Genomic DNA, 115,343 nt, shown 5'->3' on the forward strand with positions numbered 1-115,343 from the left:
TACAGCAAAGGCCAAAGTATTTTAGAGGGAGATCCCGCCCTACTCTATGGAATTACAGATTCTATGTCGCTCTTAGTCACCTTACCTTATGCATTCAGCTATAATAATGGCGATACAACTCAGTCTGGGATAGGTGATCTTGCTATTGATTTAGAATACGCTTTTTATAATTTCGAAAACTCAAAATATTCCGATCAAGCAACTATTATATTCTCCCCTACGTTCCCTATCAGTAACTTAGATGCAATTTCTAAAAAAACCAATCCTAGCCAACGAGTATCAGGATTTTCAAGAAAAAATGTGCCCTCTAATTTCAATGCGATTAGTTATTTTATTGGCGGCACCTATTCTCGGATGCTCATTGACTGGTATGGTTTTTTGGCTCCCGGAGTATTACTTATCGAAAAACAAAATGCAATTCAGCAAGGAACCCAATATTATTATAATTTGGGTATAGGACACACCATCAAAAGTATAGAAAGAAAATACATATGTTCCGGATTACTCGAATTAAACGGCCAATACAGTGGCAAAACTATATTTGCATCAAATACCGTTCCTAACACAGGAGGAAATATTATTTACATCACTCCATCACTTTGGTTTTCTACGCCCAAAATAATTGTCCAGGTTGGTATTTCTTTACCTATCACACAGTATTGGTACGGTACTCAAAGCAAGATTTCTTATTATACAGGCAGCATTATCACTTGGACTATTCATTAGTGAATTAAAGGATACATTGATGCACTCTCTTTAGTCTCTCAAAGAATTATGTCTAACATTGTGCGTTGAGCTTTTTGGTTTTAGAATTATTTGTTGTTTTGAAATGGATTTCTAACTTTAAAAGGAATAAACAATGAAAATACCTTCTTATGTCTTATTACTAACAAGCCTATTATGTAACTCACTATATGCTTCAACAGAGATAGTTGTTCCCAAGTTAGCTACGCCTGATCATACAATCATCAAAAGGTATTCTAACACAGCAGATAGCGACTCTGGATTACCAAAAGCGCAAAGAACCTTAGATTACCCAACACATGTAGTACGTATGGAAGAAGTACAACTGCAAGACACTTCGCTAAATTGCGAACAAGTACACCAAAAAATTAATGAATTTTTTGTCAAGAAGCTACCCGTTGCCATGACTTATTATAACATAATCGCATATTGCAGTTATGATGGAGAAAACCCTAACATTGCTAAGAATTATACCATTAATGCCTATTTTGATCCTTTAACCGATCAAGCAATCGAATACTTAAAAAATTATATTCATGAATACAATGGACAAGATTTAATGGGAACCCCTTTCAATATAGAGGAAGCAAAAAAAGTAATCGTTTCATTAAATTTTGATGCTGGTATTCGAAAAGATGAGTACGGTCAAATTATTTTGCGTTATTATCATGAAAATCAAACCCATAGTTTTCAAAATTTCTTTGATGTCCGTAAAGAATTAATTACTGACATTCATCATCGTCTTCATTCCAATGAAAGTGCCACGATTATTCCTTTATTTACCAAATGGTTTTCTCCAGGTGGTGAGCTACTCTATACTCATATCTTAAGAAAATCGGATTATCTATTATTACAACCTGAATTAATTTTCCTTTTAGAGCAGGAACCAAATACATTTACATCTAAGTTGCGCATGTATTACGCGCACTACTGTGCAAATAATCCCAATAAGAAATGCTTATAAAACACACATCAACGTGCAGATACTTCTACTCATCACCCTCTGCAAAACAGAGGGTTAGGATTCCGTAATGACAAACAATCCGATGTAACTCAGAAAAAATAGAGTTCATTGAATCTATAAACTCTATATACGATTTTTATAACTGTATGCCCTACTATTTGCGACTAGGGCATTAGCACCTGTAAGATTAACTAAAGTTTATACGTTTACAGCCCTGAACTGACATATCTTCCTCAATCTCCAACCTCTGGGGGGGCAGATTCGTTTGCCAAAAAAGAACACTATTGCCTATAGGATCAAAATTATTATGAATGAAAAAGTGCTGATTTTCAGGAGATTCTTCCCAAGTTAAATAACAGGGATCTTTAGGCTGATAATCAGCTAAATAGGTATCAGGAAGCCATTTCTTTTTAAAATGATCTCCGTATAAAAAACATTGATATACAGAAATAAACTTTTGATACTCATTAAAAGACAGACGCTTATAGCGTTCATCTCGGTACTCGTAAAGAGCCAAAAACAGCTCATTGACTGTCGCTGTTGGTTCAAGATTTAAGGTTATTGAATCCACGCTGTTTTTTTTATTAAGGATAAATTTCATTTTTAACCATTGAATAAATGGGACCATAGTTAATTAATATATTTTAAACAGCGAGAAATCAATACATAACCTATAAATAATCAACGAACTACAAAGATACCAATACCTACATTTAACCTAGAAAAAGCAGTTGGCTCCTACTGTGCGAGCTACCGACCCAACTGCTTTTTCTAGGTTAAATCACGAGAAAATATAAACGTATTTATAAACAATGAGTTAATAGAGACTACGCATTTTTTGAAATTGTCTACTATAGTAAATTTAATAATAAATATAAATTTAGGGGATATCATGGTACTGCGATGGACAGGTGTAACTCTTTTGTTGTCTCTACTTAGTGTTCCATGTTTTGCTGAAGACAAAGAAATTGCAATTACAATTGATGATTTACCCTTTGTGGGCTCTGGATCCAGCACCCCAGCAAGCCTGAAAAGAACTGAAAATCGCTTCATGGCTATAGTCAAAGCACTTGTTGATAATCAAGTTCCTGCTACAGGATTTGTTATTGGTGAAGCTGTAGCAAAAAACGAATGGTATTTGTTAGAGACTTTCCGTAATCAAGGCTTCTCTTTAGGCAATCATACTTATACACATAAAAGTCTCGATAACATGAGCGCTACTAAATACATTGCAGATATAGATCGAGCTGATTCTGTTTTAGCACCTGTCATGACTGAGCCTAAATATTTCCGCTATCCTTATCTTGCTGAAGGCAAAGGTCAAAAAAAACAAAAAGTTTATAACTATTTGGCCGAGCATCAATACACAATAGCCCCGGTGACCATTGACAGTAAAGATTATGAGTTTAATGCTCGATTCTATAAAATACCTTATAGAAAAAGAGCACAAAATCTTCCAGAATTTAAAAAACGTTATTTGGCTTACATTTGGAAACAAACTCTTCTAGCAGAGCGCAGGGCCAAAAAAGTGGATGGACAGCCTGTAAAACAAATCTTATTGATTCACGCAAACCTTCTGAATAGTTTCTGCTTAGAAGACATTATAGAAATGTACCGAAAAAATGGATATAAATTCATCAGCCTCGCTGATGCTTTAGCGCAACCATTAAGTAACAGTGTAGAACCACCCGATAGCACCACACCTAAATCATTCAGCCACAATAACTGATGATGGTTCACTCTATTGATACTAAGGCATGAATATATGATGATTAAGCGAAGAGAAGCTCTTGACATGTCGAACTCACTGCAAACAATTCGTTTTATAATTTAGCTGATTTTTCAGAAATCAGCTTATTTTTTTCCAATCTCGAGATTGCTTGCTTGGGCAGAAGGATCCAGTAATGTCCTTCATTTTTCATATGGCCGGCAATTAAAGTTGCTTTATCACCTCCGCCCCAAAAAACATCACCTCGAACTTTGCCACGAATTGCTCCACCGGTATCTTGGGCAATCATTAAACGTTGCATGGGCCTACTCATATCAGGTTTTGTACTATCAGGTCGCGTCGTATTTAACCAAAGCGGAGCTCCCATGGGGATCCATTGTTTGTCAATGGCGAGAGAATATCCAGGTGTTAATGCCACACCTTGTGAACCAAGAGCAACGCCATCAGCCATTTTACTAAAAAATACAAATGATTTATTTTGATTAATCACCTTGTCCATTTGTTTTGGATGAGCTTCTAAGTAACGCTTAATTGCTTGCATCGATGCATTATGTTTTGTCATAACCCCTTGTTTGATCAACACTCCTGCAATTGCAGTATAAGGTGCTCCATTTTGAGCATCATAACCAATATAAATATCGTTACCTTCTTCAAGTTCAATAAGACCTGAACCTTGAATTTCTAAAAATAAGCGATCTATAGGGCTGTTAATCCAAACAAGAACTTTTGCCTTTTCTTCGATAGCTCCATTATTAATTTGTTCCCGTGTATAATAAGGAACAAATTTTTTATTCTCTATTCGACCTACAATACGACGATTTTTTAAGTCATTAAAAAATAACCCTAAATCGACTGTCACTAAATCATTAGGTGTTTCATAAATAGGAACCTGGAATTCCTTAGACTTAGTATAACTGCCTTTAATAGCAGGCACATAATAGCCGGTGAAAAGGCCTGGTTTTCCATTGTTATCGGTAAACTCTACAGGAGTAAACCATTCTTCAAAAAATTGTTTGGCTTGTTTCTCTGCAACAGGAGTAATTTTTAAAGCTGCCTCACATGCAGGCTGCCAATCTTTTACTTGCAGGTCAATATGCTCGGTACCAACAACTTGCTCTGGATTCTGCCGAATGAACGCACGGCAAGATACCTGAAAAGTCTGCAAAGATTTTTTTAAATCCGCGGAACTCCAGCCGGGTAATCGTTCAAAATCAGCCTCCTTAAACATAATCTCAGGCTGCTTTAGTGGCTGCTGTTTGATGAACCAAAAGAACCTGACCAAAATGCTAAAGGTGATTAAAGTTAGAAAAAGTAGTGTATAAAGTATTTTCGTTTTCATAAGCAGGATAATTTTTACACGTTATGGAATATATTGCAACAAAAATGAGTCGTTTTCACATTTAAGTCCATTTGTCTCATCAGATGAAGAAAAAAATTGGATTAATAGTCTTTTGATTTTAAACGCTTTTTAAAAATTGTAAATAAACCATAGACATGTTGAAGTTTATTGGTCACCTCGCTGAATTAACTTAAGGATAAGTAGCTCCAACTGCTTATCCCTATAGGAGCAATATGTTCTTTAACAAAACAATTTGCCAATTTACCAACAGCAATCGATCTAACTTGTAAAAATGATAAAGGCTCACCTTTATCGAGTTGAACAATAGATAATCGCTGATGATGTGTTGCATACTTCCGATTCTTACTCCAAGCAACAAGGCAAGAAAACTCACCTAAATCCTCAATAAGATACTCATACTGTAAGCCCTCATGAGACAAAGAACAACCTTGGTGATGAAGCAATTTATGGAGTACTTGGTTTTGTGACTCCTCTTTAATAACACAGTTGAGAGTAGACGATGTCACGTATTTTTTGGATAATTGCCTGGCTACATTTTCCAAATTATAAAAGTTCTTATGTGACTCTTCTTGTCTGTTAATGACCTTGTGGTACAACAAAATATGTTGCATAGAAGCCAATAAAAGCAAGCTAATCACCATAATCATCAACAAGGTTACCGTAAAAATGAATCCCTTTTCCTTTTTCATGATCCACGTACTGCAATCATAAGTTTATACGTCTTATCCTCTTCTAAGCCTAAAGTTACTTCAAGAAACTGCTTGTTTTGAATATATTGTTTTTTAATAGATAACGAATGAACTAAAGGCGTCACCTCTTCAGTTTGTACCCATTGATAATAAAGAGCGTTTTGTCTTTTAGCATTTTTCTTAATAAACCAACGCTCTTCTAAAAACTCGCCAACGTAAGTAGCTGTCTCATAGACATGCATCAAGGGTTTACTTAAAATAATCCTCGTTTCGTTAATGTGCTGATTAATGGCTAAGAGTTCATGTATTTCTGCATAATTACAATCAGCAATTAATAAAGGTCGTTTTTCATTTAGTGAACCCAGATGTTGCACTAACAGAGTGGTTGGACTTTCTATTTTAATTAGTTTTGCAAAATTCACGTTCATCCGATTCACCTGAATAAATTGAGAGGGTTGATTTTCAATGTTCAATGCACGAATAGAATTATGATAATTCCTGTGATCAATCACCTTTAATTGATCAAGACCTAAACAAGGGGTAAAACCTGCACGCCTAATACTGTCACTTAATAAATCATCTACCCATTGCACATCAAAGCCAGCCTCTAGAATTTTTTCTATTTCCATGTATTGACGCTTACTGACTAAATAAAACTGAATTAACGGGGTCATAATCACACTGGCTAGAAAAAGACTGATTAATACTTCTGAAAGACTCAGACCTGCTTGTTTTTTCATTTACATTAGCTTAATAGAACTGTGTTTCCGAGTTATAGAGTCTAAATGCTCATGCCAGGAAAGTTTTACTAATATGTCTTGTTCTTTATGCTGTATCACTAAATGGAAAAAAGTAGGCCTTGGTGGAGTTTTTTTAATTTGGGTCGTTAATGTTTCTTCAATTTGATTCAGATAATGAGTCGCTTGTGTCCGTATCACTAACTGATTTAACATGTATTTGCTCTGTTCTTGTTGCTGAAGCAGTGTAAGGACCAATGTTGTTACTAACAATAAAGACACTAATACTTCGACAAGGGAAAATCCCTTTTGCTGATTCATAGTCCATTTCCTTTGGTTGGATTGCCCTTCAAGGGTAATGTCATAGAATAAAAAATTCAAGAAGGACATCGCTTATTTTTTTATTAATCATTAAAATAAAATCAAAAATTTATCATTCTGATTTTCTAGGATAATGAACGATACCAATACATCGGTCACAAAAGTGCTTGAATGAGCTTGCTAAAGCAGTGTAAAGTTTGTTTTGAAAAAATGCATGCAAGAGAATACTTAGTTGGATAATATTAAATTATAAAAGGCAAGGAACGAGTTATGGCAGTTAATTTTCAACAATTACCTCATCCAGGAATACGCGCTTTAGTCCCTTATAGACCAGGAAAATCGATAGAGGAATTAGCACGTGAAAAAGGAATCAACGACATTATTAAATTGGCGAGCAACGAAAATCCTTTAGGATGTAGCCCATTAGCCTTAGCTGCATTGCAAGAAATGTCCACCCATGTACTTGCTACTTATCCTTCGCCAATCAATCATCCTTTAATGATCAAACTGGCAAAAAAACTTAAAATTAACCCCGACCAGATTTTTTTAAGCAATGGATCAGACTATATCTTCAATATGTTGCTGACTTGTTTCGGTTTACATAATGAAAAGCATATACTAACCCATGATTTCGCATTCAGCACTTATGCCATTCAAGCACACTCACTCAATATCCCGGTTCGTTCGGCAGCAATTCATCCAAATTGGCAAGTCAATGTAGACAACTTAATTCATGCCTGTACTCCAAAAACCAGTATCATCTTTCTAGCAAATCCCAATAATCCTACAGGAGTGCTCATTGATCAAAAAGAAATAAAACGTCTCTTGGATCATATACCCGAAAGTACTTTATTAGTGCTTGATGAAGCTTATTTTGAATTTGCAGAATCGCAACTGCGTTACAATAGCATTGAGTGGATAGCCCAATACCCTAACCTAATAGTGACGCGAACTTTTTCTAAAATCTATGGATTAGCTGGAGTGCGTCTTGGTTATGCCATCGCACACCCTTCTATTATTGAAATTTTACTACGGGTGCAATTACCTTTTACCGTTAATCAGGTAGCACTCACTACAGCTTATGCAGCCTTAGATGATGAAGATTTTTTACGATTAAGCTTACAGACTAATGCAGATGGAATGAAGCAAATACGCCAAGGATTAGATCAATTTGATATTGATTATTTACCTTCAGCATGTAATTTTCTTACCTTCAACTGTAAAGAAGATGGAATGGCACTCTATAACTATCTATTAGATAAAGGTATCATTGTTCGTCCTTTACATCCCTATAAAATGAACAGTTACATTAGGGTCACCATAGGAACCCAGGAGCAAAATTCTCGCTTTCTTGAGGCATTAAATAATTATTATAAGTAAGGAAATGAAAATGACTAGTGACTTAAGCAGCAAACATTGTGAATCATGCGAAGGCATAGGATCTGCGTTAAATGCAGAGCAAGTAAAAAACTTATTACCTCAATTAGATAAGAATTGGACAGTCAGTGCGGATAACCGCAGCATCAAACGCAGTTTGTCCTTTAAAAATTTTTATGAAACCATGGCTTTTGTCAACGCTCTTGCCTGGATAGCCAATATTGAAAATCACCACCCTGATTTAGAAGTTGGCTATAACTATTGTCATGTTCATTTCATGACCCATGCACTAGATGGTTTGAGCCATAACGATTTCATTTGCGCCGCGAAAATGGATAAATTATTAGCTGATTAGAATAAGACTTTGTAAGCGCCGCGATGTGATCAAGAGGCAAAGCTGCGCTTGGGGATGCTGTGGTAAGTGCTCATACAAGTAATAAAATAATTAAAATCAGGAGAATTACACCTACTCCACCACTTGGATAATACCCCCATGCTCTACTATAAGGCCATCTAGGAAGTAATCCTATTAAAAGTAAAATTAGTATAACAAGTAAAATTAAGTCCATCATTAAATTCCTTTTTAAGAAGACTCTAATCTAATTATAACCATTGAATAGCAAAAATGCTGCTCAGATTCCTTCTTTATTGGAATGAGTGATCAATTTTAGGCCTATAAAGTACTTTGAGATTAATATCTTATGATGACTTTATCCTCACCTAAAAGATTCGCTAAAAGCCCAAGCAATTCATCACTAGGTAAAATCTGCCATTGTGGTGCCAAACTCAATTGTGCTTTTGCATATTCGTTAGAATAAGAAAATTGAACGGCACAACGTCCAATATGTGCTTTTAATAAAGCTTGAAGGGAGGGTAAAATGCCTTGATTTCCAGCATGCAACCGCAACTCCAAACACCGAGCAAATTTTGTACGCGCAGCGGGTATATCATAAAGAGAGCTAGCAGTCATTTTTACTCCCCCATTATAATCATCATGCGCTACTTCACCTTCAACAACAAGCATATCGCCAATTGCTAAAGTAGAAGCAAATGATTCGAAAAGCTCATCAAAAATAACAATATCTATTCGTGCTGTAGAATCCTCCATGCCTAGAATCACGAGTTTCTTACCTCGTTTCGTTATAATCTTACGAATTCCTACTACTTGAGCACATAAAATTGCTTTTTTATGCATTGATGGATTTAATTGACTTATTGGTACAATAAAATCACTAAATTCACGTCGATACTGATCTGCGGGATGGCCCGTCAAATAAAAACCCAATACTTCCCGTTCACCTTCTAAACGTTGTGCTTCAGACCAAGATTTGCATAAAACATATTCTTGTTCCGTAGCACCATCATCTAATAATGAAAATAAATCAAATTGACCACTGGATTGATTCTGATGTTCTTTCTCTGCTACTTTTAACGCTTTTTCTAAAGAAGCAGTCAATACCGCCCTTTCTACCTTCCAATCATCAAAGGCACCACTTTTGATCAATGCCTCCAATACGCGTCGATTCACTTTACGTAAATCCAACCGTTGACAAAAGCTAAATAAATCGAGATAGCTTCCTTCTGAACCACGTGCTTCGATAATACAATCGATTGCGGATTCCCCTACCCCTTTTATAGCACCAAGACCATAAATAATGGTAGCATCGTCAATAACGGTAAAGTGATACATTGAGTGATTGATGGAGGGAGGCAAAATTTTTAACTTCATATGCGAACATTCATCAATAAACGTGACTACTTTATCGGTGTTATCCATATCCGATGACATTACCGCCGCCATAAATGCTGCGGGATAATGGGCTTTAAGCCAAGCAGTTTGATAGGCTACCAAAGCATATGCTGCTGAGTGAGATTTATTAAATCCATAGCCGGCAAATTTTTCCATTAAATCAAAAATATGAGTTGCTACTTTTTCATCAACACCTCTTGCCGTTGCTCCCTCAGTAAAAATTTCCCGCTGTTTCGCCATTTCTTCAGGTTTTTTCTTTCCCATAGCGCGACGCAACAGATCGGCAGCGCCTAAGGTATAATTTGCTAAGACTTGGGCGATTTGCATGACCTGTTCTTGATATAAGATCACACCATAAGTGGGCTTTAAAATAGGCTCCAAATCAGGATGAGGATAATCAACCGCTGCTCGTCCATGCTTACGATCAATAAAATCATCCACCATTCCTGACTGTAAAGGACCTGGTCTAAATAAAGCAACTAAAGCGATGATATCTTCAAAACAATCGGGTTGTAAGCGATTAATGAGCTCCTTCATTCCGCGTGATTCCAGCTGAAATACTGCTGTAGTTTTACACGCTTTTAACAAATCAAAAGAGGCCGGATCATCCGTTGGAATTTGGCTAATATCAATTGGAGACAGTCCTTCGCATTCGCGTTGCTTGTTTACCGTAGTTAAAGCCCAATCGATAATGGTTAAAGTTCGTAAACCCAAAAAATCAAACTTAACTAAGCCTGCTGCTTCTACATCATCTTTGTCAAATTGACTTACAATTTGTGTAGAGCCCTCTTCACAATAAATGGCTGTAAAATCAGTCAACTGAGAAGGAGCAATTACTACGCCCCCCGCATGTTTCCCTGCATTACGCGTGATGCCTTCGAGTTTTAATGCCAGATCGATAAGTTCTTTGACTTCTTCCTCTTCAGTATAGCGTCGCTTAAGTTCTTCTTCTTGTTCTAATGCTTTGCTTAAAGTAATGCCTAACTCAAAAGGGATTAATTTGGCTAACTTATCAACAAATCCATAAGGATGGCCTAATACACGTCCCACATCGCGAACTACAGCTTTTGCAGCCATAGTACCAAAAGTAATAATTTGTGATACGCTTTGTCTGCCGTATTTCTCGGCTACATACTCAATGACTCGATCACGTCCCTCCATGCAAAAATCAATATCAAAATCAGGCATGGATACTCGTTCTGGGTTTAAAAATCGCTCAAACAGCAATTCGTATTCCAAAGGATCTAAATCTGTAATTTTTAAAGCATATGCAACCAATGAACCTGCTCCAGAACCACGTCCTGGCCCGACAGGTACTCCATTTTTCTTTGCCCATTGAATAAAATCCGCAACAATCAGGAAATAACCAGCAAAACCCATGTTATTGATCACATCTAATTCAACTTGCAGTCGTTTGTCATACTCTTGTCTCGAGATCAGCAATTCTTCTGGTGATGCATTTTTAAACAGTTGCTGAAGACGTTCTTCCAAACCGATTTCTGATAAATGAGACAAATAATTCTCAACAGTAGAATCATTAGGAATAGGAAAATTAGGTAAATAATTATTCCCTAGGTCCAATTTCACCGTGCATCGTTTGCTGATTTCTACAGTATTAGTAAGTGCAGAAGGCAAATCAGCAAATAAAGCGACCATTTCATCAGCTGAACGTAAATACTGCTGGGCACTGTATTTCTGCTCTCTTCTGGGATCGGCTAAAGTATAACCTTCATGAATACAAACACGTGCTTCATGTGCATCAAAATCCTCTTTATCCAAAAAACGTACATCATTTGTTGCAACTAATGGCAACTTCAATTCATTGGCCAAAGCAATTAGCTTTTCATTGTAACGCGCCTCATCAGGTCTGCCAGTTCGTTGGATTTCTAAATAAAAACGATTGGAGAAAAGTTCCTGCCAATATAACGCTCGACTTTTAGCCAACTCTGCATCATCTGCTAATAAAGCCTGTCCAATATCGCCAAACTTTCCTCCTGATAATGCAATAAGTCCGGCTGAATATTCTGCTATCCACTGATGTTGTACCCTTGGTTGACCTTGATGCTGCCCTTCTTGATAAGCTTTTGAAATAAGACATGTTAAATTTTTATATCCCTCTGAGTTGAGGCATAAAAGAATCAAAGAAAAAACACGACCAGGATGTTCAGAATTATGCCAGGGCAAGTCACTACCAATAATAGGTTTTATTCCAGCTTCGACGGCACATTTATAATGCTTCACAGCAGCAAATAAATTACAATGATCAGTCAATGCAACAGCGCACATTCCTCGTGAAGGAAGAGCCTTCATCAAAGGTTTTACCCGCACCAAACCATCAACTAAAGAAAACTCTGTGTGAACACGTAAATGAACAAACTGATGCCGCATAAGGAAAATAATCTCATTTAGATTAATTGAAGAACTTTAACCTAAATCACTAATTTTGCATATGGTATTACGCATAAATCATCGTTCGACTTACGATTCAGCCTAGCATTATAAACGAAACCTGGACTAGTAATTAACGTCAGTTCGATAATTTCTTAGCTGTTTCTGTAGCTTCCATACTCAGTTTTCCCACGTTGAGTTTATCAAGCAGTAGGTTATTAGAGAACAGAACTTTTTGTAACTTTTCACATAAAGGAGAATCATTTTTAAGAATATCATCACGCTCAAGCAAAGGAATTTGACTCATCGCTTCTTTAATTGCATTCGCTTTATTCTGACTGATCCGAGAACCAAAAAAACCTGTAGCATTGTACTCAAGAACTGTAATCTCGTGTCTAATAGCTTGCATTTCCGGTGAAGTTACTACTTTATTTACTTCTGTCAGATCATGGAATAACGACAATAGAAAAATATAGTCATTTTGATTACCATGAACTAATTGTCTCATCGTTTGACAATAATCTTCTATCTGACTGTCCATTGGGCCCATACCATTTGCTTCAATCTGTTGAATTAACTTCTCAATTTTAGAAAGTATTGCTTGGTTTCTTGGTTGATTGGATAAAGCATCTACATCTTTTAAATAAAGAGTTGCTATTTCTTTCCTCTTAAACTCTATAAGTAACAAATAATTAATTGCGTCATCCCAACCACGTTGTTCAACAAGCAACAAGGCATTACTCAAATGTTTCCGACATTCTTCAAGCGATTTTACATTTCTTTGTCTATCAAGCATACATTGATAAGCATCTATCAGCTGATCTAATTTAGATTCACTATCTGATTTCTTAGCAATAAGAGCCATTACTTTTGCAGTATGAGTCGTTCCAAAAAGTTCATGAGCTTTTAGTAAACTACTTAATTTCACTGCTTTATCAGAAGCCTCCATAATACGCGCATAACTTACTATGTATTTTGGATGCTTATCGAATAGCTTTATCAATTGATCCAACTCTTTTATGTTTGATTCTGTATTTGACGAAGTATTTAATAATAGATCTGATGTTGTTTTTTGAAGCAATTGTAAATCACTCAACTTTAATGAACTTAGATTTCGTTGGTTTATTTTTACTATTGCGGAGATACGTTGTTTACGGATTTCTATGTTCATTGAATCAAAAGGTTTTGTGAGATCCGCAAGTTCTGATTTCAAATTAGATGTTACAACAGTCTTATTCTTTGCTGTAACAGATTCCTTACCAACAGCTAGATCCACTTCCCCAAGTGATGGATTTGAAGGAATGAGAAAATCTTTTACAGCCAAATGATTATTTTTTTCAGCAACCTCGATCGCCTTTTTTAGTAAACTTGGAGAGATGTTAAATGCTCTGTAATGACTCATTTCCTGGATTAAAGGAAGATTACCTAAAGCTACTTGTCGTATAAAAAACTCTTCTTTCTTTGCTGTATTAGCCTGTGAAAAAATCTTTTTCATCCTTGTACTTTCACGAGCCACTCCACCAACAACATCCATTTTCTCAATAATAGAGTCAACCGCTTTATCAATTTTTGCTCCATCCAGTTTTTCAACACCAATTTGTCCTTTCTCAAGTTGCTCAATGTTCGTTAACGGCAAAGCTAATTTAAAAAAATTAACTAACAACTCTTTTTGATATACTTGATTTTTTTCCTGATAAACATCGCCACCTGAATCTTTCTTTCGTATCCGTTTTCCATTGCTGTCAAGAACAGCATTTCCTTTAGAGTCAAGTTCATAGGCAATATTTTTAGTTTTATCATAAGGAAACGCTCCTTTTCGCAAGAGGGCATACGCATTCTTAAGATCTTCCTTAATCATTGCCTCAGTATAATGATAGGGTTGCTTATCTTGACTTAAGATTAAAAGAGGCACATCGTATTGGTATTTCTTTTTAATTTCAAATGCATGAAATGCAAGATTAAGACGATCAATGAGTTGGTCACGAGTTGCATAAAAAGCCTGCGTAGCAGCTTTAGTGTTTCCGGCTAAAATTTCATTATGCCCTCCTGCCTCCGTGCTCTTTTTCTGCAACTCAATCAACCTCTTGAGATTAATTGAATACTTAGTACTTTTTCTTGCTGCTTCAAGGTTAATTCGTTCCTCTATCGCCGAATAGAGCTCCTTTATTTCCTTTTGTACTTTTTTATTGCTTTTAAAACGAGCAAGATATACGCTACGCTCTTGTCGGATCAACATTTTAAAATCCTGCAATACCTCATCACTCGGTCGATAACCTTTGGTATTAAGCACCTCAAAAATCTTTTCCTTCCGGCTTTGTAAATGGTGTATCAACTCGGTTGAGGTAGTACTTTCTTTAAGAAGCTTACTCTTATCCAAAACAGCAACATCAGTTTTAGCATAACGCTTTGGCTCTCCAGATTTTTCCAGCTGCGCATTCAAAAAATCATAAAATTTTTTGTGAATCAATGAAGGATCTTTTATCCAGAATTTGGTAACAGTATCCATGTTCTCAGACCAAATATAGCGCTCACCTTTCAAATCAACCTGACGCACATCAGAAAGAACACCTATAGGAAAATAATTCCACTTTTTTTCAGGATAGCCCGAAAAGGGAATAATCTTTCCATGTGAAGGCAATAGAGTATGAGCCAGTTTTTTAGTATAAATAGTATTTTGAGGAGCCCCTGATTTTCCTACAACCCATCCATCTGCTATCTTATCCTCAAACTTAATTGGTTCAGTTATAGGCTCCTGGAAGCGAACTTCAGTGGGTGCTGTAGTCACTACTTTCCGCTCATAAATTATATTTGTTCTTGGATCGGTGTATTTGGTACGGATTACTGGAAAATGTATGTTCTCTTTAATAGGAGGAGTATAACGCTCATGTACTGGGTCCTCAAAAGCCCTTAAAAGATAATCATAATCAGGAAAAGTCTCACCACTTAAGGCTGTTGTAGAAACAAGACGCACTAAAGCCTGGCTATTTTTTATCAAATTTAAAGCAGTGATATTACCTTCAGAATCAACTAATGATTCTTCTCTATGAATCACCTTAGGAACAGTAACTTGCTTAAATTCAACTAACTTACCATCAAGCAATTTCTTATAATATTCTCTATTCACTTCAATAGAAAATTCTTGGGATGAAAGTGAGATACTACTCGGCTTAGCCCCAAAAAGCGTTGTATAAGTTTCTTTAAAAAGTTCAGCTTGTTTCTGATTTTCAAAAAAAACAGTAACTTTATTTTGCAATCTATCATGTGTTACAGCAGAAATCACAGGTAACTCAACCTTAGATACCCCTTTAACTGGAGTAATTGATTGTAATCCATGAATCAATTTGATCGCATTTTTGTAATGATCAATTTTATGAGGATTACCTTCTTGCGTATTTTGAAAATCAAACATTCGTTTATCAGTATGCAATTTAGAAGCAGCTGTTACATGTTTTACGATTTCCTGAAGAATTAAATACTTACGATAAGCTTCAAGTGTCGGATTACTTTTTTCGTCAAGTGTCACATCCCCTTCTAAATTATCGTCGTAATTATCTTCTGCACGAATTTTCTTAATTTCCTCAACCAGTTTCCGACGTCTCTTTGGGCTCATAGGAAACTCGAATCGTTTGTTAATATCCTGAATGCCTGCCAAAATATTATTTTTTTGACTGTCAAAAGTTTCTTGAGAAATCAATCCAAACGTTGACTTCTGACCAGTTAATTGGAGGGTATCAAAACTACATCGTAAGATTTTAAAAACTGATTCTAATTTTTCTATACTTACAGAATTTAATGACTCAGAAATACCTGATAAGTTGACATAGTCCTCTATGACACCAATCGCGCTCGATCCTCCTTTTTTTGAAGGATAAAGAGAATAGCAACGTGTTAAATCAATCCCATGAGCATCATTCATCATTCTTAATTGTGCATCAGCACGCGTGCGAACCTCTCCTTCAGGAAAAAAAGTACTCAGAGTGTATTTAGGTGATTTATTCCAAAAAGATTGTGGCTTAGTGATCAAATTTAGTGCTTCTTCGCGAGAAATATCGTTTCCTAATTGCTTTTCTTTTTCAATAATATAATCAATAAAGAGTTGGGGTGGGCCATCTTCTCTTCTATCTATTCGATCTTGAATATCAGAATAACCCATGAGTTCTACAATAATGGCATCTCGATACATAGCCTCCAGATTATTTTTATAAAGATCATTTAAATGACTGCGGCAGTATTTAAGAAAGTCTCTTCCTGAGGTTGTTCTAAAATTTTCATAAGTTTCACATCCCTTAACATTATCACCTGTATCATGAAAGCCCGTTTCATCACGACGACCAACAACACTAAACAGCATCATCATCTGCAATTTTTCAAGTTCTAAGTCTTCGTCAAGCTCACTTGAATGTTTATTAAACTCTTTTTTAAAAGCATGAATCCCAGTCACCAAATAAGAAACTCTAACTGAATGAGTTAAACCATGATTTGGACGGTGAACAATATGAGTTATTTTTGAACCAAATTTTTTTTCTAACCGCTCTTCATTTAAAGAGGATATACCCCGTTCAACAATCTTCTCATAGAGTGCTTTTGCTTTTAATTTATTTGCATCAAAATCTTCTAATTTTTTTTCTTCTGCTTCTAATTTCTCGGAAACTAATTCACTCTTTTTTTGTAGCGCTTTAATTTTTTCTACTAGAACAGCTCGTTCTTTTTCATGTTCTGATCGTTGAGAATAGAATTGAAACACGATGGCCAAATCTTTTTTATCAACAACTTTTCCATCCAATATAATGTCAACATAGTCAATCGCTTCTTTACCCGTGATATGTATTATATCCCCATTGGCCAGATGAACCATTGACAATTGATTGAACCATCTATCAACCATAGGCGATATTGAATAAGGCTTCGAAAAATGATGTTCACTAGCATACTCTATTGCCTTAAGAAAACGATTTTGATTGATTAGGGCCTTCATTTACATACTCACCTATTAATTATTTATATATCCAATATATGCTTCTATAATATTCTTATTGAGTATTTTATAGTCATATATTAACATGGTCTAGTGTATTTTTTCTTTTTTTGTCTTTTAATACATCACATCAAGGTATTTGGATTATTTTTCGCAATTTTATGAGTGATTTTTTGACAAAAAAAAGGTTCAAGCCTATGATTCGAGTCAAAGTGTACTAAAACCAGGAGAAAGTAATGCCTAAACTAGAGAGAAATAAAAGAATTGATAAATTTATTAAGACTTCTTTTCAGCCTATTCGCAACGCCATGAAAACATTATTAAGTAAAAAAGAAGATGGGACCGACCAAGAAAGAAACTCCATATCTCTTGAATACAATGCTCTTTTTGCCTATGAAGAGAAAGTTGTTTCTGAATTTAGAACACTTCAAATTGAAAGTGCTCCATCACCCACCTCAGTGCAACGTATTTACGAATCAGCTACCGAAGCAACTAAGGAAGCAATTACAAAATTAAAAGAACATACCACAAGCAGTGAACTTATATTAAATAATTTAGAAGCGGTAACTAATTTTTGCACCACTGTACTTACTCAGGATAATGGAATTAAGTTCTTTGATGTGAAAGGATTGGATATTGAATCAGTCAAACAAGTAAACAGTGAAATACAAGAATCATGGGAGTATTTTACAAAAAGCAATAGCAGTGGTTTAATTTGATCATAATGATTTTGAAGAGGTTTCTATGAGCACTATTTTCTAGTGCGTGCTAAATCTGAATAATTACCGCCAATGTTGGTATGTTAAGGTATGGATTCATAGGAGATGTATATGTCCAAATCTGCTATTGAAATGGCAAAAGAGCTTTCATTTTTTAGAGATGCAAAACAACTTCAAGACTTTACTGAAAAATGTTTAGCAAATCCTAGTTTAACTGCAAAACAAAAAATCCAACTTATCCATTTAAATCAAAATAATCGTTTAAATATCATTGCTCAAGTACAACAGCATACCTTTGAACATCTTTTTAAAAAAAAGCCAAATGAATTTTTCACGAATAAATACCACTATGATTGGTGGATGTTTCCCATGTATGTTCCAAAGGAATGGGGATGGGAGCAAAGAAACTATGACTCCTCTATCAATTTATTAGAAGCACAAAGCTTACTTCGTAACAAACCATTCATTGATACCTACATTGATTCAGTTGCTCTATATCTCACAGCACTTAAAGAACATGGATGGAATAATTATCCCGTACGTTATGCAAGAATGCTGCATTCATTGTCTCTTTTTCTTCGAGCAGCTCAAAAAGAAGGAAATCAATCCGAAGTATATGAACGTCTTTATGAACAAACTAAAAATGCTGTTGCTTATGCAAAGCACTATGTTCTACCAAGCAATAACGATTATGAGTTATTACACATAGGATATAAGGCTACTGTACAGCACATAAAAAAATATGAAGAAGAATCGCTTAACGATGTAAAAAAATGTAACTACCTATGACTTCGTAAGTACCCCTGTCTCTTGATTAAGCGTTCACCCCTCCTTAATGGATATATCAAAAATGTTGAAGATGGCTTTTTTACAACTTCAATTCCAATAATGTAATTAATCCAGACCAATTTTCAGTCCACTCAAAATTGTAAGGATCATGCCCATCTTTCCTCTTTAATAAGATGCCATGGTCTACTTTAAATAAAGGTGAAGTCTGGTTTAGTTGCTCAACTTCTTCGTATAGCGGTATTAGCTTTAATTCACTAAAATGTTCAGGAAAATTACCTGATTCAAAAGCAGCATAAATACTATCTGCAGAATGCTGCATGGCTTGCAACAGAATAATACGCTGTACTTCTGCTTCTTCTTTAAAAAGATAGTTATCACCATAAGCCGTCCAAAAAGTCCCCTCCTGATTGACTACATTTACCCCTAGTCGATTATCTTCATCATGCATTAGATTAGCGAGCAATAAATTCAGAATAGAAGGTAAGAAGACTTGTTTTTCTATTTCACGTCGAGGTGTTCGTATATGACCCGAAGCAAAAGAATCACTCAAAAAGTGATTTGCAAAAGCATTTTGAGCATAAGCCAACTCCAGTAATTGCTCCGCCTTTATAACATTACCTTTAATCTTTTGTTGATAGCCAAGGATCGCTGTATCAAGAGCTACTTGATGGCCAATTTCATAAGCAATTAATGAATCAGGTTGATAATGATCAAAGTTAACCTCCGAAAGTTTGAGGTAATTACCAAAGGGAATATAATCACTAATAAAACTACCACCACAAGTCAAACGATTTAGTTTCTTATTAATTGTTGAACCATATTCCTTATAAAACTCTGAGTCCGACTTCCCTTGTGATCGCCAATCCATTAAAAGTTGTACAATCTGTTCATGATGTTTAATAAGGTTTTCCGCTTGTATGCGAGGTTTTTGACAATTGCTGTTGTCTTTGTCTCCAGCCAAAGCATAAAACTGAAGATTAAAACATTCTTTGCGTTTGCTCACGGTACACGTTGAGATTGGATGCTGCGGATCGCCAAACAGATCTCCTGCTAACATTACTATTTGACCATAAGTGAGCATTAATCCATTGGGTAAATGCAACAACTTATCTGGATTACTATCATAAAAGCGAAGATTAATCTGATCCCCAAAGTACTGGTGCTCAAATCCTGAAAAATTTTTCATGTTTCGTTCCAGAAGTTGAGTTATTAATTCTTGCGTAAAATCAGATGAATTAGCATAAGAACTCTGAGCTAGAGTTAATAAAATTAGTAAAGCGGTAATAATCTTCTTCATTCAGTTATTCTCTATAAGGTTTAGCAGCAGTCACAAGCCCTAAATTTGGAATTATTCATTAAAAATAATGAGGTTTTCTAAATACAGATAATTTTATTCTGATTAAGCAATTGAAGGTTCAGAAAAGCATTGTAAGTATATAATATCAATGAAAAATTAGTCGATGCAAGTCTCCTCTTTGTTAAAAATATACTCCTATAAATAAAAAAATTAAAGAATATTATGATAAAATTCCCACAAAATCGTCACAACCATTGAATTGGTATCAATAATCATTAACATCCGTGTTATAATTGCCAATGAAATAGGCACACTGAGCAATTATATCAAGTCATTTTCTTCTTTCACAAATCGATCAATAAAGGAAACAGCATGAGTTTTAAGTCATTAGGTTTAATCGAACCATTACTTCAATCCATTGACGAATTAGGTTACAAAGAACCTTCTTCCATTCAAACTCAAGCCATTCCAAAAGTATTATCAGGTAAAGACATACTTGCTTCAGCCCAAACCGGAACAGGAAAAACTGCGAGTTTCGTGTTGCCTATTTTGCAAAAGCTCAGTGCAAAACCTCCAGCTAAAGGTAATAGAATACGAGCACTGATTCTAACTCCAACACGTGAACTAGCCAGTCAAGTACATGAAAATATCCTCCAATATGGACGTTATCTATCACTTCGTTCAGCAGTGGTCTTTGGTGGCGTAAAAATTAATCCTCAAATGATGAAACTACGCTCTGGAGTGGAGATATTAGTGGCTACACCGGGACGTTTATTAGATTTACATCAACAACGTGCCATACAATTTGATCAAATTGATACTCTGGTACTGGATGAAGCCGATAGAATGTTAGATATGGGCTTCATTCATGACATGAAACGAATTATTAATTACCTACCAAAAAATCGACAAAATCTTATGTTCTCAGCCACTTTTACTGATCAAGTTCGTAGTTTTGTAAAAACCATTCTTAAACAACCAGTAGAAATTGATGTTTCACCTCGAAATACAACTGCAGTTAAAATAAAACAAACGGTACACCCTGTGGATAAAAACCAAAAAGCGGCGTTACTTAGCCATCTAATTCATAGAAATAAATGGAACCAAGCTTTAGTATTTTTGAAGACGAAACATGGTGCCAATAAATTGGTGAAGCAATTAGCGGAAGCACAAATTCATGCTGCGGCAATCCATGGCAATAAATCTCAACCTCAACGTACTAAGACTTTAAAGGATTTTAAATCTGGGGAGTTACATATTTTAGTGGCTACAGACATTGCTGCTCGAGGAATTGACATTGATCAATTACCTTGTGTCGTTAATTTTGATTTACCCCAAATTGCTGAAGATTACGTACATCGCATTGGTCGAACCGGCCGTGCTGGCGCAATGGGATTAGCGATTTCACTAGTAAGTGCGGATGAGGTAAACCAATTGCAGGCTATAGAAAAATTGATTCAGCACAAATTAAATCGTGTCGAAATTGAAGATTTTGAACCCAAACACAATGTGCCTCAAACCAATGTTTCCTCTACCTCTAAAAAACATTTTCCACAAAAGAAAAAAACAACTTCCATCAATACTAAGTTTAAATAGCGTGAGTTCGACATAAAAGGCATAGGAAATGTCTTTTATGTCGCTAAACGAACGTTGCTTCGTAAGAAGAGTTAGGTCCTCATTTTACATATGCTTACGTTGTGCAGGATGAGATTCTTTAAGCAAGAAAGCAGCAATAAGCAAACTGGCTAAAAAGCATATGGGCATAATCATCAGAGAAACTTGGTAGCTTGCAACACTGTACACATGTACTCCATTAACCAACCGCCAAGAATGAGTATGTTGCAATATATAACCAACCAAGGGTTGAAATATTGCTCCACCAATCAATACAGAAAGATTATTAAACCCTGAAGCAGTACCAACAAGCTCTGGAGGATTATTTTCTTTAACTACCGCAAAGCTCACTGTTTGTCCTCCTGCCCCTAGACCAAGCACAAACAAAATAAATGGAGTCCATCCATAAGATAATCCCGGAACATACAATAAGACTAATGTTGCCAATAAACCTAAAGCAGCGCTAAGAATCAATGCGATTCGACGACTTTCAATTCGATCACTTAGCCAGCCTAGTAGAGGACTTCCTATTCCTATGCCAATCCAAATCAAACTGCATAACCCTGAGGCGGCAACAACACTAATTTGAAATTTTTCTTGTAAATAAGGGACACCCCAGAGTGCAGCAAAGACAGCAATTGGAGTCCAAATCGCAAAAGCATATCCTCCGACTATCCAGGTATAACTATGTTTGCACACTGAAACAAGTCGTTTCCATTCTTCACGAAGATAGTGTTCGGGGATAGTTTGATTTTGCTGATGAGGATAATCACGAATATAAAACCAAAAAAATAGTGCTAATACAAAACCAATCACAGATAAAATAAAACTTGCATTACGCCAGCCTACTCCTTCAATCAAATAGGCTAATGGCATTTCCCCAAATATAGCCCCTACTGAGCTCATAAGCTGAGCAACCCCTGCCAAAATGGCAAAATAATAAGGAGGAAACCAACGAGATAAAAGAACTAAAACGCCTATGAAAGAAAAAGCAGAACCAATTCCAATAAGAAATCTACCAATACACGCAGTAAATATACTGTCTGTTGATGCAAAGAAAGCGGAACCTAAAGCACATAGAATAATTGCAAAAGTCATCAATTTGCGGGGACCATATCGATCATACAATACCCCTGCTGGCAATTGAGTTGGAGCGTACGCATAAAAGTAAAAAGCAGAAATAAAACCAAATCCCTGACCTGTAACACCAAAAGTCTTCATCATCGACTCAGCCATAACACTTGGTGCTACTTGTAGAATAAATTCGTATAAATAAAATGAGGCTGCCAGAAAAAAAATAAAATATGCTGTTCCAAGTCGAGCATTCGCTCCGTGAGGTGTATTATCAATATTATATGAGCTCAATTTAAGGTCACTCCGTTTGAAATTCCACATTTAAGCTTATACATATTTACTTTGTCAATATGGTTTTAGTATATAAACCTAGAAAAGACAATTATCGGTTAATAGATATTAGAATAATACTGTAATGTTTTGACTAAAGTAAAACGCCTCATCGAAACAGTTTGCTCAGGCTTATTTTGCCACAGGATAAATTGCACCTAATAGAGTGGGATGAGCTGAACCTGTTATCGTTGTTAAGTCCACAGGAATATGATTTATCGTTTGCGCAGCAAACCAGGCAAACATCATTGCTTCTAAATGATCAGGACTTATTCCTACTTCTGCAATACTCTTTACTACCGTTTCAGGCAATAACTGGCTAAGCATGTCTAATAAAGCCAGATTATGAGTACCGCCTCCACATAAGTACAATTTTTTTACGTAGCTCCTTTCGTTTAAGAGACTATGAGCAATCGTTTTTGCAGTAAATACCAACAGCGTTTTCTGTACATCTACAGGCCTATAATCATTCTTTAAATGACCTTCCAGCCACACTAAAGAAAAGTACTCTTTACCAATACTTTTTGGCGTTGGGAGATGAATAAACGGATCTGCCATTAAGGTTGTAAGCAGAGGCTTAATAAGTTCACCCTGTTGCGCCCAATTACCATGAACATCATAAGCTTTTCCTTGATGTTTCATAATCCATGCATCCATTAAACAATTTCCAGGCCCAACGTCCCATCCTTTGATGGGTTCATTAGGATGAATCAATGTAATGTTAGCAATACCACCTACATTAGCTACGGCTATATGATTCTTTTCATGTTTAAATAGTTCTTGGTGATAAATGGGTGCAAAAGGAGCGCCCTGCCCTCCAAGAACTATATCTCGAGTTCTAAAATCTGCCACCACAGTGATACCGGTTAACGTAGAAATAGTGTGAGCACACCCTAATTGTAATGTATATGGAATCGCGCAATTGGTATTGTGACAAACTGTTTGGCCGTGACTTCCTATAGCACAAATATCACTGGAAGATAATTTGGCTTCTTGTAATAGTTCATTGACTGCTCGAGCAAATTCTTTTCCAATTAAAGTATTTAGCTGACAAATAGATGCGAGACTTAAATTTGAACCATTCAGCAATGCATGGATACGATTTTTAACCTCATCACTATATCTTAGGGTATTGCCCAAAAGTAGCTGATTTTTAGAGATATCGACAAGTGCTGCATCAATACCATCCATACTTGTTCCAGACATTAAGCCTATATATAAACTCATTAACTGTTCCTCAGGTTGAAACAATTATAAAAATTTTCTGTTGTTATTGCAGCAATTTCTTCAAATTTCATGCCACGAAGCTCTGCTAGAGCTTCTGCTACATATTTCACCAAAGCGGGATGATTTTGTTTGCCACGATAAGGCACTGGTGCTAGATAAGGTGAGTCTGTTTCTATTAATATTCTATTTAATGGAATTTGTCGAGCAACTTCTTGCAGAGCAGTTGCATTTTTAAAAGTAATAATACCTGAAAATGAAATATAAAAATTCAGATCCATGGCTTTACGCGCTATATCTAAACTTTCTGCAAAACAATGCATTACCCCGCCAATTTGATCTGCATTTTCTTCCCTCATCAGTACTATTGTATCTTCTGCTGCTTCACGAGTATGAATAATCAATGGCTTCGACGTTTTTAATGCAGCTTTTATATGCTCTCTGAATCGATTACGTTGCACTTCCCGTGCTTCCTCAGTATGGGTTCGATAATAATCCAAGCCTGTTTCGCCAATCGCAATGCATGCAGGATTCACAGCTAATTCACACAACATTTGAGACGTAATAGGAAACTCCATTTCACTATTTGGATGAACACCAACAGAAATACTGATATTAGAGTGCTCCATGGCCAGTTTCTCTAATTGTGAATAATCAGCCAGCTCTACACAAACGCATAAAAAATGCCCCACATCATTGGTTTTTGCTTGTGATAAAACATTTGTAATATCATGATTAAAATCAGTTAAATCAAGAAAATTCAAATGACAATGCGAATCAACTAACATGGGATGACCTCATTAAATAGAATAAAATGGCTTAGAATAACCAAGCTTCTTCTTTAAGAAGCTCTTTTAACCCAGAAAAAGCGATTAGGTTCAAAACCAAATTAAATTGTATCTGTTAATTGAGATGATTTTAACATGCCTGCTAAATAGGTCTCTATTTTATTACACAAATTACGGCTATCTTCTCTCAAGAATTGTACCCCTATTCCGGGAACCTTATTGCCTTGAGCTCCTTGAGGCGTAATCCATACTACTTTTCCATCAACCTCATAAGACTCATCTTCATCCATTAATTTTATTGATAAGCTGACTATTGCGCCAAACTCTATCTTGTGATTCGTGCGAATAAATAATCCACCATTTTTTACAAAAGGCATATATGCTGCGTAAAGAGCCGATTCATTAGGAAATATACAGTTAATTTGTTGTTTATCCATACTTGATTTCCTTATTCACCGTGAACAGCCAACAATAAATCCTCTAATGCTAAAGTTTGATTCACATGAATATTATGGCTCAATTTTCGCTGCAATGCATTTATTCTATCGATTTGAGCAAAAATCATAATTGGACTTAATAAAGTGGCTAAGCGTTGCAATTGATGAAGTGCAGGTCCAATATCTAAAGTTCCATTAATTTGTATTACTTGTATTTGTGAATAAGTCAAATACAAAAACCACAATAAAGTATTAAGCTCAAATTGGCTCCACTGACTGGCTACCATACACGGATACACTTCTTCTTTAATCACAGAAATCAAACCATCTAAGATAAATTCTGCTTGTTTAACAATCATTGCTTGTTCCGAGTCTCGCGGGTAATATTCCCCCAATCGCAGCAGATTTGTGGTGAATAGATCAACACATGATGCAAAATGCAGTATCTGACAACGACTTAAAACGGTAGGTAATACAGTACTCAATTGTTGAGCCACCAACAAAAACAGGGTATGTTGGGGAGGCTCTTCCAAAATTTTTAATAATGAATTTGCTGCTGAGATATTCATTCGTTCAGCGGATTCAATAACAATCAACCGATGGCTTGATCGCTGCGGCGCCAAATAAAAATAATCGTGTAACTCTCTTATTGGATCAAGCTTGATTGGCCCACCTTTTTTTTCGGGTTTAATCCACTGCAGATCAGGGTGCTCAGAACTAATAATCAGTTGGCAATCAATGCATTCACCACAAGGTTTCGTTTCTTTTTTTTTACAAAAAACGAATTGAGAAAATTTTTGAATAAAATCAATAAGAGCAGAATCTAATGAACCAACAAATAACATTCCTTGAGGCATACGTTCATTTTGCCATGCTAATTGAATTTGCTTCCACTGCGACAGATATTTTTCTTCATATAAAGAGGTTTTGGAGCTATGAGTATTATCGATCATAGCTGATGCTCTATAAACTCATTTATTACATTTTGAATTGCCAATTGTACATCCTGTAAGGGAAGTCTTGCATTAATACTCACGATATTAGCGTTCATGCGGATATGGCGAAGATAACTTTCATGCACTCGATGAAAAAATTCGATTGATTGTTGCTCAATTCTATCAAGAGAACCCCTCGATTTAACGCGCTGCATTCCTTCCTCAGGGCTGATATCTAAATATAAAGTCAAATCAGGTTTTAGTCCTTGTAATGAAAAAGAAGACAGATGCTTAATCATCTCTTGATCCAATCCACGACCACCACCCTGATAAGCCATAGTGGATAATTCAAATCGATCAGCAATAACCCAAATACCTCTTTGCAATGCAGGTTCAATAACTTGTTTCAGTAATTGGATTCTTGCTGTATAAAGGAGTAATAATTCACTACGATCATCTAAAACATCACGATAATCAGGATTTTTTATGAGATTACGTAAAATCTCACCAATAGCAGTACCTCCAGGCTCACGTGTAGTGATTGTTTTAATCCGTCTATTGGCTAATAGGTCGATCAATGTATTTACTGCTGTGGATTTTCCAGCACCTTCTAATCCTTCAATAACAATTAACTTCCCATTTGAAGATGGCATTAGGAGTCCTTTCGTTTGTATTGGTTAATTGCTTGTTTTTGTTGCTGATAAGTTTCTGAAAACTGATGTGTTCCATCGCCTTTAGCAACAAAATATAAATAATTAGATAGTTGAGGATGAGCTGCTGCATCCAAAGATTCTTTATCTACCATAGCAATAGGAGTTGGAGGTAAGCCTCTATAACGATATGAGTTATATGGTGAATCAATTTGCATATCATCATGGGACAGTTTCCCAGTGTATGCCGTGCCTAAACCATAAATGACGGTGGGATCCATCTGTAATGGCATGTTTTTATTTAAACGATTAATCATTACCCCTGCAATGAGCTTTCGCTCTTGTGGAATAGCAGTTTCCTTTTCGATAATCGAAGCTGCTGTGAGTAATTCATAAGGGTTTTTATAAGGCAAGTGAGGCGCTCTGTTAGCCCAGCACTTATTCAAATAGATAATTAAATTACGATTTGCCTGTTCTAATAAGCTCTTACTACTACTTCCACCTTGGTATTGATAAGTATCTGCAAGCAATAATCCTTCAGCATTAGAATAATTACCTTGGATATCATTCCAATCACCCGGTTGATAATTTAGATAAGCTGCTTTCGCCAAGTCTTGAGTTACTTTTTGTTGGGTAGTTCCTGCAATAATTGTAAAATTTTGTGTTAAAACATCCCCATCTACAACTCGATGAAGCAATTGTAGCGCCGTTTCACCAGGTTTTATTTGGTATATTCCAGCTTTAAGTTTTGAAGAGAGGCCTGTGAATCGAATCACCATGAGCAGAGGAGATCTTGATGGAATTAAATTTTTTTCTTTTAAAGTGTGTACAAATTGTGAAGCCGTAGCAGTACGATCAAGAGTGATAACCACCGGAACCCCTTGAATAGGAATGAGCGGTTTTGCTATCTGAATATAGATATTCACAAGAAAAAACATGCCCGACATAAAAAACAGCATTGCAATAGAGAATAACCACTTTTTATGTCTTAAAAATACCATTTAGATCCGTTTAAATATGAGACTGCCATTAGTTCCGCCAAAACCTAATGAATTGCTAAGAACATAATTGATCTCTCGTTTTTGGGGAGTATGAGGCACATAGTTCAAATCGCATTCTTCATCTGGATTATCCAAATTAATGGTCGGTGGAATAATTTGATCCCTTATTGCCAAAATGCTAAATATCGCTTCTACCGATCCAGCAGCACCGAGCAAATGCCCAGTCATTGATTTTGTAGAGCTCACAGCTAACTCATAAGCATGTTGCTTGAAGACACGCTTAATGGCTTTCGTTTCATTTAAATCGTTGAGATAGGTCGATGTACCGTGTGCATTAATATAATCAATTTGCTCTACATCTATATGCGCATCATGTATAGCCGCCTCCATTGCACGAGCCGCGCCATCGGCATCTTCATCAGGCGCAGTGATATGGTAAGCATCTCCAGACATACCAAAACCAACAAGCTCTCCATATATTTTTGCACCACGAGCTTTTGCATGTTCATATTCTTCTAATACTAGAATACCAGCTCCTTCTCCCATGACGAAACCATCTCTATCTTTATCGAAAGGTCGCGATGCTTTCTCAGGTTCATCATTGCGTTTGGATAAAGAGCGTACTGCAGAGAATCCAGCTAAACACAGTGGAGTTAAAGTCATTTCAGCTCCGCCGCATACCATAACATCAGCATCGCCATAAGCAATCATTCGTCCAGCAAGACCAATGTTATGCGTTCCTGTAGTACACGCAGTAACTACAGAAATATTAGGGCCTTTAAGCTGATGTCTAATTGAAATCTGTCCGGCAACCATATTGATAATACCCGCCGGAATAAAAAATGGAGAAACTTTTCGAGCTCCACCTGCCATAAGTTTATCTTGGTTATTCGTGATGGTTTGAATACCGCCAATACCTGCACCCACTGCGACACCAATACGCCTTGATAAATCAGCATCAATTTTTAAACCCGAATCAAGTATTGCTTCGTCAGCAGCAGCAAGACCATATTGGGTAAACACATCCATTTTACGAGCATCTTTAAGCGGAACATAGTTTTCAATGTTAAAATTCTTAACCTTAGCCCATATTCGTGTGCTGTATTCATTTGGATCAAATTCTTCTGCTAAAACTACACCACTCACACCGGCTAATATATTCTGCCAAGTTTCTTTTACATTAAGTCCAACAGGAGTAATCATACCCATGCCAGTAACTACTACACGCCGCTTATTCAATGAATGCTCCTTAAAACAAACTCTACCTCTTACACAACGGCAAGAGAAGAGATAAAAGCAATTATGCTTCTTCTTTATTTAAATTAGATTCAATATAATCAATCGCTTCTTGAATTGTGGTAATTTTCTCAGCTTTTTCATCAGGAATTTCTGTTTCAAATTCTTCTTCAAGAGCCATAACCAATTCCACAGTATCTAAAGAATCAGCACCTAAGTCATCAACAAATGATGCATCATTTCTTAATTCCTCTTCTTTAACACCCAACTGTTCAACAACAATTTTGCGAACACGCTCTTCAACTGTACTCATAACTTGATTTTCCTCTTTCGGTTGATAGAAATATTAAAAACTATAGGTATTTTACCATACTACTTCCACTTAATTTTAACTGCTTGACAAGAGCGTCAATAAATTACATTGAATTTGTAAGTATTAACACATTAAATCACTAAACTAATGTCAGTTCATTTAGCGATGTAAAAGGCACAGAAACACCTTTTATGTCGAACTCACGTTAATTATTTAAATTTAGCATCTATTCCCACAAAAAACAGTCAAAGTTAAATGGAAGTGGTATAGTTTATTCATTTATACAGATAACGCAAGTGCATTAACTCATATACATGCCACCATTGACATGAATTGTTTCACCTGTGATATATTTAGCACTTTCCGATGCAAGAAAAGCAACCGCTTCAGCGATATCAGATGGTTCGCCAAGCTTTCGCATGGGGATTCTTTTTAGCATTTCTTCTTTTACCATATCCGGTAATGAAGCAGTCATATCGGTATCAATAAAACCAGGTGCAACAACATTAACAGTAATCCCTCTGCTTCCTACTTCCTGTGCTAAAGATTTACTGAAACCAATAATACCTGCTTTAGCAGCAGTATAATTGACTTGGCCTGAATTGCCACTTGAACCAACAACTGAGCCAATGGAAATAATTCGTCCCCATCGTGCTCGAAACATCGATTTTATGCAAATTTTAGTCATCTTATATATGGAATTCAAATTGGTTTCAATGACCTTATACCATTCATCATCATCCATACGTAACAATAAGTTATCTGAGGTGACTCCAGCATTATTCACTAATATTGAAGGAGATTGATGTTCATGATTCAATTGCCCTATCACCTCTTCTATTTGCTCTGAACTAGTTACATCAAGCACTAGACCTTTTCCAGATAATTTTTCTTTCTCAAAACATGCATTGATTGATTGAGCACCTTGTTCTGTAGTTGCCGTACCGAAAACAAAAGCTCCTTGTTGTGCTAATTTCAAAGCAATTGCTTGACCTATTCCTCGGCTTGCCCCCGTAACTAAGGCAATTTTCCCCTCTAAATTGATCATTTAATTTCCTCTAATAGAAAATGTTCATCTTACACCCGTCCCGCCTATGTTCATGCTTGTCTGAGAAACATAGTTTGTTGAGCACTCTGTTACTTGGCAAAACTTGATTATTTTTAAGAATTTTCGCCGATTATGCAAATTGCTCCTCAACTTGTTCAAGGCTGATAGTATCGTAAACACTAATAGTATTTAAGCTTCTATCTATTCGTTTAATTAAACCACTAAGCACTTTTCCTGGCCCGCACTCAAGAACAAGCGCTACATCCTTCTGTTTAAAAAATTGTATCGTCTCTACCCATCGCACAGGACTATATAATTGCTCTTGCAGTTTTTTACGTATATGTTCTGCTGAATGATAAATACTTATATCAACATTACTAACAACATCAATTTTTGGCTTTTTAAATTCTACTTTAGCTAAGTATTCACCAAAAAGCGTCGCTGCTTCAGACAATAAAGGACAGTGACATGGGACACTTACAGGAATTATTTTAGCTAGTCGAGCCCCAGCTTCTTCAGCTAATCCCAAAATTCGTGTTACTGCTGGAGTATGACCGGCAACAACAACTTGTCCAATTGCATTATAGTTTGCCGGAGTAACTACTTCATTGGTTCGACTTGCTTGGTCACATAAGTTTTTTACTTGTTCATCGGTTAAACCGACAAGAGCCGCCATGGCTCCTAAACCTAAAGGCACTGCATTTTGCATTACTTGTCCTCTACGGCTGACCAAGCAAGCAGCATCAAACAATGATACAGCATCGGCACAAACTAACGCAGCATACTCACCTAAGCTATGACCAGCTATAATGCATGGTTGAGTAATATTTTGTTGCATCAATAACCTATAGACAGCGACATCTGCTGTAAGCATTGCAACCTGAGTATGCTCTGTTTGATTGAGCTTTTCTTCAGGTCCATGTTGTATAAGCTTCCATAAGTCATAGCCTACAGCCTCTGATGCTTCAGCAAAAGTCTTAACAATAATAGAATATTGCAGCTCAAAATCAGCCAACATCCCTATTGATTGTGATCCTTGCCCAGGAAATACAAATGCCGTTTTTACCATATTAAAAATAGCTCCGAACTAGATTTTAAATTTATAATTAATTAATAGCGAATAATCATAGCTCCCCAAGTCATTCCACCACCAAACGACTCAATCAATAATAACTCATCTCGCTTTATTTGGTTGGTCTTAATAGAATGATCTAGAGCCAAAGGAATGGAAGCAGCTGAGGTATTACCTTGACTGCCTATTGTAACAATTACTCGAGACATAGGTAGGTCTAGCTTCTTAGCTATAGCTTGAATAATGCGCATATTTGCTTGATGAGGAATTAACCATTGAATATCGGATTTTGTCAATTGACTAACCTCTAAAACCTCATCAACAACATCGCCCATATATTTGACCGCAATTTTAAAAACCTCATTACCACGCATACTTATCATGGCACGTTGACTATCAAATGTAGCATTACTCAAGTTTAATAATTTTTCAGCATCGTAAGATGCATGTAATACGCTTCCTACAATGCCTTGTCGATCACTTGCACTTAAAACTACAGCTCCGGCACCATCACCGAAAAGAACACAAGTTCCTCGGTCAGTCCAATCCACTGCCCGAGACATGCTTTCACTACCAATGACGAGAATATGTTTTGCTACACCAGTCATAATGTATTGTTTAGCAATATCCATAACATACACAAAACCACTACATGCAGCACCGACATCAAACGCAGGTATGGGCTTTTTAATTTTTAAAGCATGTTGCACGTAGCATGCTACCCCAGGAAAAAAATGATCTGGAGTACAGGTGGCAACCACTATTAAATCAATTTCATTAGCATCTAAACCTGATGCATTCAAGGCTTGCTCAGCAGCTTGAGCTGCCATATATGATGTAGTTTCATAAGGTTGTGCAATGCTACGACTGCTTATACCTGTTCGGGTAACAATCCATTCATCAGTGGTATCTAACATTGATTCCAATTCAAGATTGGTAAGTTGTTTCTCGGGAATATAACTTCCAGTGCCACTAATTACAGCATTTTTCATAACAGCAACCCTTGATTTATAAAATCATTTATTTGAGCACGCACTAAATCAATCACATTATTTTTTACTTCAAGAACTGCTTGCTCTATCGCATGTTGAAACCCGAGTTCATTCGCACCACCATGACTTTTAACGACTATGCCATTTAAACCGAGCATACTCGCTCCATTATAGCTGGAAGGATCAAATCGTCTTTTAAGATGCCTTAATGCCGGACGTGCAATTAAAGCTGAAAGTTTGGTATACCAGTTTTTATTAAATGATTCCATAAGTAAACTTACAAAAAGCTTTGCAAGCCCTTCACTGGCCTTCAAAGCAACATTACCTACAAATCCATCACAAACTACTAAGTCTACGTCCCCGGTATAAAAATGATCTCCTTCCACATAGCCCACATAATTCATTACTGAACACTCAGCAAGCATATGTGCAGTACGCTTGACTTGATCATTTCCTTTCATTTCCTCCACGCCAATATTGAGTAAAGCGATTTTAGGTTTAGGCTTATTAGCAACTGCTTGTACCAATGCAGATCCCATAACTGCAAACTGAAACAAATGTTCCGCACATGAGTCAACATTAGCACCTAGGTCAATGACCCAAGTTCTACCCGTTTTCGTTGGCAATTCAGAAACAATCGCAGGCCTATCAATACCGGGAAGTGTCTTAAGGACAAACCGTGCTGTAGCCATTAAGGCACCTGTATTTCCAGCACTAACACAGGCTTGCGCCATGCCTTCTTTAACTAAGTTAATTGCCACGCGCATGGAAGAATCTTTTTTATTACGCAAGGCATGAGAAGGCAATTCGTCCATAGCGACTACTTCTGATGCATGAACTATGGAAAATTGATCTGAGGATGATACACCATATTTTTTAAAAAAAGAGTGCACCTTGTCGTGAACCCCAACAAGTACTAGCTTCAATTCAGGATTATTTTTTGCCGCGCGAACACAGGCAGGAACCACTACACTTAACCCATGATCCCCACCCATCGCATCAATTGCAATGGTAATATTTTTCAAGAAAATTACTCTTGTTCGTATACGGTATCAGTATCAATAATCTTTTTACCACGATAGTAACCATCTGGTGTCATGTGATGACGAAGATGTGTTTCACCAGTAGTTGCATCAACAGAAAGTGTGGGCTTAGTCAAGGCATCATGTGAACGACGCATATCACGACGTGAGCGTGATTTTTTATTTTGCTGTACAGCCATTGTATTACTCCTAAACAATTTGCATTCATAAAGCGTGAATATTAGTGTTAATTCGATAAAATTTCAATAAAATTCACTTTCTTCCCATCAAAATTTGATTTATTTCACTGCTGCAATCACTCATTTCCGCATGAAATTGTGGTGCATAAAGATGTAATTCATCAATAAGTATGTCTTCTAGACTTACTTGTAAATTAGCAGAAACAATACACTCATAATATTCCAGTATTTGCTCTGCGCGCTCATCATTACGACATACAGCAACCACTGTCTTATTATCATATGGAAAATTAAATTCGTCTAGACAGCGCTGACATTGAAGAGGTAATTTACCTGTAACATGAAGATAAATGAGGTAAAAATCCTCCTTGGCTTCAACCCAATAAGTCACATCTAAAGAGCATGGAGCAGTTATAAAATTAGGCAAGCGTTCACTGAGCATTATTGTCCTATTTTGCGAACCGTGTTTGACCATTTCTTGTAAGTGAAGCATTATTATCATATCCTAGAATGTTATATTTTTTGCTTTAACAATGGAAAAGCAGTTAAACTCTACTGTAACCCTAGAAAAAGTTTAAGTCTGGTAAAATTAAATTTTTTCACTTTTTAAGTTTAATATTAAGCGGTATCTCAATTTTATGAAAGCTAAAGTTATTATTGGAATGTCTGGAGGAGTTGATTCCTCAGTTGCAGCATGGTTATTACAAGAAGCAGGCTATCAAGTCGAAGGCTTGTTTATGAAAAACTGGGAACAAGATGACAAAAATGAATTTTGTCCGGCAGCACAAGATTTAGCCGATGCTCAAGCAGTATGTAATCAACTGAGAATTCCTCTACATACCGTTAATTTTTCTAAAGAATATTGGCAAAATGTATTTACTTATTTTTTAAGTGAATATGAAAAAGGAAGAACTCCAAATCCTGACGTACTCTGTAATAGAGAAATAAAATTTAAAGCTTTTTTAGATCATGCATTAACCCTCGGTGCAGATTATATAGCAACAGGACATTATGCCAAAAATGTAATAGACGGAGATATTGGCTATCTATACAAAGCAAAAGATAGAGATAAAGATCAAACCTATTTTCTTCATGCCGTAGATCCCAAGGCTTTAGCAAAAACCTTATTTCCCATTGGGGATTACACAAAGCCTGAAATTAGAGAATTTGCTCAAAAGTTAGGTTTAGTAACTCAAGCTAAAAAAGACTCGACCGGGATTTGTTTTATTGGTGAAAAACGATTTAAATCCTTCCTACAAGAATTCATCTTAGCTCGACCAGGAGAAATCAAAAGCACCGAAGGAAAAGTATTGGGAAAACATGATGGCTTAATGTTTTATACCTTAGGACAACGACAAGGATTAGGTATCGGTGGACTACAAAACGCAACGGATGACCCTTGGTATGTCGTTGATAAGGATATAACGAGTAATACTTTATATATTGCTCAAGGAAATCAACATCCGATGCTTTATGCACACGGTCTCGTATGTGGTCCCATTCATTGGTTAGCCGATTGTAAGGACCAATTACCTCTTACCTGTTATGCAAAAACAAGATACAGACAAGCAGAGCAAGGATGTATGATCTCTCCAGAGGATGTAAATCAGCATTATGTGATGTTCTCAAATCCACAACGAGCGGTTACCCCAGGGCAATATGTCGTTTTTTATGATAAAAACCAATGCTTGGGGGGTGCTATTATTGAACGCATTATTAGATAATATTCAATTCGACAATTGAATTTACGTTATAATTAACGTGAGTTCGACCTAAAAGGCTTTTTCTATGCCTTTTAGGTCGCTAAACGAACGTTATCCCGTAAAATGCGCCGCATTTATACGGGATCCAGATCTAAATAAAAACAGTTCGATATAAAAAATTACTTTATTTTTTATATCGAACTGACGTTATAATTATATGATACAACGGGAGTTAAAATGGCTGCTATAGATATATCCCCTACTACCAGTGATATCCGCTTTTCTGTTAATGCCGCAGATAAAGTAGCTGAGTTGATTAAAGAAGAAAATAATTTTAACTTGAATCTTCGTATTTCTATTACGGGTGGAGGTTGCTCTGGATTTCAATATGGATTTAGTTTCGATGAAGAAATCAATGAAGATGATACAGTCATTGTGCAACAATGCTCAGATGGAACATCTTCTGTAAAACTTCTCATTGATTCAATGAGCTATCAATATTTGCATGACGCAGAAATTGATTATACTCAAGGCATACAAGGCGAACAATTTATTATCCGCAATCCGAATGCAAAAACCACTTGTGGATGTGGCTCGTCATTTAGCATTGACAATGATGAAGAATAAAAAAGACCATCATCTAAGTACGATGAAAAATTAAGTTTAGTTTTGCTAAATTCAATAAGGACGCACAATTACTTTAGTTCCTATTTCAATGAAATGATAACGTAGCCACTTAGCATCGCTAGGAGTCACACGTATACATCCATGACTGGCATTATAATTAGGTACGTCATACGAACCATGTATTGCATAATATTTTGAAAAAAACATGCAATATGGCATAGGTGAGCCGCCTTTACCTACGGGATACCGGCTTGAAACACACCCGGGACCACCTTTACTCCAAACTGTGAAAACGCCAGATGGGGTCTTACAACTGCGATGTATGTCTGGGCAATATCGTTTACCTCCCGAAGCTCTTCCTGTACGAACCACTTTACCTTGTGAATTAATAGCTTTCCATGAATGAGTATTTGGATTAAAAATAAAAGTATTTGCAACTGCGGGAGAAGAACAAAACAAATACACTAGTGGAATAAGTAAAATGAACGTTAGTGATGATAAAACAGGAGTTTGCTTTTCCATAATAATTCCTACGTATTATTCCTCTTTACTCTTTATTTTAGATTAATTTTTGATCAAAACAAAATATTTTTGAGCAACAGTGTAATAATTGTTCTACTATATTAGTTGAGCACTATTAAAAGGATTAATCATGCGTAGACTTATACCTGCAGTAACCTCTATTTTTATTAGCTGCACTATAATACCGTACACGGCACAAGCGGATAGCCCTAGCACCGCTAGTACTACAAGCACTGACACTACAAGCACGAGTACATCTAGCACTTCTCCAAGTCTTTCAAAAGATGAATGGTTTAAATCGATTACTCCTTTACTACCAGAGCTTATTTGTAAAGGATTCGAGAATGATGCTCAGTTGAAAAAACGACTTGATGATATCAAAATGACTCATGAGCAATGTCTGGCTGCAATTCCTGAAAGTGTCAGTAAATGTCAACAACAAATTTATGCAAACGTACCCGATAAACTCACTGATGAAAGCGCAGCCACTTGGGGAAAAAATCTAGGGGAATGTATAGGCAAAGACTTTGCAATTAAATATTTAATTCCAAAAAGTTAACCAGATAATGCACAAAAAATTGAATAAGCTGAGATAAAGGCTAGAAAATTTATTTTTAGCGTAGCTCGACATAAAAGGATCAGATGCCTTTTATGTCGGTTCTATTAGTTGTCTTCCCAATAATTAATCCCTGTTTTTTTGTGCAAAAACGCAACAAATGCTTGATGTGATTCAAGCTCTTCAGTGCTGGCTGCTAAGACTACTGAATGTTCTAAACTAAGCGCAGCAATTTCTTGATTCTTTGCTTTCACACGGACAGAGGTCTCTTCAGCTTCTGCAAATAAGCTGGTTTGACCACCAGTCATTGCCAAATAAACAAATGCCAAAATTTCAGCATCGAGTAAAGCTCCATGCAACTCACGATTAAAGTGATCAATTCCGTATCGCTTACATAGAGCATCTAAACTATTACGTTGGCCTGGGTATTTCTCTCTTGCTAAAACTAAGGTATCAATAATCTTGCAATAAACGTCAAGCCTCTTATTCCAGTTAATAAGCTGTAATTCTGAATTTAAAAAACCGATATCAAAAGGTGCATTGTGGATAATTAATTCTGCACCACTAATAAACTGCCAAAACTCTTCAGCAACCTCTTCAAATATAGGTTTGTCTTGTAAAAATTCGTTACTTATTCCATGAACACGAAACGCGCCCTCATCAACAAGACGTTGTGGATTAAGATAAACATGAAAATGATTTTTGGTTAATTTTCTATCAATCAATTCCACGCAACCAATTTCTATAACACGATGTCCTTGCTCATGTCCGATACCTGTAGTTTCTGTATCTAAAACAACTTGTCGCATGCTTTACTCTCTTAACTCTTCAATAGCTTGATTAGCCAAAGCGTCAACAAGCTCATTTTCCAAATGGCCTGAATGACCTTTAACCCAATGCCAATTTATTTGATGACGAGAAGCTAATTCATCAAGTAACATCCAAAGATCAGCGTTCTTTACCGGTTCTTTTTTGGAGTTTCGCCATCCCTTCATTTTCCAATTAGGCAGCCAGTCCATCATTCCTTGCCTTAAATATTGAGAGTCAGTATATAGGTCTACAGTACAAGAACGCTTTAGAGCCTCCAAGCCTTTAATCGCCGCCATAAGTTCCATACGATTATTTGTAGTATGTACCTCTCCGCCGTGTAAGGTTTTTTCCTGCCCCTTATAGCGGAGTAATACTCCCCAGCCTCCAGGCCCTGGATTTCCTTTACATGCTCCATCGGTATAGATTTCAACAATCACTTTGGATCCTCAATATCCCACAAGTGAAAAAAAGGAGTTGCAAACTCTCTGGCTAAAATTTTCTTTTTAATGAGATCAATATCAGGTGCAAAAAAGCGATCACTGTCATAGGGTTCTACATAAGTTCGTAGGCGCTGATACGCTTCTTCCAATAATCGAGATGATTGTAACGGCTTATGAAATTCTATTCCCTGACTTGCTGCCAATAATTCAATTGCCAAAATGGTTGCGGTATTATCATTCATATTGTGTAATCTTCGTGCAGCGCTTGTGGCCATGGAAACATGATCTTCTTGATTAGCTGAAGTAGGTAAACTATCTACTGAATGCGGATGAGCGAGTGCCTTGTTTTCACTCGCACATGCAGCAGCAGTCACATGGGCAATCATAAAACCTGAATTTAAGCCACTTTCTTTAATTAAAAAAGCCGGTAACCCACTAAAGTTTTTATCAATAAGTAATGCAATACGACGTTCCGCATTAGAGCCAATTTCAGCTATAGCTAATGCAAGATTATCGGCTGCCATAGCAACGATTTCGCCATGAAAATTACCCCCTGAAATAATCTGCCCTTGCTCACTAAAAACAAGAGGATTATCAGAAACAGCATTCACCTCAACTTGTAACGTCTCCTTCACAAATTGAATTTGATGGAGTATCGCGCCCATAATTTGTGGTTGGCATCGTAACGAGTAGGGATCTTGTACACGGGCACAATCAAGATGTGACTCTCTGATCTGACTTCCTGCTAATAATTCTCTATAACATGCAGCCACACTTCTCTGCGCATCATGTCCACGAACCTTTTGAATTCGATCATCAAAAGGCACATCACTGCCATTGGCAGCATCAACGGTTAATGCACCTGCTATCAGTGCTGTTTCAAACAGATTTTCCGTAGCAAACAAAGCAGTTATAGCAATTGCAGTTGAAACTTGTAATCCATTTAGAAGAGCCAACCCCTCTTTAGCTTCTAATTCAATTGGTTTTAGACCCGCAATTTTTAATCCTTCTACCGCACTTATTTTTTTCCCTTGATAACGTACTTCTCCTACACCCAATAAAGGTAACGACATATGGGCTAAAGGAGCTAAATCACCTGAAGCACCAACAGAACCTTTAGATGGAATACAAGGGTAAATCTTATGATTGTATAAAGAAATTAAAGTTTCAATCAGTTCCAACCGCACTCCAGAATAACCTTGTGCTAAATTATTTATTTTTAGTAATAATATTAAAGCTACAATTTCATCGGAAAGTAATTCACCTGTACCACAAGCATGGGAAAGAACAATATTTTTTTGTAATTGCTTTAAATTTTCTGAAGAGATGGTTTGATTGGCTAAAGATCCAAACCCAGTGTTAATGCCATACACCGTCTTTTTATCAAGAATTACTTTTTTGACAGTTTGATGGGATGCGTGAATCTGCGCAAATACATTTTCAGCTAAAGTGCACTTCATTTGCTGATTTAAAACTTGCTTAATTGACTGTAAAGTCAACGTTCCAGGTTGAAGAATAAAATGTTCAGACATTCAATTAACTCCTTGCTATTTCAAGAACATATCGCTTGGATGCAACGAAACGAACCCAGAAAATTCGTGCTCTATAAAACCTGGACCCCACCTCGCTTTACCCTGAATCTTCTACTCTAAATCTCCATAGGCAGCCAGAGCGAATTTTCTTTAGCGCATTTTTTTGCACTATCGTATCCTGCATCTGCATGCCGCATTACCCCAGTAGCTGGGTCATTATGCAAAACTCGTGCTAATCGCAGTGCAGCTTTTTCTGTTCCATCAGCAACAATAACAACTCCTGCATGTTGTGAAAAACCCATCCCTACTCCCCCACCATGGTGAATGCTAACCCATGTTGCACCACTGGCACAATTGAGTAGCGCATTGAGTAAGGGCCAATCAGAAACCGCATCGCTGCCATCCATCATTCCTTCTGTTTCACGATTAGGGCTTGCTACAGAGCCTGAGTCTAAATGATCACGACCGATCACAATCGGTGCTTTAACTTCACCGTTTCGAACCATCCAATTAAACGCTAGTGCTAAGCGTGCTCGGTCTTTTAAGCCAACCCAACAAATTCGGGCTGGTAACCCTTGAAAAGAAATTTTCTTTTTCGCCATATCTAACCAATGATGCAGATGGTGATTGTCTGGAAGCAGTTTTTTTACCATTTCATCAGTAGCATAAATATCCTCTGGGTCTCCTGATAAAGCCACCCATCTAAAAGGCCCAATTCCTTCACAGAATAGTGGGCGAATGTACGCTGGAACAAAGCCTTCAAATGCAAAAGCGTTTTTTTCTCCTGCCTCAAAAGCCATTTGCCGTATGTTATTTCCATAATCGAAAACAGGGATGCCCTTTTTTTGGAATTGCAGCATTGCATGAACTTGGAGTGCCATCGATTTCTTAGCCGCGGCCACAACGTCTTCAGGAGCAGTTTTCCGCAACTTAGCGGCATGTTCTAAAGTCCAGCCAGCTGGAAGATAACCGTTTAATGGATCATGAGCACTGGTTTGGTCTGTAACTAAAGCTGGAGAAGCCCCTCGCTCTACCAACTTCGGAAAAATTTCTGCCGCATTCCCTAAAATAGCAACAGATAAAGGAGTTTTTTTCTGACAAGATTCGTTTATCCAATTTAAAGCTTCATCTAAATCTGTGGTATAGCGATCTAAGTATTTAGTTTTAAGACGCTTTTCAATTCTTGCTAAATCGCATTCAACAGCCAAAACACTCGCTCCTGCCATTGTCCCAGCTAAGGTTTGTGCGCCCCCCATCCCTCCTAGACCGCCTGTTAAAATCCAACGGCCTTCTAAACTGCCTCCATAATGCTTACGAGCCGCAGCAACAAAAGTTTCATATGTTCCTTGCACAATACCTTGAGATCCAATGTAAATCCAACTACCCGCAGTCATCTGCCCATACATCATCAGACCTTTTTTATCTAATTCATTAAAATGGTTCCAATTAGCCCAATGAGGAACTAAATTAGAATTAGCAATGAGAACCCGAGGAGCATCTTCATGAGTAGTAAACACCCCCACTGGTTTTCCTGATTGAATTAATAATGTTTGTTCTTCATTTAAGACCTTAAGAACCTCAACAATTTTGTCAAAACAATCCCAATTACGTGCCGCTTTCCCCAATCCTCCATAAACAACTAAAGAATCAGGATCCTCTGCTACTTCGGGATCAAGATTATTGCAAAGCATTCGTAGCGCAGCTTCTGTAAGCCAACTTTTAGCTTGTTTTTCAGTGCCTCGATTAGCTTTAATTATCCGATTTTTAGTGTTCGCATTCATACAGAATCCTCCCTTATAGAGAATCAAAATAGAAGCATGATACACTAGAGAAATTTAAGAGCATAGACATCAATGTAAGTTATAAAATAATAAATTTATTTTGCAAGCATGGAATCCAATCTCTTATTATCTTATTTACAATGTGTGACTTATAAAAACACTTTGTATAAAAATATAAAAAATGATATCTTATATAAATTAACGAATTCAAAGTGTATCTATTAAAGTGCAAAACGAGAAACATCCAAAATCACTCCGTATCTTTTTCGCAACTGAAATGTGGGAACGTTATGGCTTTTATGTAGTTCAATCCCTTCTAGCACTTTATTTGGCATTGTATTTCAAATGGCCGGATAAACAGGTTTATGCTCTGGTTGGCTCATTTACCGCTTTAACCTATCTTTCTCCAGTAGTTGGTGGTTGGATAGCTGATAAGTTAATTGGCCAAAAAAGAGCTGTCTTATTGGGCGCTGTGGTTTTATTTGTGAGTTATTGTCTCTTATCATTAGTAGATAATCCCACAGTGCTTACTGCAGCACTTGCTGCTATTGCCGTAGGAACTGGTTTGTTAAAACCAAATATTTCATCCCTTTTAGGTAATGAATATCTTACCGGATGTCCTCGCCGTGAAAGTGGCTTTACCATCTTTTACATGGGAATAACAACCGGTATTATTTTAGGTACTACTTTACCAAGTATTTTACATGACCATTTTGGCTGGGTTGCTTCTTTTACCAGTGCAGCAATTGGAATGATCATCGCTTTTATTGTCTTTTTATATGGAATCCGAAAATATAACATACAGGACTACAATCCTTTTGTTTTTCAATATAAAAAAATCATAGCAGCAATTGCTCTAATGATATTTCTTTGGTCTTTGTCATTTTATATTTTAAATTCTCCCAAATTAGCTAATCTTATGTTTGGACTGGTTGTCTTATTTTCTGCTGGTTATATTCTATATTCAGTGAGCAAAGAAAACGCTAATCAATCGCGACAGACATTGGTTATTGGTTTATTATGTATCATTTCAGTGGTATTTTGGGCTTTTTATTTTCAAATGTTTATGTCACTGACTTTGTTTATTTCACGAGTTGTTGAGCCCAAATTTTGCGGCATTGCATTTCCTCCTCCTTATTATGTTACTATCCAAAGCATAGGCATGCTCGTTATTGGTTTCATTCTGTCGCGGAAGAATCTTAAACTTAATTTAATTGAACGCGGACTCAACATTGGAAAGAAATTTTTGCTGGCAATATTTATTACTACTCTAGCCTATGCAGTAATCGCTTTGGTCAGTAACTTTACCGATAAGAGCACCTTACTCTCGCCGCTTTTAATTATTCCCGCTTATTTAATGTTTTCATTAGCCGAGCTCTTATTATCCCCAGTAGGATTATCTGCAATCACACTTTTAGCTGATAAAAATAAAGTCAGCACCATGATGGGCATCTTTTTTGTTTCCTTGGGAATTGGAGGATTCTTATCGGGCAAGCTCGCTGCATTAACCGCAATTCCTCCTGGCGAAACGAACATTGCTGTATTAAAAACACTTTACGCTGCTGCATTTGCGCAACAATTAGGTATCCTTTTTCTTGCCGCCTTGTGTTGTCTGGTTTTATTTGCGGTTATTAAATTTTTATTAACCCATGTCCGTTTAACTGAATAAATCAGATTAAGTATTTCTAATACTAGAGTTTCTTCTTATAACTCTTTTTATATAGAAGAAATACTGTTATCATTCACCGCTTTTTTATAAATAACTACCTAAGATATGTCAGAACAAAATCCCATGTTAGACAAATTATTGCAATTGCTTGATGACAACCAAGCAATTGAAGTTAAAGTTATCGATGTCCGCAAACAAACAACGATTACTGACTATATGATTATTGCTTCAGGACGTTCATCACGTCATGTCAAGGCAATCTCACAAAAAATAATGGAAGAAATGAAATCCTCAGGAATTCCAGCGATGCATTGTACTGGCTTGGAGACAGGAGATTGGGTGCTAATTGACTTTAGTGACATTATTGTTCATGTGATGCAACCTGAATACAGACAATACTACAATCTTGAAGGTCTTTGGGAAGAACATCCTTAACAAACACTATGCTAAAAGTTACTATCATCACTTTAGGCAATAAAATGCCTGCTTGGGTAGTTCAAGGTTCCCAAGAATTTGCGAAACGACTTCATGAAGGGATGCAACTAAAAATCATCGAAATTCCTTTAATTCGTCGCAGTAAGTCTTCTGATTTAACCCGAATATTAGAAAAAGAATCAGCATTGATTCAAGAATCATTACCGCATAATGCACGAATTATTGCTTTAGAAATCGAGGGAAAATCATTCGGCAGTGAAGAATTAGCAATTAAAATTTCTCAATTACAACATACAGAGAGTCATCTCTGCTTTTTGATAGGTGGGCCGGAAGGACTTTCACAAGAAACTCTAAGACGATGTGATGAACGATGGTCCTTATCAAAACTTACCCTTCCCCACCCCTTAGTACGAATTATTTTATTAGAAGCATTATATAGAGCCTGGTCTATTATTCATAATCATCCTTATCATAAGTAACGTGAGTTCGACATAAAAGCATAGAGATGGCTTTTATAAGGCTAAGCAAGTAAATCTGTAGTAAACCACTCCATTTTAAGTTACCATGCGATTTTTTGTGTCCAACTTAACTGACTGTAAGTCATGAGTCGAAATCAATCATTTAAAAATTATCGAATCGAATCTCAGCATCAACTGTTCCGAATTAACTTGCTGGTCGCTTTTCTTATTATTTTATCTTTAATCCTGATTTTAAGGCTCGCTTTTTTACAAATTTCTGAATTCAAAAAATACCAAACTCTTTCACTGAAAAATCAAATGAGTATCATTCCAATTGCGCCACCAAGAGGGGTTATTCTTGATAGAAATGGCGTATTGCTTGCAGAAAATATACCCGTATATGTTTTGGAAATTATTCCTGAGCATTTAAAGAATATGGAACGTACATTAGCTGAATTGCAGAAACTAATTCCTTCGATTACTGAAGACGATATTGAAAATTTCAAGCGAATTCGAAAACAAAATCGTTCCTTTGTCCCTATACCCATTAAATTAAAATTAACTCAGGAAGAAGTCGCTCTTTTTGCCATTAATCAATACCATTTTCCAGGGGTAAGCATTAAAGCTCGTCTCATGCGTCACTACCCTTTAGGCGAAATAACGGCGCATGTTCTTGGCTATGTAGGTAGAATCAATATTCAAGAATTAAAAACAGTAGATCCAACTAATTACCGTGCTACAAACTTTATTGGCAAAGCTGGGATTGAAAAATACTACGAGGATATCCTCCACGGCAAAGTAGGCTATCAGATGGTAGAAACGGATGTTAGTGGCCGTACGCTTAGAACAATTAATAAAATTAATCCACATTCAGGAGCAAAACTCTATTTAAGCCTTGATATAAGACTGCAACAAGCAGCTTATGAGGCCTTAAAAGAGAAACGTGGAGCAGTCGTAGCAATGAACACTAAAAATGGTGAAGTTCTAGCTATGGTAAGCTCCCCTAGTTTTGACCCCAATATTTTTGTGGGTGGAGTCAGTTCAAAGGAATACAAAAAACTGTCTAATACCTTACAAAGACCATTATTTAACCGTGCCGTTCGCGGCGTATATCCTCCAGCATCAACAATTAAACCGTTTGTCGGTTTAGCAGGCTTGGAGAAAGGATTTATAACTACAGCGACAACAATTTATGATCCTGGTAAATATAAACTACCTAACTCCAGCCATATCTATAGAGACTGGAAAAAAACGGGTCATGGAATGATCAACTTTAAAAGAGCAATTACGGTTTCTTGTGATACTTACTTTTATCAACTAGGCAATAAAATGGGTATTTCCAATATTGAAGACATGCTGGTCAAATTTGGCCTAGGCCATTTAAGCCAAATTGATCTCCATGAAGAAGCTTCTGGTATCGTTCCCAGCATACGCTGGAAAAAACAAACTAAAGGCGTCCCCTGGTATCCAGGTGATACATTAATTACCTCAATAGGACAAGGATTTATGTTAGCTACACCATTACAAATGGCTAATGCAACAGCGTCTTTAAGTCAACATGGTCGTCGATTCAGGCCTCATTTATTAACAAAAACTGTAAATAGTGACAGTGGTGAAGTAAAACGATACAAACCTGTAGAAGAGTACCCTATTTATCTCAAAGATGAAGCAAACTGGGATATAGTTGCAGATGCAATGCATCATGTTTTAATCAGTAATGAAGGGACAGGTTATCGCTTTGGCCGCAATCCACCCTATCCTGTTGCAGGAAAAACAGGAACAGCCCAAGTCTTTAGTGGTAGACAGTATGAAAAGACCAAATATGAAGATATCCCTGAAGCATTACGGGACAATTCACTGTTTATTGCTTTTACTCCTGTTGAAAAACCAGAAATTGCAATCGCTGTGGTGGTAGAAAATGATGTTGCAGCCTCAATAGTTGCTCGCAAAGTACTTGATGCTTATTATAAACTTTATCCGATGAAAAATACCAATGAACAGACTCAATAGTAAACCCGTTTATCGTTTTACTGCGAAATCATTACATCTGGACTTTCCTTTATTAGGCTTATTGCTTGTCCTGATCAGTTTTGGTCTTTTGATTTTGTACAGTGCATCTAATGCGAATACAGGAATGATCTTACGACAATCGATGAGACTTATTTTTGCATCACTCATTATGATTGTACTTGGTTTTATCCCCCCACATAAATATAAAATATGGACGCCATGGATATATAGTGTAGGGTTAACTTTATTGATTGCAGTGATGCTCATGGGTAAAATCGGTAAAGGAGCTCAACGTTGGCTCGAATTAGGTTTATTCCGTTTTCAACCGTCTGAAATCATGAAATTAGCAGTGCCCATGATGGCTGCTTGGTACTTTGACCGTCAAGCTCGTCCCAGTAGTTTGAAAGCAATTGCAGTTGCAAGCCTCATTATCTGTGTTCCAGCATTATTGATTGCCAAACAACCTGATTTAGGTACTGCAATTATGGTTTCGGCTGCGGGATTATGTGTTGTATTTTTAGCAGGAATTCGCTTTAAAGTAATTCTCTTACTCATGCTTTTGGTAGGCTCGTCCATCCCTGTCATATGGCATGTTATGCATGATTATCAAAAACAAAGAGTATATACATTGCTTGATCCGGAACAAGATCCACTGGGTGCAGGATATCATATTATTCAATCAAAAATTGCTATAGGTTCGGGTGGGCTTGCTGGAAAAGGTTGGTTAGAAGGAAGTCAATCTCACCTTAATTTTTTACCGGAACATGCCACTGATTTTATTTTTGCTGTGAGTAGCGAAGAATTTGGCTTTGCAGGGGGATTCGCTATTATTGCTCTTATTGCCATGATTGCCCTACGTAGCCTTCACATTGCATCTAATGCCCAAACTACATTTACTCGCTTATTAGCAGCGAGTCTTGCTATGTCTTTCTTCATGTCCGGTTTTGTTAATATTGGTATGGTCATGGGAATTATTCCTGTTGTTGGCATTCCATTGCCGTTGGTGAGTTATGGAGGAACAGCAATGGTTACCTTTTTAGCCAGCTTTGGTATCTTGATGTCTATTAGCTCACATAAGATTTTATTTAATAGTTGGAATTAAATAAAAACAGTTCGATATAAAAAATTACTTTATTTTTTCTGGCGAACTCGTATTAAAGTAATTCCCCTATTAATGCAAAGCTTTTTCGATGGATCTTACTTGGTCCAAGTCGCTTTAACGCTTCTCGATGAGCAACTGTCGGATATCCTTTGTGTCCTGTAAAACCATAGCCCGGGTAAATTGCATCAAGCGCTTCCATTTCCGCATCACGATACACTTTAGCGAGAATAGAAGCAGCGCTAATTTCAGGAATTAAATCATCACCTTTCACGATTGCCTTACACGGAATATTTAGCTTAGGAATATGTATACCATCCACTAATACCTGATCGGGTTTAATGGGTAAGGCCTCTACTGCTCGTTGCATTGCCAATAAAGTTGCATGATGAATATTAAGCGCATCAATTTCATCGACTTCCGCCCGACCATAAGCATAGGCAATAGCTTGTTCTTTAATAAGCAATGATAATAATTCTCGTCTTTTTGCGCTTAATTTTTTGGAGTCCGCAAGCCCTTCTATAGGATCTTTTAAAATAACTGCAGCCGTTACAACTGCCCCAGCCAAAGGTCCCCGTCCTACTTCATCTACACCAGCTATAAGCATTATATTATCCATGATTCTTTTTATTAAAGGCTAATAATATCCTTTTAAAATTGATTTATCACCAAAGAAATGCGATCATGCGCACAAATAATTAACAGATAAACAGAATGAGTAAAATTCGTTGCGCAGTAATTGGTGTCGGTTATTTAGGTAGGTTTCACGCACAAAAATATCAACTCCTTTCTAATGCAGAATTAGTTGCCGTTTGCGACCTAAATCCAAAAATATTAGAATCAGTATCGGATGAATTACAAGTTCCTGGTTATACCAATTATCATGATTTATTTGACAAAGTTGATGCAGTAAGTATTGCTGCAACAACGAACAAGCATTATGAAATTGCAAAATCCTTTTTAGAACGAGGAATCCATACTTTAATAGAAAAACCAGTCACTGAAACAATAACGCAAGCAGCAGAATTAATACAACTTGCAAAAAAACACCAGGTTAAATTGCAAGTTGGACATTTAGAGCGTTTTAATTCAGCTCGATTAGCTTTAGATAAGTATTTAGATAATCCCTTGTTTATAGACTCACAACGTTTAGCTCCATATAATCCACGCGGAGCTGATGTTAATGTCATACTTGATGTCATGATTCATGATATTGATTTAATTCAACATATGGTTAAAAGCCCTATTATTTCCATTTCCGCTCAAGGAGCTCCAGTACTTACAAACGCAATCGATATTGCGAATGCGCGCATTACTTTTGCCAACCATTGTGTCGCCAATCTAACAGCAAGCCGTATTAGTTTTAAAACCGAACGCACGACACGAATTTTTCAACAAGATACTTATCTTTCAATAGACTATCAAAATAAAAAATTTGCGGTTTTTAAAAAAGGTACTGGTGAATTATTCCCTGGAATTCCTGATATCACTCATGAGCAAAAGGAATTCGCCAAAGGAGATGCTTTATTTGAAGAAATAAAAGCGTTTATAAAATGTATTGAAGAAGACAGCATCCCTCTAGTTACTGGCGAAGATGGTCTGCATGCGCTTGAAACCGCAGAAACAATTACTTCGCTTATTCATGCTAACTTGATAGAACGCCATGCAAGAATCTAAACGAATTGTCATTATTGCTGGTGAAGAATCAGGTGATATTCATGCCTCAGTTTTAATTCGACAATTAAAAGCTGCCTATCCCAATGTAGCGATTAGTGGCATAGGTGGTAAACATATGCAAGAAGCAGGAGCTGAATTAATTTCTGATTTAGCACGCTTTGGGGTAACAGGTCTTACAGCGGTCATTCGTCACCTTAAAGTAATTCGTCAAGCATTTCTTGCAATAAAGAAACATTTGAATCAACAAAAACCGGATCTTCTCATTCTGGTTGATTATCCAGGATTTAATTTAAGATTAGCGAAATATGCAAAGTTAAAACTAGGCATTAAGATTCTTTACTACATAAGCCCTCAAATTTGGGCATGGAAAGCCAAACGCATTCATCTTATAAAGCAATGTATTGACCAAATGGCAGTTATTTTGCCGTTTGAAAAACCCCTATATGAAAAAGCTCAGGTTCCCGTAAATTTTGTGGGTCATCCTTTAGTAGAAAAAATATCTTCTGCTGTCAACAATACTCAAATACAGCGTAAAGCACTGAAGCTTCCTTCAGACAGTCAGATTATAGCTCTTCTTCCTGGAAGTCGTACTAATGAAATTGAGCATCATATGCCAATCTTGCGCGATACGGCACTACTGCTTCAAGAACGCTACCCTAACTTATGTTTTGTCATTCCTATTGCAAACACAATTAATCCGGAAAAAATTAAACATTATTTTTCCAATACTCACTTATCTATACGATTTGTAGAAGGACAAGCACTAAATTGTATGGCTGCAGCAGATTTCGTTATTGTTTCTTCAGGCACCGCTTCTCTTGAATGTGCCTTGTTAGAAAAACCGATGTGTATTATTTATAGATCATCTTTACTCAATTATGTTTTAGCAATGAAGTTTATTAAAGTAAAATTTTTGGGCTTGTGCAATCTTTTAGCAAATAGAATGATTGTCCCTGAATTTTTACAATATGATTGCAATGCCCATGAGTTAACCCGCTATATTGATCGCTTTTATAATGATCCTGAACAACCCCAAAAAATGCTCACTCAATTAACTAAGGTGAAGCAATCGTTGTCTTCAGAAAAATCTGATCGCACATTGTTTGATCTTGTGGTGAATGAATTGTACAAAAAAAATGCATAGTTTTATCTTAAAAATATAGAATATCAATTATCCTTCATGTACAATTAATTTTGCTTTCATTGTGAATGCAAGCAATTGGAATGTATGATTTAATTTTTAATAAGGAAGTTAAGATGACTGTCATTGAAACACCTGAAACAACCCAAAGTATCATTAAACAAGATCAAGGTCTACAAGATCTGGTCTATAATTTAGTCTCCCGTTTTCTTGCTGAAAATAAAAATAAAAACATTGATGATCTATACGACATGATATTATCTGAGGTTGAACCTCCATTGTTGCAAGCAGTAATGGAAAAACGACGTGGCAATCAACTACAAGCTGCTAAAATGCTTGGCATTAGTCGCGGCACAATCAGAAAGAAACTCCAAAGATATTTTGGAACAAAATATTTTCGTTTAACCGATGAATAGTTTTAATTTGGAATGATTTCCGATTAGAATAAAAAGGCTCGAGGAATCGAGCCTTTTTTTTACAGTATGTTTTAAGGATTTATTTGATGAAAAAATTTATGTATCTAGCACCCATGATTGGTCTACTTGTAACTTCTTGTGTCACAGATAAACCTGATGTTATCGCTGATGATGCAGGTCAATTACATTACACAACACCCTATCAAGATGATACACGAGGCCAAAAAGACTTCCCTGCGACATGGAATGTAAAGGGTAAAAAACTTTTTGTTTTTGATCCAAATGTTGATGCATGGGCAGCCTATGATGCTCAAGGTAATCGAGTGATGACAGGCAGTGCCTCAGGAGGAAGGGATCGTTGCCCAGATTCTAATGAATCGTGTCGAACTGTAGTTGGAACTTTCGCTGTATTTAATAAAAAAGGGGCTGATTGCAAATCAAATGAATATCCTCTTGCACGGGATGGTCATGTAGCCGGTGGTGCCAAAATGCCTTATTGCATGCATTTTCACGATGGCTACGCAATTCATGCAGCTTATGAAGTTCCCAAATACAATACCAGCCATGGCTGTATTCGAGTTCTCCCAGGTGCCGCAAAATGGCTCAATGAGAACTTTATTGATGTAGGAACAACTGTATTAGTTCTTCCTTATGCCTAATGCTTTCTTATTAATAATCCTGAAAAAAGAATCAGATCTTTTTCAGGATCTTTTTTAAGTATAACAGTTGACTCTTTAATATCCTTCGATAAAATGTACAAAAAATTTTCATGGAGGGATTCAGTTATGTCATTATCAACTCTAAATATAGGTACTTTACTGGAGCAAGTAACAGATAAATACCTTAGTCGATCAGATTATGCTGCTCTACGCAGCTCCTGCATTCTCCTATCGCCGGTATCTGATGTAACAACTGAAGTTCAAAAAGAACTTCACCGCCTCCTCGAAATAGAGAAACAAACTACCGCCGCTCAACTCACATTAGAGGCTTGTGAAAAACAAATTCAACAAGATTTACAAGAAAAAGAACAAGACTATCAAGAAAATCAAAAAGATTTAGAATTAATCTCTCGATTGGAAAATGAATTAATTTCGGTTCAAAGACAAAAGCGATTGATTGATATCGAACTTAATGAGCTTGAAGTAAATATGTTACGTCATGAGTCACTCATTATGGAGATTTCGCGACAAATTGTATTAGCATCTCATCCAGAGTCAACGCAACACACACATACGCATCCAGAACCAACGCAACACACACATACGCATCCAGAACCAACGCAACACACACATACACATCCAGAACCAACGCAACACACACATACACATCCAGAACCAACACAACACACGCATACGCATCCAGAACCAACACAACATACACATTCCCATCCGAGCACAACAGATCAACTACCGAAAATACCACAGATTCAACCCGATACAGAACATCATCATGACCATGAAAGGGAATCATTAGAGCTTCGGAAACGCACTTTTTCTCAAGAACTTAACCAAATAAAAGAAACCTTAAAAAGCAAACAGATATTGAGTCAAAAACAACAAAGTCGCATAGAAGAAATAACAAACAGGTTAAATATAGAGTTGCCTGAAAAACAAAAACAACGAAACGATCGAGCAAATGCTCGTGCACTACGAGCCCAAGCTCGTTTATATGATAAGACTCCTGAAAAGGAATTGTCCTCAACAAATTATCGTTCATTACAAAAATCTATTGCTGATGCACAGGAAAAGCTACAAAAAATGCAACATCAATTAATGCAAAAAGCAACAGAAATGAGCTATCAAACATTCTTAACTCGACTTGGATATTGTTTACAATCACTAAACTTAAGTTATCAAGAAAAAGAAGCATTAAAGCGAATCGTCAGTAACATGGAAGATTATCTTTTAACTCAAGCGGAAAAGCAAAAGCAAATTTCGATACGTCATTCAGCTTATCTTGAAAAGGAAACACTCGTACACGATATTCATCAAAAAGAAAACAGGGTAGCTCAATTAAAAAAAACGAATCCCCAGCTCCATGCTCAAAATCAAGCTCTTGAAGAAGAAAATCAACAATTAGCACATACCATAAAAGAACGAAGCACATATAGAGATTATCTGCTAAAAATTGGGTTATTTGGCCTTCTGGGGTCAGGAATTTCCATTGCCGGAGGGTTTTTAGGTATGTATATGATGCCTATTGCTCTAATCTCCATATGTTTTGCGCCAGCAGCAGTAATAAGTTTTATTACTGTAGGCTTCTTCATAGCTACTTTGGCATATACACTTAAAAACAATAGTGATACCAATCAACAGGAACGTAACAAAACAACGATTCAGCAAAATAGAACAGCCATTTCGAAACAATCTGGAGAAATTATTTCCCTCGAACAAGAAATACTCCCTTCAATAAAAGAGAAACTCAGCGAAGTAGAAAAGAGTCTTAGTTTACTTGATAAGAAAATTAAGAAGTTACAACATCAAGCAGAGTCGTTGCATCATCAAGCACAACAAGTCATGGTCACACATGCAATTAATAAACCGTTCTTTAGCAGTGAAACAGAAACTCGAGCAACAATTAATTCAACAGCCATACAATTGGAAGAAGTTCAAAGAAACACACGTTCGTGCTAACAGCATGAGTTATATAATAGCCTAGCTTGGATAAAACACAGCAGAACCCCAGGAAATTCCCAGGGTTCGCTATGCTTCATTCAGACCATAATTAAACAGCAGATGATGCCAATAACCTATTGACTCTACTTACAAAATCCGCAGGATTATCTAATTGACCACCCTCAGCTAAAACGGCTTGTTCAAATAACATGGTTACCCATAACTCAAATTGATTGTCATCTTGAATATCATGCAGACGTTTGATTAATACATGCTCGGGGTTGATCTCAAATACAGGTTTAGTCATTGGAACTTGTTGGCCAGCGGCTTGTAAAATACGTTGCATTTCCAAACCCATATCTTGTTCATCAGCAACAATACATGCTGGAGAATCAGTTAAGCGATTGGTTACTACAACATCTTTAACTTTGTTCTCTAAAATTTTCTTAATATGATTGAGTATCGGTTCCAGAGTTTTTTCTTGTTCTTTAATTTGTTCTTTAGACTCATCATCTAAATCGACTTTTCCTTTGGATATGGACTGCAGTTTCTTACCCGCATATTCACTCAAATACCCCACTAACCACTCATCAACTTTGTCACTTAATAATAATACTTCAATTCCTTTCTTCTTAAAGATTTCTAAATGTGGACTATTTTTAGCCGCATTATAGCTGGATGCAGTAATATAGTAGATTTTATCCTGCCCTTCTTTCATACGACTTATGTAATCATCCAGTGTTGCTTCTTGTTTCTCTGATTCAGTAGCTGTAGTAGCAAATCGCAATAATTTAGCAATTGCTTCCTTATTAGCAAAATCTTCTATTGGACCTTCTTTTAATACTAAACCAAACTCATTCCAAAACTTTTGATAAGTTTCTTTATCTTGAGTGCTCATTTTTTCAAGCATGGATAATACCCGTTTTGTACATGCAGAACGGATGCTTTCTACCTGTTTGTTATCTTGTAAAATCTCCCGTGATATATTCAATGGCAAATCACTTGCATCAACAATACCTTTTACAAATCGTAAATAACGTGGTAAAAATTGAGTCGCATCATCCATAATAAATACGCGTTTTACATAGAGTTTCAATCCATGTTTCGTTTCCTGCTGCCATAAATCAAAAGGAGCATGAGAAGGAATATAAAGCAAGGAAATATAATCATGCTTTCCTTCAACATGATTATGCGACCATGTAAGCGGATCCTGATAGTCATGAGAAATGTGCTTATAAAGCAATTTATAATCTTCATCGGTGATATCTGATTTTTGCATCGTCCATAAAGCAGTTGCTTTATTTACTGTTTCATATTCAACGGACTCTTTCTCCTCAGTTGATGCTTTTTTCATCACTATAGGCCAACAAATATGATCGGAATATTTGCTGATGATACTGCGTAGACGCCAACTACTTAAAAACTCATCGTTATCTTCTTTAATGTGAAGGATAACCTCCGTACCACGAGAAGTTTTTTTCTCATAGTCAATAGTAAACTCCCCTTCTCCATTCGACTCCCACACAATACCTTCTTCAGGTTTCAAACCGGCGCGGCGACTTTTCACTGTGACTTTATCAGCAACAATAAAAGCAGAATAAAAACCCACACCAAATTGACCAATTAACTGAGAGTCTTTCGCACTTTCACCTGTTAAATGACTCATAAATTCTTTAGTACCTGATTTAGCAATCGTACCTAAATTTTCAACAGCCTCATCCCAACTTAAACCAATCCCATTATCACTGATGGTAATAGTTTTTAATTTTTCATTAAAATCAATACTGATTTTCAAATCTGAATCATTTTCATAAAGTGCACTATTAGATAAAGCCAAAAATCTTAATTTATCTAAAGCATCCGATGCGTTAGAAATTAACTCACGCAAGAATATTTCCTTATTGCTATAAAGGGAATGCACTACTAAATGCAACATTTGTTTTACTTCAGTTTGAAAGCCCATCGTTTGTTGCTTGCTTGACATTTTAATCTGGTCTCCTGTTTATGCATTGTCTAATGATTTAAGTGATATAGGGATCAGTTAACAAATTTCAAGGGAGACATGAAGAAAAATTAGAAAATCGACACTCTTGGGAGAGTCAATAAATACCTGAACATATAAGATGAACTCATCTATAACTTGGGCGTGATGATTCATCAACGCCTAAAAGTAATTGATTATTTCGCAGTACAGCATGGTATTAAGAAAACAAACGCAACTAAGTTATTGAGTTTTAGTCTGATATCAGTGGTGTATAATCAAATGCTGGCATACTCAAAGTTCCTCCAGAATGAATAATTAAAACATTACCTTTTAATTGCTCCGTTTGGATACGTTTTCTCGATTCATAAAATAATTTAGCAGCATAAATAGGATCAGCTAAAATCCCCTCCTCTCTTGCTAAACGGCACACTTCATTTTTAATCGTTCGATTCACCGAACCGAAAGATTTGGCAGTAGTTGGATAAAAACAGGAAAAATTATTAGGAATTAATCCAATCCATTGATTTAATTTGCTGTGAAATAGTGCTTCATCATCAGCCAATAAAAGTACATGAATTTGAGCTTGATGGCTTAATTCGGCTAACCTCTTAACAAGAGCTGCAGCAGAAAAACCCGTTCCGGCATCAATAAAAATATGTTGAAATGGTACTTCTAAGGTATGTTCATTTAAAATAATATCTTCAGCTAAAGTTGAAGCTCCCTTCAGTGCCTCAGGAACACTAGCTCCTTCACATAATACAAAACCCGACTGATTGAGTGTATTAAGATAATTATTGGCAAGTTCATTTACCTGTGGCCAATCTTCACGATCAATCCAGATAATTTCTTGCTCCTCGAGAAATAGACGGCTTAATTTATAATTTCCTTGCAACTCTACTTTCCAAGGTCGAAGCAAAAAAACGGTTACTTTAAATTGAAACTCTCTAGCTAATTGTAAAACAGCAAGTAAATTATTAGATTGAGGTCCAGCAATAATAATAAGATGACGTATTTTCTGATCCATCAAAAAAGGCAAAAGACTAGCATATTTACGTAATTTCGAACCGCTAATCCCACAACCTAATTCATCATCTCTTTTGACATAACAAACTGTCCCCTCTTCAGGAAAATGATTTAAACGATGTACTCTGCTGGATAAATTCCACATCAAGATCACCCAGGCTCCGATAATTTACGCTGGAGAACTTCTGACAAAATCAAGATGTTGTTTCGAAGAAGTTGATTCATGAAACTTATAGCCTAGATCGTCAAATTCCTTAAGAGATGACACATCATCAATTTGATTTTGCATGAGAAATCGTGCCATGGCGCCACGAGCTTTTTTAGCATGAATACCAATCATTTTTAACTGCTCATTCTTTTTTTCATAAAAATTAATCGTAATAATTGGATAATTTAATTTTTTTTCATCAACTGCGTTAAAATATTCAACAGAAGCAAGATTAATTAACATCGGATTTTTCTGAGCTGCTAATTGTTCGTTCAGTGCCTGAGTTACCGTATGTTGCCAAAAAGCATATAAGTTTTTACCGGCAGGATTTTCTAAACGAACCCCCATTTCGAGTCTATACGGTTGAATTGCATCTAGAGGCTTCAATAATCCATAAAGTCCAGACAAAATTCTTAAATGATCTTGGGAATAATGCACTGATTTTTGGTCCCAACTTTTTGCTTGCAAACCTTGATAGACATCTCCTTGGAATAAAAATAATGCAGGATATGAATGAAATGACGCTTTATCATCCATACGAAATGCTTGATAGCGATGATAATTTAATTCAGCAAGATCTTTGGATAAACCCATAAGCGCTGCAATTTCATCTACAGTTTTTGTTTGCATTAACGTTACAAGAATGTTCGTTTTGTCCAAAAATATCGGCTTAGATGTGTCAGCTCCATACGGTTTAGAAATTTCTAATAGTTTTTTAGCTGGCGATAATAAAATAAGCATCAATCATTCCCATTTATTCTTTAATGCGGTTTGGTACCCGGGACCATACCCACTCGTGGTCTGAAAACATAAATTGTTACTGGATCAGTGCTATCAATTATATTTCCTTCTTCATCTAGGATTTGGACTGCTAAAGTATGTGATCCTCGATTCATACCATTTATTTCAAATATAAGATTTTTTTGTGGCTCTCCAAGAGCAGCATTATCATAAAGCAATTGTGCTTTATCTCCTGGAAAAAGATCAGGCTCTGTGAGTACTGTTACTGTCACAAAACCCTGATTATTACGAATCGTTGCTCCGCTTACAGGTTTGACAATTTCAATCTTGTCATAAGAATGTTTTAATTTTACAGGATTATCATCCTGTAATTCCCCCTGTTCTGTAGATATTTGAGATGTTGCGGCAGGTGGTGATGAAGAACTTTGTTCCTCAGGAAGAGTAATGACTTCAGCCCCTTTATGAGGCGTATCACTAAAATGCACTCCCCCCTGACTGTCTACCCATTTATAAATTTGTGCATATGATAAGCAAATAACCATCATCAATGATAGGAAGACAACAATTTTATTCATCACCATGATTCCTAGAGACTGTAATATAACTCAAACTCATAAGGATGAGTCATGCTTCTAATTGTACTTGTTTCTTCTTCCTTCATGTGAATGTAGTTCATAATGAAGTCCTTAGTAAACACATCACCTTCTAACAAGAAATCATGATCCATTTTCAGATGCTCCATGGATTGATCTAAAGAAGCACATACAGTAGGTATATCAACAAGCTCTTCTGGTGGTAAATCATAAAGATCTTTATCCATTGCCTGTCCTGGATGAATTTTCTTTTGAATACCATCTAATCCAGCCATCATCATTGCAGAAAATGCAAGATAAGGATTTGCCATAGGATCAGGAAACCGTACTTCAATCCGACGTGCTTTAGGGTTATTGACATGAGGAATACGAATAGCCGCTGATCGATTTCTTGCTGAATAAGCCAAAAGAACTGGGGCTTCAAAACCGGGAACCAGTCGCTTATAACTATTCGTTGCTGGGTTAGTAAATGCATTTAATGCACGAGCATGTTTTATAATGCCGCCAATGTAGTAAAGTGCAATTTCTGAAAGCCCTGCATATTGGTCTCCAGAAAATAAATTAACTCCATTTTTGGATAATGATTGATGACAATGCATTCCATTTCCATTGTCACCTACCAAAGGCTTAGGCATAAAAGTAGCTGTTTTACCGTAATTATGTGCTACATTATGAACTACATACTTTAAAATTTGTAATTCATCTGCTTTTTGGGTTAATTTATTAAAACGAGTTGCAATTTCACACTGATTTGCAGTAGCCACTTCATGATGATGTGCTTCGACGGTCATTCCTAATGATTCTAAAGTTAAACACATTGCTGAACGTATGTCATGAGAAGAGTCTACTGGAGGCACTGGGAAATAACCGCCTTTTATTGCGGGTCGATGACCAATATTTCCACCTTCCAATTCTTTTCCGGAGTACCATTGAGCTTCTTCTGAATCGATTTTATAAAAAGCACCACCAATACTTGTTTCCCATTGTACGCTATCAAAAATAAAAAACTCAGGCTCAGGACCAAAAAAAGCAGTATCTGCTATTCCAGTAGATTGTAAATAAGCCTCAGCACGCAAAGCGAGTGATCTAGGACAACGTTCATACCCCATCATTGTTTTAGGATCAACAACGTTACAACGAATAAATAGGGTATTGTCTTGAAAAAAAGGATCCAACTTCATTGTATTTAAATCAGGTAGTAACGCTAAATCTGATTGGTGAATTTTTTGCCATCCTTTAAAAGAAGATCCGTCAATCATTTTTCCATTTTCAACAAAATCATTATCCACAGCTGAAATTGGAATGGTAATATGTTGTTCTTTCCCTCTTATGTCAGTAAATCGTAAGTCAATTAATTTCGCCTCATGCTCTTTAATTGCCTCAAGTATAATATTTTTGCTCATTATAGGTCTCCAGGATAATCTGGTTGTATAGTGTACCTTAAGTGACTTCTTAAACCCAATAGATTAAACTCTATGTTTTTATCAAAACCCTAAAAAAGTATGGGCGCGTATCAATACCAGGCACTACAAAAAAATGGCAACACGACTAAAGGAGTGCTCGAAGCTGACTCTGAACGTCATGCGCGCCAACTTTTACGCGATCGAGGACTTATCCCCACACAAATTCGTGTTTTAACACAGCAACGCTCGGGAAATCATGCCAAGAGCAAAGTTTCCGCGGCAGATCTCGCCTTATTCACTCGTCAGCTAGCTACATTACTTGCTGCTGGGATCCCTGTAGAAGAATCATTACGAGGTGTCAGCGAACAAACAGAAAAAGATAAAGTTAGAGAATTAATTATTGGAGTGCGGTCAAAAGTACTTGAAGGTTATGGATTAGCACAAGCAATGGCTCAATATCCCTATGCATTTCCCGAATTATATCGTGCAACAGTAGGTTCGGGGGAACAAACTGGGCGCTTGGATGTCGTTTTAGAAAAATTGGCAGATTACACGGAAAATCAGCAGCAAACAAAACAAAAAGTTCAGCAAGCGTTGATCTATCCAATCATCATGATTATCGTATCAATTGGAATTATTTCCTTTTTATTAAGTTTCGTAGTCCCCAAAATCATCGAAGTATTCACAAGTAGCGGACAAACACTACCTGAAATGACGGTGCTCTTAATCAGTTTGAGCCATTTCATTAAAAATTACGGTCTTTATACCTTACTTGGACTTCTTCTTCTATTGATTGCATTTAAGAAAAGCTTAGCTCATATTAAAATTAAAACCTTCTGGCATCGCCTATTACTTAGGCTTCCTATAGTGTCTTATTTGGTAAAAACAATTAATGTTTCACGCTACATTCATACTTTTGGTATACTTTTCGCTGCCGGCGTAAACGTTCTTGAAACCATGCGTGTTGCAGCAAGTTTAGTGACTAATGTGCTCATGCGCCAATCATTTGATACTGCTGCAATAAAAGTCAGAGAAGGATGCGGTATCAATGAAGCTCTAAAGGAAACAGGCTATATCAGTCCTATGGCTATCCATTTAATTGCCAGCGGCGAAAAAAGCGGCCAGTTAGCAAACATGATGGAGCGTGCCGCCCTTCATCTGGATAATGAAGTAAAACGTTTAATCGATACCTCACTCACGCTATTAGAACCTATGGTTATTCTGTTGATGGGCGCAATTGTTTTATTTATTGTTTTAGCTACTTTGCTGCCTATTTTCTCAATGGAGCAATTAATTACTTAAGATTAAATAATGCTAATACCCCAGCAAATAAATCCCTAAATGAGATATAATATGGATTTCCTGAAATTTGCTTTATAGTAGATAACTCTAGCACCCAGGTATATTTAAACGGAGTAAAGATGAATAGACAAAAAGGCTTCTCATTAATTGAAATTATGGTTGTAGTCGTTATATTAGGTATTCTTGCCTCTATAGTAGTTCCTAAAATTATGGGTCGTCCTGACGAAGCCCGAAAAGTCAAAGCAAAACAAGATGTACTTGCTATCCAAAATGCTCTTGACTTATATAAACTTGATAATGGTACTTATCCAACTACCGATCAAGGTCTATTAGCACTTGTTGAAAAACCTTCTTCCAACCCAATACCCAACAATTGGAAACAATATTTAAAATCATTACCTACTGATCCTTGGGGCAGAGATTACCTCTATTTAAATCCTGGACAGCATGGTGATGTGGATGTATTTACCTACGGTGCGGAAGGACAACCTGGAGGTACAGGAATTAATGCCGAGATCGGTAATTGGGATGAGAAAAAATAATCGAGGCTTTACTCTAATTGAAATTTTAATTGTTCTAGTGATTATAGGCATAACCTTTGGTTTTGCCTTAATTAGCTTTGGTGATTTTGGAGAAAGTCGGCGTATTCTCTTTGCCGCTGAGCAACTACTAAATACACTTCGTTTAGCACAACAGCAAGCTATTTTAGAGACTAGTACATTAGGCCTACGTATTAATAATGATAGCTACCAAATTCTTCAACTCCAGAACAATTCACAATGGAAACCCATTTCGAATAAAGGAGTATATAAAATAACCTATTTTCCCGAAAATACACATATTACACTAAAAACTCACCATCGTACTCCAGCAGGAATGCCCTCTATCATTCTTACCTCATCGGGAGATATGACTCCATTTACTTTGCATTTTGGGAGTGATAATGAGCACAATGTTGCTTTAATTGTAGGTAAATCGAATGGGAGTTTAAAATTTAATGTGGTTCATAGTAAATGATAAAGCATGATAAAAAAGCCGGGTTTACCCTAATCGAAGTATTATTAGCCCTTTCTATTATTGCAATTGCACTAACAGCTTTACTCAAGGCAATCTCACAAAATGTAGAAACAGCGCGACGTATCAAAGAAAAAACAGTAAGTCATTGGATTGCCATGCAAGGAGTTGCCATGATTCAACTCAACTTACTGCAGGTGAATCAAAGTCAAGAAACGACTCAAGATACAACGATGCTCAATGAACATTGGTACTGGCGCGCAAAAATCAGTTCAACATCACAAAAAAATATTCAAAAAATAATTATTTCAGTCAGCACTGAAAAGGCTGGTCCTTTTAGAGAAGAACTACAAGCATTCAGGTACGTATCATGAAAAAGTGCTTAAAGAAGCAAAAAGAATTTAAGGGATTTACTCTAATTGAAATTTTAATTGCCCTGGCAGTATTTGCTATTCTCGCCACAATCACTACATCCGTTTTATATAATGCATTTACAACACGATCTCGTGTTAATGCACAAAGTAATCGTTTAAATGAACTGCAACTTGCAATAAGTCTGATTCAGCAAGATACGAGTCAAATCGTAGAACGCGCTATAAGAGGTAATGAAATGCGGCTATTTTCGGCTTTTATAGGACAGACAAATTATCTAGAATTCACTCGTGATGGAGTAGTAAATCCAGGTAGCATTGAGAAACGAAGCACACTCAAACGAGTAGCTTATGTCTGTCAAGAAGGAACTTTAATTCGTAGATCCTGGAATACACTTGATACCCTAAATCGAAATGAGTATCAAGATAAGCTTTTGTTGTCTCAGCTTACTGATTGTCATTTTGGTTACTTAAATCAAAACTTGCAAATACTCACTGAATGGAGAGAACAAGCAATAACCTTAAATCAACATAAAGAGCCATTTCCCAAAGCCATACAAGTGAACCTGACTTTGCGCGATTTAGGCGAAATTAATTTATTATTTACACTACCTGGGGCGCTTTATGCCCCAAGTTAGAAAAGTTAAAGTACCATTTGGAAAAAGATCTACCGCAGCGTTTCGTAAGAGGCTAAATACCGGTAGCGCCCTTCTTACTGCTCTTTTTATCATGACTTTAGTTGCCATTGTTGCTACGGCAATGAGTACTAAAATCCAATTAGATATTTACCGTACAAAACTTATACTCACTCATGATAAGCTTTATCTTGCTGCCCAAGCAGAGACATTTTGGGCAATGGGAGAATTAAGTAACCCAAAAAATAAGTTCATCAAAGCGAATGCTCAAGGTGTAGTACGTCAGTATCCTATAAATAGGGAAAATATTGATAAAACGGTTGGATTAAGCGGTGCACTTTATGATTTACAGGCTCGATATAATCTCAATAATTTGACAAATAGAAAAGCAATGATGGGATTTGTTAATCTGATTAGCGCCACCATGCCGCAAATTACGGAAGCAGAAAAAACCCAATTAACTCTTGCAGTCAGTGATTGGATCACATCCTATGATCTGGCGCGAGGCAAAGATAATTACTTATCTTATTACACAAGTCAAAAACCACCTTATTATCCAAGCCATCAACTCATGAGTAGTCCATCCGAATTACGATTGGTTAAAGAGGTAAGCGCACCTCTTTATTTAGCGTTAGAGCCATTCATCAGTGCATTACCTGAGTCCACGCCAATTAATATCAATACAGCTCCCAAACAAGTGCTTAAATCACTGAGCAACAACATCAATAATGCCCAACTTAGCGAACTACTTAAGGAAAGAAAAGAAAAGGGGATCACCGACTTAAAAAAAATTGCTGAATTACTCAAAAAACTTGATATCGCTAATGAACAGATCACACTGGAAAGTAGTTATTTTCTCAATGTAGCTTCTGTCACCAGCGATAATATTAACTTAACAGTGTACACTTTGTTTAAAAGAAATCGAGATAAAAAGGGGAAAATCACAGTCACAGTACTCAGAGAAAGCTTGAATATTTTCTAGTTTTGAGACTCTTGGCTCATATTCTGCGATATTTCTTTAATCAGCTCTTCAGCTGCTTTAAGATCATCTGCAGATAATTTTTTTTGGAGCATATTTAGCTCTTTTTTTGCTTCTTGATTTTTATTTTCTGATGCAATTTTAAATAAAGCATAAGCTTTAATCCAATCCTTTTCGACACCTAATCCAGCAAGATACATATAGCCTAACTTAGCTTGCCCTATTGTGTTTCCTTGTGCAGCAGCTTTGGTAAACCAATAGAAGGCTTGCCCATAATCCTTATCAATCCCTATTCCTGTAAGAAGTAATTGACCTATTTCAACTTGAGCTTCAGATTGTCCATTCTGAGCAGCAGCGTTATACCAATAAGCTGCTTTTTGTGGATCAGCTTCAACTCCATAACCTTTAAGATAGTAATAAGCCAAATAAGTTTGTGCTTTAGGATGACCTTGATTTGCTGCTTGTGAAAACCAATAAAAGGCAGCTTTATCATCGATAACAACACCGGGTTGCTGTCCGGTATATAATAGCCCTAAACTGTATTCTGCTCTCGCATCACCTTGCTCCGCCGCTTTTTGATACCAATATAAGGCCTTGTTCACATCTTTTGTTGTTCCCTCTCCCATAATATAATCATAAGCGAGATTCACTTGCGCTTTACTGTACCCTTGCTTTGCTGATTTTTCGAACCAATCAAATGCCATTTTTTTATTGGCTGTGACACCATCTCCGGTATTATACATCAAAGCGATATTCCTTTGCGCAATAGGATTACCTTGTTTTGCCGACTTCATATACCATTTAAACGCTTCAGAGAAATTTTGTTTTACTCCATCACCCAGATCATACATGAAACCTAGGCTTAATTGGGCTAAAGCATAATTTTTCTCTGCAGACTTTTGATACCATTTGAGTGCTTCTGTGGGATTTTTTGATACACCTTGTCCATATTGGAACATGCGTCCCAACAAATACATCGCTTCAATATTTCCATCTCTTGCTGCTTGCATCAAGTAAGGATAGGCAGTAGTGTAATCTCCATTTTCAAATGCTGAAAAACCAATGATCTCTCCATCAGCAAAAGCAGTATTGACAACCAGCAATGCCGCTAAAATCAAGCTACGCACATGCCGTCTCCAATTGAATCCTCTTATCTAAAGCGTAGGATATAGAATGAACAAAGCAAGTAATTACCTCTATTTAACGTGAGTTCGACATAAAAGGCATTTCTATGCCTTTTATGTTGCTAAACGAAGAACTATCTCTGCTCAGAGTATGTTGACCCTTATTTTTAAATTACCCTATTATTTTCCTGCCACCATCATTTTTTCAATGAGTACAGAACCACATCGGGTAGCAATATTAGGATTAATATCACTTCCCACCGCAAGAATCGCTTTAAATATATCTTTTAAATTTCCTGCAATGGTCACTTCATCAACTGGATACTGAATCATGCCATTTTCTACCCAATAACCACTAGCTCCTCGTGAATAATCTCCTGTAACTCCATTTACCCCCTGTCCCATCAGGGCGGTGACTAATAACCCCTTATCCATTGTTTTTAATAAAGCAGCAAGATCACCTGCTGTTGGATCAATTGTTAGATTATGCACTCCATCGCTATTTGCCGTCGTATTTAACCCAAGTTTACGCGCAGAATAACTTCCTAATACGTATTGCAGCACCTGTCCTTTTTCTACTATAAGATTAGGACGAGTTGGCACACCCTCACCATCAAATGGCGAACTCCCTAAAGCGCCTAACAAATGAGGTTGTTCATAAATACGAATAAACTCAGGAAACACTTGTTGTCCTATTGAATCCAGTAAAAATGTATTTTTTCTATAAAGATTCGAACCACTAATTGCATTAATAAAACTTGAAAATAAGCTACTAGAAATTCGTGATGAAAAAATAACAGGAGTTGTTTGTGTCGCAATTTGTTTTGCTCCTAAACGACTAACAGCTCGTTCGACTGCATTTTTCGCAACTAAATGACTATCTACTAAATCCCTTGCATTACGAACGATTGTATAATCATACTCGCGTTGCATTTCCTCACCTTCTTTAGCAATTAAAGAACAGCTTAAACTATGGCGTGTACTATGAGTGAATCCACTACCTCCCTGTGTATTTGCAAATCCATTATGGGATTCATATGTAGATACATTAACTCCATCTGAATTTGTAATTCGTTTATCCAGTGACAAGGCATAACTTTCACATTTTAAAGCCAAATCAATTGCTTGCTGAGGATTTATGTCCCAGGGATGAAATAAATCCAGATCAGGGTGATTGGTTGTCATTAATTCCTTATCTGCTAACCCAAAACAAGGATCTTCAGCGCTCACTCTCGCTATCTCACAAGCTGCTTTAACCATTGCCTCCAATGCGGCAGGTGTAGTATCCGTACTACTTGCACCACCTTTTCGTTTACCAATATAAACAGTCAAACCAATTCCTTTATCTTCACTAAAAGCAACGGTTTCAACCTCTCTCATACGTACATCAACTGAAAAGCCTTTGTCATTATTCACAGCAACCATAGCGTCTGTTGCGCCCTCTTTTTTGGCCAGTTCGAGTACCTCAGTCATTAAACGAGTTAAATCTGTAGTTGACTTATGTACTTCACTATTGTTATGTTGCGTTCTAATTTGCATAAAAGATTCCGTGGTGTTGAATGATGTACATAAGGATACAATAACATGTCTTCGCAAACCAATGTTTATCATGCAAACAAATTACATTTGTTCTTTTTATTATTTTTTATAGCTATTTTTTTAGCTCCATTTCAATCATATGCTGAAGGAAATTGGCAAAAATTAAGTCCAGGTATTGAGTATCAAGATCTAGCTGGTGGGATACTCGCTCCATGGTCGCATGTCTATGTTTTTCGTGTTGACCTCAATAAAAACAAGTTAGGCTTAGTCAATGCAAAAAATTTAGCATTAAAAAACGCGTCTGTGAACCAATTTGCAGTGTATAGCAAAGCACTTGTAAGCCTTAACGGTGGTTTTTTTGACCATGAATTTAACTCTCTTGGACTAAGGATCACTAATAAAAAATTAAAAAATCCTCTAAAACGAATCAGTTGGTGGGGAATTTTTTTTATAAAAAACAACAAGGCGCATATTTCCAGTCTTCGCCACTTTCAATATGATAGTGATATTGATTTTGCCATTCAAAGTGGTCCTCGATTATTGATTAACCGGAAAATTCCATCACTAAAACCCGGAATCGCGGAGCGTTCTGCTTTGGGAATCACTGCAGACGGTAAAGTTATCCTTTTAGTCACGACCAATGCTGCAATGACTACCAATAAACTTGCTCATTTGCTTCGCTCACCACCTTTATCTTGCATTGATGCCCTTAACTTAGACGGAGGAAGTTCAAGCCAATTGTATGCTCATATAGGTTCTTTCTTACTAAATGTTCATGGGTTTTCTAATATCAGTGATGCAATTATCGTAAAAAAAATAGGTTTTTAATTGAGAACGAATTATTCTAAAAATAATCACACGTTATCCACAAAATATTCCCACTTTATTCTCTTGACAAAAACACACTACCGCTCAAAAAACACATTATATTGTTGCAACAAATAAAAAAACCCACAACATATTGATTTCTTTTGTTGCTATAATTTAATATATTCATCTAGGAAATTAATAATAAAAACCCAGCGGAGGAAAAATGTCTGCAACTATTGATCCGGTAAACGATGTACCGCAAATCAGTCAATTGGAATTGACCGCTAACGCCCCCGGTTTATTAAAAACCATTAAGCGCAATGGTAAGGTAGTAAATTACGACGATACAAAAATCAAAATAGCAATTACTAAAGCCTTTATTGCTGACGAGGGCGGCACAGCGTCTACATCGGATCGCATCCATCAGCAAATTGAAGAACTTACCCACCAAATCACCCAAGTATTCAAACGCCGTTTACCCAGTGGTGGTGCAGTTCATATAGAAGACATTCAAGATCAAGTCGAGTTAGCGTTAATGCGTAGTGGCCATTATAAAGTTGCCAGAGCCTATGTGTTATACCGCGAAGAACATCGTAAAGCGCGCGAAAATGAATTAAAAAAACAAGCGAGCGACAATAAACTTCTGTTAATTACTATGCCTGATGGAGAATTAAAGCCATTAGATACAGAGCGTATGAATACGATTGTTCATGAGGCGTGCCGTAATTTAGAACATGTTGATGCAGAACCAGTTATTAAAGATGCGTTGCGTAATCTGTATAATGAAGCAAAATTTGCAGACGTGCATAAAGCATTAATTATGGCGGCACGTACTTTGGTTGAAAAAGAGCCTAATTATACTTATGTCAGTGCACGCTTGTTATTAGACAACTTGCGATTAGAAGCATTACATAAATTAAATATTCAAGCAGACGCAACCTTTGATGAAATGAGTCAACTCTACCCTACTTACTTTAAAATCTATGTTGCTCATGGCATCAAACAAGGAATGCTTGATGAAAAAATGGCTGATTTTGATTTAGAAAAATTGGGTAATGCGCTATTACCTGAACGTGACATGAAATTTACCTACCTAAGCTTACAGACTCTATACGACCGTTATTTTATTCATGACCAAGGAATACGCTACGAACTACCCCAAGCTTTCTTCATGCGCGTTGCGATGGGTCTGGCAATACGTGAGAACGATAAAAATGAAAAAGCGATTGAATTTTATCAATTGCTGTCTTCTTTTGATTACATGTCATCCACACCAACCTTATTTAATTCGGGGACAATGAGACCACAGTTATCCAGCTGCTATTTAACTACAGTCCCTGATCATTTAGATGGTATTTACAGCGCCATCAAAGATAATGCATTACTTTCTAAATATGCGGGAGGTTTAGGCAATGACTGGACGCCTGTACGCGCAATGGGTTCACACATCAAAGGAACCAATGGAAAATCACAAGGAGTGGTTCCTTTTCTAAATGTTGCTGATGCAACAGCAGTCGCCGTAAACCAAGGAGGAAAGCGTAAAGGTGCGGTTTGTGCTTATTTGGAATGTTGGCATAAAGATGTAGAAGAGTTTCTAGAATTAAGAAAAAATACCGGGGATGATCGACGTCGTACTCATGATATGAACACCGCATTATGGATACCTGATTTATTTATGATGCGTGTACGTGAAGATGCTGATTGGACTTTATTTTCTCCTGATGAAGTTCCCGAGTTACATGATCAATACGGTAAAACCTTTGAAAGGTTATATGGTGAATACGAAGAAAAAGCACGCAAAGGGCTGATGAAAAATGTAAAAGTTGTGTCTGCAGTCAAACTGTGGCGTAAAATGTTATCGATGCTTTTTGAAACTGGCCATCCATGGATGACATTTAAAGATCCTTGCAACTTGCGCTCACCACAACAACATGTTGGCGTAGTTCACAGCTCTAACTTATGTACTGAAATTACTCTTAATACTTCGGAAGAAGAAATTGCTGTATGTAATTTGGGCAGTATTAATCTTCCTGCACACATCAAAAATGGCAAACTTGATGTTGAAAAATTAAAACAAACCATTAAAACCGCTGTACGGATGTTAGATAACGTGATTGATATTAACTATTATTCTGTACCTCAAGCACGTAACTCTAACTTAAAACATAGACCTGTCGGACTTGGTTTAATGGGCTTCCAAGATGCCTTGTATGAATTAAAAATTGATTATGCTTCCCAAGAAGCAATCGAATTTGCAGACTCATCTATGGAATTAATTAGTTATTACGCTATCGAAGCTTCCTGTGATTTAGCAAAAGAAAGAGGCAGCTACTCCAGTTACGAAGGTTCCTTATGGAGTAAAGGCATATTACCAATTGATTCGATCAATCTGTTACAACAAGCACGCAACAAATACTTAGAACAAGATCGTTCACAACGCTTAGATTGGGAAAGCTTACGCGTTAAAGTTCGCACTCAAGGAATGCGTAATTCAAACGTGATGGCTATTGCGCCAACAGCAACTATCTCTAATATTTGCGGTGTAGCACAATCCATTGAACCTACCTATCAAAACTTATATGTAAAATCCAATTTATCAGGCGAGTTCACTGTAATCAATCCCTACCTTGTTGCTGATTTAAAAGCTCTGGATCTTTGGGATGAAGTCATGGTTAATGACTTGAAATATTTTAATGGCAGCGTCCAACCAATCAGCCGTATTCCTGCTGATTTGAAAAAACGCTATGCGACTTCCTTTGAAATTGACCCAATTTGGTTAGTGGATGCTGCTTCTCGTCGTCAAAAATGGATCGATCAAGCCCAATCGCTCAATATCTATATGGCGCAACCTTCTGGTAAAAAATTGGATCAACTCTACATGCATGCGTGGATACGTGGATTAAAAACGACTTATTACTTACGTAGCATGGGTGCATCTAATGCTGAGAAATCCACAGTCACTGATAGTGCACTCAATGCAGTTAAAATAATGACTGAAGCGCCAAAAGCATGCTCTATACTCGATCCAGACTGTGAAGCATGCCAATAATTAGGGAGAACTTAAATGTCAGAAAACATCACACAACAACAAGACATCATTCTTACAGGTGCTACAGGCTATGAGTCTCTTGAAATGGGGGCTGCGCGCATTCATGTTGATGATAAACGTATTATCAATTGTCGCGCCGATTTAAATCAACTTGTGCCCTTCAAATATAAATGGGCTTGGGATAAATATTTAACCGCTTGCGCCAATCACTGGATGCCCAATGAAATCAGTATGAGTGCTGATGTAGCACTCTGGAAAGATCCTAATGGTCTTACAGAAGCGGAACGTTTAATTATCAAACGCAACTTAGGCTTTTTCTCAACAGCCGACTCTTTAGTTGCCAATAATCTGGTTCTGGCTGTTTATAGACATATAACCAATCCAGAATGCAGACAATATCTCTTGCGACAAGCCTTTGAAGAAGCTTTGCATACCCATGCGTATCAATATGTTATTGAAAGTTTGGGACTTGATGAAGCAGAAGTCTTCAATATGTATCGAGAAATCCCTTCAGTAGCCACTAAAGCCGCTTGGGCATTACCCTATACCCAAAGTTTAGCTGATGAAACATTCCATACGGGCACCTTAGAAAATGATCAACGTTTATTACGTGACTTAATTGCCTTCTATGTAGTATTTGAAGGAATCTTTTTCTATGTTGGTTTTACACAAATTCTTTCTATGGGTCGTAGAAATAAAATGGTCGGAACCTCAGAACAATTCCAATACATTTTGCGCGATGAATCCATGCATATGAATTTTGGTATTGATGTAATTAATCAAATTAAGATTGAAAATCCGCATTTATGGACCCCTGAATTTAAAGAAGAAATAACACAGCTCATTCGCCAAGGAGTAGATTTGGAATATCAATATGCCAAAGACACCATGCCACAGGGAATCTTGGGAATGAATGCAGAAATGTTTGAAGAGTACTTACACTTCATTGCAAATCGACGCCTCACCCAAATTGGCTTAGCGGAACAATATCCAGGTGCCGTAAATCCATTCCCTTGGATGAGTGAAATGATGGATTTGAAAAAAGAGAAAAATTTCTTTGAAACTCGTGTGATTGAATATCAAGCTGGTGGTACTTTAAGCTGGGAAGATGAATAAAAATTAAAGTGAGCCAATGCCCGCCCAGTTCGGGCATTGGTTTGTACATGCTCTACAATCGTTAAAAATTACAACAATAACCCCATAACTTAACCACATCACAAATATTTTTTTTACTATCAAAGAGTGGCATAATACACCTCCACAGTTTTTGCAAAACCATCTGATGGTTTTGAATTTCGTTTTTGTAATAAAACATAAAACTGTCAAATCCAAATAAACTAAATAAAACAGGATGTTTCATATGAAAAAATTTTTTTGTTCCATTGGCTTAAGTTTTTGTCTTGTATCCAGTGTATTCGCAAGTGATAACGCGCTTGATCTTTTAAATTCAGAAATTACAAATATTCTAGCGCCACTTCAAAATCAAGACACTGTTGCAAGACTCAAATTTGACACAGTAGAACTCAATAGCGAACGTGCCGAAAAAATCGCCTTAAATGGGCTGTATAAAAAATTCGGCTCAAAAAACAGTTTCGAAGTAAAGGTGGACAATCTAAGCTATGACTATGGCGATGGCAAATCTCCAACCACTGTTTTTAAAGGGTCCCTTGGACTTGATTTCACAAAGTTTTTACCACGTGAAGAAAGTAACGAAATGATTCCTAGTGCGATTGAATATTTGCAAGAAACTATAAGAGAGTACACTGAAGAATATGGCGATGCCATTTTTATCAAAGGAGTGCTCACTTCAACAACCAAAGATATGGATGGCAATTATACAGGGTTAACTGCATTGCTTTCAGCAAAAATTGATCTCAATAAACTCCCTGAAGATCTTTCACGTACTGAAGTTATGGCTACAGATGCTTTTATCTCAATCACGTTGAATCTTAAAACTGGGTTTTCTATAGATGGCTTCGTGGTAAGCAATCCAGAATATTCAGGATTTCAAGAAGACGAATTAGGATTAAAAGAAGTCCTAGAACATTTCCTCGCTCGTGATAAAGAAACACGAGATCTCATTGAAGGAACTTTCATGTTTTTAGACTATGTAGCTTCTGATATCGTTGAAATAGACAACTCATCATTCTGGAAACTCATTCCGAAAAAATACTCCTTAAAACTCAAATAAAAAATTGTCATTTATTATTTTGAATTGATATTCCACAGTAGAAATTAAAAATAATTTATGTGAATATCATTTTTAGGGATCGTCACCCTCCGCTTCGCGGAGGGTTGATCTATCAAGGTAAGCAACCAAGTATAGTACCACCCACTAGGTTTTAGACAAGGCGCAAGTGAACGAGGTGAAGGAGTTTACATAAAGTAAATGACTGAAGCCGAGTGAGTTTGCAACGCAGTATAAAACTTAGTAGGTGGCGCTATAGTTCAAGGAGTAACTAATGACAAAACACCATAAGAAACAGGAAGACAATACCAATTACAGTTTTTTACTCAAATGCATGGCTGCACTCACAGCGGCTGCTGTAATCACTGCAGGGGTAATTGCAGCAGTAAGCCTCAAATCCGCCGCAGCAACCACTACCGCGATAGCGGCTAAAATGACGTTAGCATCCGCTTTTATTTTTACACCAATAATTCCAATTGCACTGGTTCTAATTGGCCTTGTTTGTGTATTACCCTTTTTATTTGGGCGCAATAACAGTACTTATATACCGAATCGCGTCGTTACAACTGGTTATAATAATTTTGGTTTTTATTCCACACCCAGTTATTCTACTGCGTCAGTTTATACAGATTCTCACTATCATGATCATGGTACAGGAACTGTTTATACCACCAGCAGCCATGTCCATGGACACGATAACCCTACGCATGGCCACGATACTCATGTCCATGGACATGATAGCCATACACATGGGCATACCACTGGTGTACACATGCACGGTCACCGTTAAAATGCCCGCTCTTCTCCCTCGAGGGGAAGAGATTTAAAAATAATTGAACAATACTTCCTCAAAAGAAGCTCTAATCACATATAAAGTTAATTTAATAACCAAATAGTGCTATATTTAATCATAGAATCACTGATTAACGTCGGCTCAATATACAAAATAAAATAATTTTTTATATCGAGCTTTTTTAGAGCGTTATCCCATACAGGCATTTTGCTCAGTATGCCTGTATGGGATAACGCCCATTTAGCGACGTAAAAAATCATTTCCATGCTTTCTACGTCGAACTCACGTTAGTTAAAGATACTAATCATCCATTATGAAATACGCACGCAGGGAGGATGCAAATGAAAAACATATTCCTTATCATAGTACAATTAGCAATAGCTATAGCTGCTTTTGCTGATACCACTATAATCACAGAAACCAAGACCTGGAAAAGCGTTCCTATTACAGTTAACCCACAAGCACATACTTATATAACAGTTGAAGGTCCCATACCACAAGGTGAATATTATTATACATATCCGGGATATCGATGCGTAAAAGAAAAAGTAGCTGTTGTAGGTGGCAATGTAATTATATATCATTCAGGAGTACCTGGTGGAAATGATATCTATTGCTATCCCGAATAATAAGTCATACGTTAACGGCACTAAGTTAAGCGTTTTGAGTAAACTCTTCACCTATCGACGTCCCGAGGCTTGTCTGCGGGATCCATAAATCTGTTAGAATTAGATCCTTGGATCCTGTGGACAAGCCACGGGAAGTAGGCATGAGGTCTTAACTGAGTGCCATTAGAGCGTACATCCGTATGTGAGCTTCCGAAGTTTTATTTTCGTGCAAGATGCGCCAAATACAGCTTTACGGTGCATGGAAACTTACGATAATAGTTGTACTCACTTAAAGGAAGAATATGTTAACAGGGGCATTTATTTTTTTTGTTATCACTATTATCATGGCTTTTTATTTATACATTGGAACTAACCCCACGTTACTTCTTATTGCAAAAATCTTTTTTTATTTTTCGTTAGCTGCTTTTTTGATTTTATTAATTACTCATTTCTTAAACTCAGCCCCGCCTGCTCCTGAAGAAAATAAAAATCTTCCTATATAATGATTTCTTAGAACTGAGATTAAACAGGATTCTCACTGTCAATAAATAAATGCTCAAGCTCAAATTGAGATGCCAGATAATTACCTAAAGTCTGGATCCCATATCGCTCTGTTGCGTGATGTCCGCAAGAATAATAATGGATGCCTAATTCTTTTGCTTGATAATAAGTTCGCTCCGAAATTTCTCCACTAAGATAAGCATCTACACCCAGTTGATAGGCATCTTCTATAAAATCCTGAGCGCCTCCACTACACCAAGCAATATGTGTGATCGGTTTATCACTACCTACAATAAGTAAAGGAGTCCGTTGTAACTTTTTTGCGAGAAACTCTAAAAATGCTGTATGACTCATTGTTTGAGATAACTTACCTGACCAAAGCAAATTATCAGTGCTGCCTGCTCGGTGCATATGAATCATATCTGCATCAAGCAGTTTAGCTAAACAAGCATTATTTCCAAGCTCAGGATGACAATCCAACGGCAAATGATATGCAAACAGATTCATGTCATTGCTTAAAAGTTTGTTAATACGCTGTCGCTTCATTCCGGTGATCGTCGGCGCCTCACCACGCCAAAAATATCCATGATGAACTAAAAGCGCATCTGCTCCCCACGAGATTGCTTGTGAAATAGCATCATCAGAAGCAGTCACTGCAGTGCAAATTCGCTTAATCTGTAGTGCACCATCAACCTGTATCCCGTTAGGTGCATAATCACTGTAACGTTCACAACTCAATAATTGATGCAGGTATAATGAGAGTTCGTCTCTAGTAATCACCGGTCAGAGACTCGCTTGATATCAGCACCCAATAAAGATAATTTTTCTTCTATGCGCTCATAACCTCTGTCTACATGATAAATACGCTCAACTGAAGTCTCACCTTCAGCAACTAAACCCGCTAAAATCAAACTGGCTGAAGCACGTAGGTCCGTTGCCATTACAGGTGCACCAGTTAATTTTTCAACACCATTAATTATTGCAGTATTACCATTTAGTTGAATCTGGGCTCCCATACGCTGCAACTCTTGCACATGCATAAAACGATTTTCAAATATAGTCTCAACTATAGTCGAAGCTCCGTCCGCTATTGAGTTCATTGCCATGAATTGAGCTTGCATGTCTGTGGCAAAAGCTGGGTATGGAGCTGTGGAAATATTCACCGCTTGAGGACGTTGATTATTCATATTAAGACTTACCCAATCCTCACCAATTGTTAATTCCGCACCTGCTTCTTCAAATTTGCACAGTTGCGATAATAAAGTATCGGGACGTACTCGCTTGACGGTAACATGTCCTCGAGTCAAGGCTCCGGCTGCCAGATAAGTTCCAGCTTCAATTCTATCCGGCATTACCGAATAAACTCCACCTGAAAGATCTGAAACACCTTCAATCTCAATGATTGAGGTTCCAGCACCTGAAATTTTAGCGCCCATTTGAGTTAAAAAATGCGCCAAATCCACTACTTCAGGTTCACGCGCAGCATTTTTAATAATTGTAGTTCCTTCGGCAAGTGTTGCGGCCATTAAAATATTTTCGGTACCTGTAACTGTAACCGTATCAAACATGATGCGTTTGCCTTGCAAACGACCACGTCTACATTGTGCATTTATATATCCATTTTTAACGGTGATATCAGCCCCCATAGATTTTAATGCTTTTAAATGCAGATCAACAGGCCGTGTTCCAATAGCACAACCTCCGGGTAAAGATACATCTGCTTTACCAAAGCGCGCTAACAAAGGCCCCAACACTAAAATTGAAGCACGCATTGTTTTAACTAAATCATAAGGAGCAACAAATTCATTTACTTGGCTAGCATCAACTTGGACATTCATTTTTTCATCAACAATTAAATGAGCACCTAATTGACCTAATAATTCCATCATCGTTGTAATGTCTTTAAGATGGGGAACATTTGAAATCGTTACATGATCTCTTGCTAGTAAACTCGCTGCCATTATTGGCAAAGCTGCATTTTTCGCTCCAGAAATAACCACTTCACCATGTAATGCTTTACCGCCATTAATTAATAATTTATCCATGTTGCTTCCCCCATTCTTCTTTTGTCCACGTCTTCATGTTAATTGCATGAAGCCTACCAGTGGTAATCAATTCTTTCAGTTGCGCATAGACCCACTGTTGTCTGGCTACTTTGGGTTTATTTAAAAAGATATCACTTACTACGGTTATCTGATATTGATAACCATCCCCCTCCACCTTCACGTAAAAAACATCTTCTATAGCTTTAAATTTCTGTTCGATTTCTTCGTTACTCAACATTAAAATTAGCTCACAAATTGAAATAAATACAAATCGTTAGGTTTCTAAAATACTCTTCACACCACAAAATTCTGCCAAAGATCGTGTTTCAGCAGGCATTCCAATAACTTCAAAAGCTTTTTGATTCTTTTTGCATAGTCTCCTGGCTTCAATCAACAATGCTAAACCTGCACTATCGCAATGTCTTACGTTACTTAAATCAAGAGTAAATAGATCACTTTTATCTTCCATGAAAGCGTGACAAAGCTTTGCACGTACTTCTACTACTGACTTAAATGTCAGATCTACTTCAGGTTTAAAATAAACTTTATTCACAATTATGAAGCCCTTTTAAGCTGTTTCTTTTGCATCAGTTTAATCACATCATCAATACTGGAATTTTGTAAGGCTTGGGCAAATTGTGATCTGAAACTTTGCAGTAAACTCACACCTTCAACACTAATGTCATATATTTTCCACTGACCATTTTTAGCAACAAGACTATAAGACAAAGGAATATTTTGACCTTCTGTACGAACTATAATACTGTTAACTCGTATAAATCTGGAGTTTAAAGAACCTCTTAAAGGTAAGAACTGTACACTCTCGTCGGCATATTGTGCTAAAGGGCTGGAGTAAGTACGAATCACAAGACGTGTAAATGCTTTGGAAAATTGTTCTTTTTGTAAACTTGTTGCTTTATTCCACGCTTGTCTTCCTAAAACAGAACGAGACATTCCAGCTACATCTACAATAGGCAGTAAGTGTGTTTCCACTGCTTGGTAGATAATGTTAGGGTTGCTTTTCAAGCTGGTCTTATTTTCCTTAAGGGTCGCAATAATATTATTTGCAGTCTCCTCCAACATAGGAATAGGAGAGTTTTGTGCAGCACTCATTACTGGAGATACAATTACACCGATAGCTAATAAGATTGTTTTTATTATTCTCATGTCTGTAACCTTTTTATTTTTTAATGTTAAACAGTAATTGACCAATTAAATTTTCTAGGATGATTGCTTCTTGAGTTTTACCGATCACGTCCCCATTTTGCAAAAAAGGATGATCGTGACTGTCTTCGTCTTCGAAACCAGGGACAATACTAATGTAATTTGAACCAAGCAATCCCTCAGTCAAAATTCGTGCTGAGGTATCTTCATAAGGAATTTTTTTATCGCTTCTCAAACGCATCGTTACTTTTGCATTAAGCTCTCCTGGCTGCAATTCAATATGAGTCACTTCGCCAATTTTAACTCCAGCCACTGTTACTGGCGCCCGAACCTTTAAGCCACCAATATCAGTAAAATCTGCGGTCACTTGATAATGGTCCTGAGACATAAAATTAGAGAAATTACTCACTTTCATGGTCATGACTAATAAGGCCAACACACCAAGCAACATAAATAGGCCAACACTAAAATCTACGTAACGTTGCTTATTCATTTACCAATCTCCAATCATCATTGCTGTCAACAAAAAATCAAGCCCTAATACTGCAAGCGAAGAATAAACCACTGTTTTAGTCGTCGCCTGGCTGATACCTTCTGCAGTAGGCATACATTCAAAACCCTGGAATACTGATATCCAGGTTACAACAAAAGCAAAAACTAAGCTTTTAATAATACCACTGAGTACATCAATCCGAAAATCAACAGCCGCCTGCATGTTAGACCAAAAACTTCCTGCATCCACACCTAACCAATGTACTCCGATAAAATATCCGCCAAAGATTGCAACAGCAGAAAAAATTAATGCTAAAAGAGGTAACGCAATAAAACCTGCTAAAAATCGAGGATAAATAACCCTACCTAAAGGATCAACACCCATCATATCCATACTAGATAACTGTTCCGTTGCTTTCATTAAACCAATTTCAGCAGTCAAAGCGGAACCAGCACGGCCAGCAAATAACAAAGCACTGATTACTGGACCAAGTTCTCTTGAAATACTTAAGGCTAATAATTGACCTAACTGGCTTGAAGCACCAAATTTTTGCAACGTATTATAACCTTGTAAACCAACAACCATACCAATGAATAAAGCAGAAACAACAATAATCAAGCAGGATAATACACCCACAAAATAAATTTGATAACGTACTAAAGGCCATAACCTTGAAACGTCAGGCTTCCTAAATAGCATAAAAAATAAAAATAACCCGGAACTACCTAAGTCTTGTAAGATTCGTAAACCGCGATTACCTATACGCGTAATGAATTCAAACATCTAAGAGCTCCTCTGTATAGGGTCTGGCAGGATAATGAAAACGTACTACTCCGTCTGCCTCGCCATGCATAAACTGCTTCACCTGAGGTTCGGTGGATTGTATTAACTCCTGTGGGGTTCCTTCTCCTATAATTTTTCCACCTGAAATAAGGTACATATAATCAGCAATTGAACATGTTTCTTCTACATCATGAGAAACAATAATCGTTGTTGTATGCAATAAATCATTTAACCGTTTAATGAGACGAACCAAAACTCCTAATGAAATAGGATCTTGTCCAGTGAAAGGTTCATCGTACATCATCAGTTCTGGATCCAAAGCAATTGTACGTGCTAAAGCAACTCGTCTTGCCATCCCACCCGACAACTGAGCGGGCATCAAATCAGCAGCGCCCCGCAAACCAACAGCCTCAAGTTTCATTAATACAATGTTACGCAACATTGATCCATGTAATTGTGTATGCTCCCTTAAAGGAAAAGCGACGTTTTCAAATACTGAGAGATGAGTAAACAAAGCAGAACTTTGAAAAAGTAAGCCCATATCACGTCTTGCTTCATATAAAGCTTTACGAGGTAATTGGTGCATATTTTGCCCATTTACATAAATAGCACCACTATCAGGCTTTAGCTGTGCACCAATGAGCTGCAATAAAGTCGTCTTTCCAGAACCACTTGGTCCCATAATGGCAGTAATATTGCCTCGTTTAACCTCCATATTAATACCATCAAATATGCGGCGACGATCACGAGTAAATATTAAATTCTTTATTTCAACCCAATTTTCAGGCATGCTCTCTTTATCCCGATTTAGCCAAAAGTAGAAGTATATACTGGATCACAAAAAAAAATGAGTTATTTAATTCTATTTATTCAAATGTTTTTTTGTTAGAATCAAAATTAAACAAAAAAACAAAAAATAAGCTTATGAATTTTTGTAATCTAGGACTTGCTGTCATTGAGACCGAAGCACAAGCCGTATTTGAATTAACCCAGAGAATTGATAGTCGATTTGAAAAAGCCTGTGAGTTACTACTTGCCTGTAAAGGACGAATAGTTGTAACTGGCATGGGAAAATCGGGCCATATCGCCAATAAAATTGCCGCTACTTTATCAAGTACAGGCAGCCCCTCATTTTTTATGCATCCAGGTGAAGCAAGCCATGGTGATCTGGGCATGATTACTCGGCAAGACACAGTGATCGCAATATCCCACTCTGGCAATACTGTTGAATTGGTAACCTTACTCCCTTTATTAAAGCGATTAGAAATTCCACTCATCAGCTTAACCGGTAATTCTGAATCTGCTTTAGCGAAAGCATCCAATGTGAATTTAGACGTCAGTATCAAACAAGAAGCATGCCCACTTGGTCTAGCACCCACAACCAGTACTACAGTTGCATTAGTGATGGGAGATGCACTAGCAATTGCACTTCTGCAAGCCCGAGGGTTCAGTGAGGAGGATTTCGCTTTATCTCATCCTGGAGGCTCCTTGGGTAAGCGACTTTTGTTGCGTATTGACGCTCTCTGTCACCAAGGAGACCAGTTACCGCTCGTTCATGAAAATGCGACCGTTAGTGAGGCACTTATTGAAGTAACCGATAAAAAACTAGGTATGACTTGTGTTATCGATAACAAAGGATATCTTACTGGCATCTATACCGATGGAGACATTAGGCGAACTTTAACTCGTCAATATGACATTAATACTACTCCAATTAAAGAGGTAATGACCCCTAGTGCCCGTACTATTTATAAAGGAATGCTTGCTGCTGAAGCCTTAGCTATGATGCAAAAATACAGTATAACCTCACTCATTGTAATTGATGAAGAAAAAAGGCCGACTGCCGTACTTCATCTTCATGATTTGTTAAAGGCTGGTGTTTTTTAATGATTAAATTAATAGAACAAGCAAAAAACATTAAATGCCTCATCTGTGATTTAGATGGGGTGCTCACCGATGGCTTTTTATATATAGATACTCACTTTAATGAACTGAAAACATTTCATATCCACGACGGTGTCGGTTTAAAATTACTGATGGCAATAGGTATTGAAGTTGCTGTTATTACCGGCTCTTGTAATCCATTAGTTGACCATCGAATGCAACAATTAGGTATTCTTCATTATTACAAAGATCAACTAGATAAAAAAGAGGCTTACAACCAACTAAAAAAAACATTAAATCTAAAAGATGAACAATTCGCTTACATAGGTGACGATATTCCAGATATACCTATTATGCAACAAGTTGGCCTTAGTGTCGCTGTTGCTGATGCAACACACTTAGTTAAAGAAATTGCCATGTGGCAAACAACTTTACCGGGCGGTCGTGGGGCTGTACGTGAATTATGCGATCTCATTCTCAATGCACAGAACAAAATGGATTTAGCTATAACAGGTTATTTAAAACAATGAACGCAGTCAAACAATTCATGTGGCTTTTTTTTACATTAATTCTTCTCGCTTGTTCCGGGTGGTATTACAGCCATTCAACAACAATCATTCGCCTTGATCACGAAACTTTAGCAAATTCAGTAGATACTATAATTTCTCACGTAACCGTACGCCAGTTTGATCAAAAAGGTACTTTAGCGAATCTATTAACCTCACCACTCATGCAACATATTCAAAAGGATAATGTTTATTTATTTGAAAATCCTCATATTATTGTAAGTCAAGACGAACAATCGCCTTGGGATATTCGCTCAACAAAAGGCCGTTCATTTGAAGGAGGGAAACAAGTTACGTTTATGGGTAATGTAATTGTACATCAGAACAAGGGAGCTAAATCCCAAGAAAGCACCTTAAAAACAGAAGAAGTCACCTACTTTCCAAAAGAAAAAAAAGCAATTTCTAACGTTTTAGTGACCTATGAACAATCAGGTAACATCATTCAATCTACTGGAATGAATGCTTATTTAGATGAAAAACGAGTAGAATTACTTCATCGAGCCCGAGGAAGTTATGTTCCAGCACATGGCTAATTACAGCTTGTCAGACCACTTTAAGTTGTGGTTGAGTCTATGGTTTCTTTTGACATTTGCGTGTGCTTCATATGCATTGTCTGAAGATAAAGAAAAAGTAATGCATGTAATGGCAGACTCAGCAGATTTGAGCCAACAGCAACATAAGGGTGTTTATACTGGCAATGTTGAGTTGATACAAGGGACAACAAACTTACGCGCAACTAAAGCAATTACCTTAGGTAACGAAAAAAATCAGCTTGTTGTAGCCATAGCCAGCGGAGCTCCAGGACAACAAGCACATTACTGGACAACAACAGATCCTAAAAAACCGCCCCTTCATGCCTATGCGGATACTATTCGTTATTATCCACTACGGCATTTAATTGAATTAATAGGGAATGCTCACGTCGAGCAAGGAAATAACTCATTTTCTGCAGCGAAAATAAGCTATGATACTGAAAAACAACATGTTTTATCTCAGGGCAATGGGAGTAAACGAATAATGATTATTTATCATCCAGAAAAGAACCCATCATGAGCATTCTAGAAGCACGAAACCTCAAAAAATCGTTTAAATCGCGAACGGTTGTCGATGGTATTAGCATTCACATAAAAAAAGGAGAATGTGTAGGTTTGCTAGGACCTAATGGTGCTGGAAAAACAACTTGTTTTTATATGATAGTAGGACTACAAGCCTGCGATGAGGGGCAAATTTTCTTGTCTGAAAGAGACATTACATCAAGCGCCATGCATCAACGAGCTCGCTTAGGAATCAGCTATCTCCCTCAAGAGGCTTCTGTATTCCGCAAACTGACTGTTGCAGAAAATATTATGGCTATACTGGAATTAAGATCTGATTTAAGTGAACAAGCTCGAGAAGAAAAGCTCGATCTGTTACTTCAAGAATTTCATATTTCCCATCTAGACAAAAGTCTAGGCATGGCCTTATCTGGAGGCGAGAGACGGCGAGTCGAAATTGCTAGAGCTTTAGCCATAGAGCCTTCTTTTATTCTACTCGATGAACCTTTTGCTGGAGTTGATCCCATTTCGGTCATTGATATTAAAAAAATTATTCAACATTTATGTAATAAAGGCATTGGAGTTCTAATCACAGATCATAATGTAAGAGAAACATTAGATATTTGTGAGCGAGCTTATATTGTCAGCCAAGGAAAAATATTGTGTGAAGGAACACCAGATATTATACTGACTAACCAACAAGTAAGAGCTGTTTATTTGGGTGAAGACTTTACCTTATAAGGGTGTAGCCCCAAGAGAAGGAGAGCTCGGAGAAAATATAATGCTACTGCTTTAAACTACGATTATTCATTCATATTTTAATTTAACATGCTACTCATCATCGATAACTACGACTCATTTACTTACAATCTAGTACAATATTTTCAATGTCTAGACCAGGAAGTAACTGTTTTCACTCATGATCAAATTAGTTTGACTCAAATAAAGACACTTAATCCTACCTACTTGGTGATTTCCCCTGGCCCCAAAGCGCCCAAGGACGCCGGCATTTCTATGGAGGTAATTCATTCTTTTTATCAAGATATTCCTATATTAGGGATTTGTCTGGGACATCAATGTATGGCCCAAGTTTTTGGGGGTAAAATCATATCTGCCCCGGAAATAATGCATGGAAAAACATCGACTATTACCCATAATCAGCAAGGAATATTTAAAAATATACCCAATCCATTCAAAGCAACCCGTTACCATTCCTTAGCGGTTGATAAAGACAGTCTTCCTGATTGTTTCTCAGTTGATGCATGGACAGATAATACCATTATGGCAATTTCACATCGCCAATACCCTATTTTTGGTCTACAATTCCACCCAGAAGCAATATTAAGCCAGCATGGGCTAAAATTATTAGAAAATTTTTTAAAGTATGAAACCTAATCTTCTCTTTGAACACCTGATTGCGAAAAAGAATTTAACCGCCACGCAAGTGCGTGGTGTCCTACATGCTTGCATGTCTGGCCAATATAGTGACGTGCAAATTGCTACCTTTTTAGCACTAATGCGCATGAAAGGTGAAACCACCGAGGAGCTAATCGCCGCCGCAGAGGTCATGCAGCAATTCGCTCGTACTATAGATTTAGGAACAAACTTAATTGACATAGTAGGTACTGGTGGGGACGGAAAAAATACCTTTAATGTTTCTACCACCTGTAGTTTTGTAGTGGCAAGTGCAGGATTTCCTGTTGCAAAACATGGTAATCGCTCCATCTCCAGTCGTAGTGGTAGTGCTGATTTATTAGAGAAAGCAGGCTTTATATTAAATCTCACCGATGAACAAATGCGAATCTGTATGAAACAATGTGGTTTAACTTTTTTATTTGCTCCACATTATCATCCAGCGATGCAACATGCTCGAACAGCTCGCCAACAACTAGGAATTAGAACCTTATTTAACTTACTTGGCCCATTAATTAATCCTGCCCATGTAAAAAAACAAGTTGTTGGGGTATTTTCAGCAACGTGGCAACAACCTTTAGCTTCAGTTCTTGCTCATTTAGGAAGCGAAAGAGCGTTAGTAATCAGTTCACAGGATGGTATGGATGAAATCAGTATTGTAGCCCCTACGAATGTCGTTGAATATCGAGAAGGTAGATATGAACATTGGATTATTAATCCTAAAGATTATGGCATCAAACATCACTCTTTAGATGAAATTATTGTGAACTCACCCAGTCAAAGTTTAGACTACATTCATGCGGTACTTTCCGGAAAATCAGGGGCAGCACGAGATATAGTGCTGTTAAATTCTGCAGCTGCCATCTATTGTGCTGGCAATGAATTATCTTTTGAACAAGCATTGGAACAAGCTAAAATCGCCATAGACAGTGGTAAAGCCAATCAATGCTTTACCAAACTTCGCCAATTAACTCAAACCCTAAACAAAGAATCAAATCATGAATAGTATACTGCAGCGTATTGCTCAACAAAAACTAGAAGAAATTAGTTTGGCTAAGCTAGAAAAGCCTTTAGAGGTACTAAAACAACAACCAATCATGGAACGAAGAGACTTTCTTACTGCCCTACAAGCTAAAGAAACACCAGCCATTATTGCAGAAATTAAACGAGCATCTCCAAGCAAAGGCATAATTCGAGAGAACTTTAATGCAGCAGAAATTGCAGCAATATATGACCAACATGGTGCACGCTGTCTGTCTGTACTTACTGATATTGAATTTTTTCAAGGTCATCCCGATTATATAGTCCAAGCAAAAACACATTGTAAATTACCGGTATTGCGCAAAGATTTTATTATTGATACCTATCAAATTTATGAAAGTTTGGCTTTAGGTGCTGATTGTATTTTACTTATTGTTGCGTTACTTGATGACGTTCAGTTAGTTGAGTTTTGCCAATTGGCTCAAGAGCTTGGCATGGCTGTTCTTGTAGAAAGTCATAATCAAGAAGAACTCGAGCGTGCTTTGCGTTTGCCTACCCCATTAATAGGAATCAATAACCGCAGTCTTCATACATTTAATACAAATATTCAATTGAGTATTGATTTAAAACCCTATATACCCAATGACAGAATCACCATTACTGAAAGTGGGATTAACACTCATACAGACATCCGTTTGATGCAATCTCATGGAATAAATGCTTTTCTTGTTGGAGAAAGCTTAATGAGGGCTAAAGATATAGGTAACGCCTTGGACCAACTGATAAATGGAATCTAATGACTATAATGAAGGCAAAGTATTTTGCATTTGCACAATTACCTTGCCAATAGGGTGTGAGCGATACAATTACTATTCTAAATTGGGTTCTGTGGGTTGTACTGGCTCAGGCTCAGGCAGTCCAGGCTCATCTGGCTCATAAGGCTCTGGATTTTCTGGATACTCATCCGGCACAGTAGGATACTCATCAGGTTCTGGTATTTCGTCGCCGTTTTTCAAAATAGATCCTTTATTTTGTTACGAATATAGAAAATTATAGCAAAGGAAATAAAATGAAAGTAGCTGTAATCACTGGGGCTGCAAGTGGAATTGGATTAGCATTAACCCAAGTCCATTTACAACGAGATAGCTTTGTAGTTATGGTGGATAAAGATAGTGTGACGCTTAAAAATGAAGCCACACGATTATTGGCGTTATTTCCAGGAAAAGTCTTGGAAATTTCCTGTGATGTAACGAAGCCTAACCAAGTAACGCAGCTGGCTCAACAAGTTCAGAACCAATTGGGACGTATCGATTGGATTTATAATAATGCAGGTATTATAGGCCAATTAGGTCCAATTTGGGATTTATGTCCTGAACACGTTCAAAAAGTCATGGACGTTAATTTACATGGAATGATTTATATAATTCAAGCATTTATTCCCTTCTTATTTCAACAAACGTTTTATTCGCATATCATCAATATAGCCAGCTTATATGCACTTTGTACTGGTTCGCAGACAGCCTCTTATTCCATGTCCAAACACGCCGTTTTAGCTTTATCTGAATCGCTATATTTTGATTTAGATCGTATGAAGAAACCGGTAAATATCTCCGTAGTTTTTCCTTCATTTACTGATACAGCGCTTTTATCTCATAATGAGGATACCTCTTCGCAATTCCAAGAAATCTTAAAATCACTTTTATCTCATTCACGTCCCGCCCTTGATATTGCTGAGTATATAATACGTGAAGTAGAACAAAAAAAATTCTATATTTTTCCAGATCCAGAAGTTAAAGGATATTGTGAGGACCGCACTAAGGCGATGATATTTGAGGAAAATCCTCACGTTACTAACATTGAAAAATTAATGAGCACACTTATTAAACGGCAATCTAAAAACCCATCATAAAATTTAAATTATCCATTTACGTCAATAAAAATAAAATCGTAGGTTGGGAATGAATGATTGGATGTTCAACCAGAGCTGAACGTCCACCAGGTAGGTACATTTCATCCTCATATCCAGTAAATGTTGTTCCATTATTTGATGCTTCTTCTCCATGCTCATTGAAATCGCCTTGCAAATAATCATCCTATATTAAGTACATACGCGTTTTTTATATAAGAGTCCCTCACTGTAATCCCCTGAAATTTCCAGGCAAATTTTTATTTATTTCTAATCTTCTCTTAATTGCCGCTTTTCTGTGGGAAGAAAATCATTTAACTCCTCATAAAAACACAACTGTATAGTGATCATGCTATGCTTAAATGAGTTACTTTTCTTAATTTATGGCAAATTAAGGTAAAAAAGACAGGAAAAATCACAAATATAAGGAGATTACTTTGAATTTCTCACTAGAAAGCCCAGCATTTAAGCACAATGCTTTGATTCCTTTGGAATATACTTGTGAGGGGGATAACCACCCACCACCCCTTATTTGGCACAATCCACCTCCGCATACACAATCGTTCGTTTTGATTATGGATGACCCTGATGCACCAATGGGGGTCTGGGTTCACTGGGTTTTATTGAATTTGCCAGCTGATTACAGGCAACTTAGAACAGGAGCGACGCTACCTGCTTCAGTAATCACTGGTAAAAACAGCTGGGGGAAATCAAGTTATGGTGGTCCCTGTCCACCATCTGGCACGCACCGATATTTTTTTAAGCTCTACGCGCTTGATACGCTGCTTTCGTTGGATAAAACAGCGACGAAACAGATAGTAGAAAAAGCGATGCAACAGCATATTCTTGAGCACTGTGAACTGATTGGCAAATATACTAAATCTTAAAATATTTTCCATAGCTTATTTCTCGAGAAACATATTTTTTATTCGGAAGTGGCAGTAGAACCTGGAACTATTAATTTGGCTTATATGGCACGGAGTAGAACGAGTATGAAAAAATCTATTGCTCAAATTTTACTTTATATCTCTTTTAGTATTCTAATAGTGCCAACCTGGGCTAAAACTACAGAAGCTGAAACAACTTCGATTTCTTTGCCCTATCCTGCGATTACTGGTCCACTTGTTGCCAATTCCAATCCATTTAACATCGAGGCAGGCCCATTCGAAAAAATTTATATCACTGGCGCTTTAAGCGGCTTTGGCCTGCGGCAGAACAATCCTGTAATGGGAAATCCGAACTCACTACTCGATTTAGATAATGGTCAGCTATTTATTCAGAATACCAGAGGTTTGTTGCAATTTTATGTTCAGGCAGGTGGTTATTCTTTACCCTCTCTTGGTACTCCCTATCTGCGCATGGACGATACGACTCGTGATTTTTTCGGCCCCGTTCCAGTGGCTTTTATCACATTGGCTCCTAGCGATAATTTTTCGATAATGGCAGGAAAGTTATTCACGCTCATCGGCGCTGAAAATACTTTTACCTTCCAAAATTTTAATGTTGAGCGTGGATTGCTTTGGAATCAGACCAATGCGGTGAATCGCGGTGTCCACGTACACTACACCCATGGTCCTGCCAGTGTCTCGGTTTCTTTAAACGATGGCTTTTATTCTGGGCGGCTTAACTGGCTTTCGGGACTAGTAACTTATACTATTAATTCAAAAAATAGCATAAGCGTAGTTGCTTCCGGAAATATCAAACATGACAACCAATGGAGTCTCGTGACTCCATTGGCTCAGAATAACAGTCAGATTTATGATTTGATTTATTCTTATACCTCCGGTCGATTGATTATTGGTCCTACATTACAATTTACTCATGTTCCTAAGGACCCTGGTATCGGGCTACTGGACTCAGCTTCTTCTTATGGAGCTGGCTTAGCGATAAAATTTTCTTTCAATACCCATTGGAGCCTTACTGGGCGTGCCGAATATATTGATACAACAGGCGGAATTAATCTTGCCTATGGCCCTGGCAGCAATGCATGGTCATTAACACTAACACCAACCTATCAACGAGATATCTTTTTTGTGCGCGGTGAGGCGTCCCTTGTGGATGCAAATAATATTACAGCCGGTTCAGCCTTTGGTCAGGATGGTACAAAGCACTCACAAGAGCGATTGCTTATTGAAACTGGTGTATTGTTCTAATACATTGATTTTTTAATTTTGTCCCTCAATGTTAGTGGAAGAAGTTGAAGTGATTAAATAAATACCTATTATTTTTTGAAGAAGCTAATCAAGGAGGAAGAAAGTGAGTTGCTTTAGTAACAGGTGGTATTGGAACAACCATATGGCAGAAAAGGATGTGAGGTCTATACCAAAATACTAATAAGTTAGAAGTTTCGTCAATGAATTTATGCTATAATGCACGAATTTTTTTATATTGATCACTTAATGATTACGCCAATTTTAGTTGCCAAAGAAATAACTGTGCATGCTTATTCAATTAATGCCATCAATAATGCTTATTTTGGAAAAGGTCTAATTGATGGAAATAAAGGAGCCTTTGCTTCTTGGGAAAACGCAATCCAACAGACTATTTCTAGAGGGAAAATACCCGTCACAATAGTTAATGACATTTACAACAGGGCTGCCAATAACTCCAAGAAAATATTGGCTGATTTAAAGTCAAGTGAGACAGAAGAATTTACTAATAGCTCTTTTAGTTGTTTTTAGGAAATATGATTTTATGAATTATAATTTTTTAACCGAAGGCAACGGTATTATTGCATGTTACGACATGTATCCCACGCAATTTCGCTCTATTGAAGATATGAAAAATTATTTGCCGAAATTGAAACAATATGGATTCAATGCATTATGGATTAACCCCTTGCAATTACCTGGTGACATTAATGGTTTTTTCAAAACCGATAAGAATTTGGGTGTAAAAATAGGTAATGAAGTCACTCGTAGTTTGTATGCGATGAGCAACCCCGATCTTATTAATCCTCAATTTAGCCAGGGGACTGCTAACGATTCATTAGAAAAGATCCAGCAACTTAATCGAGACGCCTTAAAATCATTTACCCAAAGGGCGAGAGAACTGGACATTGTCCCTATGTTTGATCTGGTCTTGAATCATGTTGCTATTGATTCTCCATTGTGCAAAGAAAAACCTCATTGGTTCAAAGGGGCACATGAAGATTTTAAAGATGTCCGCGGATTTAATTATGATGATGAAAAAATCAGAAAAGAAATAATGAGGGAACTTTGGCAGCCCTATATCCAACGTTATATGCTTGAATATGGATTTGATGGTGTACGTGTAGATGCTGTCGGATATGTACATCATGAGATTAGAAGAGAGGTATATGAATATATCCATACCCTTTCTAAAGAACATAAAAAACCAAAGCCAGTCATCATTGATGAAGCTTTATTTAATAAACGGGAACTTGCTGAAGAGGTCCGTTATTTGAAATTGCCTGGTGTAGGACCAACTCATATCACTACCGAAGTATATAATACTGAATTTACACTTGCTAGCACTGATATCCCAAGCAAAATATTGGAGGAAGAGCAATTAAAAGCATCTGTCGTTTTTTATCAAAAAGATGGCGTTTTACGTGAACAGGCCAAAGGAGGCTGTATTAATTTTTGCGGTAACCATGATTACCGTTCATTGGCAATGACTATCTTATTTCAAATGGCCAAACAACGATTTCTCTCTGATCCTTTATATAATGATTTTATGAATAGTTATCAGTCATTCTCTCCTACGCCCAAAACTGCTAAAGGTAGCAAACAAGAGCTAGTAGATCCTTTAAAAACAACATTATTGTATTCTTATGTGAGTCAAATTAAAACAGAATTGGAATGTAAAAACGAAAAAACGCTACACGATTTTCAAACATTAGTATACGAAAAAATGGCTCTTACAGCACTTACAGGTAGTGGAGGCTGGTTCTTATTAAGTGGTGATGAAACATGTGATGTGACTGCTAAAACGGTCTTTCAAAGAAAGGATGCTGTCGATAAATCTTATTATCCCCAGAGAGAGCATCACATATTTAGTGATAAGCCTGATATTGCCAATAAAGTATTAGAAAAAATGGCTGAAGATAATTTTTTTGAAGAAAATAGTGCCAATAATTGGTTGGTGGATCTATATCATGAATTATCAAAACACCCTGAACTCCAACAACGTCTTTTGCTCCCTCATATTGAGAATATTAAACATCAAATTAATGCAGGTATCGCAACCGTACAATATAAATTTTCTTCATTACTCTCTGCTGAAAATTGTAGCATTGGCTTTGAGGCAGAAGATTTTATTGCTAAGACAAGAAATTCAGACAATGGTTGGCAAGGATTACACGATAATGTTGCATTTATTAGCCAACTTAATTCCTTATTAAAAAAATTGCCAGCATCAGTTGCTGGTTTTTCTAGTGCTCTGGTACGTCTTCCAGAGAAACCAAATTTAGTAATTATTGTTAGAAAAAATGGAAAGCAAATAGACGCACCCATTGATATTGTGGCGGTTAATCTTGATCAGACGAAAAATACTATATTAACAAAAAAAGACCTACAACAAATTGCTAAAAATTATTGTAATCAATACCTCTTATACGGAACCCTTGATGAAAAAAATCATCTATTAAAAAATCTATATAATCGCATGCTAGAGACTGTTGGTCCTAATCAAATCCATGTGGATAGTAGCATTGTATATGATAGTTCTGAAGGGTTTGATTTGAGCAATTCATCGATTAAATTCTTCAAATCTCAACCAGAATCAAGAAGTTCGCAAGATGACGCATTGAATCCCAAAAATACCATCGTGAAGCAGTAGAAAATCTCAAGATGGTCACTGGTAAATGACCATCGAAAAAGTAGATTGGGTCGTTTCGCCCAACATTCAAACATAGGCCAGGTAGAGCAATTATTTAACAAATTTTTTTGTCTCTATTGGATTTGTGTACTCTTTAAATGCTTGTTCCTTTTGCTCCACATCCTCGAGTAGATTAGTATCTTGTGTCGATAACTCTTCAACTTTATTCAAATCTATTCGCGAAGATTGTTTATGGTGGAACAGACTAAATTGAGATGTTACATGGTGGCTAGGAAATTTTGTTACAATTGAATCAGAGATATGTATCTTTTGACCTTTGATACAGGACATAATTGTCTGATAAGCCAAGTTAAACTCTGGTTGATTAATAGTCCAGTTGTAATGCTTCTCTTTTCCGTCATTGTAATAAGTATATTCAGGAATAACTCGTTTTTGGAAATTACACGCTATTTGATGAATATCATTTTGAGTTAATGTTTCTTGTTGTGATGGCTCTAAATTAATAATCACAAGCTCCGTTTCAGAATTTAGGCCCTCACCATTTTTGCGAACCACTGCCACTAAATTAGGCTTGGATTGAATAGGAATTACTTCGCTCCAAAAATGAAAGTTAGAAGAAGGCATAGCGCTTAATATCTTATTAATTTCTAACATGAAATCTTTCATATCATGTACTCCTTTCCAGCCACTTGCAGAAGTTCTGGGATCAGGAACATAATCATTTTCTATAAAATGAATCGTAATATTTTTTTCAGCGAGTCTTTTTTGTAACTCGGCACAAACTATTGTATCACCACAATTTATCTGATTTTTTAATGTCTCTAAATAGGGAACCAATAATCTTTTTTGGGATTCTTCAGCATGAGATAACTCTCTAAATACAATTCCTGGATTTTCCTTATTGATATTTTCTATAGCCATTTGAGTTAATACATCCATAGTCTCTTTAAAGTGAGAATGTTCTGGACTAAAAAAATTATGGTTACGTTGAGCATAATAAGTTTGCTCAACTGCATGTGCATGTCTAAAAACAGGTTTTGCAAGTAAATCACCGGTTTCATCGCCAGAAAGGGCATACCACCCAGCACTAGACGTTAATGCGCATATCACTATTTTTTCCCTCATTTTACGTTCTATTTCGGCTATTGTGCTCTTATTATTTGCTAGAACTTCATTTTGGATATCTTTAACAAAAGAATAAAGAAAGACAGAAGATACTGCTTCATCATATTCGTCACTTTCCTGTTGATACTTTTTATGAGCATAATACAGTGGGTGATTTTTTATGCGTTGTTCTGCCATTTCTTCCAAAATGGTCATTGCTAATGAATTATGATCATGATTACCCGAAAAAGCGATGCATCCTCCATGCATATCAGGATGAAGTTTTCTGTTTCGATCTAGAAAAACTGCTTGTGCTTTGATACCCTCCTCTTCTTTGCTCCAACTTGGAAGACCGCCGTATTCATCTCTATGAGCATAGTAAGTTCCCCGGGTAATATGGGTTGGACCATGGTCGGGAAGAAGTAAATTATCAACAACATCCGATAGTTTTTTCTTTTTATCGTTAAAAAGAAGCTCGTCAAGTATTACGGGCTTAGGCTTTTTATAAGTTTCAGCAAGCTCGTAGATGTATTTATAAATTTTTTTGCGTAATTCCGGTTCTAGATATCCTACAGCATCAACACGAACACCTTCAAAACCATAGTTTATCATGTATTTGAAAATATAGGGTTTCCAAAATTTCTCAATAATTTCATCACGAATTTCAGGTTTTCTATAGTCAAAAGCAATTGCATCCTTAAAATCGGGATGTACCTTTTCATGAAACCAATGAGGTTGCTCTGTTCTATGTCGTGAATCAGCGGAAACATGATTTAAAACTAAATCAAACATGGGCACCAAGCCACAGTGTCTGGCCTCATCGGTGAACTGTTTCATGATTTTCTCATCAAAATCTTTTTTTGCTTCGAGAGACATCTCGGAGGAAGCAGAACTGAAATAGGGACTTATTGTCTCGCTATCAGTCATGGCATATAAGCTTCGCGTCACTTCATTAAATGCTCTAACGCCATTTGTTTTATCCCGTTTAAATAAGTCTTTAACATCTCCAGCGGTTTGGATTGGGTTTATCCAAACTGCATTAAATCCCATTTTACTTAACACAGGAAGATAGCTTATCATCTCTTCTATGTTTTGAAACTGAGTAGGAAACATGTTATAGCATCGTAAGATACCATTGCTATCCATGACTACACTTTTACTGCGAGAAGTCGTATTAGATGACTCAATTTTATTATGTGACATTTTAAAAAATCCAAAAATTACTCTTGTTGATCACATATTATCATAATTGATTTATTATTTTACAAGAAAGTTTTTGGATTCGCTTACTCTTAATTTTCCTGCCACATTAATATTTCATTAAGGTTTATTCTGAATCACTTTCTATGAAGGCCTTCTTATGCGAGGGAAAATTAAAATGGCAAAAATAACTGTATCAAATTCTTCAAATTTACCATCAGTAAAATAAACTCGCTTACCGTCAAAATGAGTAATTCCTGGACGAGGAAATATTTCTCCATGACGAATAAGATAAAGAAGTTCCGTATTAATCGTTGGATGAATTTCTAAGGGACCACAATCCGGCTTCATTAATTTATATTTTGCATAACGTCCTTGAAGAATACGCGCAAAAAAGCTCAAAACTTTCTGTCTTAACCAAGAAGGCATCCATCGAATTTTTGCCATAGCATATCATCCGTGGGCTTTCCAAAAACAAATTTAGGAAGCGAAAGAGCGTTAGTAATCAGTTCACAGGATGGTATGGATGAAATCAGTATTGTAACCCTACGAATGTCGTTGAATATCGAGAAGGTAGATATGAGCATCGGATTATTAATCCTAAAGATTATGGCATCAAACATCACTCTTTAGATGAAATTATTACCACATTGTCGACGAGTACCTTTCAAGTTGTTGGCACGGCGTAAAAGCAAATAAAATTAAATTGAAACACGTTATCCCTATCCATTTTTCTTCGTTCACGCTCAGTTATAGATTCCCGCTCGATAGCTTTGACTTCGTCTATAGTTCGGATCGGGCGGGAATGACGTATTCTCGAACCGTGAAAACCGAAAACTCATTGGCGTTGGGTATATCAAAATAAAGCTTTAAATCATCGGAACAACTTCCGATTTTTTTTCGCTTTCCATCTTTTCTTTTATTAGATTCTCTATCATCTTGTTACCAAATAATATTGTATTACTTTCTACTTTAATATCGAGAGGCAATTTAGAACAATCAATATTCAGCGTAGATTGGGCTTTATATACATAACTTTGACCTTTATCAGGTTTAATAGCTGCCTCAATATTTTCCAGTGAATTAACTCTATTTTGAGTGACAATTTCTTGAATTTTAAATCCCTTCTCTGTTAGTGTAAAATTAATCTCTCTTCTTTGGGCAGGGATATCTTCTTCATCTATATTACGAGCATCTGCTGGGGGATAACCTAACTCGTGCATATATCTAAAGGCAGCTGAACAGACAGGATTCAAGACACCTCCTTGATGAAAAATCTCCATTAATTCATTGGCCACACTCTCTTTTTGTTCTTCTGCTATGTTCTTTAATAGTTTATTTTTAAAAAAAGCTTTTAACTCATCAGTATTACTGAATAACTCTTCACTTGTTGGAAGATCATGTAACCTTTTATCTTCTTGTATTATTTTTTGAATGGATTCTCCATTGATATTTACTGGGCCTGCATCCACTCTGCACCAATCTCTCAAAATATTATTATCTCCATTGCTTATCATATCAACAGCAAAAGGGCTTGGTTCTGCTTTCATTTCACGCAGAGCATCTTTGAAAAAATGTACTGATTTAGCCAGTCCTTTTTCACGACCATGATACAGTGCCGCAGCCCCCATTGCCCCTGTTGCAGCAGCACCTGCACCAACACCAATAGTTGCCGCTAACCCCACTCCGCCAAGAACAGAGAGCAATAAACTGGTACCTCCAGTTGGTATTGCTGCTAACACACCAGCGGTTACCAATACAGCACACGAAACAACCAACAAACTGACTCCAAGCGCTTTCCAAGCAGTGGAAGATTTTCCAGATACGCGAGTTGATAAGTTTGCTAAATCTTCAGCATTCTTTTTTGATTTCTCGGGTTCAAATCGCTCAATTAAGGCTTTATTAGTAGAGGATAATACTTGAATTAAATCACTTTGGTTGTTTGAATCTAGTTTTTCTTTACGCACAATTTCTTTGACATTGTTCAAAATTTCTGTGCCCTTTTCAAATAAATTTTTTTCTTTTTTATCTATCCTATCTTCTTCATTTTTTTGTAAATATTCGTTTAGAGTATTTTCAAGTCGATTAAGCTCAATTTGAACCAATTTTTTAATTGCGATATCATATTCATTTGCATTTATCTTATTTTTATTGACATGAATTGTAGAAATAGGAATAGCTGGAGCTTTACGTTCTACATATTGCTCAATACTACTTATAACGGCTGCGTTGTCATCAGCCATAATAATGCCTTTTATCCAAGCGGGTTTATTGGTCATAAAAGCTTCTAGCAAAAGACCTTTTGAGTGTGTATAGTTTGCACGCCAAGAACGTTGATCAGCCAATAACTTAGCTACAATTCCTCTTTCATTCATGTCATGAGACAATTGAAATCCCGACTTTGCGACTTTACCTTTGCTTAAATCAGATTGATAAACAGTCACTGCTTCATTAAATGCACTACCCATAGTCATTTGATTTAAGGGCTTTTCAAGTATCTCTTTATAGGAAGGGAATTGCTTTGAAAGATTTAGATCACGCAAAATAGAGTCAAAAGCATCTCCCGTTAATTTTTTGCGTCCAAATTGAGGTAAATATAATTGCTTACTAAATGTCTTTGCAAGGCTTCCCGCTTCATCTCTTTGAACGTTATTTTCTGAATTGATCCATGCCAAATCCAAAGGAGTAATAAATCCATGCACTCTAAATCCTTGTTGTTCGATTTGTTCCTTTATTTTTAAACGATGTTCAATATCCGAACTTTGAATCAGCATATCCGTAATAAAGTATATATCCCTAATGCCATTATTTTTTAAGCTATCGAGTAATGCCTGGTTTAGACCGTTTTCAAACTGGACAGTATCATCAATATCAAGGAATGCAACAATGCCATTATTTATTAAGCTATCGGATATTTCCTGGTTTGAACCATTTTCTAGCTGAACAGAATCATCCATCTCATTATGTTTAGTCATTTTAACTCCCCATTTTCTAATAGGACCAATTGATTGAGTCCATAATTAGAAACTTTATCAAATCAGTCTTATAGGCAACTGTTGATCGCAGTCGAGTAGAGAATGAAATAAATTACTAAATAGAATATCGAACAAATAATTTCTGATTTTGCAAAATATAGAATATTTTCGAATGCTACAATTACAACAGAATAGGCACTATTGTCCTTAATTTATGCATGAATTTGATTCATATTGTTTTGATAAAGCATAACCTACGATTTTTATGACTCTCTATGCAACAACCCCAATTGTACTGAGGATCAAAAAAGTATTAATCCTCATCCATAAATCAGGAGAGGGCGAGAAGATTGAGAATCATACCGCATAGGAGAAAAAATGCAGCTGGTCATTCCCTATTATGAGCCTAACATATCCAATAACTCTTTTCGGAATTTATGATAATCGACCTCTAAAGCATGTCGAATATGCGATTTAAACCGGTAATGTGGTTTGTTCATTTCACGCTCGATCTTTTCATGTAAATTTTCGGGACGCTTCAGAGTTCCCATAATAATGCGTGCTGCAATTTTTGATTGATAATCAGCCAAGGGCCAAATGCATCCTTGTGGTTGACACAAACCAATAAAATACAATGTATCAAAATTAGGATGCATCATTTTTCGGTAAAGTGGAATCTTAGTGGAATTACTAAAATCAGCCACTGCCTTATCAAGAAACGGAAAACTTATTTTATAACCTGTAGCAAAAATGACTGTATCAAATTCTTCAAATTTACCATCAGTAAAATAAACTCGCTTACCGTCAAAATGAGTAATTCCTGGACGAGGAAATATTTCTCCATGACGAATAAAATAAAGAAGTTCCGTATTAATCGTTGGATGAATTTCTAAGGGACCACAATCCGGCTTCATTAATTTATATTTCGCGTAACGTCCTTGGAGGATACGCGCAAAAAAGCTCAAAACTTTCTGTCTTAACCAAGAAGGCATCCATCGAATTTTTGCCACAGCATCATCCGTGGGCTTTCCAAAAACAAATTTAGGAAAAATATGATACCCTCTGCGCATGCTGACACAGGTATTAGGAGAAACTCTTGCTATTTCAACAGCTATATCACAAGCAGAATTACCCCCACCTATCACTAAAACACGCTGCCCTTTAAATACCGAAGCCTTTTTATATTGATGTGAGTGCAGTATTTGGCCAGAAAATTCACCAGGATATTCAGGCAAAACAGGATCCCAGTGATGTCCATTGGCCACTAATAAATAATCAAAATACTCTTCACGAGTGCCCTGAACATTTTCAAATTCAACTTTCCATTGGTTTAGATCGGTAGGCACAGCACTTAAGACATTGGTATTAAAATGAATGTACTTAGTTAAATCAAAATGATCTGCATAGCTTCGGAAATAATCTAAAACCAGACGATGCGAAGGATAATCAGGATAATGTGGTGGCATTGGAAAATCTTCGAACTCAGACCAACGCTTTGAACTGATAATATGGGTTGTTTCATAAATACTGGAATGAGCATTTTCTTCATCATAAATCCAATTACCACCAATTTGATTATTTTTCTCAAAAACAGTGATATTCGTTATACCTTGTTCTTGCAAATTTTTAATTGCAGCAAGCCCACTTGGACCTGCTCCTATCACACAGACACGAGGACAATGGTCTTTACCCATTAGCTTTATTTGCATTACTTAACACCTTTTTCACTTCTTTCATTATCATAGCTTGTACAATAGGATCTTTATCAATAGTGAAATGATTCACTTCTATTCCTTCTATCGTAGTAACATTGATGTTATCTATACGAGTTTGCTCAGGAGCAACCGCTTTAAGTTTCAAACCACTAAACATAGGTACAAAACTAGGCTTATAAAAATTCATTGCATGCTTTACATTAGGCGGAACAATCGTTTGTGATACCGCATCAACAGTAACTAATAAGTCAACAGGAATACCCAATTTATTAAGATTACGCGCAACTTTGATTTGCTCGTTTGCACCCAAAGAATGACCTACAAGAATAATAGGCCTATGTTCCTTATGCGTTTGATAATAAGAAATAATCTTACGGCTCACATTACCAGCATTATACCACATATCGCTGGGCGCAGAAATGTTACACTCGTCTACTACAGTATCACTAAGTGTTCTCATTCCGGTACTGAACAATCCAAGTCCACCCAACATCGTATGTACTTCGCCATTGTAAGGTTGAGACTTACCTATCTTCTTTACTGCTTTTTTTGATGGTTTCTTAGACTGATCAATTACTGACTGCGCAGACTTTGGTATTGGCTTTTTAACTGAAGCCCTACCTCCAGATAAGTCAACACATCCCATTAAACTCATTGTCACGAGAAAGAACCCAAAAGATATAAAAAGATTTAATTTTCTATTTTGCGAAGAGTTCATTTTATTTTTTATTTATATTTTTAGGACGAGAATAATAGCTTATTCTTACGATATTTGCCAAGATACTCCTGTATTGCATTACAATTATTAATTGGGGTAAATGATTTTGATCATATAAAGGTTTGTTTATGAAAACACAAATTGCGATACTCACAGTAAGCCAACTTAACCGCCAAGTGAAAGGTTATCTTGAAAATGAACTTGGCATCGTTTACGTTGAAGGAGAGCTCTCAAATCTAAGCAAACCTGTATCTGGGCATTATTATTTTACTTTAAAGGATAATGGCGCTCAAATTCGCTGTGTTTATTTTAAAAACCGTCACAATATACTTACAACTAAGTTATCTGATGGTCAGCATATCATTGTGAGCGGCAGATTAAGCTTGTATGAAGCGCGTGGCGATTATCAATTGATCGTGGAGCAAATTACAGAAGCAGGTCTAGGAGCACTTTATCAACGTTTTGAAGAATTAAAAAATAAATTGGCTGCAGAAGGATTATTTGCCTCAATAAACAAGCGCCCTATTCCATGCATGCCTCGCACTATTGGCGTAATTACATCAACTACTGGGGCAGCAATTCGTGATATATTAGCAACACTTGCACGACGATTTCCTTTAGCCCGTATTTTAATCTACCCCAGTGAGGTTCAAGGAGCTGGGGCGGCACAACAATTAATCCAAGCATTACAACGTGCTAATAAAGAGAAACGGAGTGATGTACTTCTTCTTGCTCGTGGTGGCGGATGCATTGAAGATTTGTGGGCATTTAATGATGAGCAGTTAGCTCGCCAAATCGCCAGCAGCTCCATTCCAATTGTATCCGGAGTGGGACACGAAACTGATTTTACCATTGCCGACTTTGTTGCGGATTATAGAGCAGAAACACCAACAGCTGCAGCTATTGCAGTAACTCCTGATTGTCAGGAGTTAATCAAATTATTAAATCATTCCATAACACGTTTGCATGACGCAATGCATCGATTTTTGCAAAAATCTCAAATAAAACTGCATCATTTGATGGATAAAATATCATCACCACAAAAAGCTATTTCTCGCTACTGGCAAACTACAGACTATTTAGAAAGACAACTTCTTTCGCATATGAACTCCATTATCAAACAAAAAAAACACCAGCTACATCTACATATAAATCATCTAAAAGCGAGAAATCCAAAAACAGAAATCACTCAAACACGGCTCGTTTTACAACAAATTTCAACACAATTAATTCAACTCATGCAAGCCAAGTTAAACCAACTTAAATATCAATTGCACACCCAATTGTCCACCTTGCATGCAGTAAGCCCATTAGCTACTCTGGATAGAGGATATGCGATTGCAACTAGAAAAAGTAAAGTGCTGCTTTCAAGCCAACAAGTTCATATTGGCGATACAATAAATGTGCGTCTAGCAGTAGGAAATCTGACCTGTGAAGTCACTCAAATACACGAGTAATATATGCTTGAAGAATTAAATAATAGTCTAGCTTTGATTATCATTCAAACACAAAACAATAGCTCAATCCTAGCTATTATTCTTTTAATTCTCTGGTTTTTCTTTTTTGTAAATCGATTTATTTACAGAAGAATTTTATTATTGGGTATTATCCCCAGGCGTGTCCGTGGATTGCCTGGTATTTTTTTTGCACCTCTTTTACATGCAGATTTCAATCATCTATTTTTTAACTCAATTCCTTTAGTGGTTTTAAGTAATTTTATTTTAATTAATGGGCTAAACTACTTTCTTTTTGTGACTTTGATGATTACTGTATTAAGCGGCATTGCTATTTGGTGTTTTGCTAAACCTGGTTTACATGTAGGAGCAAGTGGTCTCATTACCGGTTATTGGAGCTTCTTAGTGAGTAATATCTATCAAAGTGGGACGTTAACAAACTTAATCTTAGGTGTAGTTAGCCTCTACTATTTTGTGGGTATATTCTTTGGAATTTTTCCCAAAGGAAAGGGAGTATCCTGGGAAGCCCATTTATTTGGTTTGTTAGCAGGTTTAGTTACTAGTTATTTATTAAGACTGTACCCTAATTTCCTAGAGATAATTTAATTTATCTAGGGTCTATTGACAATTCGCTAGACTGAGCCAAAATAGCGTGATTTTAAAGCACCGAAACGCAGCATACTCGAAGTATGTGAGTATCGGAGCGGATAAAATCACGCTATTTTGGCTAGAATAGTAGAATTGTCAACAGACCCTAATAATTTTTAAACCAATATGCTATCCTAAAATTAAAAAATAAAAAGAGACATCAGATGCTATCATTTAAAAATTTATTTTACGCCAGTCTATTTTGTTTGCTCACCACGCCTGTATATGCCAAATCAGGATCTCAGTCTGGATATGTATCTGGTTGTTGCAGTCAAATGGGTGGTGTCAGTTACTGTGACTCCTCTGCAGGACGACTTGTCTGTAAAAATGGCTTCTACTCCGCATGTTATTGTACACCCCATGCGGTAATGGATTTACAACTGTTTAGAGGCTGTTGCTTATGGAAAGGAGGGGTTGTCACCACCTACAATACTACCGGCTTTGTTGTATGTAATGATGGCTCCATTTCAGAGGAATGCTCTTTGCGACCTGAAGAAACAATTGCTGCTTGGTAAGTGATGTAAGTTCCATGCGATATAAAGCTTTATCAATTGCAGGATTTGATGGTTCTGGTGGTGCCGGAATTCAAGCCGATCTGAAAACTTTTTCAGCCTTAGGTTGTTATGGAATGACCGTTCTTACAGCACTACCCATACAAAACACTCTTGGTGTCAGACATTGTTACACCCTCCCCCTGCACGCTATAGAAGATCAATTAAACGCATTATTTGATGATATTAGACCAGATAGCATCAAAATAGGCATGTTATTCAATAGTGAGATTATTGAATTAGTTGCTTCATTTCTTAAAAGAAAAGCAAAAAATATCCCGATTGTTCTTGATCCGGTAACTCTCGCTAAAAGCGGTGATCCTTTATTATTACCTGAAGCAATAGATGCATTGGTCACATTACTGATGCCTCTGGCAACCCTAATCACACCCAATATTCCTGAAGCAGCTACATTTACTGGATTAACTGCGCAATCAGAAGAAGAAATGCTATCTATAGGGCAAAAGCTACTTGAGTTTGGCCCTAAGAACGTTTTGTTAAAAGGAGGCCATTTACATTCAAAAGACTCCAATGATTTACTCATAGGATCTCATGGCGAATCTCATTGGTTCATGAGACCAAGAATAAATACGTCCAATACTCATGGTACTGGCTGTACTCTTTCAGCAGCAATTACAGCATGCCTCGCACAAAAAATTGATTTAATAAAGGCGTGTGATATTGCAAAAAACTATTTATTTAACGCCATTCACGCTGCTAAAGACGAACGTTTAGGTTTAGGAAATGGACCAGTACAGCATTTTTACCATCTTTGGCCCATTCAATTATTGAATCTCTAAAAAATGCGAATGAACCTAATCTACACTCTTTATTCCAGACCCTAGAGTACTCATAACCTCTGTGATGAATACTGATGCTCAACCATTTCTATTAATTCACCAAAACACAGGGCGCTAAAAATAATTAATAAATAACCTACTGTTGAATAGCAAAATACCGTATCTGTACAGGATGAAAGGCAAAAAGAAAGTAACAAACCTAAAAGAATCGGTTTCGTTTCTTTAAGCTTGAAAAAAGTAATGAATAAAGTGCCTAAAAATAAGAACAAAAGTACAATACCAACTATGCCTTGTTCTGCAAGGGTTAACCAATACTGACTATGGGGTTCATTTAATTTTTTTCCCCATGCTGGTATAGGTTGTTCTAAGGAAAAACGGTATGGAAAACCACCTGTGCCGATACCTATAATGGGATGTTCTTTAAATAAAGACTCTGCGTATTGATGAAATTGTATTCTAAATCCTAAGGAATTATTTTCCTGATGTTGTTGTAATGCTTTAATATCATTCCACAACACATGTGTCGTTACTTGCATCCTAAGACTAAGCGTATAAGTTAAAAGAATCGTGCAAAAAAATAGCATTACGCCTACAATAGCCTTTTTCAAAGACATTTTCTGTACCATAAGCATTATCATTAAGAGTGTATATATTAAATAACCTGTTTTTCCTGTGTTTAAAAACAAGATTTGATAGCTTCCTAAAAAAAACATACTTAAGTAAAAAAAACGTTGCAGTCGACTCACATCAACTTTAAAAATCTGCAACCCTGCTAGATAAACACCTAAAGCGACCATATATCCAGTAATGATATGGTTATAAAATACTTCTCCAGGATCAGAAACATTATTCAATTCTAATAGATTTCTTGCTTTTAAAATGGAAAGAACACAAGTTAATAGCATCACTGATATATAACTATCTAAAACCCATTGCCTTGTTCTGGGTTTAATAAAAACTACAGTAAGAATGGGTAAAAAAATTAATTTAGAATATTTATCAACTGTATTATAACGCATCGCAAACGGTGCATCAGACCAGAAGCAAGCAATAATAATATAAAGAAAAAAAACCAAGCCTACGCGCGCCCATGAGGTATTAAAAGCACACGATAAATATTGTCTGTAATAAGGGGTAAATACTATTGCCGCCAGGCTAAGAACCATCAAAATTGATTTGATGCTGGAGCTAATAGGAATTGAAAAAACTAATAAAGCAATTAGAACCGGAGCCAATAAATTAATTTTTTCTTCTGAAAAAAAATCTCTCAAATTAGCTCCTCTCCATTTTGAGCTAAGGATGGTAATTGATCTAAATTTTTGTCTCGATATATTTGCTTAATACCACGATAAAAAGTGCCTTGTGCATTAAATACAGCAAATAAAAAGCCCCTTTTGCCATCTAAAAATCCTCGTTGTACTACATAGCACCTAAAAAACATCCATATACTACCGGCTAATGTCTTACTAAAACTTGGCTTTCTTTGCTTTGAAATATATGTTTTTGCGCTGTAGGATGAATATTTATTCAATTTATAAAGAACGTGACTCACATCTTTAAATGAATGATGCATAATCGGATTTTTGATTTTACCAATACGAGCCTCTGCTGGAAGAACTATTTTTTCATGCACAATATCATTACTGAAATGAGCATTAGCTCGTTTAAAAAGACGAGCATGCCTTTTAGGACTGGATGAATACTTTAAAGGTTGATTGTAGAAATACATTTGAATTGCAACTCTAAAAGCATCTGCTGAGTCAGAAGCCATAGCCTCGAGCATTTCTTGTTGTAATTCTTGGCTTACTGATTCATCTGCGTCAAGATTCAATACCCAGTCACTCTGTGCTTTTGATAAAGCACGCTGCTTTTGAGCACCATAACCAGGCCAGTCTGTGGAATAAACATGTTCAGTATATTCTTTAGCGATAACGACTGTGTTATCCGTACTTCCCGAATCTAACACTATAATTTCATCAGCAAACCGGACTGATTCAAGGCATCTCCTGATATTCTGTTCTTCGTTTTTAGTTATTATTATTACTGATAACGTCATTTAAAAAACACCCTCACGGTGATCATGACTATCAAAGTGTAATTTACCATCTTTTACTTTTAAAGTAACGTGCCCCCCGTGCATTAACTTACCAAAAAGAAGTTCATCAGCAAGAGGTTTTTTCACATTTTCTTGAATGAGTCGAGCCATAGGACGGGCGCCCATTACTTTATCATAACCATGTTCAATTAGCCATTCACGCGCCATTTTATCCACAGTAAAAGTCACACCTTTGTGACTGAGTTGCTCATCTAATTCCATAATGAATTTATCGACAACCAGACCAATAGTTACTGCATCTAATGGAGCAAAGTTAATGATTGCATCCAGCCTATTTCTAAATTCTGGACTAAATTGCTTTTTAATTACTTCAAGCCCATCATTGCTGTTGTCTTGTTGCGAGAAGCCAATTGAGTTACGCACCATCTCACCTGCTCCAGCATTAGAAGTCATTACCAAAATAATGTGCCTAAAATCCGCCTGGCGGCCGTTTGTATCGGTTAAGGTTCCATGATCCATTATTTGTAATAGCAAGTTAAATACATCAGGATGTGCTTTTTCAATCTCGTCAAGCAAGAGTACGGCATGAGGGTTTTTAGTAACGGCTTCTGTAAGCAAACCACCTTGATCATATCCTACATACCCAGGAGGAGCTCCAATCAATCGGGAAACCGTATGTTTTTCCATATATTCAGACATATCAAAACGCAACAGTTCGATACCTAGAACATTAGCTAACTGTCTGGTAACCTCAGTTTTCCCAACACCTGTAGGTCCAGCAAATAAGAAACAACCAACAGGCTTTTGTGGATCTCTAAGACCGGAGCGCCCTAATTTAATTGCAGAAGCCAATGCGGTTATCGCTTGATCTTGTCCATAAACTAAAAGTTTCAAATCACGTTCTAAGTTACGTAATGTATCTTTGTCACGGGCGGATACTTTCTTAATGGGTATACGCGCAATTTTCGCAACCACGCTTTCAATTTCAGTAACACTAATTATTTTTTTACGTTTACTTGCTGTTAATAAATTCTGATAAGCACCCGCTTCATCGACTACATCGATCGCTTTATCCGGCAAAAATCGATCATTAATGTATTTTGCTGACAATTCTGCTGCTGCTTTTAGTGCAGGTATCGTAAATTTTACACCATGATGTTCTTCCAAACGACCTTTTAATCCTTTCAAGATTTCAAAAGTTTCATCAATTGTAGGTTCAGGAATATCAATTTTTTGAAAACGTCGAGCCAAAGCTCTATCTTTTTCAAAAATGCCTCGGTATTCCTGATAAGTTGTAGACCCTATACATTTCAATTCGCCATTTGCTAAAAGGGGTTTAATCAAATTAGATGCATCCATAACACCACCTGAAGCTGCACCGGCTCCAATAATGGTATGAATTTCATCAATGAATAAAACAGCACCATCTTGTTGGCTGAGTTGTTTTAACACTGCTTTTAATCGTTTCTCAAAATCACCCCGATACTTTGTTCCGGCAAGTAACGCGCCCAAATCCAGTGAATAAACAATGCAATCACGAATAGCATCAGGTATTTCACCATCAACAATACGTCGTGCTAAACCTTCAGCAATTGCAGTCTTACCAACCCCTGCTTCTCCTACCAGTAAAGGATTGTTTTTTCTGCGTCGGCACAATACCTGAATAGTACGTTGTATTTCTTCATGTCGTCCGATTAAAGGATCGATTTTGCCTTGTTTTGCACGTCTATTAAGATTCGTACAATAACTTTCCAGAGGTGACTCATTACCTTCAGACGCCCCCATCTCATCTTCCATAGAATTCATGTTTTCATGCATGTCATTATTTTGATACTTAGAGACACCATGCGAAATATAATTAATTACATCAAGTCGTGTAATATTTTCACGACGTAAGAAATATACAGCTTGACTTTCTTGTTCACTAAAAATAGCTGCTAAAACATTTGCCCCTGTTACTTCTGTTTTTCCTGCAGATTGTACGTGAAAAACAGCACGTTGCAGTACTCGCTGAAAACCAAGTGTTGGTTGAGTTTCTCTATCTACTTCATCTTCAGGAATTCTTGGGGTAGTCTCATCAATAAATTCAATCAAATCTCGGCGTAGTGCTTCTATGTTTGCATCACATGCCTGCAATACACTTCCAGCTGATGGATTATCAAGCAAAGACAATAGCAAATGCTCAACTGTCATAAATTCATGACGCTTTTCTTTTGCTTCCTTGAAAGCGAGATTCAAGGTAAATTCAAGTTCTTTATTTAACATTGTCGTTGCTCCTCTTCAGCCCACAGCAAATTACTCGGGTTCCATGCTTGAAAGCAATGGATGCTGATTTCGTCTGGCGTATTCATTTACCAAAGCTACTTTTGTTTCTGCAATATCTCGTGTAAATACCCCACACACGCCTTTTCCTTGAAAATGAACTTGCAGCATTATCTGAACAGCCATTTCCTCATTCAGATGAAAAAAATGTTTCAGAACATCCACTACAAAATCCATTGGTGTATAATCATCATTGAGCAACACAACTTTGTACTTTCTAGGCACTTTGATCTCTGAGCTCATTTCTGGTTCAGTGACCCTATGCCTTACAATTTCCTCTAGACTTTGTCCGCTCATAACATACAACCTCTATACTATTTTTATAGACTCCCCGCGCGCTTTTGGCCAGTAAAAACTGCTAATTTTAATGAAAAAAAACCTTCGAAATAATGAAAAACATATTGATTAGATAACATTCATTATGAATCCATTGTTATGAAATTACTGCCTAGGGTGAACGAAACAGAATCCTAGAATTCTCTACTACATTATTCCAGGTCATATCCACTCCATTCTTAGTAAGCGTTCGCACTCATGCACCGAAAGGCTTTATTTGGCACATACTTATGCGAAAATAAAGCACTTTCACCATGAGGCAAACATACCTATGAACGGATACCATCCCTAAACGACACTCATACAATAGTATGTAAAAGTTACATATGTTTAATTACTTCGTCACCAAAACCAGAACTACTTACTAAGGTTGCACCAGTCATGCCACGCTCAAAGTCATAAGTTACCGTTTTGGCTTCTATAGCACCTTCCATACCTTTGATAATTAAATCTGCTGCTTCATTCCAACCCATATGACGTAGCATCATTTCGGCCGATAAAATAATTGAGCCAGGATTTACTTTATCCTTACCTGCATACTTTGGTGCTGTTCCGTGAGTTGCTTCAAACACTGCAACTTTGTCACTTATATTAGCACCAGGAGCAATACCGATGCCCCCTACTTGAGCTGCCAATGCATCAGAAATATAATCCCCATTCAAATTCAACGTTGCAATGACACTATAATCTTCAGGTCTTAAAAGAATTTGCTGTAAAAATGCATCAGCGATAAAATCATTGACGATAATTTGCTGACCTGTTTTAGGGTTCTTGAATTCCATCCAAGGCCCGCCATCATACTCTTTAGCACCAAAAACGTCACGCGCAACCTGATAGCCCCAGTCTTTAAATGCTCCTTCGGTAAATTTCATAATATTACCTTTATGAACTAAAGTTACCGTTTGGCGATCATTATCAATTGCATATTGAATTGCTGCTTTTACTAAACGAGTTGTTCCTTCTTTGGAAACTGGCTTAATTCCTATGCCGCAATGCTCAGGAAAACGAATCTTTTTAACCCCCATATCTTTCATCAAAAATTCGATCATCTTTTTAGCTTCAGGAGTATCTGCTTGCCATTCAATACCCGCATAAATATCTTCTGAATTTTCTCTAAAAATGACCATATCCGTTTTCCAAGGTTCTTTAACAGGGCTTGGAACACCATCAAAATAACGGATTGGACGTAAACAAGTAAAGAGATCCATTTCTTGACGAATAGCTACATTTAAGGAGCGAATTCCACCACCTACTGGAGTGGTCAAGGGACCCTTAATTGAAACCACATACTTTTTCATTGCATCCAATGTTTCTTTAGGTAACCATTGATCTGCACCATATACCTTAGTCGCTTTTTCACCTGCATATACTTCCATCCAGGCAATTTTTCTCTTATCACCATATGCTTTTGAAACCGCAGCATCAACAACTCGAATCATAGGGGGCGTCACATCAACACCAATACCATCTCCCTCAATGAAAGGAATTATAGGATTATTAGGTACACGAAGAGATAGATCAGCAGCTACAGTAATAGCTTCACCATGTGAAGGCACTTTGATTTTATCGTATGTCATTGACAACTCCGTAAATTTAGAGAGGCTCCAATCATAGCATGTGATAACTTGGAATCCCAAGCATGATTTTATTTAATTTGCAGCTTAATGTAATGATGTAGCATTTAGATGGGTATCAGTACAAAAAATCTATGTTTCACAGGACAGAATTTGCATGAAATGAAGTGTAATGGAATGATTTTTATCGGAACAAACTTTAGGAATGTCACCCTATAAATAATGACGCATTTGCTTTAGTCTCTTCTTAATATTAAATTTAACGAATAAATTATTTATTTAACGTTCGACTTAAAAAGCATGGAAATGCCTTTTGCACCGTTAAACCCAGAAAAAGCGGGGATACTAGCATTTATATTTAAAGAGATTATTATGGAAAATTATCAAATAACACGAATGACACGTGATGAAATTTCAACTGCTGTGGAATGGGCACGTCAAGAAGGTTGGAATCCGGGATTAAACGATGCCGAATGTTTTTATCACACTGATCCCCAAGGTTTTTTTGCAGGTAAATTAAATGGCCAAATCATTGCCGTGGGATCAGCTGTAGTTTATGACGACCACTTCGCATTTTGTGGTTTTTATATCGTAGACAAAAACTACCGCGCACAGGGGTATGGGATGCAGTTAACCCAAGCTCGACTTGCTTATACAGGTGATCGTAATGTTGGAATTGACGGGGTATTAGATATGATCGACAATTATGCACATATTGGTTATAAATTTGCGCATAATAATGCGCGATATGCCCTCAAGTACAAACCACTTCCTCTCAAGCCAGACCCGTTGGTCGTAAACTTACAAACAGTACCCTTTGCACAACTCACACACTATGATCGTCATTTCTTTCCAGTGCCAAGACCTCAATTTCTTTCAGCATGGATCCAACAAAATACCGCTTTAGCGCTTGGTTATGTTCAAGAAGAACAATTAAGAGGTTATGGAGTTATTAGAAAATGTTTTACGGGTTATAAAATAGGCCCTCTCTTTGCAGACACCCCTTACATAGCAGAAAAACTATTTGAACAATTATCAGAATTTGCTCAAGACCAAACAATCTATTTAGATATCCCTGAAAATAATCCTTTGGCTATTGATTTAGTACAAAAATTTAGAATGTCTAAAGTATTCGCAACTGCAAGAATGTATTTAAAAGATGAGCCTAAACTCTCTATTCAAGGAATTTATGGCATTACTACTTTTGAATTAGGATAAATCATGCGCGATTTAGTAGGTTACGGTCCTGAAGGAAAGGATCTTTTTTGGCCAAACAAAGCAAAAGTGGCCATTAATTTTGTAATTAATTATGAAGAGGGCTCTGAATTAAGCCCAGCCAATAATGATTTAGAAGCTGAAACAAGTGGGGCAGATTTTCCTTTTATACCTAAAGCTAAAGGACAACGTAATCTGAGTATGGAATCATTTTATGAATATGGGAGTCGTGTAGGATTATGGCGCCTTTTACGTTTATTTGATTTTTATCAAATACCACTTACATTTTTTGTTACTGGATATGCCTTAACTTTCAATCCTCTACTGGCAAATTATTTAACGCAACGGCATCATGATGTGGCCGGCCATGGATGGCGTTGGATAAACTATGCAAATGTTCCAAAAAAAATAGAAAGAGAGCACATTCTTTTATGCCTTGAAACCTTGGAAAAACTAACCGGACAAAGACCTAAAGGTTGGTATTCTGGTAGGCGAAGCGAAAATACGCGAGACTTATTACTCGAAATAGGTGGTTTCCTTTATGATTCGGATAGTTATGCAGATGATTTACCTTATTATGTTGATAATCACCTCATAATCCCCTACTCTCTTGATTGTAATGACTTTAAGTTCACAACAACTCCAGGTTTTTATAGTACACAGGAGTTTTACGATCGATTAATGAATACCTTTAACTATCTTTATCAAGAAAAAAGACCTGCTATTATGAGCGTAGGTTTGCATCCTCGCCTCAGTGGAAAACCAGATCGATGTATGATGCTAAGGGACTTTTTAAATCATTTAGTACAACATAAAGACATTTGGATAACGCGACGAATCGATATTGCTCATTTTTGGCTCGAATTATTTCCTCTATAAACATAGAACTGCATTATTATTCCTCTATTTTAACGTTTGTTTAGCGTCTCGTCCTTTAACCTAAAAAAGCAATTGAAGCTCAATTGCTTTTTTAGGTTAAACGGATATTTGTCTTACGCGATCTAATGATATAGACCCAATTCCGGCAACATTCAATTTTAATCCTTCTCCATTTTGCCCGAGGCTTACACTATTCACATTTACTAAAATCAGTGTTTGCAAGGGCATGTCTTTGCCTTCATAAACAGCGTACGCCTCAACCTTATATCTGCCTTCGTTAACCTTCTTGCCATTATCTCCGATTCCATCCCAATTGATCTGAAAAAAACCAGGTTCTGGTTTTTCTAAAGCAATTGTTTTTATATGCTCTCCAGATTCTGTATAAATAGAATGACGCAACATAGAAATACCCGGCAAAACATCAATGACAATCCTCACACAATTTTCAGTATCCCATCGAAAAATACTACTATCAACCAACACTTTACGTCCTACTAAAGCAGAGGCTTGTAATGCTTGATTTGACTGTAATGAAGTAGTCAGTTGTTGCAATGACTCTTGCATTTCTGTGCCCTGTTCATGAGCGGCAAATTGTGCCAATTGAGACAAAAACTCATAATTAACTTGTGGTTGCATAAAATCGTGATCTTGGATTTGCTCCATCATTAAATGTAAAAAATCCTGTTCTCTCAAAGTTTTCTTTATTGAGGAATCAATTTGTTCTAATGAGGAACTTAATGTATCCGTTTCATTAAATGAATTTTTTGTCATTCTTTTCCCCCTTTATTCACTTAACTTTAAAGCACGTCACATTAATTAACGTGAATTCGACATAAAAGGCATAAAAAATACCCTTTTATGTCGCTAAACGAACGTTATCCCATACAAGCATGCTGAGCAGTATTCCTGTATGGAATCCAGTTCTAAATAAAACCAGTTCGATATCAAAAAATCACTTTATTTTATATCGAACTGACGTTAATTAATAAAAAGCAAACGTTGTGCCAACTTCAAATAAATGAGAAAATTAATTGCTATCAATTGGAGTACTTATCCATGTCAACAAACAATTCTCTTCCTGGAAATGCAATAGCTCAAGTAAAAACTTATTTATTGCAACTGCAAAATACCATTTGCTCAAGACTTGAAAATTTAGATAAACAGGCCCGATTTATTGAAGATGCCTGGCAACGTTCTGCCGGAGGTGGTGGAATTACCCGTGTTTTAACGCAAGGCCTGGTTTTTGAAAAAGCAGGCGTTAATTTTTCTCACGTTTCAGGAACCCACCTTCCAGCATCAGCAAGCGCACATCGTCCAGAATTAGCGGGTAGAAATTTTAATGCTCTAGGGGTATCACTTGTTATTCATCCTGATAATCCCTATGTTCCTACTTCTCATGCCAATGTTCGTTTTTTTATTGCTGAAAAAGAAAATGCTGAACCAGTTTGGTGGTTTGGAGGGGGATTTGACTTAACACCGTATTATGGATTTGAAGAAGATTGCCAACATTGGCACCAAACTGCATTTGAGGCTTGCCAACCTTTTGGTCAGTCCATTTATCCTAAATTCAAGCAATGGTGCGACGACTACTTTTTTATTAAACATCGGAATGAAGCACGAGGAATTGGCGGATTATTTTTTGACGACTATAACGAAATAAGCTTTGATCATAGTTTTTCATTGATGCAAAGTATAGGAAATCATTATATTGAAGCCTACGCTCCTATAGTATCTCGCCGAAAAAACCATCCATTTAGTGAACGAGAAAAAGCGTTTCAAAAATACCGTCGAGGACGTTATGTAGAATTCAATCTCGTTTATGATCGTGGAACTTTATTCGGTTTACAATCGAATGGCAGAACAGAATCCATTCTCATGTCATTACCTCCTGAAGTAACCTGGGAATATAATTGGCATCCAGAAGAAAATAGTGCAGAAGCTAAACTTTATACTGACTTTTTACCACAACGTAATTGGCTAATATAACTTAAGTTGTTTTGATTCAACCCGTAAGCAATGAAATGGACTCATACTCCCTCGCTTCTCTCTTCGCTTATTGAGAATGTTCTCTTACTCCGCTATTTATTGGTAAAACTACTTTCTTTAAACAAATCTTTGCTAACAATGCTGCAAAAGCATTTAATACACTCAAAATTAAAAAAATTTGTGGAATTGCTGCAGAAAAATGTAATAAAGCAATAACCAGCAACGCTCCCGCGACCATAAACATAGAGTTGTATATATTATTGGTTGCAATCACTTGCGCCCTTGATTCTGGAGGACTCGCCACTTGTAAATAGGTATATAAGGGAACAATAAAAAGGCCTGCGCTAAAAGCTAGCATAAATAAATCAAATGCAATGCGCCAATGAACAAAGTGATTAAAAAAATTAATTAGAGTAAATACATTTTTCGGCTCATTTAAATGAGGTGTAGCCCAATAAAGATCCATTGAAAAACAAGTAAAAGCAAACATAGCCCAAGGAACGATAGGAAGATGTATTTGTCCTTTAAATATAAAATTAACGGTCAACGAACCACACGCAATCCCTATGGAAAACAACGCGAGAAATAATGCAAAAACTGTGTTATTAGCTCCTAAAACATAGTTTATATAATCAGGAAGCTTAGTAAGTATTACTGCCCCTAACAACCAAAACCAAGATAAAATCAAAATTGCGATTAAAATACCAAAATGTTCAGTAGCCTGCTTCAACATCCTATAAGTCACCCGCCAAATTTGTTTGTCTACTTCAATATTTACCGACTTTGAAGGAGCTTTGGGGATAAACAAACTTGAGATAAGCCCTGCAAGAGCAACTAGTATGGTTAAAAAAACAGCTATATAGGGTTTAGGACCATGGATCCCTATAGACAAAGTACCCATAGTAGTGCCCAATAAAATAGCTATAAAAGTACTGGCATCAATTAAACCTGTTGCACCCAACAAATCTTTTTTAGGTAAATGATCAGGCAAAATAGCATATTTTATGGGTCCAAAAAAAGTTGAATGAACTCCCAAGCCAGTTAAAGTAGCCATCATCAAAAAAATACTTTCCCAATAAAGGGCAAAACTACCAATAATCATTAAAAATAATTCTAAAATTTTAATTACACGAGTCACTAGAGCTTTATCATATTTATCAGCCAATTGCCCTGAGGTCGCTGAGAAAAGAAAAAAAGGGATTATAAATAAAGCACCCGCTATTGCTTGGTAAAACTCAGATTGAGCTTGATTATGAGCGAGATGATAACTAATTAAAGTAAGCATTGCTAATTTAAAAGCATTATCATTAAAAGCACCAAAAAATTGAGTCAGGAAAAAAGGCAAAAACTTACGTTCTTTCAAAAGGTAAAAAGTACTCCTACCCATGTATAAAACTCCATTAGTCACACATAATCGCCCATCCCATTGACTAAAAGATAGGAACGATTATGCTATTCTCACTTACGATATTAATCAATAAAATGAAGGTTTGGTCTATTCACCTAGAGTGTGGAAGAAACAAGATGATTAGGCTTTAATATCAAGCGCCTAAGTGTATCATGAGCCTCTGTTTCACGTAAGAGTTTAGATAAGCCTATCTCAGAAATTTCATTATCTGATAAATCAATATACTTGAGATTGGTGTTCCATTTTAATGCATTGGTAATGAGATAAACTCCTTCATCACGCAATTTATTGCTTTTAATATTTAGATAGGTTAAAGCTCGAGATTCCTTAATCATAGCAGCAATTTCTTCTGCACATGCCTCATTCAAATTATTATATGATATATCCAAAACTTCTAATGAAGAATGTTTCACTACAAAATGATGTAGTGCTTTCATTCCTTCTAAGCCAAAATCATTACAGCTTAACACCAGTTCTTTTAATTCCGTATTTGAGCTAATCGATTCTAATAAAAGCTGAACTCCGGAATCACGAAGCCAATTTAGTGATAAATCTAAAACCGATAACTTCTTCTTTTTTAAACATGAGAAAAAATCAGCAGGTATTTTGTCTCCGATCCAATTATCAATAAATTTAATGGTATTCAGTTTTCTACGGGGTAATGAATCAAATAAGTAGCGAATATCTTCAGTATCAATATGATTACCATAAAATGAAATTTCATTAACTTTTGAAGCTAACTTTAAAATATCGTGTAAGGCTTCATAATCTTTATTATTTAAGTTGGAATGATCAATACTTATCTTTTTTATAAATTTGCAGCGCCTCTTTCCTTTTGATCGTAAGTACTTATTAAGATGAGAAAGAGCTAAATGATGCTGTACTTGTGCAAACTCTATTGACTCCAATTTTCCTTGTTCATGTCTTAATCTGATTGTCATATTCCCCCCCGCTATAAATGGAACTACAATTTTAATTGTAGATGATATTCTGGGAGGGATCCGCTGATTATGAATTTTTAATAAGTTTCGTCAATTAAATCTGTGCCATCAAACGGGTAAGTACATTTCCTGGTCCTACCTCTATAAAAATGCGCTCACCTTGATTTTTTAAATAGCGAATGGTATCTGTCCAACGGACCGGATGTGTCATTTGTTTCACTAGGTTTTCTTTCGCCCTATCATTGGTATAAGGTTCTG

At 36.7% G+C, this 115,343-nt stretch carries 114 protein-coding genes and 1 pseudogene (2 of these 115 running past the window's edge); 54 read left to right on the top strand and 61 right to left on the bottom strand.

Annotation, left to right across the window (positions count from 1 at the left end):
• Together Lgra_RS15985 and Lgra_RS15990 are read left to right on the top strand one after the other, a co-directional pair.
• Positions 1 to 726, top strand: partial view of a hypothetical protein gene (locus Lgra_RS15985; RefSeq protein WP_058500146.1) — the 3' portion only. It extends 222 nt beyond the left edge of the window; the window shows 726 of its 948 coding nt (coding positions 223–948); its start codon lies off the left edge, out of view; its stop codon occupies positions 724 to 726.
• A 133-nt stretch (positions 727 to 859) separates the two neighbouring features.
• Positions 860 to 1,708, top strand: a complete 849-nt coding sequence (locus Lgra_RS15990) for an Lpg0189 family type II secretion system effector (RefSeq protein ID WP_058500147.1) — start codon at positions 860 to 862, stop codon at positions 1,706 to 1,708.
• 187 nt (positions 1,709 to 1,895) lie between these two features.
• Here the strand turns inward: Lgra_RS15990 and Lgra_RS18510 are convergent, their stop codons facing one another.
• Entirely contained in the window at positions 1,896 to 2,309 is a 414-nt protein-coding gene (locus Lgra_RS18510; protein ID WP_058500349.1) for a hypothetical protein, read from the bottom strand.
• Between the two features lie 291 nt (positions 2,310 to 2,600).
• On the opposite strand from Lgra_RS18510, the gene Lgra_RS16000 reads away from it, so the two are divergent.
• The gene (locus Lgra_RS16000) at positions 2,601 to 3,437 is read left to right on the top strand and encodes a polysaccharide deacetylase family protein (protein ID WP_058500148.1); all 837 of its coding nucleotides are present in this window, start codon (positions 2,601 to 2,603) and stop codon (positions 3,435 to 3,437) included.
• Positions 3,438 to 3,531: 94 nt separating this feature from the next.
• On the opposite strand, the gene mltA is transcribed toward Lgra_RS16000, so the two are convergent.
• The 4 genes from mltA to Lgra_RS16020 form a co-directional block, all read right to left on the bottom strand.
• Positions 3,532 to 4,776, bottom strand: coding sequence for a murein transglycosylase A (mltA, locus tag Lgra_RS16005; protein ID WP_058500149.1), 1,245 nt, complete (start codon positions 4,774 to 4,776; stop codon positions 3,532 to 3,534).
• A 185-nt stretch (positions 4,777 to 4,961) separates the two neighbouring features.
• On the bottom strand, positions 4,962 to 5,486 hold the full coding sequence (locus tag Lgra_RS16010; protein WP_058500150.1) for a hypothetical protein: 525 nt from the start codon (positions 5,484 to 5,486) through the stop codon (positions 4,962 to 4,964).
• Positions 5,483 to 6,226, bottom strand: a complete 744-nt coding sequence (locus Lgra_RS16015; RefSeq protein WP_058500151.1) for a PilW family protein — start codon at positions 6,224 to 6,226, stop codon at positions 5,483 to 5,485. The genes Lgra_RS16010 and Lgra_RS16015 overlap by 4 nt, the downstream gene beginning before the upstream one ends.
• The gene (locus tag Lgra_RS16020; RefSeq protein ID WP_058500152.1) at positions 6,227 to 6,544 is read right to left on the bottom strand and encodes a prepilin-type N-terminal cleavage/methylation domain-containing protein; all 318 of its coding nucleotides are present in this window, start codon (positions 6,542 to 6,544) and stop codon (positions 6,227 to 6,229) included. It lies immediately after the preceding gene.
• A 270-nt stretch (positions 6,545 to 6,814) separates the two neighbouring features.
• Here Lgra_RS16020 and hisC point away from each other — a divergent pair, with 270 nt between their 5' ends.
• Together hisC and Lgra_RS16030 are read left to right on the top strand one after the other, a co-directional pair.
• Complete coding sequence (gene hisC, locus Lgra_RS16025; protein WP_058500153.1) at positions 6,815 to 7,924, top strand: histidinol-phosphate transaminase; 1,110 nt, start codon at positions 6,815 to 6,817, stop codon at positions 7,922 to 7,924.
• Positions 7,925 to 7,934: 10 nt separating this feature from the next.
• A complete protein-coding gene (locus tag Lgra_RS16030) occupies positions 7,935 to 8,276 on the top strand; it encodes a 4a-hydroxytetrahydrobiopterin dehydratase (protein ID WP_058500154.1) in 342 nt (113 codons plus the stop codon).
• Between the two features lie 70 nt (positions 8,277 to 8,346).
• On the opposite strand, the gene Lgra_RS17620 is transcribed toward Lgra_RS16030, so the two are convergent.
• From Lgra_RS17620 to Lgra_RS16040, 3 genes are all read right to left on the bottom strand, one after another.
• A complete protein-coding gene (locus tag Lgra_RS17620; protein ID WP_083502921.1) occupies positions 8,347 to 8,493 on the bottom strand; it encodes a DUF3309 family protein in 147 nt (48 codons plus the stop codon).
• Between the two features lie 119 nt (positions 8,494 to 8,612).
• The gene (gene dnaE, locus Lgra_RS16035; RefSeq protein WP_058500155.1) at positions 8,613 to 12,059 is read right to left on the bottom strand and encodes a DNA polymerase III subunit alpha; all 3,447 of its coding nucleotides are present in this window, start codon (positions 12,057 to 12,059) and stop codon (positions 8,613 to 8,615) included.
• A gap of 139 nt (positions 12,060 to 12,198) precedes the next feature.
• Positions 12,199 to 17,034 (bottom strand): SidE phosphodiesterase domain-containing protein, encoded by a 4,836-nt coding sequence (locus tag Lgra_RS16040; protein ID WP_058500156.1) that lies wholly within the window; start codon positions 17,032 to 17,034, stop codon positions 12,199 to 12,201.
• A gap of 236 nt (positions 17,035 to 17,270) precedes the next feature.
• Here Lgra_RS16040 and Lgra_RS16045 point away from each other — a divergent pair, with 236 nt between their 5' ends.
• Positions 17,271 to 17,753 carry a hypothetical protein gene (locus Lgra_RS16045; RefSeq protein ID WP_058500157.1) on the top strand — a complete coding sequence of 161 codons (483 nt, stop codon included), beginning with the start codon at positions 17,271 to 17,273 and terminating at the stop codon, positions 17,751 to 17,753.
• Positions 17,754 to 17,864: 111 nt separating this feature from the next.
• On the top strand, positions 17,865 to 18,542 hold the full coding sequence (locus Lgra_RS16050; RefSeq protein ID WP_058500158.1) for a hypothetical protein: 678 nt from the start codon (positions 17,865 to 17,867) through the stop codon (positions 18,540 to 18,542).
• A gap of 79 nt (positions 18,543 to 18,621) precedes the next feature.
• Here Lgra_RS16050 and Lgra_RS16055 read toward each other — a convergent pair whose 3' ends face one another.
• Complete coding sequence (locus Lgra_RS16055; RefSeq protein ID WP_058500159.1) at positions 18,622 to 19,839, bottom strand: hypothetical protein; 1,218 nt, start codon at positions 19,837 to 19,839, stop codon at positions 18,622 to 18,624.
• Between the two features lie 372 nt (positions 19,840 to 20,211).
• Here Lgra_RS16055 and Lgra_RS16060 point away from each other — a divergent pair, with 372 nt between their 5' ends.
• A complete protein-coding gene (locus tag Lgra_RS16060) occupies positions 20,212 to 21,435 on the top strand; it encodes a DEAD/DEAH box helicase (protein ID WP_058500160.1) in 1,224 nt (407 codons plus the stop codon).
• An 84-nt stretch (positions 21,436 to 21,519) separates the two neighbouring features.
• Here the strand turns inward: Lgra_RS16060 and Lgra_RS16065 are convergent, their stop codons facing one another.
• The 15 genes from Lgra_RS16065 to Lgra_RS16135 all read right to left on the bottom strand — a co-directional run bounded on the left by Lgra_RS16065 (position 21,520) and on the right by Lgra_RS16135 (position 34,268).
• Complete coding sequence (locus Lgra_RS16065) at positions 21,520 to 22,818, bottom strand: MFS transporter (RefSeq protein WP_058500161.1); 1,299 nt, start codon at positions 22,816 to 22,818, stop codon at positions 21,520 to 21,522.
• A 171-nt stretch (positions 22,819 to 22,989) separates the two neighbouring features.
• Positions 22,990 to 24,084: an anhydro-N-acetylmuramic acid kinase gene (locus Lgra_RS16070; RefSeq protein WP_058500162.1), complete on the bottom strand. Its 1,095-nt coding sequence runs from the start codon at positions 24,082 to 24,084 to the stop codon at positions 22,990 to 22,992.
• Positions 24,084 to 24,869: a TatD family hydrolase gene (locus tag Lgra_RS16075; RefSeq protein ID WP_058500163.1), complete on the bottom strand. Its 786-nt coding sequence runs from the start codon at positions 24,867 to 24,869 to the stop codon at positions 24,084 to 24,086. Before Lgra_RS16075 ends, Lgra_RS16070 begins: the two co-directional genes overlap by 1 nt.
• Before the next feature lie 101 nt (positions 24,870 to 24,970).
• Positions 24,971 to 25,306: a PilZ domain-containing protein gene (locus tag Lgra_RS16080; protein WP_058500164.1), complete on the bottom strand. Its 336-nt coding sequence runs from the start codon at positions 25,304 to 25,306 to the stop codon at positions 24,971 to 24,973.
• 11 nt (positions 25,307 to 25,317) lie between these two features.
• Positions 25,318 to 26,259 carry a DNA polymerase III subunit delta' C-terminal domain-containing protein gene (locus tag Lgra_RS16085; protein WP_058500165.1) on the bottom strand — a complete coding sequence of 314 codons (942 nt, stop codon included), beginning with the start codon at positions 26,257 to 26,259 and terminating at the stop codon, positions 25,318 to 25,320.
• On the bottom strand, positions 26,256 to 26,894 hold the full coding sequence (tmk, locus tag Lgra_RS16090) for a dTMP kinase (protein WP_058500166.1): 639 nt from the start codon (positions 26,892 to 26,894) through the stop codon (positions 26,256 to 26,258). Before tmk ends, Lgra_RS16085 begins: the two co-directional genes overlap by 4 nt.
• Positions 26,894 to 27,892, bottom strand: coding sequence for an endolytic transglycosylase MltG (gene mltG, locus Lgra_RS16095; protein WP_058500167.1), 999 nt, complete (start codon positions 27,890 to 27,892; stop codon positions 26,894 to 26,896). Before mltG ends, tmk begins: the two co-directional genes overlap by 1 nt.
• Positions 27,893 to 29,131, bottom strand: a complete 1,239-nt coding sequence (gene fabF, locus Lgra_RS16100) for a beta-ketoacyl-ACP synthase II (protein WP_058500168.1) — start codon at positions 29,129 to 29,131, stop codon at positions 27,893 to 27,895.
• A gap of 61 nt (positions 29,132 to 29,192) precedes the next feature.
• Entirely contained in the window at positions 29,193 to 29,441 is a 249-nt protein-coding gene (gene acpP / locus Lgra_RS16105) for an acyl carrier protein (RefSeq protein WP_058500169.1), read from the bottom strand.
• 301 nt (positions 29,442 to 29,742) lie between these two features.
• Positions 29,743 to 30,489: a 3-oxoacyl-ACP reductase FabG gene (gene fabG / locus Lgra_RS16110; RefSeq protein ID WP_058500170.1), complete on the bottom strand. Its 747-nt coding sequence runs from the start codon at positions 30,487 to 30,489 to the stop codon at positions 29,743 to 29,745.
• Between the two features lie 130 nt (positions 30,490 to 30,619).
• Positions 30,620 to 31,558, bottom strand: coding sequence for an ACP S-malonyltransferase (fabD, locus tag Lgra_RS16115; RefSeq protein WP_058500171.1), 939 nt, complete (start codon positions 31,556 to 31,558; stop codon positions 30,620 to 30,622).
• A 41-nt stretch (positions 31,559 to 31,599) separates the two neighbouring features.
• Positions 31,600 to 32,553 carry a beta-ketoacyl-ACP synthase III gene (locus Lgra_RS16120; protein ID WP_058500172.1) on the bottom strand — a complete coding sequence of 318 codons (954 nt, stop codon included), beginning with the start codon at positions 32,551 to 32,553 and terminating at the stop codon, positions 31,600 to 31,602.
• Positions 32,550 to 33,578 carry a phosphate acyltransferase PlsX gene (gene plsX, locus Lgra_RS16125; protein ID WP_058500173.1) on the bottom strand — a complete coding sequence of 343 codons (1,029 nt, stop codon included), beginning with the start codon at positions 33,576 to 33,578 and terminating at the stop codon, positions 32,550 to 32,552. The genes Lgra_RS16120 and plsX overlap by 4 nt, the downstream gene beginning before the upstream one ends.
• Before the next feature lie 5 nt (positions 33,579 to 33,583).
• Positions 33,584 to 33,775, bottom strand: coding sequence for a 50S ribosomal protein L32 (gene rpmF, locus Lgra_RS16130; protein ID WP_003631757.1), 192 nt, complete (start codon positions 33,773 to 33,775; stop codon positions 33,584 to 33,586).
• A gap of 73 nt (positions 33,776 to 33,848) precedes the next feature.
• Positions 33,849 to 34,268 (bottom strand): YceD family protein, encoded by a 420-nt coding sequence (locus Lgra_RS16135; protein WP_058500174.1) that lies wholly within the window; start codon positions 34,266 to 34,268, stop codon positions 33,849 to 33,851.
• Between the two features lie 124 nt (positions 34,269 to 34,392).
• Here Lgra_RS16135 and mnmA point away from each other — a divergent pair, with 124 nt between their 5' ends.
• Together mnmA and erpA are read left to right on the top strand one after the other, a co-directional pair.
• Positions 34,393 to 35,499 carry a tRNA 2-thiouridine(34) synthase MnmA gene (gene mnmA, locus Lgra_RS16140; RefSeq protein ID WP_274519574.1) on the top strand — a complete coding sequence of 369 codons (1,107 nt, stop codon included), beginning with the start codon at positions 34,393 to 34,395 and terminating at the stop codon, positions 35,497 to 35,499.
• Between the two features lie 216 nt (positions 35,500 to 35,715).
• Positions 35,716 to 36,105: an iron-sulfur cluster insertion protein ErpA gene (erpA, locus tag Lgra_RS16145; protein ID WP_058500176.1), complete on the top strand. Its 390-nt coding sequence runs from the start codon at positions 35,716 to 35,718 to the stop codon at positions 36,103 to 36,105.
• A gap of 51 nt (positions 36,106 to 36,156) precedes the next feature.
• Here erpA and Lgra_RS16150 read toward each other — a convergent pair whose 3' ends face one another.
• Positions 36,157 to 36,627 carry a L,D-transpeptidase gene (locus tag Lgra_RS16150; protein WP_058500177.1) on the bottom strand — a complete coding sequence of 157 codons (471 nt, stop codon included), beginning with the start codon at positions 36,625 to 36,627 and terminating at the stop codon, positions 36,157 to 36,159.
• 130 nt (positions 36,628 to 36,757) lie between these two features.
• Between Lgra_RS16150 and Lgra_RS16155 the strand changes: the two genes are divergently transcribed.
• Complete coding sequence (locus Lgra_RS16155; RefSeq protein WP_058500178.1) at positions 36,758 to 37,186, top strand: hypothetical protein; 429 nt, start codon at positions 36,758 to 36,760, stop codon at positions 37,184 to 37,186.
• Between the two features lie 104 nt (positions 37,187 to 37,290).
• Here the strand turns inward: Lgra_RS16155 and dnaQ are convergent, their stop codons facing one another.
• From dnaQ to hutU, 4 genes are all read right to left on the bottom strand, one after another.
• Positions 37,291 to 37,992 carry a DNA polymerase III subunit epsilon gene (dnaQ, locus tag Lgra_RS16160; RefSeq protein ID WP_058500179.1) on the bottom strand — a complete coding sequence of 234 codons (702 nt, stop codon included), beginning with the start codon at positions 37,990 to 37,992 and terminating at the stop codon, positions 37,291 to 37,293.
• Between the two features lie 3 nt (positions 37,993 to 37,995).
• Positions 37,996 to 38,430 carry a ribonuclease HI gene (gene rnhA / locus Lgra_RS16165; protein ID WP_058500180.1) on the bottom strand — a complete coding sequence of 145 codons (435 nt, stop codon included), beginning with the start codon at positions 38,428 to 38,430 and terminating at the stop codon, positions 37,996 to 37,998.
• Positions 38,427 to 39,965, bottom strand: a complete 1,539-nt coding sequence (gene hutH, locus Lgra_RS16170; protein ID WP_058500181.1) for a histidine ammonia-lyase — start codon at positions 39,963 to 39,965, stop codon at positions 38,427 to 38,429. Before hutH ends, rnhA begins: the two co-directional genes overlap by 4 nt.
• A 116-nt stretch (positions 39,966 to 40,081) precedes the next feature.
• Entirely contained in the window at positions 40,082 to 41,746 is a 1,665-nt protein-coding gene (gene hutU / locus Lgra_RS16175) for a urocanate hydratase (protein WP_058500182.1), read from the bottom strand.
• A gap of 226 nt (positions 41,747 to 41,972) precedes the next feature.
• Here hutU and Lgra_RS16180 point away from each other — a divergent pair, with 226 nt between their 5' ends.
• The 5 genes from Lgra_RS16180 to rodA all read left to right on the top strand — a co-directional run bounded on the left by Lgra_RS16180 (position 41,973) and on the right by rodA (position 47,420).
• Entirely contained in the window at positions 41,973 to 43,415 is a 1,443-nt protein-coding gene (locus Lgra_RS16180) for a peptide MFS transporter (protein WP_083502922.1), read from the top strand.
• A 105-nt stretch (positions 43,416 to 43,520) separates the two neighbouring features.
• Positions 43,521 to 43,850 carry a ribosome silencing factor gene (gene rsfS / locus Lgra_RS16185; RefSeq protein ID WP_058500183.1) on the top strand — a complete coding sequence of 110 codons (330 nt, stop codon included), beginning with the start codon at positions 43,521 to 43,523 and terminating at the stop codon, positions 43,848 to 43,850.
• An 8-nt stretch (positions 43,851 to 43,858) separates the two neighbouring features.
• Entirely contained in the window at positions 43,859 to 44,329 is a 471-nt protein-coding gene (gene rlmH, locus Lgra_RS16190; protein ID WP_058500184.1) for a 23S rRNA (pseudouridine(1915)-N(3))-methyltransferase RlmH, read from the top strand.
• A gap of 123 nt (positions 44,330 to 44,452) precedes the next feature.
• Positions 44,453 to 46,318 (top strand): penicillin-binding protein 2, encoded by a 1,866-nt coding sequence (gene mrdA, locus Lgra_RS16195; RefSeq protein WP_058500185.1) that lies wholly within the window; start codon positions 44,453 to 44,455, stop codon positions 46,316 to 46,318.
• Positions 46,302 to 47,420 (top strand): rod shape-determining protein RodA, encoded by a 1,119-nt coding sequence (rodA, locus tag Lgra_RS16200; protein ID WP_058500186.1) that lies wholly within the window; start codon positions 46,302 to 46,304, stop codon positions 47,418 to 47,420. Before mrdA ends, rodA begins: the two co-directional genes overlap by 17 nt.
• Positions 47,421 to 47,472: 52 nt before the next feature.
• On the opposite strand, the gene rnhB is transcribed toward rodA, so the two are convergent.
• Positions 47,473 to 48,024 carry a ribonuclease HII gene (rnhB, locus tag Lgra_RS16205; protein ID WP_058500187.1) on the bottom strand — a complete coding sequence of 184 codons (552 nt, stop codon included), beginning with the start codon at positions 48,022 to 48,024 and terminating at the stop codon, positions 47,473 to 47,475.
• Between the two features lie 107 nt (positions 48,025 to 48,131).
• On the opposite strand from rnhB, the gene Lgra_RS16210 reads away from it, so the two are divergent.
• From Lgra_RS16210 to Lgra_RS16230, 5 genes are all read left to right on the top strand, one after another.
• Positions 48,132 to 49,094, top strand: coding sequence for a Gfo/Idh/MocA family protein (locus Lgra_RS16210; RefSeq protein ID WP_058500188.1), 963 nt, complete (start codon positions 48,132 to 48,134; stop codon positions 49,092 to 49,094).
• Positions 49,081 to 50,238, top strand: a complete 1,158-nt coding sequence (lpxB, locus tag Lgra_RS16215; RefSeq protein WP_058500189.1) for a lipid-A-disaccharide synthase — start codon at positions 49,081 to 49,083, stop codon at positions 50,236 to 50,238. The genes Lgra_RS16210 and lpxB overlap by 14 nt, the downstream gene beginning before the upstream one ends.
• 113 nt (positions 50,239 to 50,351) lie before the next feature.
• Positions 50,352 to 50,651 carry a helix-turn-helix domain-containing protein gene (locus Lgra_RS16220; protein ID WP_027269723.1) on the top strand — a complete coding sequence of 100 codons (300 nt, stop codon included), beginning with the start codon at positions 50,352 to 50,354 and terminating at the stop codon, positions 50,649 to 50,651.
• Between the two features lie 86 nt (positions 50,652 to 50,737).
• Positions 50,738 to 51,310 (top strand): L,D-transpeptidase, encoded by a 573-nt coding sequence (locus tag Lgra_RS16225; protein ID WP_058500190.1) that lies wholly within the window; start codon positions 50,738 to 50,740, stop codon positions 51,308 to 51,310.
• A 126-nt stretch (positions 51,311 to 51,436) separates the two neighbouring features.
• A complete protein-coding gene (locus tag Lgra_RS16230) occupies positions 51,437 to 53,284 on the top strand; it encodes a hypothetical protein (RefSeq protein ID WP_058500191.1) in 1,848 nt (615 codons plus the stop codon).
• Positions 53,285 to 53,375: 91 nt separating this feature from the next.
• On the opposite strand, the gene htpG is transcribed toward Lgra_RS16230, so the two are convergent.
• From htpG to glnA, 5 genes are all read right to left on the bottom strand, one after another.
• Positions 53,376 to 55,250 (bottom strand): molecular chaperone HtpG, encoded by a 1,875-nt coding sequence (gene htpG / locus Lgra_RS16235; RefSeq protein ID WP_058500192.1) that lies wholly within the window; start codon positions 55,248 to 55,250, stop codon positions 53,376 to 53,378.
• Positions 55,251 to 55,500: 250 nt separating this feature from the next.
• Complete coding sequence (locus tag Lgra_RS16240) at positions 55,501 to 56,418, bottom strand: pyridoxal-phosphate dependent enzyme (protein ID WP_058500193.1); 918 nt, start codon at positions 56,416 to 56,418, stop codon at positions 55,501 to 55,503.
• A 24-nt stretch (positions 56,419 to 56,442) separates the two neighbouring features.
• Positions 56,443 to 57,222 carry a peroxide stress protein YaaA gene (yaaA, locus tag Lgra_RS16245; RefSeq protein ID WP_058500194.1) on the bottom strand — a complete coding sequence of 260 codons (780 nt, stop codon included), beginning with the start codon at positions 57,220 to 57,222 and terminating at the stop codon, positions 56,443 to 56,445.
• A 20-nt stretch (positions 57,223 to 57,242) separates the two neighbouring features.
• Positions 57,243 to 57,797: a DUF4124 domain-containing protein gene (locus Lgra_RS16250; protein ID WP_058500195.1), complete on the bottom strand. Its 555-nt coding sequence runs from the start codon at positions 57,795 to 57,797 to the stop codon at positions 57,243 to 57,245.
• Between the two features lie 11 nt (positions 57,798 to 57,808).
• Positions 57,809 to 59,218, bottom strand: a complete 1,410-nt coding sequence (gene glnA, locus Lgra_RS16255) for a type I glutamate--ammonia ligase (protein WP_058500196.1) — start codon at positions 59,216 to 59,218, stop codon at positions 57,809 to 57,811.
• Positions 59,219 to 59,317: 99 nt separating this feature from the next.
• Between glnA and lspF the strand changes: the two genes are divergently transcribed.
• The 6 genes from lspF (at position 59,318) to gspK (ending at position 63,522) form a co-directional block, all read left to right on the top strand.
• Entirely contained in the window at positions 59,318 to 60,520 is a 1,203-nt protein-coding gene (gene lspF, locus Lgra_RS16260; RefSeq protein WP_058500197.1) for a GspF family T2SS innner membrane protein variant LspF, read from the top strand.
• A 119-nt stretch (positions 60,521 to 60,639) separates the two neighbouring features.
• Positions 60,640 to 61,062, top strand: a complete 423-nt coding sequence (gene lspG, locus Lgra_RS16265; protein ID WP_058500198.1) for a GspG family T2SS major pseudopilin variant LspG — start codon at positions 60,640 to 60,642, stop codon at positions 61,060 to 61,062.
• Positions 61,049 to 61,537: a type II secretion system minor pseudopilin GspH gene (gspH, locus tag Lgra_RS16270; protein WP_058500199.1), complete on the top strand. Its 489-nt coding sequence runs from the start codon at positions 61,049 to 61,051 to the stop codon at positions 61,535 to 61,537. The genes lspG and gspH overlap by 14 nt, the downstream gene beginning before the upstream one ends.
• The gene (gene lspI, locus Lgra_RS16275) at positions 61,534 to 61,908 is read left to right on the top strand and encodes a GspI family T2SS minor pseudopilin variant LspI (RefSeq protein ID WP_058500200.1); all 375 of its coding nucleotides are present in this window, start codon (positions 61,534 to 61,536) and stop codon (positions 61,906 to 61,908) included. The genes gspH and lspI overlap by 4 nt, the downstream gene beginning before the upstream one ends.
• Positions 61,905 to 62,543 (top strand): GspJ family T2SS minor pseudopilin variant LspJ, encoded by a 639-nt coding sequence (gene lspJ, locus Lgra_RS16280; protein WP_058500201.1) that lies wholly within the window; start codon positions 61,905 to 61,907, stop codon positions 62,541 to 62,543. Before lspI ends, lspJ begins: the two co-directional genes overlap by 4 nt.
• Positions 62,530 to 63,522, top strand: coding sequence for a type II secretion system minor pseudopilin GspK (gspK, locus tag Lgra_RS16285; protein WP_058500202.1), 993 nt, complete (start codon positions 62,530 to 62,532; stop codon positions 63,520 to 63,522). Before lspJ ends, gspK begins: the two co-directional genes overlap by 14 nt.
• Here gspK and Lgra_RS16290 read toward each other — a convergent pair.
• Together Lgra_RS16290 and pmbA are read right to left on the bottom strand one after the other, a co-directional pair.
• Positions 63,519 to 64,646 carry a tetratricopeptide repeat protein gene (locus Lgra_RS16290; RefSeq protein ID WP_058500203.1) on the bottom strand — a complete coding sequence of 376 codons (1,128 nt, stop codon included), beginning with the start codon at positions 64,644 to 64,646 and terminating at the stop codon, positions 63,519 to 63,521. The genes gspK and Lgra_RS16290 overlap by 4 nt on opposite strands.
• Positions 64,647 to 64,823: 177 nt before the next feature.
• Positions 64,824 to 66,182, bottom strand: a complete 1,359-nt coding sequence (gene pmbA / locus Lgra_RS16295; RefSeq protein WP_058500204.1) for a metalloprotease PmbA — start codon at positions 66,180 to 66,182, stop codon at positions 64,824 to 64,826.
• Between the two features lie 45 nt (positions 66,183 to 66,227).
• On the opposite strand from pmbA, the gene Lgra_RS16300 reads away from it, so the two are divergent.
• The 7 genes from Lgra_RS16300 to Lgra_RS16335 all read left to right on the top strand — a co-directional run bounded on the left by Lgra_RS16300 (position 66,228) and on the right by Lgra_RS16335 (position 74,133).
• Positions 66,228 to 67,010 carry a phosphodiester glycosidase family protein gene (locus Lgra_RS16300; RefSeq protein ID WP_058500205.1) on the top strand — a complete coding sequence of 261 codons (783 nt, stop codon included), beginning with the start codon at positions 66,228 to 66,230 and terminating at the stop codon, positions 67,008 to 67,010.
• Between the two features lie 205 nt (positions 67,011 to 67,215).
• Positions 67,216 to 70,041 carry a ribonucleoside-diphosphate reductase subunit alpha gene (locus tag Lgra_RS16305; protein ID WP_058500206.1) on the top strand — a complete coding sequence of 942 codons (2,826 nt, stop codon included), beginning with the start codon at positions 67,216 to 67,218 and terminating at the stop codon, positions 70,039 to 70,041.
• Between the two features lie 15 nt (positions 70,042 to 70,056).
• Positions 70,057 to 71,157: a ribonucleotide-diphosphate reductase subunit beta gene (locus Lgra_RS16310; protein WP_058500207.1), complete on the top strand. Its 1,101-nt coding sequence runs from the start codon at positions 70,057 to 70,059 to the stop codon at positions 71,155 to 71,157.
• A 244-nt stretch (positions 71,158 to 71,401) separates the two neighbouring features.
• Complete coding sequence (locus Lgra_RS16320; RefSeq protein ID WP_058500209.1) at positions 71,402 to 72,232, top strand: hypothetical protein; 831 nt, start codon at positions 71,402 to 71,404, stop codon at positions 72,230 to 72,232.
• Between the two features lie 271 nt (positions 72,233 to 72,503).
• Positions 72,504 to 73,019 carry a hypothetical protein gene (locus Lgra_RS16325; protein WP_058500210.1) on the top strand — a complete coding sequence of 172 codons (516 nt, stop codon included), beginning with the start codon at positions 72,504 to 72,506 and terminating at the stop codon, positions 73,017 to 73,019.
• 344 nt (positions 73,020 to 73,363) lie between these two features.
• Positions 73,364 to 73,651, top strand: coding sequence for a hypothetical protein (locus tag Lgra_RS16330; RefSeq protein ID WP_238584474.1), 288 nt, complete (start codon positions 73,364 to 73,366; stop codon positions 73,649 to 73,651).
• 281 nt (positions 73,652 to 73,932) lie between these two features.
• Positions 73,933 to 74,133, top strand: coding sequence for a hypothetical protein (locus tag Lgra_RS16335; protein ID WP_058500212.1), 201 nt, complete (start codon positions 73,933 to 73,935; stop codon positions 74,131 to 74,133).
• A gap of 19 nt (positions 74,134 to 74,152) precedes the next feature.
• On the opposite strand, the gene Lgra_RS16340 is transcribed toward Lgra_RS16335, so the two are convergent.
• From Lgra_RS16340 to Lgra_RS16375, 8 genes are read right to left on the bottom strand one after another with little or no spacing between them, the layout of a single operon-like run.
• Entirely contained in the window at positions 74,153 to 74,911 is a 759-nt protein-coding gene (locus tag Lgra_RS16340; protein ID WP_058500213.1) for a Nif3-like dinuclear metal center hexameric protein, read from the bottom strand.
• Positions 74,908 to 76,176 (bottom strand): UDP-N-acetylglucosamine 1-carboxyvinyltransferase, encoded by a 1,269-nt coding sequence (murA, locus tag Lgra_RS16345; RefSeq protein ID WP_058500214.1) that lies wholly within the window; start codon positions 76,174 to 76,176, stop codon positions 74,908 to 74,910. The genes Lgra_RS16340 and murA overlap by 4 nt, the downstream gene beginning before the upstream one ends.
• Complete coding sequence (locus tag Lgra_RS16350; protein ID WP_058500215.1) at positions 76,169 to 76,414, bottom strand: BolA family protein; 246 nt, start codon at positions 76,412 to 76,414, stop codon at positions 76,169 to 76,171. Before Lgra_RS16350 ends, murA begins: the two co-directional genes overlap by 8 nt.
• Before the next feature lie 36 nt (positions 76,415 to 76,450).
• Entirely contained in the window at positions 76,451 to 76,729 is a 279-nt protein-coding gene (locus tag Lgra_RS16355; protein WP_058500216.1) for an STAS domain-containing protein, read from the bottom strand.
• 2 nt (positions 76,730 to 76,731) lie between these two features.
• Positions 76,732 to 77,343, bottom strand: coding sequence for an MlaC/ttg2D family ABC transporter substrate-binding protein (locus tag Lgra_RS16360; protein WP_058500217.1), 612 nt, complete (start codon positions 77,341 to 77,343; stop codon positions 76,732 to 76,734).
• A 13-nt stretch (positions 77,344 to 77,356) separates the two neighbouring features.
• Positions 77,357 to 77,833, bottom strand: a complete 477-nt coding sequence (mlaD, locus tag Lgra_RS16365; protein ID WP_058500218.1) for an outer membrane lipid asymmetry maintenance protein MlaD — start codon at positions 77,831 to 77,833, stop codon at positions 77,357 to 77,359.
• A complete protein-coding gene (gene mlaE, locus Lgra_RS16370; RefSeq protein WP_058500219.1) occupies positions 77,834 to 78,616 on the bottom strand; it encodes a lipid asymmetry maintenance ABC transporter permease subunit MlaE in 783 nt (260 codons plus the stop codon).
• Positions 78,609 to 79,406 (bottom strand): ATP-binding cassette domain-containing protein, encoded by a 798-nt coding sequence (locus Lgra_RS16375; RefSeq protein ID WP_058500220.1) that lies wholly within the window; start codon positions 79,404 to 79,406, stop codon positions 78,609 to 78,611. The genes mlaE and Lgra_RS16375 overlap by 8 nt, the downstream gene beginning before the upstream one ends.
• A 134-nt stretch (positions 79,407 to 79,540) precedes the next feature.
• On the opposite strand from Lgra_RS16375, the gene Lgra_RS16380 reads away from it, so the two are divergent.
• From Lgra_RS16380 to trpC, 8 genes are all read left to right on the top strand, one after another.
• Positions 79,541 to 80,503 (top strand): KpsF/GutQ family sugar-phosphate isomerase, encoded by a 963-nt coding sequence (locus Lgra_RS16380; RefSeq protein WP_058500351.1) that lies wholly within the window; start codon positions 79,541 to 79,543, stop codon positions 80,501 to 80,503.
• On the top strand, positions 80,503 to 81,030 hold the full coding sequence (locus Lgra_RS16385; RefSeq protein ID WP_058500221.1) for a KdsC family phosphatase: 528 nt from the start codon (positions 80,503 to 80,505) through the stop codon (positions 81,028 to 81,030). Before Lgra_RS16380 ends, Lgra_RS16385 begins: the two co-directional genes overlap by 1 nt.
• Positions 81,027 to 81,599, top strand: a complete 573-nt coding sequence (gene lptC, locus Lgra_RS16390) for an LPS export ABC transporter periplasmic protein LptC (RefSeq protein ID WP_058500222.1) — start codon at positions 81,027 to 81,029, stop codon at positions 81,597 to 81,599. Before Lgra_RS16385 ends, lptC begins: the two co-directional genes overlap by 4 nt.
• Positions 81,580 to 82,119: a lipopolysaccharide transport periplasmic protein LptA gene (lptA, locus tag Lgra_RS16395; RefSeq protein ID WP_058500223.1), complete on the top strand. Its 540-nt coding sequence runs from the start codon at positions 81,580 to 81,582 to the stop codon at positions 82,117 to 82,119. Before lptC ends, lptA begins: the two co-directional genes overlap by 20 nt.
• Positions 82,116 to 82,841: an LPS export ABC transporter ATP-binding protein gene (gene lptB / locus Lgra_RS16400; protein ID WP_058500224.1), complete on the top strand. Its 726-nt coding sequence runs from the start codon at positions 82,116 to 82,118 to the stop codon at positions 82,839 to 82,841. The genes lptA and lptB overlap by 4 nt, the downstream gene beginning before the upstream one ends.
• 87 nt (positions 82,842 to 82,928) lie before the next feature.
• Positions 82,929 to 83,495: an anthranilate synthase component II gene (locus Lgra_RS16405; RefSeq protein ID WP_058500225.1), complete on the top strand. Its 567-nt coding sequence runs from the start codon at positions 82,929 to 82,931 to the stop codon at positions 83,493 to 83,495.
• A complete protein-coding gene (gene trpD, locus Lgra_RS16410) occupies positions 83,485 to 84,519 on the top strand; it encodes an anthranilate phosphoribosyltransferase (protein ID WP_058500226.1) in 1,035 nt (344 codons plus the stop codon). The genes Lgra_RS16405 and trpD overlap by 11 nt, the downstream gene beginning before the upstream one ends.
• Complete coding sequence (gene trpC / locus Lgra_RS16415; protein WP_058500227.1) at positions 84,512 to 85,291, top strand: indole-3-glycerol phosphate synthase TrpC; 780 nt, start codon at positions 84,512 to 84,514, stop codon at positions 85,289 to 85,291. The genes trpD and trpC overlap by 8 nt, the downstream gene beginning before the upstream one ends.
• Before the next feature lie 72 nt (positions 85,292 to 85,363).
• Here the strand turns inward: trpC and Lgra_RS18050 are convergent, their stop codons facing one another.
• On the bottom strand, positions 85,364 to 85,510 hold the full coding sequence (locus tag Lgra_RS18050; protein ID WP_165482862.1) for a hypothetical protein: 147 nt from the start codon (positions 85,508 to 85,510) through the stop codon (positions 85,364 to 85,366).
• 53 nt (positions 85,511 to 85,563) lie between these two features.
• On the opposite strand from Lgra_RS18050, the gene Lgra_RS16420 reads away from it, so the two are divergent.
• Positions 85,564 to 86,403, top strand: a complete 840-nt coding sequence (locus Lgra_RS16420; RefSeq protein ID WP_058500228.1) for an SDR family NAD(P)-dependent oxidoreductase — start codon at positions 85,564 to 85,566, stop codon at positions 86,401 to 86,403.
• 16 nt (positions 86,404 to 86,419) lie between these two features.
• Here the strand turns inward: Lgra_RS16420 and Lgra_RS17895 are convergent, their stop codons facing one another.
• Positions 86,420 to 86,578, bottom strand: coding sequence for a hypothetical protein (locus Lgra_RS17895; RefSeq protein WP_157068274.1), 159 nt, complete (start codon positions 86,576 to 86,578; stop codon positions 86,420 to 86,422).
• Positions 86,579 to 86,837: 259 nt separating this feature from the next.
• Between Lgra_RS17895 and Lgra_RS16425 the strand changes: the two genes are divergently transcribed.
• The 4 genes from Lgra_RS16425 to Lgra_RS16440 all read left to right on the top strand — a co-directional run bounded on the left by Lgra_RS16425 (position 86,838) and on the right by Lgra_RS16440 (position 91,203).
• Complete coding sequence (locus Lgra_RS16425) at positions 86,838 to 87,287, top strand: YbhB/YbcL family Raf kinase inhibitor-like protein (RefSeq protein ID WP_058500229.1); 450 nt, start codon at positions 86,838 to 86,840, stop codon at positions 87,285 to 87,287.
• A gap of 105 nt (positions 87,288 to 87,392) precedes the next feature.
• Complete coding sequence (locus Lgra_RS16430) at positions 87,393 to 88,553, top strand: outer membrane beta-barrel protein (protein WP_058500230.1); 1,161 nt, start codon at positions 87,393 to 87,395, stop codon at positions 88,551 to 88,553.
• A gap of 246 nt (positions 88,554 to 88,799) precedes the next feature.
• On the top strand, positions 88,800 to 89,081 hold the full coding sequence (locus tag Lgra_RS16435) for a DUF5630 domain-containing protein (protein WP_238584475.1): 282 nt from the start codon (positions 88,800 to 88,802) through the stop codon (positions 89,079 to 89,081).
• A 13-nt stretch (positions 89,082 to 89,094) separates the two neighbouring features.
• Positions 89,095 to 91,203 (top strand): alpha-amylase family protein, encoded by a 2,109-nt coding sequence (locus Lgra_RS16440; RefSeq protein WP_058500232.1) that lies wholly within the window; start codon positions 89,095 to 89,097, stop codon positions 91,201 to 91,203.
• Positions 91,204 to 91,293: 90 nt separating this feature from the next.
• On the opposite strand, the gene Lgra_RS16445 is transcribed toward Lgra_RS16440, so the two are convergent.
• From Lgra_RS16445 to Lgra_RS16465, 5 genes and pseudogenes are all read right to left on the bottom strand, one after another.
• On the bottom strand, positions 91,294 to 93,510 hold the full coding sequence (locus Lgra_RS16445; protein ID WP_058500233.1) for an alpha-amylase family protein: 2,217 nt from the start codon (positions 93,508 to 93,510) through the stop codon (positions 91,294 to 91,296).
• 177 nt (positions 93,511 to 93,687) lie between these two features.
• Positions 93,688 to 93,992, bottom strand: a pseudogene (locus tag Lgra_RS16450) (monooxygenase); the annotation flags it as partial.
• Between the two features lie 384 nt (positions 93,993 to 94,376).
• On the bottom strand, positions 94,377 to 96,482 hold the full coding sequence (locus Lgra_RS16455) for a hypothetical protein (RefSeq protein ID WP_058500235.1): 2,106 nt from the start codon (positions 96,480 to 96,482) through the stop codon (positions 94,377 to 94,379).
• A 398-nt stretch (positions 96,483 to 96,880) separates the two neighbouring features.
• A complete protein-coding gene (locus Lgra_RS16460; protein WP_058500236.1) occupies positions 96,881 to 98,191 on the bottom strand; it encodes a flavin-containing monooxygenase in 1,311 nt (436 codons plus the stop codon).
• A complete protein-coding gene (locus Lgra_RS16465; protein ID WP_058500237.1) occupies positions 98,169 to 98,915 on the bottom strand; it encodes a hypothetical protein in 747 nt (248 codons plus the stop codon). Before Lgra_RS16465 ends, Lgra_RS16460 begins: the two co-directional genes overlap by 23 nt.
• 128 nt (positions 98,916 to 99,043) lie before the next feature.
• On the opposite strand from Lgra_RS16465, the gene xseA reads away from it, so the two are divergent.
• The 4 genes from xseA to thiD all read left to right on the top strand — a co-directional run bounded on the left by xseA (position 99,044) and on the right by thiD (position 102,368).
• Entirely contained in the window at positions 99,044 to 100,372 is a 1,329-nt protein-coding gene (gene xseA, locus Lgra_RS16470; protein WP_058500238.1) for an exodeoxyribonuclease VII large subunit, read from the top strand.
• Between the two features lie 3 nt (positions 100,373 to 100,375).
• Positions 100,376 to 100,975 (top strand): rhomboid family intramembrane serine protease, encoded by a 600-nt coding sequence (locus Lgra_RS16475; protein WP_058500239.1) that lies wholly within the window; start codon positions 100,376 to 100,378, stop codon positions 100,973 to 100,975.
• A 206-nt stretch (positions 100,976 to 101,181) separates the two neighbouring features.
• Complete coding sequence (locus Lgra_RS16480; protein WP_058500240.1) at positions 101,182 to 101,532, top strand: hypothetical protein; 351 nt, start codon at positions 101,182 to 101,184, stop codon at positions 101,530 to 101,532.
• Positions 101,533 to 101,546: 14 nt separating this feature from the next.
• Complete coding sequence (thiD, locus tag Lgra_RS16485) at positions 101,547 to 102,368, top strand: bifunctional hydroxymethylpyrimidine kinase/phosphomethylpyrimidine kinase (RefSeq protein WP_058500352.1); 822 nt, start codon at positions 101,547 to 101,549, stop codon at positions 102,366 to 102,368.
• A gap of 50 nt (positions 102,369 to 102,418) precedes the next feature.
• Here the strand turns inward: thiD and Lgra_RS16490 are convergent, their stop codons facing one another.
• The 5 genes from Lgra_RS16490 to icd all read right to left on the bottom strand — a co-directional run bounded on the left by Lgra_RS16490 (position 102,419) and on the right by icd (position 108,659).
• A complete protein-coding gene (locus Lgra_RS16490; protein WP_058500241.1) occupies positions 102,419 to 103,639 on the bottom strand; it encodes an O-antigen ligase family protein in 1,221 nt (406 codons plus the stop codon).
• Positions 103,636 to 104,424 (bottom strand): glycosyltransferase family 2 protein, encoded by a 789-nt coding sequence (locus Lgra_RS16495; RefSeq protein ID WP_058500242.1) that lies wholly within the window; start codon positions 104,422 to 104,424, stop codon positions 103,636 to 103,638. Before Lgra_RS16495 ends, Lgra_RS16490 begins: the two co-directional genes overlap by 4 nt.
• Entirely contained in the window at positions 104,425 to 106,689 is a 2,265-nt protein-coding gene (gene clpA / locus Lgra_RS16500) for an ATP-dependent Clp protease ATP-binding subunit ClpA (RefSeq protein ID WP_058500243.1), read from the bottom strand.
• 30 nt (positions 106,690 to 106,719) lie between these two features.
• Positions 106,720 to 107,043 (bottom strand): ATP-dependent Clp protease adapter ClpS, encoded by a 324-nt coding sequence (gene clpS / locus Lgra_RS16505; protein WP_058500244.1) that lies wholly within the window; start codon positions 107,041 to 107,043, stop codon positions 106,720 to 106,722.
• A gap of 359 nt (positions 107,044 to 107,402) precedes the next feature.
• Complete coding sequence (gene icd, locus Lgra_RS16510) at positions 107,403 to 108,659, bottom strand: NADP-dependent isocitrate dehydrogenase (protein WP_058500245.1); 1,257 nt, start codon at positions 108,657 to 108,659, stop codon at positions 107,403 to 107,405.
• A gap of 369 nt (positions 108,660 to 109,028) precedes the next feature.
• Between icd and Lgra_RS16515 the strand changes: the two genes are divergently transcribed.
• Together Lgra_RS16515 and Lgra_RS16520 are read left to right on the top strand one after the other, a co-directional pair.
• On the top strand, positions 109,029 to 109,874 hold the full coding sequence (locus Lgra_RS16515) for a GNAT family N-acetyltransferase (RefSeq protein ID WP_058500353.1): 846 nt from the start codon (positions 109,029 to 109,031) through the stop codon (positions 109,872 to 109,874).
• 3 nt (positions 109,875 to 109,877) lie between these two features.
• Positions 109,878 to 110,750 (top strand): polysaccharide deacetylase family protein, encoded by an 873-nt coding sequence (locus tag Lgra_RS16520; protein ID WP_058500246.1) that lies wholly within the window; start codon positions 109,878 to 109,880, stop codon positions 110,748 to 110,750.
• 96 nt (positions 110,751 to 110,846) lie between these two features.
• Here the strand turns inward: Lgra_RS16520 and Lgra_RS16525 are convergent, their stop codons facing one another.
• Positions 110,847 to 111,521: a flagellar hook assembly protein FlgD gene (locus Lgra_RS16525; RefSeq protein WP_058500247.1), complete on the bottom strand. Its 675-nt coding sequence runs from the start codon at positions 111,519 to 111,521 to the stop codon at positions 110,847 to 110,849.
• 285 nt (positions 111,522 to 111,806) lie between these two features.
• On the opposite strand from Lgra_RS16525, the gene hemF reads away from it, so the two are divergent.
• Positions 111,807 to 112,736 carry an oxygen-dependent coproporphyrinogen oxidase gene (gene hemF / locus Lgra_RS16530; RefSeq protein WP_058500248.1) on the top strand — a complete coding sequence of 310 codons (930 nt, stop codon included), beginning with the start codon at positions 111,807 to 111,809 and terminating at the stop codon, positions 112,734 to 112,736.
• A 67-nt stretch (positions 112,737 to 112,803) separates the two neighbouring features.
• On the opposite strand, the gene Lgra_RS16535 is transcribed toward hemF, so the two are convergent.
• The 3 genes from Lgra_RS16535 to fabD (Lgra_RS16545) form a co-directional block, all read right to left on the bottom strand.
• Positions 112,804 to 114,123 (bottom strand): MFS transporter, encoded by a 1,320-nt coding sequence (locus tag Lgra_RS16535; RefSeq protein ID WP_058500249.1) that lies wholly within the window; start codon positions 114,121 to 114,123, stop codon positions 112,804 to 112,806.
• A gap of 116 nt (positions 114,124 to 114,239) precedes the next feature.
• Positions 114,240 to 115,085: a leucine-rich repeat domain-containing protein gene (locus Lgra_RS16540; RefSeq protein WP_058500250.1), complete on the bottom strand. Its 846-nt coding sequence runs from the start codon at positions 115,083 to 115,085 to the stop codon at positions 114,240 to 114,242.
• A 94-nt stretch (positions 115,086 to 115,179) separates the two neighbouring features.
• Positions 115,180 to 115,343, bottom strand: partial view of an ACP S-malonyltransferase gene (gene fabD, locus Lgra_RS16545; RefSeq protein WP_058500251.1) — the final stretch only. Its footprint extends 667 nt past the window's final position; 164 of the gene's 831 nt are visible here — the last part of the coding sequence; its start codon lies beyond the right edge, outside the window; it ends in the stop codon at positions 115,180 to 115,182.

The organism is Legionella gratiana (assembly GCF_001467695.1).
GTDB lineage: Bacteria > Pseudomonadota > Gammaproteobacteria > Legionellales > Legionellaceae > Legionella > Legionella gratiana.

Excerpts from the sequence above, each read along its gene's own strand:
- Lgra_RS15990 (WP_058500147.1), top strand. The coding sequence starts at position 860 with ATGAAAATACCTTCTTATGTCTTATTACTAACAAGCCTATTATGTAAC.
- Lgra_RS18510 (WP_058500349.1), bottom strand. The coding sequence starts at position 2,309 with ATGAAATTTATCCTTAATAAAAAAAACAGCGTGGATTCAATAACCTTA.
- Lgra_RS16000 (WP_058500148.1), top strand. The coding sequence starts at position 2,601 with ATGGTACTGCGATGGACAGGTGTAACTCTTTTGTTGTCTCTACTTAGT.
- mltA (WP_058500149.1), bottom strand. The coding sequence starts at position 4,776 with ATGAAAACGAAAATACTTTATACACTACTTTTTCTAACTTTAATCACC.
- Lgra_RS16010 (WP_058500150.1), bottom strand. The coding sequence starts at position 5,486 with ATGAAAAAGGAAAAGGGATTCATTTTTACGGTAACCTTGTTGATGATT.
- Lgra_RS16015 (WP_058500151.1), bottom strand. The coding sequence starts at position 6,226 with ATGAAAAAACAAGCAGGTCTGAGTCTTTCAGAAGTATTAATCAGTCTT.
- Lgra_RS16020 (WP_058500152.1), bottom strand. The coding sequence starts at position 6,544 with ATGAATCAGCAAAAGGGATTTTCCCTTGTCGAAGTATTAGTGTCTTTA.
- hisC (WP_058500153.1), top strand. The coding sequence starts at position 6,815 with ATGGCAGTTAATTTTCAACAATTACCTCATCCAGGAATACGCGCTTTA.
- Lgra_RS16030 (WP_058500154.1), top strand. The coding sequence starts at position 7,935 with ATGACTAGTGACTTAAGCAGCAAACATTGTGAATCATGCGAAGGCATA.
- Lgra_RS17620 (WP_083502921.1), bottom strand. The coding sequence starts at position 8,493 with ATGATGGACTTAATTTTACTTGTTATACTAATTTTACTTTTAATAGGA.
- dnaE (WP_058500155.1), bottom strand. The coding sequence starts at position 12,059 with ATGCGGCATCAGTTTGTTCATTTACGTGTTCACACAGAGTTTTCTTTA.
- Lgra_RS16040 (WP_058500156.1), bottom strand. The coding sequence starts at position 17,034 with ATGAAGGCCCTAATCAATCAAAATCGTTTTCTTAAGGCAATAGAGTAT.
- Lgra_RS16045 (WP_058500157.1), top strand. The coding sequence starts at position 17,271 with ATGCCTAAACTAGAGAGAAATAAAAGAATTGATAAATTTATTAAGACT.
- Lgra_RS16050 (WP_058500158.1), top strand. The coding sequence starts at position 17,865 with ATGTCCAAATCTGCTATTGAAATGGCAAAAGAGCTTTCATTTTTTAGA.
- Lgra_RS16055 (WP_058500159.1), bottom strand. The coding sequence starts at position 19,839 with ATGAAGAAGATTATTACCGCTTTACTAATTTTATTAACTCTAGCTCAG.
- Lgra_RS16060 (WP_058500160.1), top strand. The coding sequence starts at position 20,212 with ATGAGTTTTAAGTCATTAGGTTTAATCGAACCATTACTTCAATCCATT.
- Lgra_RS16070 (WP_058500162.1), bottom strand. The coding sequence starts at position 24,084 with ATGAGTTTATATATAGGCTTAATGTCTGGAACAAGTATGGATGGTATT.
- Lgra_RS16075 (WP_058500163.1), bottom strand. The coding sequence starts at position 24,869 with ATGTTAGTTGATTCGCATTGTCATTTGAATTTTCTTGATTTAACTGAT.
- Lgra_RS16080 (WP_058500164.1), bottom strand. The coding sequence starts at position 25,306 with ATGGATAAACAACAAATTAACTGTATATTTCCTAATGAATCGGCTCTT.
- Lgra_RS16085 (WP_058500165.1), bottom strand. The coding sequence starts at position 26,259 with ATGATCGATAATACTCATAGCTCCAAAACCTCTTTATATGAAGAAAAA.
- tmk (WP_058500166.1), bottom strand. The coding sequence starts at position 26,894 with ATGCCATCTTCAAATGGGAAGTTAATTGTTATTGAAGGATTAGAAGGT.
- mltG (WP_058500167.1), bottom strand. The coding sequence starts at position 27,892 with ATGGTATTTTTAAGACATAAAAAGTGGTTATTCTCTATTGCAATGCTG.
- acpP (WP_058500169.1), bottom strand. The coding sequence starts at position 29,441 with ATGAGTACAGTTGAAGAGCGTGTTCGCAAAATTGTTGTTGAACAGTTG.
- fabG (WP_058500170.1), bottom strand. The coding sequence starts at position 30,489 with ATGATCAATTTAGAGGGGAAAATTGCCTTAGTTACGGGGGCAAGCCGA.
- fabD (WP_058500171.1), bottom strand. The coding sequence starts at position 31,558 with ATGGTAAAAACGGCATTTGTATTTCCTGGGCAAGGATCACAATCAATA.
- Lgra_RS16120 (WP_058500172.1), bottom strand. The coding sequence starts at position 32,553 with ATGAAAAATGCTGTAATTAGTGGCACTGGAAGTTATATTCCCGAGAAA.
- rpmF (WP_003631757.1), bottom strand. The coding sequence starts at position 33,775 with ATGGCTGTACAGCAAAATAAAAAATCACGCTCACGTCGTGATATGCGT.
- Lgra_RS16135 (WP_058500174.1), bottom strand. The coding sequence starts at position 34,268 with ATGCTTCACTTACAAGAAATGGTCAAACACGGTTCGCAAAATAGGACA.
- erpA (WP_058500176.1), top strand. The coding sequence starts at position 35,716 with ATGGCTGCTATAGATATATCCCCTACTACCAGTGATATCCGCTTTTCT.
- Lgra_RS16150 (WP_058500177.1), bottom strand. The coding sequence starts at position 36,627 with ATGGAAAAGCAAACTCCTGTTTTATCATCACTAACGTTCATTTTACTT.
- Lgra_RS16155 (WP_058500178.1), top strand. The coding sequence starts at position 36,758 with ATGCGTAGACTTATACCTGCAGTAACCTCTATTTTTATTAGCTGCACT.
- dnaQ (WP_058500179.1), bottom strand. The coding sequence starts at position 37,992 with ATGCGACAAGTTGTTTTAGATACAGAAACTACAGGTATCGGACATGAG.
- hutH (WP_058500181.1), bottom strand. The coding sequence starts at position 39,965 with ATGTCTGAACATTTTATTCTTCAACCTGGAACGTTGACTTTACAGTCA.
- hutU (WP_058500182.1), bottom strand. The coding sequence starts at position 41,746 with ATGAATGCGAACACTAAAAATCGGATAATTAAAGCTAATCGAGGCACT.
- rsfS (WP_058500183.1), top strand. The coding sequence starts at position 43,521 with ATGTCAGAACAAAATCCCATGTTAGACAAATTATTGCAATTGCTTGAT.
- rlmH (WP_058500184.1), top strand. The coding sequence starts at position 43,859 with ATGCTAAAAGTTACTATCATCACTTTAGGCAATAAAATGCCTGCTTGG.
- mrdA (WP_058500185.1), top strand. The coding sequence starts at position 44,453 with ATGAGTCGAAATCAATCATTTAAAAATTATCGAATCGAATCTCAGCAT.
- rodA (WP_058500186.1), top strand. The coding sequence starts at position 46,302 with ATGAACAGACTCAATAGTAAACCCGTTTATCGTTTTACTGCGAAATCA.
- rnhB (WP_058500187.1), bottom strand. The coding sequence starts at position 48,024 with ATGCTTATAGCTGGTGTAGATGAAGTAGGACGGGGACCTTTGGCTGGG.
- Lgra_RS16210 (WP_058500188.1), top strand. The coding sequence starts at position 48,132 with ATGAGTAAAATTCGTTGCGCAGTAATTGGTGTCGGTTATTTAGGTAGG.
- lpxB (WP_058500189.1), top strand. The coding sequence starts at position 49,081 with ATGCAAGAATCTAAACGAATTGTCATTATTGCTGGTGAAGAATCAGGT.
- Lgra_RS16220 (WP_027269723.1), top strand. The coding sequence starts at position 50,352 with ATGACTGTCATTGAAACACCTGAAACAACCCAAAGTATCATTAAACAA.
- Lgra_RS16225 (WP_058500190.1), top strand. The coding sequence starts at position 50,738 with ATGAAAAAATTTATGTATCTAGCACCCATGATTGGTCTACTTGTAACT.
- Lgra_RS16230 (WP_058500191.1), top strand. The coding sequence starts at position 51,437 with ATGTCATTATCAACTCTAAATATAGGTACTTTACTGGAGCAAGTAACA.
- htpG (WP_058500192.1), bottom strand. The coding sequence starts at position 55,250 with ATGTCAAGCAAGCAACAAACGATGGGCTTTCAAACTGAAGTAAAACAA.
- Lgra_RS16240 (WP_058500193.1), bottom strand. The coding sequence starts at position 56,418 with ATGTGGAATTTATCCAGCAGAGTACATCGTTTAAATCATTTTCCTGAA.
- yaaA (WP_058500194.1), bottom strand. The coding sequence starts at position 57,222 with ATGCTTATTTTATTATCGCCAGCTAAAAAACTATTAGAAATTTCTAAA.
- Lgra_RS16250 (WP_058500195.1), bottom strand. The coding sequence starts at position 57,797 with ATGAATAAAATTGTTGTCTTCCTATCATTGATGATGGTTATTTGCTTA.
- glnA (WP_058500196.1), bottom strand. The coding sequence starts at position 59,218 with ATGAGCAAAAATATTATACTTGAGGCAATTAAAGAGCATGAGGCGAAA.
- lspF (WP_058500197.1), top strand. The coding sequence starts at position 59,318 with ATGGGCGCGTATCAATACCAGGCACTACAAAAAAATGGCAACACGACT.
- lspG (WP_058500198.1), top strand. The coding sequence starts at position 60,640 with ATGAATAGACAAAAAGGCTTCTCATTAATTGAAATTATGGTTGTAGTC.
- gspH (WP_058500199.1), top strand. The coding sequence starts at position 61,049 with ATGAGAAAAAATAATCGAGGCTTTACTCTAATTGAAATTTTAATTGTT.
- lspI (WP_058500200.1), top strand. The coding sequence starts at position 61,534 with ATGATAAAGCATGATAAAAAAGCCGGGTTTACCCTAATCGAAGTATTA.
- lspJ (WP_058500201.1), top strand. The coding sequence starts at position 61,905 with ATGAAAAAGTGCTTAAAGAAGCAAAAAGAATTTAAGGGATTTACTCTA.
- gspK (WP_058500202.1), top strand. The coding sequence starts at position 62,530 with ATGCCCCAAGTTAGAAAAGTTAAAGTACCATTTGGAAAAAGATCTACC.
- pmbA (WP_058500204.1), bottom strand. The coding sequence starts at position 66,182 with ATGCAAATTAGAACGCAACATAACAATAGTGAAGTACATAAGTCAACT.
- Lgra_RS16300 (WP_058500205.1), top strand. The coding sequence starts at position 66,228 with ATGTCTTCGCAAACCAATGTTTATCATGCAAACAAATTACATTTGTTC.
- Lgra_RS16305 (WP_058500206.1), top strand. The coding sequence starts at position 67,216 with ATGTCTGCAACTATTGATCCGGTAAACGATGTACCGCAAATCAGTCAA.
- Lgra_RS16310 (WP_058500207.1), top strand. The coding sequence starts at position 70,057 with ATGTCAGAAAACATCACACAACAACAAGACATCATTCTTACAGGTGCT.
- Lgra_RS16320 (WP_058500209.1), top strand. The coding sequence starts at position 71,402 with ATGAAAAAATTTTTTTGTTCCATTGGCTTAAGTTTTTGTCTTGTATCC.
- Lgra_RS16325 (WP_058500210.1), top strand. The coding sequence starts at position 72,504 with ATGACAAAACACCATAAGAAACAGGAAGACAATACCAATTACAGTTTT.
- Lgra_RS16330 (WP_238584474.1), top strand. The coding sequence starts at position 73,364 with ATGAAAAACATATTCCTTATCATAGTACAATTAGCAATAGCTATAGCT.
- Lgra_RS16335 (WP_058500212.1), top strand. The coding sequence starts at position 73,933 with ATGTTAACAGGGGCATTTATTTTTTTTGTTATCACTATTATCATGGCT.
- murA (WP_058500214.1), bottom strand. The coding sequence starts at position 76,176 with ATGGATAAATTATTAATTAATGGCGGTAAAGCATTACATGGTGAAGTG.
- Lgra_RS16350 (WP_058500215.1), bottom strand. The coding sequence starts at position 76,414 with ATGTTGAGTAACGAAGAAATCGAACAGAAATTTAAAGCTATAGAAGAT.
- Lgra_RS16360 (WP_058500217.1), bottom strand. The coding sequence starts at position 77,343 with ATGAGAATAATAAAAACAATCTTATTAGCTATCGGTGTAATTGTATCT.
- mlaD (WP_058500218.1), bottom strand. The coding sequence starts at position 77,833 with ATGAATAAGCAACGTTACGTAGATTTTAGTGTTGGCCTATTTATGTTG.
- mlaE (WP_058500219.1), bottom strand. The coding sequence starts at position 78,616 with ATGTTTGAATTCATTACGCGTATAGGTAATCGCGGTTTACGAATCTTA.
- Lgra_RS16375 (WP_058500220.1), bottom strand. The coding sequence starts at position 79,406 with ATGCCTGAAAATTGGGTTGAAATAAAGAATTTAATATTTACTCGTGAT.
- Lgra_RS16380 (WP_058500351.1), top strand. The coding sequence starts at position 79,541 with ATGAATTTTTGTAATCTAGGACTTGCTGTCATTGAGACCGAAGCACAA.
- Lgra_RS16385 (WP_058500221.1), top strand. The coding sequence starts at position 80,503 with ATGATTAAATTAATAGAACAAGCAAAAAACATTAAATGCCTCATCTGT.
- lptC (WP_058500222.1), top strand. The coding sequence starts at position 81,027 with ATGAACGCAGTCAAACAATTCATGTGGCTTTTTTTTACATTAATTCTT.
- lptA (WP_058500223.1), top strand. The coding sequence starts at position 81,580 with ATGTTCCAGCACATGGCTAATTACAGCTTGTCAGACCACTTTAAGTTG.
- lptB (WP_058500224.1), top strand. The coding sequence starts at position 82,116 with ATGAGCATTCTAGAAGCACGAAACCTCAAAAAATCGTTTAAATCGCGA.
- Lgra_RS16405 (WP_058500225.1), top strand. The coding sequence starts at position 82,929 with ATGCTACTCATCATCGATAACTACGACTCATTTACTTACAATCTAGTA.
- trpD (WP_058500226.1), top strand. The coding sequence starts at position 83,485 with ATGAAACCTAATCTTCTCTTTGAACACCTGATTGCGAAAAAGAATTTA.
- trpC (WP_058500227.1), top strand. The coding sequence starts at position 84,512 with ATGAATAGTATACTGCAGCGTATTGCTCAACAAAAACTAGAAGAAATT.
- Lgra_RS16420 (WP_058500228.1), top strand. The coding sequence starts at position 85,564 with ATGAAAGTAGCTGTAATCACTGGGGCTGCAAGTGGAATTGGATTAGCA.
- Lgra_RS16430 (WP_058500230.1), top strand. The coding sequence starts at position 87,393 with ATGAAAAAATCTATTGCTCAAATTTTACTTTATATCTCTTTTAGTATT.
- Lgra_RS16435 (WP_238584475.1), top strand. The coding sequence starts at position 88,800 with ATGATTACGCCAATTTTAGTTGCCAAAGAAATAACTGTGCATGCTTAT.
- Lgra_RS16440 (WP_058500232.1), top strand. The coding sequence starts at position 89,095 with ATGAATTATAATTTTTTAACCGAAGGCAACGGTATTATTGCATGTTAC.
- Lgra_RS16445 (WP_058500233.1), bottom strand. The coding sequence starts at position 93,510 with ATGTCACATAATAAAATTGAGTCATCTAATACGACTTCTCGCAGTAAA.
- Lgra_RS16455 (WP_058500235.1), bottom strand. The coding sequence starts at position 96,482 with ATGACTAAACATAATGAGATGGATGATTCTGTTCAGCTAGAAAATGGT.
- Lgra_RS16460 (WP_058500236.1), bottom strand. The coding sequence starts at position 98,191 with ATGCAAATAAAGCTAATGGGTAAAGACCATTGTCCTCGTGTCTGTGTG.
- Lgra_RS16465 (WP_058500237.1), bottom strand. The coding sequence starts at position 98,915 with ATGAACTCTTCGCAAAATAGAAAATTAAATCTTTTTATATCTTTTGGG.
- xseA (WP_058500238.1), top strand. The coding sequence starts at position 99,044 with ATGAAAACACAAATTGCGATACTCACAGTAAGCCAACTTAACCGCCAA.
- Lgra_RS16475 (WP_058500239.1), top strand. The coding sequence starts at position 100,376 with ATGCTTGAAGAATTAAATAATAGTCTAGCTTTGATTATCATTCAAACA.
- Lgra_RS16480 (WP_058500240.1), top strand. The coding sequence starts at position 101,182 with ATGCTATCATTTAAAAATTTATTTTACGCCAGTCTATTTTGTTTGCTC.
- thiD (WP_058500352.1), top strand. The coding sequence starts at position 101,547 with ATGCGATATAAAGCTTTATCAATTGCAGGATTTGATGGTTCTGGTGGT.
- Lgra_RS16495 (WP_058500242.1), bottom strand. The coding sequence starts at position 104,424 with ATGACGTTATCAGTAATAATAATAACTAAAAACGAAGAACAGAATATC.
- clpA (WP_058500243.1), bottom strand. The coding sequence starts at position 106,689 with ATGTTAAATAAAGAACTTGAATTTACCTTGAATCTCGCTTTCAAGGAA.
- clpS (WP_058500244.1), bottom strand. The coding sequence starts at position 107,043 with ATGAGCGGACAAAGTCTAGAGGAAATTGTAAGGCATAGGGTCACTGAA.
- icd (WP_058500245.1), bottom strand. The coding sequence starts at position 108,659 with ATGACATACGATAAAATCAAAGTGCCTTCACATGGTGAAGCTATTACT.
- Lgra_RS16515 (WP_058500353.1), top strand. The coding sequence starts at position 109,029 with ATGGAAAATTATCAAATAACACGAATGACACGTGATGAAATTTCAACT.
- Lgra_RS16520 (WP_058500246.1), top strand. The coding sequence starts at position 109,878 with ATGCGCGATTTAGTAGGTTACGGTCCTGAAGGAAAGGATCTTTTTTGG.
- Lgra_RS16525 (WP_058500247.1), bottom strand. The coding sequence starts at position 111,521 with ATGACAAAAAATTCATTTAATGAAACGGATACATTAAGTTCCTCATTA.
- hemF (WP_058500248.1), top strand. The coding sequence starts at position 111,807 with ATGTCAACAAACAATTCTCTTCCTGGAAATGCAATAGCTCAAGTAAAA.
- Lgra_RS16535 (WP_058500249.1), bottom strand. The coding sequence starts at position 114,123 with ATGGGTAGGAGTACTTTTTACCTTTTGAAAGAACGTAAGTTTTTGCCT.
- Lgra_RS16540 (WP_058500250.1), bottom strand. The coding sequence starts at position 115,085 with ATGACAATCAGATTAAGACATGAACAAGGAAAATTGGAGTCAATAGAG.